The organism is Halomonas sp. R57-5 (assembly GCF_900070345.1).
GTDB lineage: Bacteria > Pseudomonadota > Gammaproteobacteria > Pseudomonadales > Halomonadaceae > Vreelandella > Vreelandella ventosae_B.
Genome location: NZ_LN813019.1, coordinates 4554184 through 4669526 on the forward strand (window position 1 = coordinate 4554184; position 115343 = coordinate 4669526).

The window sequence follows — 115343 nt, forward strand, 5'->3', positions numbered from 1 at the left end:
ACCATCGGCATAGCGCAGCGTCACCGCTACGCCGTCCACTTTGGGTTGGATCCACAGGTCTTCGCGGCGACTGGTAAAGCGCCTGACGCCATCGTCATCGGCTTTATTGAGACCGCGCTGGGCCGCTGGGTGCTCTAGGGTGCCGCTACTGCTGGTCACCCGCGTCAGCGGGCGATGATCCGGTTCTGCGCCTAAACAGCGCTGCCAGTTGGCTAGTCGCTCCACGGCTTGGTCGTAGAGAGCATCGTCGATCAACGCAACGCCTTCTTGATGGTAAGCGATATCCCAATATTCAACATGTTCCGCAAGCGCCTGGCTTTCACGGCTTAAACGCTCTTGCGACCAATCAGGGCATTCGGCAGCCTGTGCGGAAAAAGTGACAAGCCCGATAAGGCCAGCGAATACCCACCCAACGACGCCTCTCGTCATCTCTCGCCTCCACAAAAAATAATTAGCCAACAAACTCAGCCTAGCGCAGAGTGCTGATACAGGGCACAAAAAAAGCCCCCGGCCAGAGCCAAAGGGGCAATTTCATACATTGCTTACAAACGGAATAGCAAATCTCTTACAAACCGGCGGCCTTGCGCAGCGCATCAGCCTTATCAATCTTTTCCCACGGGAAGGCGGTAAAGGTTTCGGTATGCGATTGGCCTTTATCGTCGCTCCAAGTGTAGCTGTGCTCAAACGGCACCCGACCAAAGTGGCCATAAGCGGCGGTGAGCTGATACATCGGGTGCAGCAGATCAAGCATTTTGGTGATCGCGTAGGGGCGCAGGTCAAAGTGCTCGCGAACCAGCGCAACGATCCTGGCATCGTCAACCTTACCGGTGCCGAAGGTGTCGATGGAGACCGAGGTCGGCTCGGCCACGCCAATCGCGTAGGAGACCTGAATCTCGCACTTGTCTGCCAGGCCTGAGGCCACCACGTTCTTGGCCACGTAGCGGCCGGCATAGGCGGCGCTGCGGTCAACTTTAGAGGGGTCTTTGCCCGAAAATGCACCACCGCCGTGGCGCGCCATGCCGCCGTAGGTGTCGACAATGATCTTACGACCGGTCAGTCCACAGKCGCCCACCGGGCCGCCAATCACGAATTTGCCGGTCGGGTTGATATGGTACTGGGTACTCTCATCCAACCACTCAGCGGGGATCACCTGCTCAATGATCTCGCGCTTGATCATTTTGCGCAGGTCTTCTTGATCAATGTCAGGATCGTGCTGGGTAGAAAGAACAATGGCGTCGACACCACAGGGCTGGCCTTCGGCGTTATAGCGGAAGGTCACCTGGCTTTTGGCATCCGGGCGCAGCCATGGCAGTAGGCCATTTTTACGCAGTTCGGCCTGACGCTCGACTAAACGGTGCGAGTAGTGGATCGGTGCCGGCATAAACGAATCGGTTTCGTTGGTCGCATAGCCGAACATCAGGCCCTGGTCGCCAGCGCCCTGATCTTCCGGTTTGCTGCGGTCAACGCCTTGGGCAATCTCGACACTCTGCTTACCGATCAGGTTAACCACGCCGCAGGTCGCGCCATCAAAGCCCACGTCGGACGAGTTATAGCCAATGCTGATAATCACATCACGCACGAGGGTTTCTAAATCGACCCAGGCGGAGGTGGTAATTTCACCCGCAATGATCGCCACCCCGGTTTTCACCATGGTTTCACAGGCAACACGCGCCTGTTTATCGCGGGCGATAATGGCATCTAGCACCGCGTCAGAAATCTGATCGGCAATCTTATCGGGATGACCTTCGGAGACGGACTCGGAGGTAAACAGGGAATATTCGCTCATCGCGCACTCTACCCTCTGTATGACGGCTGTAGGTAACCCACAGCATCAGCAGGAAATCATGGCAGGTGTCCCCTGCCCATATTAGCGAAGTAATGACGTTCTTCATCACTTCGGGAGGCAGAGTCTACACGCTGTCGGCGATGCTTCCCAGAACGTGATTCCTAGAATTTGCTGTCACATTTGCCGCAACATGGGAAGTCAGCGACAATAGCGCCTTTATAATTTCTGTTTTCAGGCGAGGAGCACCCCCATGCCGTCCCGTTTTGAGCTAGCCAATGCCATTCGCGCCCTCTCCATGGATGCCGTTCAGAAGGCCAAGTCCGGCCACCCTGGCGCCCCCATGGGAATGGCTGATATCGCCGAGGTGCTATGGAATGACTACCTCAAGCACAATCCCGAAGACCCCAAGTGGGCCGATCGTGACCGCTTTGTGCTCTCCAATGGTCACGGCTCCATGCTGCTTTACTCGCTGCTCCACCTCAGTGGTTACGAGCTAAGCCTGGAACAGCTGCAGAATTTCCGCCAGCTGCATTCGCCCACCGCGGGCCACCCGGAATTCGGCTACGCGCCCGGCATTGAAACCACCACTGGCCCACTGGGTCAGGGTTTTGCCAATGCCGTGGGCTTTGCCATCGCGGAAAAAACCATGGCGGCGCAGTTCAACCGCCCCGGCCACACCATCGTTGACCATCACACATGGTGCTTTGTAGGTGACGGCTGCTTAATGGAAGGTATCTCCCACGAAGCCGCCTCCCTGGCCGGTACCCAGCAGTTGGGTAAGCTGATCACTGTATACGACGATAACGGCATCTCTATCGATGGCGAAGTGGAAGGCTGGTTTACCGACGATACCGCCAAGCGCTTTGAAGCTTACGGCTGGCACGTGGTGCCCAATGTGGATGGCCACAAGCCTGAAGAGGTGAAAGCCGCTATTGAGCTGGCCAAGAGCCACGACGATAAGCCGAGCCTGATTATCTGCAAAACCATTATCGGCTTTGGTGCGCCCAACAAGCAGGGCAAAGAGGACGCCCACGGTGCGCCCCTAGGCGATGACGAAGTGGCGCTGGCACGCACCCAGCTCGACTGGCCCCACGCGCCCTTCCATATCCCCGAGCCGATTTACTCGGCCTGGGATGCCCGCAACGCTGGCAAAGCAGCCCAGCAGAAGTGGGAGGAGCGCTTTGCTCGCTACGCAGAGGCCTTCCCCACGGAAGCGCGGGAATTTACCCGCCGCATGAAGCGCCAGCTGCCGACGGAACTGCCCACCGAAGCCTTGATTGAGCAGGCCCAAGAGCGCGGCGAGACCATTGCCTCGCGTAAAGCCTCCTTTGAAGTGTTAAATGCCATTGGCCCGCAAATGCCGGAACTGCTGGGCGGCAGTGCCGATCTGGCGCCGTCTAACCTGACCTTCTGGAAAGGCGCCAAAGCGATCACCCCGGAAGATGCCAGCGGCAACTACCTGCACTACGGTGTGCGTGAGTTTGGCATGGGGGCGGTTATGAACGGCATCGCCCTGCACGGCGGCCTGGTGCCTTACGGCGCGACCTTCCTGATCTTTATGGAGTACATGCGTAACTCGATCCGTATGGCGTCGTTGATGGGCCAGCAGGTGATTTACGTATTTACCCACGACTCCATTGGCTTGGGGGAAGATGGGCCGACTCACCAGCCTATCGAGCAACTGACCAGCCTGCGCACCACGCCTAACCTCAATACCTGGCGCCCTTGTGATGCGGTGGAAACAGCAGCCTCCTGGGATGCGGCCATTAAGCGTCACTCGGGCCCCACGGCGTTGGTACTCTCTCGCCAGAATCTGCCCCATCAGCAGCGCACCAAAGCGCAGCTGGCATCGATTCAAAACGGGGCGTATGTCCTGAAAGATAGCGAAGGGACGCCCGAGCTGATTCTGATTGCCACCGGTTCAGAAGTCGCCCTGGCGATGGACGCCGCCGCCGAGCTTGAGCAGCAGGGCAAAGCGGTGCGGGTAGTCTCGATGCCGTCAGCCTACCGCTTTAACGGCCAGGACGCGGAGTACCGCGAAAGTGTACTGCCCAAAGCGGKCACCAAGCGTATCGCCATCGAAGCCGCCCACGCCGACTACTGGTACAAGTATGTGGGCCTGGAAGGCCGCGTGATCGGCATGACCACCTACGGCGAATCCGCCCCGGCGGGGGAKCTGTTCAAGCACTTCGGCTTTACCGTCGAGAATGTGGTCAAGCAAGCCAACGAACTACTCGGCTAAGCCATGCCCGCGCTCAGTGGCTTTCTATGGCTGATTAGCTACTGGCTGATCGGTGAAGTGGTGATCCACTTCACCGGTCTGCCGATCTCGTCAGGCGTGATCGGCATGCTGCTGCTCTGCGCAACGCTCGCTGTGCGTGGTCGTGTCCCGAGCAGTATTGCCGCAGCCGCCCAGCCGCTCATTGCACTACTGGCCATGCTGATTATGCCCGGCGTTGTGGGGGTGTTTTTCATCATCGGTGAGCTGGCTGGCCAGTGGAGCGCCATTCTTATTGCCTTAGTGGTGGGCACGTTACTCAGCGTGACGACGACGCTTTGGCTGCTCAAACGCCTAATCGGGCAGCCCCATGCACGCTAATACACCGCTACTCGAACTGTTAACCACTACCCCGCTATTTGCGGTGGGCTTAACGCTCGCCGCTTATTTGCTGGGTAGTGGTCTATTCCAACGTTTAAAGCGCCCTGCTTGGCTACCCGCCATTTTGATTGCGGCGCTGCTGCTGGCGGGGGCGTTAGCGCTGATAGGGCTGCCCTACGCCACCTACCAGCAGGGTGCCACTTGGCTAACGGTGCTATTGGGGCCCGCCACGGTGGCGCTGGGGATGCCGCTTTATCAACAGTTGCCGCGCATCGTTGAGCTATGGCGACCTTTGGCGATTTGTTTACCCATCGCCGCCACATTGGCGGCTTGCTACTCGCTGGCCATTKCTTGGTTACTGGGCAGTACGGATACCATACTCGCTTCCATTGCCGCCAAATCGGTGACCGCACCTATCGCCATTGGCATTACCGAGCAGCTGGGCGGCACCACGGCACTACTGTTGGGCGCACTGCTGGTGACCGGTGTGATAACGATTCCCTGTGTTAGCCTAGCGGCGCGTTGGCTACATATTGAGGATGACCGCTTGATCGGTTTTGCCCTGGGGCTTAACGGCCATGCCATTGGCACGGTAAGAGCGTTTGAGATCAGCCCCACGGCCGGCGCTTTCGCGTCACTGGGCATGAGCCTCACGGGTATATTCACCGCGGTACTGCTGCCACTTGCCTGGCGATTGATAGGCATGGCCAGCTGATAGGCGCAGTTAGCCGATAACAGTCGCCCGCTGAAATACGTTATCATCGCAACGAGTTCTAGCCTATTTAGATCATTGTCGATTCACTTTTAAGAGCCACCCTTCTGCATGGCTAATTCAGCTTCCAGCTATCGCATCGCCATTAACGGTTACGGGCGCATTGGCCAATGCGTGCTGCGGGCGCTCGTTGAGCGGTACCACCCCGAACTTGAAGTGGTCGCCATTAATGAGTTGTCTGACCTTGCGACGATCACTTACCTGACCCGTTACGACACGACCCATGGTCGCTTTCCCGGTGACGTCGATAACGACGGCCAGGCCCTTATCGTCAACGGCCAGCGCATCCAGGTACTCTGCGAACAAGATCCACGCAAGCTGCCCTGGAAGGCGCTTAATGTGGATCTGGTACTGGAGTGTTCAGGAAGCTTTAAAGATCGCGCCACCGCTGAGCTACACCTAGAGGCTGGCGCTAAGCGGCTACTTTTTTCCCAGCCAGCGGAAAACGATGTCGATGCCACCATTGTGTGGGGCATTAATGAGGACAAGCTAGCGCTGTCCCAGCGCGTTCTCTCTGCCGCTTCCTGTACTACCAACTGCCTTGTGCCGCTGCTGACCGTTCTGGATGAAGCTCTCGGTCTTGAACATGGTGTCACCACGACGATTCATTCGGCGATGAACGACCAGCCAGTGATCGATGCCTATCACCAGACCGACCTGCGCCTTACCCGCTCAGCGATGCACTCCATAGTGCCAGTGGATACCGGTCTGGCGCTCGGCATTAGCCGCTTGATGCCCCATCTTGCAGGCCGCTTTGAGTGCCTACACGTACGCGTACCGACTATCAATGTCTCTGCCATGGACGTAGCGCTCACGGTTAGCCGCGACACCCACCGAGACGATGTGAATGCGCTGCTGCTGGCTGCCAGTCAGCAGCGTTTAAAGGGCGTGCTTGGCTATACTGAAGCCCCTATGGCATCGGTTGATTTTAATCACGACCCGCGTTCAGGCATTCTGGACGCTACCCAAACCCGGGTGGCTGGCAAGCGCCTTATCAAACTGCTGTGCTGGTTTGATAACGAGTGGGGGTTCGCTAACCGTATGCTCGATATTAGCCAGCGGCTGGCCAGCCTTTCGGCACAGACGTAACCTGTTTGCATTAGCTGTTTATATTTAGTTCAACGGCCTAAACACGAGGAAACCGCTCACATGAACGTGAAGAAGATGACTGACCTTCCCTTGGAAGGACAACGCGTGCTGATCCGTGAAGACTTGAATGTGCCCATCAAACATGGCCGCGTTTCCAGCGACGCCCGCCTGCGGGCCGCGCTGCCGACGATTCAGGCAGCCGTGAAGGCTGGGGCCAAAGTGATGTTGATGAGCCACTTGGGCCGTCCCACCGAAGGCGAACCCGCCGAGGAGTTTTCCCTCGCGCCGGTGGCGGAACATTTAGGTGAGCTATTAGGCCGCCCAGTACCGCTGGTCAAAGCATATCTTGGCGAAACCCTTGAGCTTGCCAACGGCGACGTGGTGCTGCTGGAAAACGTGCGCTTTAATAGCGGCGAGAAAAAAGACGATGAMCAGCTGGCAAAACAGTACGCCGCGCTGTGCGATATCTTTGTGATGGATGCGTTTGGCACCGCCCACCGCGCCCAAGCCTCCACCCATGGCGTGGCGCGCTTTGCCCCTAGCGCCTGCGCGGGGCCTTTGCTTGCCCAGGAGCTGGATGCGCTTGAAAAAGCACTGGCGCATCCGGCCCGGCCCATGGCCGCCATCGTCGGTGGCTCGAAGGTCTCTACCAAGCTGGATGTACTCACCGCGCTGGCGGAAAAATGCGATCAATTGATTGTCGGCGGCGGTATCGCCAACACCTTTATTGCCGCTGCAGGCTACAATGTCGGCAAATCACTCCATGAGGCCGATTTGGTGGGCCAGGCGAAAGCGCTGATGGAGAAGGTGTCAATTCCGCTCCCGACCGATGTGGTCGTCGCCACCGAGTTTTCTGAATCGGCCAAAGCGGTAGTCAAGCCCGTGGATCAGGTGGCTGACAACGAGATGATTTTGGATATCGGCCCAGATACCGCCGCTCATTTGGCGAGCATGCTCAAAGACGCTGGCACCATCCTATGGAACGGCCCCGTCGGCGTCTTTGAAATCGATCAGTTTGGTAAAGGCACCCAGGTGATCGCCCAGGCCATCGCCGATAGCGCGGGCTTTTCTATTGCCGGTGGCGGCGATACCCTAGCGGCCATTGATAAATACGCCATTGCGGATCGCGTCTCGTACATTTCCACCGGCGGCGGCGCCTTTCTTGAGTATGTCGAAGGCAAGCAGTTGCCAGCCGTGGCAGCACTCGAAGCAGCGGCCAAACGCAGCTAACATAAAGCAACTTGAACCTGGGCGCTTATGGTGCTCGTTCAGATAACCCAATTGACAACGCAAACAGGTAAGATAATTTTATGGCTCTGATCAGCATGCGCCAAATGCTCGACCACGCCGCCGAATACGGTTACGGCATTCCGGCGTTCAACGTCAATAACCTTGAGCAAATGCGCGCCATTATGGAAGCCGCTGATGCCACTGACTCGCCCGTCATCGTGCAAGCTTCTGCGGGCGCGCGCAAGTATGCGGGTGCGCCTTTCCTGCGCCATCTGATTTTGGCAGCCGTCGAAGAGTTTCCGCATATCCCTGTGGTGATGCATCAGGATCACGGCACTAGCCCGGCGGTCTGCCAGCGCTCTATTCAGCTCGGCTTCTCCTCGGTCATGATGGATGGCTCGCTGGGCGAAGATGGTAAAACGCCCACCGACTACGACTATAACGTCAATGTTACCCGCCGCGCGGTGGAAATGGCGCACGCCTGCGGCGTTTCCGTAGAAGGCGAGCTGGGCTGCCTGGGCAGCCTGGAAACCGGCATGGCCGGCGAAGAAGACGGTATCGGTGCGGAAGGCAAGCTGGATATGGAGCAGCTGCTAACGGACCCGGAAGAAGCCGCTGAATTTGTTAAAGCGACCCACGTAGACGCGCTGGCGATTGCCATTGGCACTAGCCACGGTGCTTACAAATTCACCCAGCCACCGACCGGCGACACGCTCTCCATCCAGCGTATTAAAGAGATCCACGCACGGATTCCAGATACTCACTTGGTCATGCACGGCTCCTCCTCTGTGCCCCAGGAGTGGCTCGAAGTGATCAACCAGTACGGCGGAGAGATCCCTGAAACTTACGGTGTTCCCGTCGAAGAGATCGTTGAGGGTATTAAGCACGGCGTGCGCAAGGTCAACATTGATACCGACCTGCGCTTAGCCTCTACCGGGGCAGTGCGTCGCTTCCTGGCGGAGAACCCGTCTGAATTCGATCCGCGTAAGTTCTTGAAAGAGACCGTTACCGCCATGCGTGATCTGTGTATCGCTCGCTACGAAGCCTTTGGTACGGCGGGCAACGCCAGTAAGATTAAGCCAATCAACCTGGAAGAGATGTTCCTGCGCTATGAGCGTGGCGAGCTGGCGCCTAAGGTAAAATAAACGGGTAGCTGATACGCCTCGAAAAAGACGACCTTCGGGTCGTCTTTTTTTKGCCGCTCTTTTTATATAACACAGGTTATGGCTAACGAAATAGATGTTGCAATGCAGCATTGATACCTTAACACTGGTAATGAGGCCACGACGTTTCGTGTTCCAGCAAGGAAGGAGGCCACAACACTTATGAAATTGACGACTCCCCTGTCCCTACTGCCCACTACTCCGGTAGCAATGTTCGATATATGGAAAGTCGGCATCATGGCCTTCGAGCTATGGTCGACGTCTTTGTCGACGATCACTATGCGAAATCATTTATGGCAAACACAGCCGTTTTTCAGTCCTAAAATGATGCAAGAAAATCAGCGCATGGTCACCGAAAAACTCGAGGCCAGCATGGAAGCTGGCCTCGTCATGCAAAAAGCGCTGCTCAATTCAATGAGCGGGCAGCAAGCCCCCTGGTGGGTTACCAGCCAGCGTACGATGAAACCCTACCATCAGCGTAGTAGCGCTAACTCGCGGCGACTCGCCAAGTAGCGCTGGGGCACTGACGCTACTCATTATCGTCGGTGCCCTCTTCATCATCCTCACTATTCTCTTCTTCGCTGCTATGGATAGCATCGTCAGGACTCCCCGTACCGCCTGTGCCAGCCTCTGGGTTGCGCTCTTCACTCTTGCCAGGCTCTAGCTCTACATCAGCTTCACCCGCGCTGGTGGCGACTTCTTCGCCCTTCTCTTCCTCCTCCTCTTCTTCACGAGCGCGTGCCTGCTCATCAGTGCCATCGGAATCGCTAGAGGACGTCTCTTCATCGCGTTTTACCGACCCCGCTTTAATACCGTACTCCTCTTCTAGTGCCTCATCATCCAGAGGCTCGTGCTGTTCGCCCTCTGCGTCATGATTATCAGCAAGCACATAACCAGTCGTCGTTAGCAACGCAGCGCTGAGTGCAAAGGGTAGAAACCAAGGGGCTAGTCGCATTGGGTGTTCTCCATGTTGTGGTTATAACAGAATAGTGTATCCCTACTATCTCTTCAGCGCAGCTTGGCTGTTTCTAACGCTAGCGCTACAGCGTGTCCTGAAGCCTAAATGACATACACCAGCGGCCGCCAAAATGAGCGTAGCTGTTTAAGCTGGCTCAAGAGTAACGTGCAAGCAAGCAAAAAATTACAAAACAGTGTTCACAAATGGCGTAAAATCCCGTTCAATAGCAGTATGGATGGCTTCAACTAACACTGGCAGCGCTTGAGCCGCTGCAAGGAACCGCAATGCCGCTCCCACTTTTGCTGTTTGACTGTGATGGCACCCTCGYCGATAGCGAGCCGCTACTGGCCGAAGAGATGGCCGCCGGACTTAATTCAGTAGGCCTGCCTTTCGCTGTTACTGATTATCTAGGCGAATTTCGTGGGGCGCGCTTTCGACGTATCGTGGCTGAACTGCAACAACGCCATGGTGACGTTGATCCTGTCCAGCTTGAACACATGGAAATCTCTATGCGGGCCAATTTAGCTACACGGCTTGCTCAGGAGTTAACGACGATACCTGGCGCCCACGAAGCGCTGGATATTTTGGCCGCTTATCCCAGTGCCGTGGTGTCTAATGGGCCTGAAAGCAAAATTCGCACGGCTTTAGAGGCGACAGGACTTAGTCACTATTTTGGCAAACGCTTTTTCAGTGGCTATACCGCCAATTGCTGGAAGCCCGAACCCTGTTTACATTTACACGCAGCGAGTATCATGGGCTATTCAGCGCGTGACTGCATTGCTATAGACGATGCCTTGGTCGGTGTGCGTGCGGCGCTTCAAGCGGGAATGACGGTGATTCACTTAAACCGTTTTCCTGATGCCGAGACAACGCCTGAGAACGCTATCATGATCAGCAATATGTATCAGTTGCCTGCCGTGGTGGAGCGACTCACGCGTGAGTATTGGCAAACCCCTGTGCCTCAACACTCAATGGGAGGATGATAATGCCCTCTTTACGTGACCAGCTCGGCGGGCTGGTTTACTCCACTGAACATGGCAAAACCTGCCCCACCTGCAGGGAACCACTTGATGCCTGCCAATGCGATGAGCTGAGCGAACAGCAGCGACTGGCGGCACTTGATGGCGTGGTGCGCATTCGCCGTGAAACGAGTGGTCGGAAAGGCAAAGGCGTTACCACCATTAGTGGCATTCCCCTGCCTAGCGAAGAGCTTAAAACCTTGGCCAAAACGCTTAAAAAGCGCTGCGGAACGGGGGGAGCCGTTAAAGAGGGTATTATTGAAATTCAAGGCGACCACCGCGATACCCTGCATCAAGCGTTAAGCGCACTCGGCTACCAGGTTAAACTCGCTGGAGGTTAGGCCTCTACACCACCCTGACTTACCTGCGGGTAAGTCGCTATAAAGCAAGGCACTGCAATGGCTTGGCTGGAATACTTGCTACCCCTGATTTTTCTATTCCCCATGGCGGCAATGGCCAGCATTGTCCTTGCGCTGCGCAGCCTGCACGATGCTCGCGTTCACTCCCCCTTCAATGCTCCGCTTCATGAACCGGGCCAAGCACTGCGCTACCGCCTTGACCAAGCGTTTTCCAGCCTATTTTTAAACGCCGCATTAGGCCCCATTATCAGCCTCGCCCCGCTTGTTTACGGAATGGGGCGCATGCTGTTTGTTGACAAGCAGGATTGGGTCGAGTGGGCACTGTATGGCCTACTCAGCACCTTACTTGTGCTGACATTTTCCTTGCTGCTGGTCCGCGACTATCAGCGTATCCGGCGACTCAAGCTAGGTTTAGCCTGCGAGCTTGCCGTTGGCCAAGAGCTGGAGCGCCTGGTCCGCCCTGATGCGCACCCTTACTATGTGTTTCATGATGTGCCCACCGATAGTTTCACGATTGATCACGTGGTAGTCACACCCCACGGGGTATTTGTGGTCGAGACGCGGGCAAGAACACACGCCATCGGCACCGATGGTAATGAGCTCAACACTGTAGCGGTGGAGCGTGAGCGGTTACGCTTTCCACACTGGCAAGAGCGTCGCCCATTACATAAAACACGCCAAGGGGTTAGCTGGCTGGCTCACTGGCTTGAGCGACGCTGTGGCGTGTCCGTACCCGTACGGGGCGTATTGGTGCTGCCGGGCYGGACAATAGATAATAGCGAAGCCGCCCCGGATATTCTGGTGGTAAGCGGTGACACCCTTGCCAAGCAGTTAACCGAGCTAACGCCAGGCCCACTCAGTGACGCCACCCATGACAAGGTCATTAATGTTCTGCTTGAGCGCGCTCAGTTGATGGAATTGAAGCACCTGAGCCAACCTTCCGTATAAGTGCCCTGCGCTCAATCCCCACGCAGTCGACCGCCCATTTCCTGGGCCAGATCCACCGCATAGTGGTCTGTCATACCACCGATAAAGTCCAGCATTCGCCGATAGCTATCGTAGAGCGACCATGAAGGCAGCGGCGTATTTTCACCAATCAGGGCCAGTACACGCTGGTGTTTAAACGATGAGTGCCCGGTGTGATGAAGTTCATGAGCCGCACCAATAAAGGCCTCCAGCAAAATACCCAGCGTTGTATAGGCGCCAATCTCGAGCTTCGCCTTACGCTCATTCTGGAAAATGCGCTCTCGAGCCAACTGCTTCGCCGCCTGCACGCCCCATCCCAGGTCAGGGTGGCACAGCTCCAACAGATCCTCACTGAGTGTGCCGCTCAGCAGGGCCTGCTCGTGCTGCACAAACACCGTGCCAACATCATTGACCGCCCGCTCCATCGCAGCTCCTCGCAGAAGTGCAATGCGGCGCCGCTGTGACACATTACGATCTTGCATTTCGGCATACTCGGGCGGAAACTCTCCGGCAATTTGGCGCAGTATTTCGACAACCTCTTCATAGCGCAGGATGCCCATCTCCAAACCATCTTCCAGATCCAATAGGGCATAGCAGATATCATCTGCCGCCTCGACCAGCCACGCCAGTGGATGGCGGCACCAGCGCTGCTCGCCTTGGGGCAGCAACCCTACCGCTTCAGCCACCTCTTTGAGCAGCACCTGCTCTGACTGATAGGCGCCAAACTTGCCCGCTCGTCCACCATAACGAACCGTCCAAGGGTATTTAAGTAATGCACCCAAGGTGGCTGCAGAAAGCCGCATACCGCCATTAAACTGGTTATATTCGATCTGGGTAATCACCCGAAAACCCTGGGCGTTGCCTTCATAGGTCAACAGATCTTCGCGCTCAGCGTCTGAAAGGCCTTCTAACAGGCCACTGCTTTGAGCGCGCTGAAACCAATCACGGATTGCATACTCTCCCGCATGGCCAAAAGGGGGATTCCCGATGTCATGTCCCAGGCACGCCGTTTGGACAATGACGCCAAGGTCAGCAGGCGTAATCCATTCAGGCAGGCGATCGCGCAGCAACTCCCCCACAATCATGCCCAAGGAGCGGCCTACACAGCCAACCTCCAGCGAGTGAGTTAGGCGCGTATGAATATGATCGTTTTCGGTTAGCGGATGCACCTGGGTCTTGCGCCCTAGGCGTCTAAATGAACCTGAGAAAACAATACGGTCGTGATCTTTATGAAACGGGCTACGACCGATTTCACGGGTACTTGTTGAGCGTTGATCGTGAAGACGACGTGGGGAAAGTAACTGTTCCCAGCGCATCTGAGTCATGGGCATTCCTCCTGGAGGAGTGCATTCTGACATAAAACGCCAGAAAACCGCACGTTAGTGTGAGGCGTGAGGCGTGAGGCGTGAGGCGTGAGGCGTGAGGCGTGAGGCGTGAGGCGTGAGGCGGAACAGGATATTGGGGAGACCCCCATTCACCAACGTTTTCTACTCACGATTCACGACTTACCCTTCACCCAACACAAAAAAAATCCCCCAAGGCGTAAGCCCTGAGGGATTTTTCAAATAAGTGCCTGACGATGACCTACTCTCGCATGGGGAGACCCCACACTACCATCGGCGCTAAGCGGTTTCACTTCTGAGTTCGGCAAGGGATCAGGTGGTTCACGCGTGCTATGGTCGTCAGGCGTAACTGTTAATGTACATCATGCTGACTATTGCTAAATTGTGTGCGTCTCATTGCCAAGCTTTCTGTCTTAAACAGTCAGCTCAGCGCGCGTATCCGGCGTTTAATGTTGCGTCATCATCACGACCAGACCCCTTGGGTGTTATAGGGTCAAGCCTCACGGGCCATTAGTACACGTTAGCTCAACGCCTTGCAGCGCTTCCACACCGTGCCTATCAACCAGCTGGTCTCGCTGGGCCCTTCAGGAGGCTCTAGGCCTCAGGGATGTCTCATCTTGAAGGGGGCTTCCCGCTTAGATGCTTTCAGCGGTTATCCCGTCCGACCATAGCTACCCGGCAATGCCACTGGCGTGACAACCGGAACACCAGAGGGTCGTCCACTCCGGTCCTCTCGTACTAGGAGCAGCCCTTCTCAAACATCCAACGCCCACGGCAGATAGGGACCGAACTGTCTCACGACGTTCTAAACCCAGCTCGCGTACCMCTTTAAATGGCGAACAGCCATACCCTTGGGACCGACTTCAGCCCCAGGATGTGATGAGCCGACATCGAGGTGCCAAACACCGCCGTCGATGTGAACTCTTGGGCGGTATCAGCCTGTTATCCCCGGAGTACCTTTTATCCGTTGAGCGATGGCCCTTCCATACAGAACCACCGGATCACTAGAACCTGCTTTCGCACCTGCTCGACGTGTCTGTCTCGCAGTCAAGCACCCTTATGCTCTTGCACTCAATGCACGATGTCCGACCGTGCTGAGGGTACCTTCGTGCTCCTCCGTTACTCTTTAGGAGGAGACCGCCCCAGTCAAAMYACCCACCACACACTGTCCTCGATCCSGATAACGGACCTGAGTGAGAACGCCAATGATGCCAGGCTGGTATTTCAAGGTTGGCTCCGCCCGAACTGGCGTCCGAGTTTCAAAGCCKCCCAGCTATCCTACACAGGCAACATCAGCGTCCAGTGTGAAGCTATAGTAAAGGTTCACGGGGTCTTTCCGTCTAGCCGCGGGTACACCGCATCTTCACGGCGATTTCAATTTCACTGAGTCTCGGGTGGAGACAGCGTGGCCATCATTACGCCATTCGTGCAGGTCGGAACTTACCCGACAAGGAATTTCGCTACCTTAGGACCGTTATAGTTACGGCCGCCGTTTACCGGGGCTTCAATCAAGAGCTTCGCCTTGCGGCTAACACCATCATTTAACCTTCCGGCACCGGGCAGGCGTCACACCCTATACGTCCGCTTGCGCGTTAGCAGAGTGCTGTGTTTTTAATAAACAGTTGCAGCCACCTGGTATCTTCGACCGGTTCGGGCTAGGAGAGCAAGTCTCTTCACCCTACGCCGGCGTGCCTTCTCCCGAAGTTACGGCACCATTTTGCCTAGTTCCTTCACCCGAGTTCTCTCAAGCGCCTTGGGATTCTCACCCTGACCACCTGTGTCGGTTTGGGGTACGGTCGCACATGATCTGAAGCTTAGAGGCTTTTCCTGGAAGCGTGGCATCAGTGACTTCCTGACCGTGGTCAGTTCATCTCGTGTCTCGGCCTTGAAAGGGTCCGGATTTACCTAAACCCTCAGCCTACTCACTTTCACCAGGACAACCAACGCCTGGCTCACCTAGCCTTCTTCGTCCCCCCATCGCAACCATGTCCGGTACGGGAATATTGACCCGTTTCCCATCGACTACGCCTTTCGGCCTCGCCTTAGGGGCCGACTCACTCTGCTCCGATTAGCGTCGAACAGAAACCCTTGGTCTTCCGGCGAGGGAGTTTTTCWCTCCCTTTATCGTTACTCATGTCAGCATTCGCACTCGTGATACCTCCAGCAGACTTCTCAATCCACCTTCATTGGCGTACACGACGCTCCTCTACCGCTCATCCAAAGGATGAACCCGTAGCTTCGGTACCTGGTTTAGCCCCGTTACATCTTCCGCGCAGGCCGACTCGACTAGTGAGCTATTACGCTTTCTTTAAAGGATGGCTGCTTCTAAGCCAACCTCCTAGCTGTCTGAGCCTTCCCACATCGTTTCCCACTTAACCAGGATTTCGGGACCTTAGCTGACGGTCTGGGTTGTTTCCCTTTTCACGACGGACGTTAGCACCCGCCGTGTGTCTCCCACGCGTTACTCACCGGTATTCGGAGTTTGCCTCGGGTTGGTAAGTCGGGATGACCCCCTAGCCGAAACAGTGCTCTACCCCGGCGGTACTACGTGAGGCGCTACCTAAATAGCTTTCGAGGAGAACCAGCTATCTCCGAGCTTGATTAGCCTTTCACTCCGATCCACAAGTCATCCAAATCTTTTTCAACAGATCCTGGTTCGGGCCTCCAATTGATGTTACTCAATCTTCACCCTGCTCATGGATAGATCGCYCGGTTTCGGGTCTATATCCAGCGACTGTGTCGCCCAGTTAAGACTCGGTTTCCCTACGGCTCCCCTATACGGTTAACCTCGCCACTGAATATAAGTCGCTGACCCATTATACAAAAGGTACGCAGTCACAGAACAAGTCTGCTCCTACTGCTTGTACGCACACGGTTTCAGGATCTATTTCACTCCCCTCTCCGGGGTTCTTTTCGCCTTTCCCTCACGGTACTGGTTCACTATCGGTCAGCCAGGAGTATTTAGCCTTGGAGGATGGTCCCCCCGTCTTCAGTCAAGGTTTCTCGTGCCCCGACCTACTCGATTTCACATGATCAGATTTTCGACTACGGGGCTATCACCCGCTACGGCCACGCTTCCCAACGTGTTCGCCTAATCAGTCACATGCTTAAGGGCTGGTCCCCGTTCGCTCGCCGCTACTAGGGGAATCTCGGTTGATTTCTTTTCCTCAGGGTACTTAGATGTTTCAGTTCCCCTGGTTCGCCTCGTACACCTATGTATTCAGTGCACGATACTCATCTTATGATGAGTGGGTTTCCCCATTCAGAAATGCCCGGGTCACAGGTTGTTGCCACCTCACCGAGCCTTATCGCAGGCTACCACGTCTTTCATCGCCTCTGGCTGCCTAGGCATCCACCGTGTGCGCTTCATTGCTTGACCCTATAACCCGAAGGAGTCTGGATGTCGCAATGATCACGTTTCATTTTGCCGGATACGCTGACGCGTATCACAATTTAAGAAGCACTTCTTACAAAGTGTTCTTGTCAGCATGATATACATTGTTAAAGAGCGACTGCTATAAGCAGTGATAAGCGTTTTTTCACATTAAAAAAAGAAGACCTTTTTCTTTTTCTAAGCTAGAAAAGCGTTCGCTTATCACTGCTCATACAACAGCTATCTGATCAGGTAATTCATTGTGGACGCTTACCGACTGTGACGCATCGTTTAAGGAGGTGATCCAGCCGCAGGTTCCCCTACGGCTACCTTGTTACGACTTCACCCCAGTCATGAACCACACCGTGGTGATCGCCCTCTTGCGTTAGGCTAACCACTTCTGGTGCAGTCCACTCCCATGGTGTGACGGGCGGTGTGTACAAGGCCCGGGAACGTATTCACCGTGACATTCTGATTCACGATTACTAGCGATTCCGACTTCACGGAGTCGAGTTGCAGACTCCGATCCGGACTGAGACCGGCTTTAAGGGATTCGCTGACTCTCGCGAGCTCGCAGCCCTTTGTACCGGCCATTGTAGCACGTGTGTAGCCCTACCCGTAAGGGCCATGATGACTTGACGTCGTCCCACCTTCCTCCGGTTTGTCACCGGCAGTCTCCTTAGAGTTCCCACCATTACGTGCTGGCAAATAAGGACAAGGGTTGCGCTCGTTACGGGACTTAACCCAACATTTCACAACACGAGCTGACGACAGCCATGCAGCACCTGTCTTACAGTTCCCGAAGGCACACCAGAATCTCTTCCGGCTTCTGTAGATGTCAAGGGTAGGTAAGGTTCTTCGCGTTGCATCGAATTAAACCACATGCTCCACCGCTTGTGCGGGCCCCCGTCAATTCATTTGAGTTTTAACCTTGCGGCCGTACTCCCCAGGCGGTCGACTTATCGCGTTAACTTCGCCACAAAGTGCTCTAGGCACCCAACGGCTGGTCGACATCGTTTACGGCGTGGACTACCAGGGTATCTAATCCTGTTTGCTACCCACGCTTTCGCACCTCAGTGTCAGTGTCAGTCCAGAAGGCCGCCTTCGCCACTGGTATTCCTCCCGATCTCTACGCATTTCACCGCTACACCGGGAATTCTACCTTCCTCTCCTGCACTCTAGCCTGACAGTTCCGGATGCCGTTCCCAGGTTGAGCCCGGGGCTTTCACAACCGGCTTATCAAGCCACCTACGCGCGCTTTACGCCCAGTAATTCCGATTAACGCTTGCACCCTCCGTATTACCGCGGCTGCTGGCACGGAGTTAGCCGGTGCTTCTTCTGCGAGTGATGTCTTTCCTACCGGGTATTAACCGATAGGCGTTCTTCCTCGCTGAAAGTGCTTTACAACCCGAGGGCCTTCTTCACACACGCGGCATGGCTGGATCAGGGTTGCCCCCATTGTCCAATATTCCCCACTGCTGCCTCCCGTAGGAGTTCGGGCCGTGTCTCAGTCCCGATGTGGCTGATCATCCTCTCAGACCAGCTACGGATCGTTGCCTTGGTAAGCCATTACCTTACCAACTAGCTAATCCGACATAGGCTCATCCAATAGCGGGAGCCGGAGCCCCCTTTCTCCCGTAGGACGTATGCGGTATTAGCCTGGGTTTCCCCAGGTTATCCCCCACTATCGGGCAGATTCCTATGCATTACTCACCCGTCCGCCGCTCGTCAGCGGGTAGCAAGCTACCCCTGTTACCGCTCGACTTGCATGTGTTAGGCCTGCCGCCAGCGTTCAATCTGAGCCATGATCAAACTCTTCAGTTTAAGATCTATGCGGTTCTTACCTGCCACTCGAAAGTGACAGAAGCGAACCAAACTTGGCTCAAGGTTCAAACGAATTCATTCAAAACAGATCCTAAAGGACGAATCCTTTAAAACCCTATTGCTTGAGTCGCTTGCCTTGATATTTGGTGATTTGTCACCAACATCAGCAAGCGCCCACATGAATTACCTGATCAAATTGTTAAAGAGCTGTTTCGCTGCTTGGTTACTGTGAAAGTAACCGGGCTGCCGTTGAACTGGCTTGCCTCAGCGAGGAAGGCGTATTCTACGCATTTCCTGGTGGTTGTCAAGGGCGTTGTTTTCGATGTGATACTCATTACACCCAAAACCGCGAGTTATCGCAAAATCGGTAACCATTTGACAAACCAAGGCTTTTACACCTTATGCACCGCTGGTAACGCTTGGCGTCCCCGGCAGCGGATGCGTACTTTACGGTTTCGCTGACGGGTTGGCAAGACCTAGGTTGAAAATAAGCACAAAAAGTTCAAATAAGCGTCACACGGGCGTAACGTTTCTTGCCAGCCTGAATCACATAGCTCTTACCTGTCGCCAGCATGGTGTCTTTGGCAACGACGTCGCCGTCGACTTTGACCCGGCCATTACCCAGCATATCTTTGGCTTGGGCGCTGTTGTTCGCGAGCTCTGCTCGATTGAGCACTGCCGCAATGGGCGCTTGCTCGCTGCCTTCGAAATCGACCGTGACTTCGGGCAGGTCTTCCGGAAGTTCGCCATCGGCCAGTTGATTACCCGCAGACTTGTGCGCATTGGCGGCTGCTTCATCGCCGTGGTAGCGGGCAATTAGCTCACGGGCCAGCTCCATTTTGATATCCCGCGGGTTCGCGCCCTGCTCAACGCTCTGCTTGAGCGCGTCAATCTCTTCGTTCGATTTCAAAGAGAGCAGCTCAAAATAGCGCCACATTAAGCTATCCGGCATGGAGACCAGCTTATTGAACATGGATCCAGGCGCTTCATCGACACCAATGTAGTTGCCCAGGGACTTCGACATCTTCTGCACGCCGTCTAACCCTTCCAACAGCGGCATGGTGATGACCACCTGGGGTTCTTGGCCGAAGTGCTTTTGAATTTCGCGCCCCATCAGCAGGTTGAACTTCTGGTCGGTACCGCCCAGCTCCACATCCGCCTCAAGCGCTACCGAGTCATAGCCTTGTACCAGGGGGTAGAGAAATTCGTGGATAGCAATAGATTGATTGGCTTTATAGCGCTTTTCAAAGTCATCCCGTTCCAGCATACGTGCGACGGTGCTTTGGGCAGCCAGCTCAATCATTTTGGCAGCGGAGAGCTCGCCAAACCATTCGGCGTTAAAGCGCACCTCGGTTTTCTCGGGGTCGAGAATTTTAAACACCTGCTCTTTATAAGTTTCGGCGTTGGCTTTCACGTCTTCTTCAGTGAGCGGTTTACGCGTTACGTTTTTACCGGTGGGGTCGCCAATACGACCGGTAAAGTCACCGATCAGAAAGATAACCGTGTGCCCCAAGTCCTGAAACTGGCGCATTTTGGTTAGCAACACGCTGTGCCCCAGGTGCAGGTCAGGGGCCGTGGGATCAAAACCCGCTTTAATACGCAGCTTGCGGCCTGAAGCCAGCTTCTTTTTTAACTCATCCTCAACCAGGATTTCATGCGTACCGCGCGATAACAGCGCTAAAGCCTGATCCACCTCACTCATTGCCTCTCTCCACTATAAAGAACCGCCCATACCGGGCTCAGGTGATAAATAACCGACGATGTTACCATGCTCGCTCGCCTTGGTTGAGCCTTGGTTTAGCTCTCACCCTGGTTTAGTCTCAGCCCAGTTTTGTACGAGTTCGCTTATGAAAACGCCTACTGCTTCGCCGCTTTACTATATTGGCCTGATGTCCGGCACTAGTCTGGACGGGATTGATGCGGCACTTATCACCATCGAAGGTGATTCGCCGCCGCGCCTGTTGGCCACCCATGCCGAACCGATGCCGGACGAGCTTCATCGCCTACTATTTAAGCTGTGTCATGCGGAGCAGGTGAGTTTTGCGCAGCTCGCAGCAGCGGAACACGCGTTCTGCCATTGCCAAGCCCAAGCTGTGAAACACTTATTAGCGCCACTTTCAGTGGGTGTAGACCAGATCAGCGCCATCGGCAGTCATGGCCAAACTATTGAGCACGCCCCTAAAGGTCACGGAGGCGGCCCGGCCTATACGCTTCAGTTGGATAACCCCAGCCTGCTGGCAGAACTCACCGGCTGCACGGTGGTGGCCGATTTCCGCCGCCGTGACTTAGCCGCTGGCGGCCAAGCCGCCCCGCTGGCACCAGCGTTTCATCAAGCGCTATTTGGTCGAGCAGACGCGCATCAGTTGGTGCTTAATTTAGGCGGCTTTGCCAATCTCACCTGGCTCTCTAGCCAGCCGACCGATCCAGTGATCGGTTTCGATACCGGGCCCGCAAATGTTTTATTGGATGGCTGGTTTGCCTTGCATCAGGGTGGTCGCTTTGATCAAGATGGCGCCTGGGCCGCTAGCGGCAAGGTAGATGAAGCGCTGTTAGCTCGGTTGTTATCAGAACCGTTTTTCCAGCAGCCGCCGCCGAGAAGTACGGGGCGTGAGCTTTTCCACCTGGCTTGGCTCCGCCAACATCTCAGCGGCCAGGAATCCGCCGCCGATGTTCAGGCGACGTTGGCCGAACTCACTGCCGTCAGTGTTGCTCAAGGCATTGAGCAACTGCAGATCAGTGACGGTTCACTAACGCTGATCACCGCTGGTGGCGGCGCTCACAACGGCTACTTAATGCAGCGCCTTGCCTATCATCTCCCGCGCGCAACGCTCACTTCGCCAGCCGAGTACGGCTGGCCTGAAGATTGGATTGAAGCGGGAGCTTTTGCCTGGCTGGCTCACCAACGCCTGCACCACCTACCCGGCAACCTGCCCTCGGTTACCGGCGCACAAGGGCCGCGGGTACTAGGTGGTATTTATGCTTGCTGAACTATGAGCTTGAACTGGCGACTGGCATTGAGCCGTCGCTACTCACCTTTTAATGCCAGCGCTCCCTTCGCACTCATTTGCGCCTCGTCTAAACTCACCGCGCCCTCTTTTACTAACCGAGACAGCGCAGCGTCCAGCGTTTGCATGCCCAAGCTACCGCCGGCTTGAATGGCCGAGTACATCTGCGCCACCTTGTCTTCACGTATCAAGTGACGCACTGCCGAGGTGGCAATCAGCACTTCGTGGGCCGCCACCCGGCCGCCGCCCTCACGCTTAAGCAACGTCTGCGACACCACCGCCTGAAGCGATTCCGACAGCATGGAGCGCACCATGGCTTTCTCTTCGCCGGGGAAAACATCGATAATCCGGTCGATCGTCTTGGCTGCAGACGTCGTATGCAGCGTTCCCAGCACCAGGTGACCGGTTTCMGCCGCGGTCAGCGCTAGCCGGATAGTCTCAAGGTCACGCAGCTCGCCAACCAGAATCACATCCGGGTCTTCACGCAGCGCACTACGCAACGCGTCGGCAAAGCTATGGGTGTCGCGGKGAACTTCGCGCTGGTTAATCAAACAGCGCTTGCTGGTGTGGACAAACTCAACGGGATCTTCAATGGTCAGAATGTGCTCGTAGCGATGGKCGTTAATGTAATCGATCATCGCCGCTAGCGTGGTGCTCTTGCCCGACCCGGTTGGTCCAGTCACCAGCACCAGGCCCCGCGGCAACATCGCCAAGCGCTCGAACACCTCACCCAGCCCCAGGGTTTGCATGGAGAGCACCTGAATGGGAATAGTGCGAAACACCGCCCCCGCCCCGCGCGCTTGGGTAAAGGCATTAACGCGAAAGCGCGCCACCCCCGGCACTTCAAAGGAAAAATCAATTTCCAGGTGCTCTTCGTAGTCGCGTCGCTGGCGATCATTCATGATGGCGTAGATCAATTTGCGCACATCGTTATTATCGATGGCGGGCACATTGAGCCGACGAATATCGCCATCAACACGTATCATGGGTGGCAAACCGGCCGAAAGGTGCAAGTCAGAGGCATTCTGCTTTGCCGAGAATGCTAGCAGTTCGGTAATATCCATCTCTCTTCCCCGCTGCGGTAAGGTGCTTGAGTATGACAGACATCACGCTTAACGAGTCACTCGCCTCTTCATACGATCAGGCCCGCGAACGCTTGTGTAACGCATTAGAAAGCGCGGGGCGCACCCAGGATGCAGCCCAGCTACTGGCGGTCAGCAAGACCAAACCGGCGGCGATGATTCGCCAGGTTTGGCAGCTGGGCCAGCGTGAATTCGGTGAAAACTATCTGCAGGAAGCGCTGGAGAAGCAGACTGAACTCGCCGACCTTGACGGCATTTTATGGCATTTCATCGGGCCGCTGCAGTCCAACAAGACCCGTTCTGCGGCCGAGCACTTTGACTGGGTGCACAGCGTCGACCGGCTAAAAATTGCCAAGCGTCTTAGCGAGCAGCGCCCAGCGCACCTTGCACCGCTGAATATTTGCCTGCAGGTTAATATCAGCCGCGAAGAGAGCAAAGCAGGTGTGCTGCCCGAGGAGCTGGAGGCATTAGCCAGGGAAGTCGCCACTCTGCCTAACCTGAACCTGCGCGGCTTAATGGCGATTCCCGCCCCGGCAGAGGGTATCGAGGCGCAGCGCCAACCATTGGCCGCGCTGCGCGAGGCGTTCACTGCACTGCAGAACGCCCTGCCCGAGGCGCCGCTTGATACGCTCTCGATGGGCATGAGCGACGACTTAGAGGCGGCGATACTTGAAGGCGCCACGCTAGTGCGTTTAGGTACCGCAATTTTCGGCGCCCGCCAGACGGCTTAGGCAAATAACGATATGCTGCAGCCTACACATCACTGAGCCAACGTTTACTAAAGGGACACCTATTATGGCGAATAAGATTACCTTCATTGGGGCCGGCAATATGGCCAGCGCCATTATCGGCGGCCTGATCGAAAGCGGCGTTGAACCCTCTACTATTACCGCCACCGCGCCGAATGACAACGAACTGGCAGCGATTAAACAGCGTTTAGGCATTAATACCGACACCGACAACAATGCGGCGGTGTCTGAGTCTGATGTGGTAGTGCTCGCGGTGAAGCCGCAAATCATGCGCGGCGTATGCGAAGCGCTACGCGACAGCGTTCAGCGCCAGCAGCCATTGGTGATTTCAATTGCGGCAGGTCTGGATGCCGACACTATCGATCAGTGGCTAGGCGGCCAAAACGCTATGGTGCGCTGCATGCCCAATACGCCCTCGCTGGTCGGTTATGGCGCCAGCGGCCTCTACGCCAATGCCAAGGTTAGCGACGCCCAGCGCAACGTGGCCACCCAGCTCATGGAAGCGGTCGGCATTGTCGAGTGGGTAGAAAAAGAAGCGCTGTTAGATGCGGTCACCGCCGTTTCAGGCAGTGCCCCGGCCTACTTCTTTTTGATGTTTGAAGCCATGGAGGAAGCCGCGGTTAAGCTCGGCCTACCTGCCGCCACCGCACGCCGCCTCGCTATTCAAACCGCGCTGGGTGCCGCCACCATGGCCCAACAGAGCGATAAAGACCCGGCCACGTTGAAACAGAACGTGATGTCGCCGGGCGGCACCACCGAGCGTGCTATTCAGCACATGGAAGAGGCACAATTGCGCACCACGATTGCCGACGCCATGCAGGCCTGCGCCGACCGCGCCCAGGCAATGGCCAAGGAACTAAGCGGAGACTGAGATCACCGCTCAGTAACGCAGCAGTTCAGCAACGGATCATCAAGGAGACTCTATAATGGGCAATGAATTGGGCAGTGCAGGGTTAATGCTGGTAAACACCCTAATCAATATTTATCTATTTTTACTTATGCTGCGTTTTTTGCTGCAGGCGTCGCGGGCGGATTACTACAATCCGTTAAGCCAGTCGGTGGTTAAGATTACCCAGCCGGTGGTGGGTCTGTTTCAAAGCTTTTTAGGCCCCGTTGCGGGCCGTTTCGACCTGGCGACGTTAGCAGCAGGTTTTGCCTTAAAAGTGGTCAGTATCATCGCCATCTTTATGGTCATTGGCGTGGGCATGCCGCCCATTCCCGGGCTGCTCATCGCGGGTGTGGCGGCCTTGGCGAATGCGATTTTAAAAATCTACTTCTTCGCCATGATTGTGATGATTATTTTGAGCTGGGTAGCCCCCAACGCCAGCCACCCAGGCGCGCTGCTGGTGATGCAACTGGTGGAGCCGATTATGGCTCCGGTGCGCAAAGTGATTCCGTCGCTCGGTATGATCGACCTCTCGCCTATCGTGGTGTTTATCGCTATTAACCTGATCGACGGTTTGGTGGTCGGCGCGCTGATCCGCGCGGCGGGCATTTCCGGCGCGCTGGTCGGGCTGTAATGACGATTCATATTGATTCATTTAGTTGTACTTTTTAGCAGGACTCGCGCCTTCAATGCCTGATTCAGATACGCTTGCGTTTGCAGACCGGCCGGCGGGCTCCGTCGGCCTGGTTACCCCGCACGTAGCACGCTTCGACACGCCGCTCGCCCTTGCCTGCGGCAAAGTGCTGCCTGCCTACGAGCTGATTTACGAAACCTACGGCACGCTAAACGCCGAGCGGAATAACGCGGTGCTGATTTGTCATGCGCTCTCCGGTCACCACCACGCAGCGGGCTACCACAGCGAAGAAGACCGCAAGCCCGGCTGGTGGGACGCCCACATCGGCCCCGGCAAAGCGATCGACACCAACCGCTTTTTTGTAGTTTCGCTCAATAACCTCGGCGGCTGTCACGGCAGCACCGGGCCGGTCAGCCACAACCCCGAGACTGGCCGCCAGTGGGGCCCTGAATTCCCCATGGTCACGGTGAGCGATTGGGTAGCCAGCCAGGCACGGCTTGCTGACCACCTGGGGATTGAGCGCTGGGCCGCGGCGGTGGGCGGCAGCCTGGGCGGCATGCAGGTCATGCAGTGGACAATGACCTACCCTGAGCGAGTAGCTAATGCGGTGGTGATTGCCGCCACGCCTCGGCTCTCGGCGCAAAATATCGCTTTTAACGAAGTGGCTCGCCAGGCAATTCGCTCTGATCCGGAGTTTTTTGACGGCTGGTATGCCGAGCACGACACCGTGCCCAAGCGCGGGCTGAAGCTCGCGCGTATGGTGGGGCATATCACCTACTTGTCAGAAGACGCCATGGGCAGCAAATTTGGCCGCGACCTGCGTAGCGACGACCTCAACTTTGGCTTCGACGTTGAGTTTCAGGTGGAGTCTTACCTGCGCTATCAGGGCGATACCTTTTCCACCGCCTTTGATGCCAATACCTACCTGCTGATGACCAAAGCGCTGGACTACTTTGACCCTTCCGCCACCCACGGGGGTGACTTAGCCAACGCCCTGGCCCCAGCGCAGTGCCCATTTTTGATTGTTAGCTTTACCACCGACTGGCGCTTTCCGCCCTCGCGTTCCCGCGAGCTTGTTGATGCGCTCACCCGGGCAGGCAAATCGGTTAGCTACGCCAATATTGAGTCACCCCACGGGCACGACGCTTTCTTACTCTCAGCGCCGCGCTACGACGCTATCTTCAGTGCCTTTATGAACCGCGCGGCCCGGGAACTGAGTCTTGCAGAGCTGGGCAAAGATGAGCCGGGCACGGAGGAGACGCCATGATGCGCGCTGACCTTGAACTGATTTACGACTGGGTGCCCGAAGGCGCGCATGTACTCGACCTGGCCTGCGGCGACGGCGAGCTGCTGGAGACCCTGGCGCGCAATAAAGGCGTGACCGGCTATGGCTTAGAGATCGATCATGACGGCATTAATGCCTGCGTGGCCCGTGGCGTCAGCGTGATTGAGCACAACCTGGATGACGGTTTAAGCAGCTTCTGCGATAACAGTTATGATCAGGTGATTATGACCCAGGCCCTGCAGGCGCTGCGCCGGCCCGACAAGATGCTCGATGAAATGCTGCGCGTCGCCGAAGAGGGCATCATTACCTTCCCCAACTTCGCCTACTGGCGCCATCGTGTACATTTGGGTCTGCGCGGCTATATGCCGGTCTCCAAATCGCTGCCCCACGCCTGGTACGACACACCCAACATCCACCTTTCAACGTTCAACGACTTTGAGCACCTGTGCCGCGAGAAGGGTCTGATGATTGTTGATCGCGCGGTGGGCGTGGGAGATCATCAAGGTCACTGGAAATCGCGGCTATGGCCCAACCTGTTTGGTGAAATTGCCATTTTCCGCGTACGCCGCCGCTAGGTTTGCAGCCTGTTTAACCATTACCCAAGGAGCCACGCCATGCTACGCAGATTAATGATCGGTGCCGCTCTTGTCGGCACGCTGTTCGCCGCCGCTGGGGCCCACGCTGAGCAGTTCGTGAGCGTGGGCGATTACGAGATTCACTACAGCGCAGTGAACAGCAGCTTTTTAACCCCAGAGGTGGCCCAGGCGAACAGTATTCAGCGCAGCGCCAACCGTGGGCTGGTCAATGTGAGCGTTCGCGAGCGCCAGGAAGATGGCAGCACCCGCCCCGTTAACGCCAGCGTGCAGGGCCACGTCAGCGGCTTAACAGGCGTTCAGGAGTCGCTCAGTTTTCGCACCGTGCATGACGGCGATGCCACCTATCACTTGGCACCGTTCACCATGCGCGAAGATGAAAGTATGCGCTTTGAATTAAGCGTGCGCTACGACCGCAACGCCGCCCCCGAGCAGGTTAACTTTATTCAGCGTTTTTATATTGATCGCTAAACCGCACAGGCAGGTGGCGGGTTAACCCTACGCCGATAGGGCGCCCCTGCTCCCACTCCACTTCAATGCCATAGGCCAGCACTTCCACCCCGCTGGCAGCGGCCTCCGCCAGAGCTGCCGCGTAAGTGGCATCAATATGCGCAGCGGCGGCCACATCTGCAATGCCCTCGTGGGCGACACAAAACAGCAGCACCGCCCGCTCGCCCTGCTCCGCCACTGCCTGCAGTGAGCGCAGGTGCTTGGTGCCGCGCACGCTGACCGAATCCGGAAAGTAGCCGTGGCCGTCGGACTCTTTAAGGGTGACCTGCTTCACTTCGATATACGCCCGCCCCCGTTCTGGATCGTCCAGCCTAAAATCGAGCCGGGCATCGGCCACATTTACCTCTCGGCGCAGCGTGGCGTAGCCTGCCAAGGGCGCTAACTCGCCCGCCTCTAACGCCGCCTCCACAATGCGGTTAGCGCGGCCGGTGTGCACCGAGGCGAGCGCTACCTGCCCATCGGCCTGCGGCAGCTCGATAAACTCCCACGTCCAGGCAAGCTTGCGTTTAGGGTTGTCACTGGGCGACAGCCACACGCGGCACCCCGGCACGTTCACCGCCTTCATGGAGCCGGTATTGGGGCAGTGGGCCACCACCTCGCGGCCATCATCCAAGCGTACATCGGCTAGAAAGCGTTTGTAGCGTTTGAGTAGCGTGCCCGGCACCAGCGCTGGATAGCTCAGCATCACAGCCTGCCCACAAAGCGGGCAATCCGCGCTACCGCCTCTTCCAGCCGGGCAACGTCATTGGTAAAGGCGATGCGCACATGGTGTTCGCCGCCACGCACGGCAAAATCGATGCCGGGAGTAATCGCCACGTTCTCCTCCTGCAATAAGCGCTCGCAGAAGGCCTGGCTATCGCGGCTGTAGCGGGAGATATCCAGCCACAAATAAAACGCTCCTTGGGGCGGGAGATCCGGCGCCAGCCCCAAGCCTGCAAGGCCCTCCAGCAGCACCTGGCGGCGCTCTTTCAGGGTTTCACGGCGCTGTTCAAGAATACCCCGGCACTCGGGCGTAAACGCCGCCAAGGCGGCATGCTGCGAAGGCGTCGCCGCGGCCAGAAACATGTTTTGCGCTAGCCGCGTTAATGGCTCTACCGCATGCTCTGGCGCCACCAGCCATCCCAAGCGCCAGCCGGTCATACCAAAATATTTTGAGAAGCTGTTGACCACAAAGGCGTTGGCTGAGAGTGAGGTCGCCGACAGTGGCGCATCGTCGTAGTTGAGGCCCTGATAGATCTCATCGACGATCACCTCGCCTTCACGCTCGGCGACCGCTGCCAGCACGGCAGAAAGCTGCTGCGCGCTCAACGTATGACCGGTGGGGTTAGAGGGCGATGCCAGCATGGCAAGACTCGTAYCCTCGCGCCAATGCTGCGCTACCAGTGAGGAGTCTAACTGCCAGCCGCTCTCACGCCCCACAGAGACCGCATCAATTGCAGCGCCCGCCAAGGCCATAAAGTGACGGTTGCAGGGATAGTTTGGGTCAGCCATCAGCACCCGCGAGCCGGTGGCGACTAACAGCTGGCTGGCCAGCAGCAGCGCCCCGGAAGCCCCTGGCGTTACCAAAATACGCGCTGGATCCACAGTAGCGTTAAAGTGCTTAGCGTAGTGCCCGGCAATGGCCTCGCGCAGCGCGGGTAAGCCAGCCGCTGGTGTGTAGCGCGTATGGCCGTTGGCAAGCGCCTGCTGCCCGGCCGCGATTATCGGCGCAGGGGTCGCAAAATCCGGCTCGCCCACTTCCAAGTGGATGACATCATGACCAGCGGCTTCCCGCGCCTGGGCCATTTCCAGCAAATGCATGACCCGAAAAGGGGCAACGTGGTCGACACGCGAATTCCAGGCCATAACGGCTCCTGTATCTAGTCATTATTAAAACTGAGGTATCAGTAAAATAGGGGCATTATTAAAAGTTAACTAAAACATGGCCCTAGTCATATTCCAGACAAGACTATCATCGAAAAGGCACCATTATGCTTGCAACCCAGCCATTTTTCAGCTAAACAAGCATCCCTTTGGCGTGAGATCGTGACAGTTGCTCATGGTCGATCAGTAGTCACATATGTAAGGGGCAGTCCCATGCCAGTAGCAGAAAAGAAACCGGAAGCGTCCAAGTCCTTCACCCCGTATGAGCCAGCGCCGGGTGAAGAGTATATGAACGAGCAGCAGCTAGCGCACTTCCGACAGCTGCTGCTGGACTGGAAACAGGATCTCATGGAAGAGGTGGATCGTACCGTACGCCACCTGCAGGAAGATGCGAACAACTACGCCGACCCCGCCGACCGCGCTACCCAGGAAGAAGGCTTTAGCCTGGAACTGCGCACTCGGGATCGCGAGCGTAAGCTGCTCAAGAAAATTAACGAGACGCTGGATAACATTGACGATGACGATTACGGCTTCTGCGAAGCCTGCGGCGTTGAAATCGGCATTCGTCGTTTAGAAGCTCGCCCCACCGCCACCCTCTGCGTGGATTGCAAAACCCTGGCGGAACTCAAAGAGAAACAGCTGGGCGGCTGAGCGCTAAAAGACCGTGCTACTCGAACGCGGGCACCTTAGGGTGCCCGTTTTTGTGAATGGCTTTTTGTGAATAATCAGCCCCTCTCAACAATGACGCTACCATGAATGATTCTGCTCGCTACCGGGGGCGCTTTGCCCCTACGCCCTCAGGCCCGCTGCACTTTGGCTCGCTGGTCGCCGCCTTGGGCAGCTATCTAGACGCCCGTGCAGCCCAGGGGCAGTGGCTGGTACGTATTGAAGATATCGACCCACCCCGCTGCCCTGAAGGCGCGGCGAGTACTATCCTGCGCCAATTGGAGACTTTCGGCCTGGAGTGGGACGAAGCGGTGCTGTGGCAGCACACCCGCAGTGATGCTTACCAGCAAGCCTTAGACCGGCTTATCCAACTAGACCTTGCTTATCCCTGCAGCTGTTCCCGCAAACAGTGGCAGGCATTTGACATCTACCCGGGCTGGTGCCGCGATGGCGTCTGCGAGCCTACTAAACCGCTGGCCTGGCGGCTGCGCAGCGACCGCGGCGAGCGCCCGATTCGCTGGCAAGACCGGCTGTTCGGCGAGCAGCAGTTTGACCCAGCGGAACTGGGCGATGTGGTGTTAAAGCGCAAGGATGGCCTGTGGGCGTATCAACTTGCCGTCATCGTCGACGACGCCGACCAGCAGATTAGCGATGTAGTGCGCGGGCTCGACCTGCTTGATAACACTCCCTGGCAGCGCCAGTTGCAGGGCGCTCTTAAGCTAGCGCAACCGCGCTACCTACACTTGCCGCTCATCGTCACCGCTGAAGGCCAGAAGCTATCGAAGCAAAACCTCGCCCCCGCCCTGGCTGAAGATGACCACGGTGTGCGCCAGCAGCTCTTTCAAGCCCTGCAAGCGCTTGATCAAGCGCCGCCCCAAGACCTCGCAGCAGAGCCCCCGGCGACTCAGCTACACTGGGCGGTAGCCAACTGGTCACTTGAACGACTGCGCCCCACCAAGCACCGTTCAATACCGCTTTCCATGCTGCCCTCTTCACCACCAGGAGATTGATATGTACGTCTATCGCATCATGCTGTTTTTGGTGTTTGGCGGCTACCTGCTCTCTCCGCTGCTAATGAACGGCTGGAGCGACCCTACGGCTGCCTGGTACCGGCCGTTTGCGATTTGGGGCGGCTTGATTGCGCTAACCCTGTGGCTGGAGCAGAAGAGGAAGCTTGATGAACGTTGAGGTGCACGTTGAGATAGTCGGCGTCCTACTACTGGGGCTAGGCTATCTGGCGCTACTGTTTGGCTGCGGCTTTGCAGTAGAGCGCGGCTGGGTTCCGGTGCGTATTACCCGCCACCCAATTGTTTACACCCTTGCCCTGGGGGTTTACGCCAGTGCCTGGGCAATTTACGGCAGCGTGGAAATGGCCGCCCACGCAGGGTTTGGCTACCTGGCCTACTACCTGGGCGCAGCGGGGGCCTTTTTGCTCGCCCCGGTGCTGTTAGTGCCGATCCAGCGCATCACCCGCACCTATCAATTGACCTCGCTGGCAGATCTATTTGCCTTTCGCTTTCGCTCGCGGTGGGCGGGTACGCTGGTGACTATCGTCAGCCTACTAGCGGTGCTGCCACTGCTGGGCATTCAAGTCCAAACCCTCAGCGAAGCCATCAACATCCTCACCGCCAGCCAAGCGGGGGGTAGCGTTGCGCTGCTCTTTTGTGCCGTTATTGCCGCCTTTGCAGTGATTTTCGGCGCTCGCCACAGTCAGACTCACGGCAGTCACGACACCCTGCTCAGCGCCATTGCATTTGAATCCATCGTTAAGCTGCTGGCCATGCTGGGGCTTGGTGCGGTGGCGCTATGGATGGTGTTTGACGGCCCAGGCGATATGCAGCTGTGGCTGGAAGGCCCCGGTGCTATCCTCCAACAGCAGACACCCCAACTTGACCCTGCACAGTGGCGAACCCTACTGCTGTTGTTTTTTGCCGCGGCCTTTATGATGCCGCACCTATTCCATATCAGCTTTGCGGAAAGCCTGTCGCGGCATACCCTGCTGCAAGCCAGCTGGGCACTGCCGCTGTTTCTACTGTTAATGGCGCTGCCGGTGCCGCTGATCTGGTGGGCCGCTCAATCGGTTAATCCCGACATCCCCATCGCCGCTTATGCCGCCTACTTGATGACCGAGCACTGGTGGGTCGGGGCGCTGGCGTTTATCGGCGGGTTAGCCGCCGCCAGCGGCACCATGATCATGATTGCGCTGGCGCTTTCCGGCATGGTGCTGAACCATATCGTGCTGGTAGCGAGGCCCCCCGAGGCACGCAGCGACCTCTATGGTTGGCTGCTATGGCTACGCCGTGGCTTAGTCGTTGCGGTGATTATCGGCGGCTGGTTGTTTTACCAGTGGGTAGGGCGCTACCACGGCTTAATCGGCCTAGGGCTCGCCGCGTTTGTCGGCATGGCCCAATGCCTGCCCGGTATGCTGGCGCTGCTCTACTGGCCCGGCGCTAACCGTAAAGGCATGATTGTTGGCCTGATCGCAGGCGTCGTCGTGTGGCTGTGGGGCCTATGGCTGCCGCTTATGTTCTCKCTCCCCGTACCGACGCTACCCTTTACACCGTTTACGCCCGCCAATGCACCGGTTTGGTATAACGTCACGCTGCTGTCGCTGGCGGTCAATATCCTGCTGCTGATTGTGATATCGCTGTTTACGCGGATTTCTGAAGGGGAGCAGTCCGCCGCGGAAGCGTGCTCAGTGGATGCGGTTATCCGCTCGAAGCGCTTTCCGCTGGAAGCCGCGACGGCGAGTGATTTTGCTAACCATTTAGCCCAAGCGCTGGGCGACGAAGCCGCCCAACGCGAAGTCGCCCGTGCCTTGAAAGCGCTCAACTTAACGCCCCAGGAGCGGCGCCCCTACGCTCTGCGCCGCCTGCGCGACCGTATTCAAGCCAACCTCTCGGGGTTAATGGGGCCTTCAGTGGCACGAGATATTGTTGACCGCTACCTGCCCTACCGCCACGATGACTCCCCGGAAACCGACGATATTCACTTTGTTGAAAGTCGCCTGGAGGCCTACCGTTCGCGGTTAACGGGGCTAGCCCGGGAACTCGACGGCTTGCGCCGCCACCACCGCCAAACCCTGGCCTATCTGCCCGTGGGGCTGTGCGTGCTAGGCGATGACGATGAACTACTAATGTGGAATCAGGCGCTCTCGCAGCTCTCGGGGATTAGCGGTGAAAGCGTGATCGGTTCGCGCCGCGATAGCCTACCCGCCCCCTGGCCCAGCCTGCTGGGCAGCGTGTTAGACGCGACGCCAGGCCCGCTCTACAAGCAGGCGGTGACGCTGCACGGCAAGGATTACTTTCTGACCCTGCACAAAGCTATTCTCAGCGGCCACGACAGCCGTGGGGGCAGCGTGATTTTGATTGAAGACCATACCGAAATGAAGTGGCTGGAAGACGAGTTGGTGCATGCGGCGCGACTCGCCTCCATTGGCCAGTTGGCTGCCGGGGTCGCCCATGAAATTGGCAATCCGATTACCGGTATCTCGTCGCTGGCGCAAAACCTGCGCTACGACACCAACGACCCTGTGCTGCTGGAAACCGCCGATCAGATCCAGCAGTTGACCCAAAGGGTGACTAAAATCGTCAATTCATTGGTCGGCTTTGCCCACGGTGGGCGCCAAACGGTGCCGCTCCCCGCCTCCCCCGTGGCGCTCGCATCAATTAGCGAAGATGCACTGCACTTGATCCACCTCGCCCGCTCGGGAGAGGATGTTACCTTAACCAATGAGATACCCGACGATCTGGTGGTGCGCGGCGATGCCCAGCGGTTAACCCAAGTGATGGTCAACCTACTGAGCAACGCCAGGGATGCCTGCGACCAGGAGGGAGATGTTCATATTAGCGCAGGGCGCCACCAGCAGCTTGCCTGGTGGCGAATAACCGATAACGGTCAGGGTATCGATCCACGGGTGCGCGACCACTTATTTGAGCCTTTTACCACCACTAAGCCAGCAGGCGAAGGCACCGGCCTGGGTCTTTCACTGGCTTATCAGATTATCAATGAGCACCAGGGTAAAATAGAGGTGGCCTCGCCACCGCCCGGACAGCCTCGCGGCACAGCCATTACGTTATGGCTGCCGCTTTACCAACAGGATGATCAGCCAGCCCATGCCCAGGATTCTGATTGTTGAAGATGAAGCGATTATTCGCAGCGCGTTAAAGCGCCTGCTGGAACGCCACGACTATACGGTCAGCGAAGCAGGCAGCGCTGAGGAGGCCAGCCAGCTTGAACTCAAAGGGTTCGACCTCATCATCAGCGACCTGCGCCTGCCGGGCGAGCCGGGCACCACGCTGATCGCGGCTTCAAGCCCCGTGCCGGTTCTGATCATGACCAGCTACGCCAGCATGCGCTCTGCCGTGGAGTCGCTCAAACAGGGCGCCGTGGACTACGTTGCCAAGCCCTTCGACCATGCGGAGCTGCTGGAAACCGTTGAGCGAATTCTGCACAAGCAGTCGATGCAGCAGAGCCCACCGCCGGATATCACCGATGCCGGCGGCGGCCGCCAGACCATGATCGGCAACTGCGTTGCCATGCAGCAGGTCTACACCCGCATTAGTAAAACCGCCCCCGCCGATGTCACCGTACTGGTTCTGGGCGAGTCGGGCACCGGTAAGGAGCTGGTGGCACGCGCGATTCACCAGCAGAGCAAGCGCGCCAAAGCGCCGCTGATCTGCGTCAACTGCGCGGCGATTCCTGAAACACTGATCGAATCCGAACTGTTTGGCCATGAGAAAGGGGCTTTTACCGGCGCCAGCGCCGCGCGCACCGGGTTAGTCGAAGCGGCCGATGGCGGCACGCTGTTTTTGGATGAGATTGGCGAACTGCCGCTGGATGCCCAAGCACGGCTGTTACGTGTACTCCAAGAGGGCGAAATCCGTAAAATTGGCTCAGTGGAAACCCGTCACGTTAATGTCCGGCTGATTGCGGCCACCCACCGTGACCTGCGGGCGCTGTCAAAAACCGGTGAGTTCCGTCTCGATCTTTACTACCGGCTGAACGTGATGCAGATCGAGCTGCCGCCGTTGCGCGAGCGCGAGGATGACGTGCTCGAGATCGCCGACATTCTGCTCGACAAAGCATGTAAGCGTCATGAACGGACCGGTCTGCGTTTATCMCGTGCTGCCCGCCAGGACTTGCGCGACTACCCTTGGCCAGGCAACGTACGCGAGCTGGAGAACGCCCTTGAGCGTGGCGTCATTCTTGCCGAGGGACATCTGATCCACCCGGATGATTTAGGTTTAGCGCCCATTACCGCTCGCCCTCATGCTCCGTCAACGACCACTCCCACCACCTCTGGCAGTGCAGATAATACCGCTGAAGAAAATGAAGACGACCTCTCGTTAGAGGATTACTTTCAGCATTTTGTGCTTGAGCACCAAGACCAAATGAGTGAAACCGAACTGGCACAAAAGCTTGGTATAAGCCGTAAAAATCTTTGGGAGCGGCGCCAACGGCTTGGCATACCGCGCAAAAAAACGGCCCGGCGCCCAGGCYAAGCCCCCGGGGCGCCTAGCTACCCGGACTCCTCGCGCCCTCTACGACCATTGTCTAATACACTGATTTAAATAAGAAATATCCCACTCTTTGCTACCCTGGCACTGTTACCTTCCCACACAAAGCCGCGCACAAACGGACCCAGAAGGGGTAACACTTTTTGCGCCGCTAAGTTCCGCCACGTTCAAAAAAACGCCAACCTTCTGAAATTTATAATTTATTAAATAGGTGGCACAGCGTCTGCAGTATTACTGGGTAAGAAAAACAAACTGGGCATAGCGGTAGGTCACCAACAAAAACAACATGACCTCACCCCAACCTGAGCCACAACAAAAACAACAGGGCCAGGTAGAGATAACGGTACTAACAATAACAATAGGCTTGAGTCTCATTACTTGCTTGCGCAGTCTACACAGGCGCAGCGAACAATAACAAAAGCAGCAAGTGGCCCGATAAGGACGCGACGTACAACGTGACTTGGCATCCTAACAACAACAATAGCTGTCAGTGTGTACACCCCGGCGCCAATAATAATTCCCCGGGGGGAGAAAAGTTCGCGGTTGGATTATTGTTTTGAATACGAGGCGGTCGGAACGATTGCGATCCTAACGCCTACCGACTGCGGTGCGTATTCAGGGCGATGTGCCATCATGAAGAAAAACAGCAGCAGGGACGCTGATTAATCGCTTAATAGGGGAGGCTCTCTTAGCCTCCCCTTTCCGTGTCTGGACACTTGAGTTTATGCAAACCAGCGTCAAATGCTTTGCAAGCCTTGGGGGGTCGGATACACTCGGACATTAACTGTCTATGTTAGGTACTCATTTGACGTGCTTTTTACATAGCCATGTTACGCAATACTTGACTTTTTTATGTACCCTGCGAGTTGAAATCGTCGCATGTTTAAAGGATTTACCCGTTTCCTACACAGCCCGGGGGAGCAATTGAAAACCTTGCTTGATCCCCAAGAGAGCACTACCAGCGCCCTTACTCCGCGCAACATCCCTCGGTCCGAGCACCCTGTTTCTCGCCAGCATATTAGTGATGCCGCGTTAAAAGTGCTTTATCGCCTTAGCGGGGCTGGTTTCGACGCCTATTTGGTGGGCGGCTGCATCCGCGATGCACTGCTTGGCAAAATGCCCAAGGATTTTGACGTCGCCACCAACGCCACCCCCGAACAGGTGCGCGATCTATTTCGTAACTCGCGCCTGATCGGCCGCCGTTTTCGGATTGTCCACGTGCGCTTTGGCCGCGAGGTCATTGAGGTCACCACCTTCCGTGGCAAACCCCAAGACGAGCATGGCGATCACATAGCCCACCAGTCAGATGAAGGGTTGCTGCTGCGTGACAATGTATGGGGCAATATTGAAGAAGACGCCCTGCGGCGCGACTTTACCGTTAATGCGCTCTACTACAATATCGCCGACTTCAGCATCACCGATTTTGCCAATGGTGCCGAGGACATCAAGACCCGCACCCTGCGCCTGATTGGCGACCCGGCGACACGCTACCGCGAAGACCCGGTGCGGATGCTGCGGGCGGTGCGCTTTGCGGCTAAGCTCGACTTCACCCTAGACCCGGCCACCGAAGCGCCAATGTACGACCAGGCGCCATTGCTGCTGCAGATTCCGCCAGCGCGCCTATTCGATGAAGTGCTCAAGCTGTTTATGTCGGGCCACGGCTTGGTCACCTTCCGGCTGCTTAGCCACTACGGCCTATTCGGCATGCTGTTCCCCGAGGCCGAAGAAGCCATGGCCGATGCCGCCTGGGCCGAAGAGCTGATTGAACAGGCGCTGACCAATACCGATAAACGTATCGCCGAAGAGCGCCCCGTCACCCCAGCGTTTCTGCTGGCGGCGTTTTTATGGGCACCGGTCAAACATCGCCAGGAAGCACTGGAACAGGAGGGCATGCCGCCCATTCCTGCGCTTCAAGCGGCGGCTCAGCAGGTGGTTTCTCGTCAGTTAGAGTTCACCTCAATTCCCAAGCGCTTTGGTATCCCCATGCGGGAAATTTGGGAGCTTCAGCAGCGCCTACCTCAGCGGCGCGGTAAAAAAGCTTTCCAAACCCGCGAACATTCTCGTTTCCGGGCGGGCTATGACCTGCTACTGCTGCGCGAGCAGGCGGGCGAGATACCCAGTGGTTTAGGCGAATGGTGGACGGCGTTTCAGCGCGGCGATGAGCACGAACAGCGTCGCCTGCTGCAAAAAGTTGGCGGCGACCCCGCCAGCCAGGGCGACCGTCGTCGCAAACGGCGCCGTAAGCCGAGCGCGCCAGAGTAGTGGGTGCGCCTTCCCAGCTCGCCTATATTGGCTTGGGTAGCAATCTAGAGTCGCCTATCGAGCAGGTTCGCGAGGCCCTCAACGAGCTGGCAATGCTACCGCTAAGTCGATTGGTGGCAGCATCATCGCTTTACGCCAGCCGCCCGGTGGGGCCGCAGGATCAGCCGGACTTTATCAACGCGGTGGCCGCGCTGGAGACGCAGCTCTCGCCGCTGGCGCTACTCGACCAGCTTCAGGCGTTAGAGCAGCAGCATCGCCGCCGCCGCCAGCGCCACTGGGGGCCCCGCACGCTTGATCTTGACCTGCTGCTCTACGCTAATGACCACATCAACTCGCCGCGTTTACGCGTACCGCACCCGCAAATGACTGCCCGGGCCTTTGTACTGCTCCCCCTCGCAGAGATCGCCCCCTCTCTAGACCTTCTCCAACAGCCGCTATCCACGTGGCTTGAGCAAGTTGAGAACCAAGGCTTGGAACGCTTACCTAACGCCTAGTGTGCGGCTAACGCTACCATTTGACACAAATCTCGACACCGACACCCCATTCAGGTAACAATTACCGGTTACGCCACTTCGCGCATGCAGGGATGCAGCATCAATAATGGTCGGCTGCCTATGTCGCAGCGGCCTCACGTAAAACATGAGAGCACGCCATGAAAACCGTCACCCTAAGCACGCTGCAGGCCTATAAGCAGGCTGGCGAGACGTTCAGTTGCCTAACCGCTTACGACGCCTCCTTTGCCCATGCGGCAAGCCAGGCAGGCATTGATGTCCTGCTCGTCGGTGATTCGCTGGGCATGGTGCTACAGGGCCATAACAGCACCCTACCCGTCACCATTGACGATATCATTTACCACACCCGCTGCGCGGCGCGTGGTAAAGGCCATAGCCTGCTGATGGTAGACCTCCCCTTTATGAGCAACGCCACCACGGAGCGCCTGTTGGAAGATGCCGGTGCCGTGATGCGCGCGGGCGCGGAGCTGGTCAAACTGGAAGGCGAAGCGTGGATGGCCGATGGCATTCGTGAACTTACCCGCCGCGGCGTACCGGTGTGTGCCCACCTGGGCTTAACACCGCAAACCGTGCATCAGCTAGGTGGCTATAAAGTGCAGGGACGCGACGCTGCTCAAGCGGAACGCATCATTAACGACGCAAAAGTACTTGTCGAGGCGGGCGCTTCGGTGATTCTGCTCGAGTGCGTTCCTGCCAGTCTGGGCAAAGCGGTCACCGCCGCGCTGGATGTGCCGGTGATTGGCATTGGCGCAGGACCGGATACCGACGGCCAAATTCTGGTGATGCACGATGTGCTGGGCGTCACCCACGGACGCACGCCGCGCTTTGTGAAAAACTTTATGGTTGAGGCGGACAGCATTCAAACTGCGTTTCAGCGCTACCATGAAGCGGTCAAAACACGCACTTTCCCAGCCCAAGAGCACTGCTTTTAAAGATGACGGTTAAGGCATCTCGTCTATCGACCACCTTTTGTCACTCATACGAAACGACTATGCGCACTTTGCGAGACATTGATCAGCTCCGCAGCACGCTGCGAGATTACCGCCAACGCGGCCAGCGTATTGCCCTGGTGCCCACCATGGGCAATCTCCACGCAGGCCACCTAGCGCTGGTCGCCTGCGCGCGCCAACACGCCGATATCGTGGTCGCAAGCCTGTTCGTCAATCCGATGCAGTTTGGCCCAGGCGAAGACTTAGACGGCTACCCGCGTACCTTTGATGCCGATCAAGCGCAGCTTATCGAGGCTGGCTGCGACGTGCTGTTCGCCCCGGCGGCGAGCTCGCTCTACCCTAACGGCTTGGACGCACAGACCCGCGTGCATGTGCCCGTGGTGGGCGAAGGGCTGTGCGGCGGCTCACGCCCCGGCCATTTCGACGGCGTCTCCACCGTGGTCAGCATGCTGTTTAATCTGGTGCAGCCAGATATTGCCTGCTTTGGGGAGAAGGATTACCAGCAGCTTGCGGTGATTCGTAAGCTGGTGCGCGATCTGCACATGCCCATCGAAATTATCGGCGTGCCCATCGTGCGCGCAGAAGATGGTTTGGCACTGTCATCGCGTAACGGCTATTTAAGTCGCGAGGAGCGCGCCATTGCCCCTGTGCTCTACCGAACGCTGTGTACACTACGCGACGCACTGGAACATGGCGACGCTATCGAAAAGGTACTACACCAGGGTAAAGCCGCGCTGTATGATGCGGGCTTTACACCGGACTACCTGGAATTGCGCGATGCCTCGCTCGCCCCGGTCAGCCCAGCGACTCGCCAGGCAGTACTGCTGGCCGCCGCCAAACTAGGCCCGGCGCGATTAATCGACAACCTCACGGTTCAGCTCCCGAACAGCGCTGCCACGACTATGAGTGAATAAACCAACAACGAGGAATACAGGAACTCACAATGCACACCATTATGCTCAAAGCCAAGCTGCACATGGCTCGCGTCACACACGCGGTACTCAACTACGAAGGCTCCTGCGCCATCGACGGTGACTTGCTGGATATGGCGGGCATTCGTGAAAATGAGCAGATCCAGATTTACAACGTCGAGAACGGCGAACGCTTCACCACTTACGCTATCCGCGGTGAGGAAGGCTCCAAACTTATCTCGATCAACGGCGCTGCGGCCCACCTTGCCGCCCCTGGCCACCGGATCATTATCTGCAGCTACGCCCACTACTCCGAAGCCGAACTGGAAAACCACCAGCCTGCGCTGGTGTATCTGCAGGAAGGCAACCACGTCAGCCACACCAGCAATATTATCCCGGTGCAGTTGGCCTGATCACAACTGGCCGAATCTTAGCGCCTCTACTACTTTCCCCTGACGGGCCACATGTTGGCCCGTTTTTATTTGCCCATAAAGGTTTATTGCCGCAACGCACCACCTTCCCCTATGCTGAAGAGACGGCTGACACAGCACGAATAAAAGAGTACGGCTGCAGAGCACGCCTATCGGGCATCTGGCATCAGACTGTCTGTTAATTACTCCAGGAGTCATCTTATGCAAGAAGTAGTCATTGTTGCGGCACGCCGCACCGCTGTGGGCGCTTTCGGCGGCTCCCTCGCAGGTATTCCCGCGAGCGACCTCGGCGCCTTGGTGATCAAAGATATCCTCGCCTCAACCGGCGTTTCTCCCGATCAAGTTGACGAAGTACTGCTGGGCCAAGTGCTCACCGCAGGCGTTGGCCAAAACCCGGCGCGCCAAGCGGCTATCAAGGGCGGCCTGCCAGACTCGGTACCGGCCATGACCATCAACAAAGTGTGTGGTTCAGGCCTTAAAGCGCTGCATCTCGCCACTCAAGCCATTCGCTGTGGCGATGCTGAGCTGATTCTGGCCGGTGGTCAGGAGAACATGTCCGCCTCGCCACACGTACTCCCCAACTCCCGCAACGGTCAGCGCATGGGCGATTGGAAGGCAATTGATTCCATGGTGCACGACGGCCTGTGGGATGCGTTCAACAACTACCACATGGGCATTACTGCCGAGAACTTGGCCGAGAAGTACGGCATCACCCGCGAAGCGATGGACGAGTTCGCCGCAGCGTCCCAGCAGAAAGCCGCTGCCGCCATCAAAGAAGGTAAGTTCAAAGGTCAGATCGTGCCGGTGGAAATCCCCCAGCGCAAAGGCGACCCGGTGGTGTTTGATACCGATGAGAACCCACGGGAAGTTACCGCGGAGAAGCTTGGCGGCATGCGCCCTGCGTTTAAGAAAGACGGCACCGTTACCGCCGGTAACGCCTCGGCGCTCAACGACGGCGCGGCAGTGGTTATGCTCTGCTCCGCCGAAAAAGCCAAGCAGCTGGGGCTAGAGCCGCTGGCGCGTATTGCCGCTTACTCCAACGCAGGCGTTGATCCTGCCATTATGGGTATCGGCCCCGCACCGGCTACCCGCCGCTGCTTGGAAAAAGCCGGCTGGAGCCTGGATGACCTGGATCTGGTAGAAGCCAACGAAGCCTTCGCTGCCCAGGCACTCTCCGTTAACAAAGAACTTGGCTGGGATGTCAGCAAGGTCAACGTCAACGGCGGTGCCATTGCCCTAGGCCACCCCATCGGCGCTTCCGGCTGCCGCGTACTGGTCACCCTGCTCCACGAAATGATCGCCCGCGACGCCAAGAAAGGCCTCGCGACGCTGTGTATCGGCGGCGGTCAGGGTGTCGCACTGGCGATAGAGCGTCCTTAACAATCGTCTTCGGTTAACCAGCCAAACATGCCCCCGTTGCGACGGGGGTATTTTTTGGCTTGTAGATGATTAGCGTGACCTCTCACCGACCACCCTGGCAGGTGTGCTCAGCACCAGCAGCGCGCCCAGCAGGAATAGCCCGGAAGCCGCCCACATGGCGATAGGTAAGCTAGTGCCATCAACGATACGCCCACCGACCATTGCCCCCAAACCAATCGACATATTGAAGGTAAACGCCATTAACGCCGTGGCGGCTTCGGTATTGGGTGCGGTGCGTAAAATCCAGGTTTGAATGCTTACCGATACACTGCCGAACACGGCGCCCCAGGCCATTAGCAAGAACACGCCACTGCTCGGTTGAATACCCAGCACCGGGAAAGCAGCTACAACGATAAGCAGCAGGCTGGGAATCSCCAGCACCGCGCGGTAGGGGTGCCGCCCGGCGAACATACCCGCCGCAATGTTGCCCAGGATGCCTGCGGCCCCGTAGAGCAGGAGCAGGCTGCCCACATGGCGCTGGGAAATACCGCTAATCTCCTGCAGGATAGGGCTAATAAAGGTGTAGGCGGCAAAGTGCCCCACCACCACAAACCCTGTGGTTAATACCGCCACCCGTACACCACGATTACTAAATTGCTGCGCCAGTACTCGCAGACGAACAGGTTCACGTGGTGGCAAAGACGGCAGCCAACGCCACAGCGCAATGGCCGTTAACAGGCTAAAACCGCCCAGCGCCCCAAAGGCGACCCGCCAGTTGCTGAAATCGCCCAATAGCGTGCCCAGCGGTACGCCCAGCACCGAGGCTGCCGCGACACCACCAAAAATCATCGTCATCGCTTTAGGCACCTGTGCCTCCGGCACAAGGCGCGGGGCAATACTGCCCGCCACCGCCCAAAACCCACCAATGCTAAGCCCCACCAGCACACGGGCGGCAAGCAACAGGATAAAGCTGCTGGCCAATGCCGAGAGCACACTCCCGGCCACCATCACGACCATCAATACCGTGAGCATAATACGCCGATCCAAGCGCCCCACCGCGACCGGCAGCAGCGGGGCTGAAAAGGCAGCGACCACGCCGGGCACGGTGACCATTAAGCCTGCCATGCCGGGGGTAACGCCCATGCTCGATGCCACCTGAGAAAGCAACCCAATCGGCAGCTGCTCCGCGGTCACCAGTAAAAAAATGCCGATCATCMCGGCCACCACCGCCCACCAGCGCGGCGCTTGTTGCTGCTCCATCTGCTGCTCCCTGACTGTTGACTGTCTAAATCCCGGCGAACATAGCTTTAGCTAACATCAAAACACTATCTAGTAAAAAAGTGCTTTGCTAAAACGGTACCTAGCAAAAAAATACCTAGCAAAAACAAAGCCCCCGCAGCCAGAGGCTACGAGGGCGGTATCAGAAACCTAGCCAGCGATTTAAATCGTCGCTTCGGTTTCCGCTGCTTCTGCTGCGAAAGCGGTTTTCTCTTCTTCAGTGATCTCTTTCATCGACAGCTTCACGCGGTTGCGGTTGTCGATATCAAGTACCTTCACAATCACGTCATCGCCTTCGTTCAAGAAGTCGCGCACGTTGTTAACGCGCTCGGCAACGATTTGCGAGATGTGCACCAGGCCATCGGTACCCGGCATGATGTTCACGAACGCGCCGAAGTCAGCAATGCGTACCACTTTACCCATATACAGCTTGCCGATTTCCGCTTCAGCGGTAATCGCCAGTACGGTGTCAATGGCGCGCTTGGCGGCGGCTTTATCTTCCGCGTAGATACGTACGGTGCCGTCGTCGTCGAGATCGATTGAAGCGCCGGTGTCTTCGCAGATTTTACGAATCATCGCGCCGCCTTTACCGATCACATCGCGGATCTTGTCGGGRTCGATTTTAATCGTTGCCATGGACGGGGCGTTGTCGGAGACATCGCTACGGCTCTGGCTGATCACCACATTCATCTGCTCAAGAATACTCAGCCGCGCGGTCAGTGCTTGCTGCAGCGCGAGCTCCATAATCTCTTCGTTGATGCCTTCGATCTTGATGTCCATCTGCAGGGCGGTAACGCCCTCTTCAGAACCTGCGACTTTAAAGTCCATATCGCCGAGGTGGTCTTCATCACCCAGGATATCGGTCAATACCGCGAAGCCGTCCGGGTCTTTTACCAGACCCATTGCGATACCCGCCACCGGTGCTTTTAGCGGCACGCCTGCATCCATCAACGCCAGCGAAGAGCCACATACGGAAGCCATCGAGCTAGAGCCGTTAGACTCGGTGATTTCCGAGACCACGCGAATGGTATAGGGGAAGGTATCTTCGGATGGCAGCATCGCCTGTACGCCGCGACGCGCTAGGCGGCCATGGCCGATTTCACGACGCTTAGGGCCACCCATAAAGCCCGCTTCGCCTACCGAGTAGGGAGGGAAGTTGTAGTGCAGCATAAAGCGGTCTTTACGCTCGCCTTCCAGTGATTCAATTAGCTGTGAGTCACGCAGCGTGCCCAGCGTTGCCACGGCTATCGCCTGGGTCTCACCACGGGTAAAGATGGCCGAACCGTGGGCTTTTGGCAGCACGCCGACTTCGATAGCCAGCGGGCGCACGGTCTGGTTGTCGCGACCATCAATACGCGGCTCGCCTTTGACAACCCGCGAACGCACCACGCGTTTTTCCAGGCTAGCAAAAGCACCTTTAACGTCATCTTTACTGAACTTGTCGTTAACCGGTTCGCCTTCATCGGCTGCCAGCTGTTCAATCGCCTGGTCTTTCAACTCAGCCAGTGCATCCTGGCGCTGCATTTTGTCGGTGATGCGGTAAGCATCGCCCACTTTAGCCTCAAACGCATCGGCCATAGCGGTTTTGAGCGCCTGGTTCTCTTCGGCGGCCTGCCACTCCCAGCGCGGCTTACCGGCTTCAGCAACCAGTTCGTTGATGGCGCTGATCGCTACCTGCATCTCTTGGTGGCCGAACAGTACGGCTCCCAGCATTTCGTCTTCAAGCAGCTCTTTAGCTTCAGACTCAACCATCAGCACGGCTTTTTCAGTACCGGCGACGACCATGTCGAGCTCAGAGGTGGCCAGTTCTTCAACGGTTGGGTTGAGGAAGTAGCCTTTCTCTTCGTTAAAACCAACGCGGGCTGCGCCGATCGGGCCACTAAACGGCACGCCAGAGATGCTCAGCGCTGCGGAAGTACCCAGCAGTGCGGCAATATCCGGATCGTGATTACGGTCGGTGGAGAGAACGGTACAGACGACCTGCACTTCGTTCATAAAGCCTTTGGGGAACAGCGGACGGATCGGGCGATCGATCAGCCGCGAAGTCAGCGTCTCTTTCTCAGTGGGTCGTCCTTCGCGCTTAAAGAAGCCGCCAGGAATTTTGCCCACTGCGTAGGTTTTCTCCTGGTAGTGTACCGAGAGAGGGAAAAAGGGTTGGCTCGGGTTAGCCTCTTTACGAGCGACCACGGTACACAGCACGACGGTGTCGTCCATGGTAACCATGACAGCGCCGGTGGCTTGGCGAGCAATACGCCCGGTTTCGAGCGTGACGGTGCTACGACCGTACTGGAACGTTTTCTTTACCGGATTCACAGCGACTTCCTTCAGCATTATCAATATCTACTTGTCTATTCGTTTAGGTCGTTTTGACTGGTTACCATTCTAGGCGCTGGAACGCGATAGGGCTACCAGTTCCTGCTTGCCCCCAGCACTATTGAGATAAACCCGAAACATAAAAAAACGGGCAGCTCTTTATGAGCTGCCCSTTTCGAATCGTTGCCGTTAACGCTTAACGACGCAGACCTAAACGCTGGATCAGGGACTGATAGCGTTCGAAATCTTTACGCTTTAGGTAGTCCAGCAACTTACGACGCTGGTTAACCATGCGGATCAGACCACGACGAGAGTGGTGATCCTGTTTGTTGGTCTTGAAGTGGTCCTGCAGGCCATTGATGTTGGCGCTCAGCAGTGCAACCTGTACTTCAGGGGAACCGGTATCGTTATCGCCGCGGCCGTATTCAGTGACGATCTCGGCCTTCTTCTCAGCGGTTAAAGCCATCTGTCTCTCCAGTAAGCAATATGCCTAAAAATGAATGGGTGAGACCACGCATATTTGCAGTCTCAAGCTACTATTTTCCCGTAAAGTGCTGCGTCCTTGCAACGCTGATTACGAGATAGCGACGGTACTTAACAGCCGCTTAGGCGCCACTTCCTGGGCACCTTTCACTACGCCAAGGCCGATAAACGTCTCGGCGTAATAAAGTCTGGCTACTTCGTCTGCGGCTAATGCGCCGGTTTCGAGAGCAGCGGGCTGGCCATGGGCCAAACGGGCGTGGGCGGTGTCGTCTACCGTCAGTAACGGCAAATGATCCACCAGCACATCCACGGGCATTAGCTCAGCTTCCAGTGCTGCCTGGTCGGCCAGTGCTTCCAAGGCCTCTAGCGTCCACATCGCGTCGGCTAAAAAGGGCCCTGTTTTGAGCCTTCTTAGTTGACTGATGTGCGCACCACAGCCAAGCGCTTGACCAATATCTTCGGCTAACGTGCGGATGTAAGTGCCTTTACTGCAGCTTACTTCCAGCTCAAAAGCGCTGCCTTCAAACGATAGCAGGCGCGCATCATACACGCTTACCCGCCGAGCTGCACGCTCTACGTGTTTGCCTTCGCGGGCTAACTCGTAAAGTTTTTTGCCCTGATGCTTTAGCGCCGAGTACATGGGAGGCACTTGGTCAATCTCACCGCGAAAGCGGGTGAGCACAGTTTCCACGTCATCGGCGCTTAAACTGGGAACCTCATGCTGCTCAATAATCGTGCCTTCCGCATCGCCGGTATCGGTGATCACCCCAAGCTCTATCCGGGTGCGATACACCTTGTCGGCTTCCAGCAAGTGCGACGAGAACTTGGTCGCTTCGCCTAGGCAAATCGGCAATAAGCCGGTTGCCATCGGGTCGAGCGTGCCGGTGTGCCCGGCTTTTTGAGCCTGGAACAGCCGACGTACACGCTGCAGCGCATGGTTGCTGGAAACGCCTTTGGGCTTATCCAGCAGCAGTACGCCATTGACCGGCAAACCACGACGTTGACGCGCCACTAGCGAGTTTCCTCACTTTGCTCGGCAGCGTCGTCCCCTTCTTCACTTTGATTGCGTGCGCGGTCAGTGGTGACCGCTTCATCAATCAGTGAAGAGAGTTGCTGACCGCGCACCACGCTTTCATCGAAATGAAAACGTAGTTCTGGCACGTGACGTAGCTTGATGCGCTTAGCAATCTGGCTTCTTAGAAAACCCGCAGCGCGCTTAAGCACCTGCAGATTCTCTTTAATACGCTCGGGCTCTTGCTCACCCAACAAAGTGACGTAGACGTCGGAGTAGCCAAGGTCACGGCTAACGGTGACACCGCTGACCGTGACCATGCCCAAACGTGGGTCTTTCACTTCGCGTTGGATCAATACCGCCAGCTCCTTTTGGAGCTGGTCGGCTACCCGGTCAGTACGCTTAAATTCGCGCATGTTTAGCTCCTCGCAGCCTTACAGGCTACGCTCGACCTTCACTTGGTCGAAGACTTCGATCTTATCGCCGACTTGGACATCGTTGTAGTTCTTCACGCCGATGCCACACTCCATGCCGTTGCGCACTTCCTGCACATCGTCTTTGAAGCGGCGCAGCGATTCGAGCTCGCCTTCGTAGATCACCACGTCATCACGCAACACGCGGATCTTCTTATTACGATGCACGCTGCCTTCGATGACCATACAGCCAGCGATGGCACCAATCTTCGGCGCACGGAAGACGTCGCGTACTTCGGCAATACCGACGATCTCTTCTTTCCACTCAGGTGCGAGCATACCGCTCATCGCCTGCTTGACCTCGTCGATCAGCTGGTAAATAACGCTGTAGTAGCGCAGATCCAGACCTTCACGTTCGATGATCTCACGGGCAGCGGCGTCAGCACGGACGTTAAAGCCGACCACGATGGCTTCCGACGCAAGCGCCAGGTTGGCATCGGKACCGGTGATACCACCCACACCAGAGGAAACCACGGCGACTTCAACTTCACCCGTAGAGAGCTCTTCCAGAGCGCCTTTGATCGCTTCCAGCGAACCTTGAACGTCGGCTTTGAGGACGATGTTGACCTTGGCCACTTCGTCTTGGCCCATCTGGCTGAACATGTTCTCCAGCTTGGCCTTCTGCTGACGCGCCAGGCGCACTTCGCGGTACTTGCCTTGACGGAAGTTAGCTACTTCGCGGGCTTTCTTCTCGTCAGCAACGACCATAAAGTCATCACCGGCATCCGGCGTACCGCCCAAGCCTTGAATCTCTACCGGCATGGCCGGGCCAACCGAATCAACCTGCTGGGCAAGTTCGTTGGTCAGCGCACGTACACGACCATAGTGCAGGCCAGCCAGGACGATATCGCCCTTTCTCAGCGTGCCGTTCTGAACCAGTACGGTAGCGACCGGACCACGTCCTTTATCAAGGCGTGACTCAACCACAACACCTTTACCGGGCGCGGAAGGCACGGCTTTTAGCTCAAGCACTTCGGAGGCCAGCTGGATCGCTTCCAGCAGCTCTTCCATACCTTCACCGGTCTTAGCAGACACGTGAACAAACTGGGTGTCGCCGCCCCACTCTTCCGAGATCACGCCGTGCTGGGAAAGCTCATTTTTGATGCGATCAAGATCGATACCATCTTTATCGATCTTGTTGACCGCTACCACCATGGGCACTTCGGCAGCTTTGGAGTGTTCAATCGCCTCAATCGTCTGAGGCATCACGCCATCATCCGCTGCGACGACCAGGATGACGACGTCCGTCGCCTTGGCACCACGGGCACGCATAGCGGTAAACGCCGCGTGGCCTGGGGTATCCAGGAAGGTCACGCCACCGTGGTTATCTTCCACGTGGTAGGCACCGATATGCTGGGTAATACCGCCAGCCTCACCCGTGGCTACTTTCGCTTTACGGATGTAATCGAGCAGCGAAGTTTTACCGTGGTCAACGTGACCCATAACGGTCACTACGGGCGAGCGGGTGATCTCTTCGCCTTCATAGGAGATGCCTTCAAGCATTTCCGTTTCCAGCGCGTCATCTTTCACCAGCTTCGGCGTATGACCCATCTCTTCCACCACGATCGCAGCCGTATCCTGATCGATGGTTTGGTTAATGGTCACTGCCGCGCCCATGTTGAACATGGCCTTGATGACTTCGTTGGCTTTGATCGACATTTTGTCGGCCAATTCCGCCACGCTGATCGATTCAGGGATCGATACTTCACGCACAATCGGCTGAGTCGGTTTCTGGAAAGCGTGCTTGCCGTTGCCGGTCTGGTTGCCACCACGGCGACCACCACGACGCTGCTCGGCACGTTTTACCTTCTTACCGCCGCCACCGCGCTTGCGTTCTTCGCGATCACCACGATCTTCATCGTCACGACGACCCTTGGCTTTTGCTGCAGCCTTCTTCGGCGGCGCAGTACGACGGTCAGAGCGGCCTTCTTTCGGCGGCGCTGGCGGCATATCGTCACCGGACGGCGTGTCGTCGATTTCAAGATTCGGCACCGGGATATCAGGCGTCGCCGGTGCTTTAGTGGCTCTTGGCGTTGATTCAGCCTCTTGCTTACTATGCGCGGCGGCTTCAGCTTCTTTATTGCTACGCGCTGTCGCTTCAGCTACCTGCGCAGCTCGAGCTTTCTTCGCAGCAGCTTTTTCCTCGGCTTCACGCGCATCGGAAACCTTGCGCTCAGCTTCAGCTTCCGCCATATCGCCCACTAGCTGGCGGGGGCCGGTGTAGCTAGGCTCCGGTGCTTTCGGCTTTTCATCTTCAGCGCTTTTGACGTAGGTTTTTTTCTTACGTACCTGCACTTCGATGGTTTTGCCGCGCTCGCCGGTATTGATACGGCTACGGGTTTTGCGCGTCAGCGTGATACGGTTTTTGCCCGCTTCAGCAGTGTCGCTACCGCCATGGCTCTTCTTCAAGAAACTCAGCAGCTTCTGCTTATCTTCTTCAGACACAGCATCGCTTTCTGAAGCGTGCTTCAAACCCGCTTCTTTCATTTGCTCTAGTAGGCGAGGCACATCACGGMCCACCTTTCCTGCGAAATCTTTAACTGTCATATCTGACATATTGACCCTCCTCAGCCCGTGACCTGTTTACTGTGTGTTCGAATCCGATGCGTCATCGACTTCAAACCAGGGCGCACGGGCAGTCATGATCAGTGCCGCTGCGCGCGCTTCGTCCAACTCCTCGATATCGACCAGATCGTCGACAGACTGCTCGGCGAGATCTTCCATGGTAACGATGCCGCGACTGGCCAGAATGAAGGCCAGGTGGCGCTCCATGCCATCCATCTCCAGCAGATCTGCTGCTGGCTGGGCACCGTCTAGCGCTTCTTCCGTGGCAATGGCCATCGTCAGCAGCTCGTCTTTCGCACGTGCACGAAGCGCTTCGACTAAATCTTCATCGAACTCTTCGATTTCGAGCATCTCTTCCATCGGCACGTAGGCGACTTCTTCCAGGGTAGTGAACCCCTCATCCACCAACAGGCGAGCGACATCTTCATCCACATCGAGGTGCTGGATAAAAGAGTCCACCAGGYTATCAATCTCTTGATCGCGCTTAGACTCCGCTTCCTCTTCGGTCATGACATTAATGCGCCAGCCGGTAAGTTCAGAAGCCAAACGCACGTTCTGACCGCTCCGACCAATCGCCTGAGCAAGGTTATCCTGCGCCACGGCCACATCCATTGCGTGGGCATCCTCGTCCACAAGGATAGACCCAACATCGGCAGGTGCCATGGCGTTAATCACCAACTGGGCGGGATTGTCATCCCACAGCACGATATCAACGCGTTCGTTTTGCAGCTCCGAAGAGACCGCTTGAACGCGTGAACCGCGCATACCCACACAGGCACCGACCGGGTCGATGCGGCGATCATTGGTTTTTACCGCAATTTTGGCCCGTGAACCGGGGTCACGCGCAGCACCTTTGATCTCAATCAACTGCTCTGCGATCTCTGGCACTTCAATTTTGAACAGCTCGATGATCAGCTCGGGGCACGTCCGCGATAGCTGAAGCTGGGCACCGCGTGCGTCTGGGTCTACCTTGACCAACAGGGCACGTACCCGCTCGTTCATGCGGTAACGCTCACCGTGAATCATTTCATTGCGCGGCAAAAACGCCTCAGCGTTTTCGCCCAAATCAATGATCAGGCCGTCGCGAGTGGTCTTTTTAACGATGCCCGCTACCAGTTCGCCTTCGCGATCAGCATATTGGCGCACCACTTCTGCCCGCTCAGCTTCACGTACTTTCTGTACGATCACCTGCTTAGCGGTTTGCGCCGCAATACGACCGAACGACGCATTTTCGATGCTTTTTTCCACCACATCGCCTAATTTAAGCGGCGGATCACGCTGCTCGGCGATGCTTTCTTTGATTTCGTAGTCGGGCGTTTCGAATTCGTCATCTTCGACGACCGTCCAGGTGCGGAACGTTTCATATTCCCCAGTACGACGGTCAATATGCACGCGCACATTGGCTTCTTCTTTTTCAAAACGCTTACGTGACGCGCTCGCAAGAGCGGCTTCGACCGCTTCGAAGATGACATCACGCGGGACGCCCTTCTCATTGGAGATCGCGTCAACGACCATTAAAATTTCTTTACTCATGCGTATGCCTCGCCAGAAAACCTATCCTTATGTGCATCACCCCGGCAGCCTGCCGGCAGCGCCGCCACCCGGTCAATCGTCGAACTGCGGTACAATGTGAGCAGAATCAATACTCTCAATTGGAAAGCAGTACTCTTCGCCATCCAGTTGTAGCAGCACTTCATCCCCCTCAACACCGACCAAAAGCCCTTGATACTTGCGCCGCCCGTCAAAGGCAGTGCGCAGTTTCAGCGCGACGTGATGACCTTGAAAGCGGGTAAACTGATCCAGGGAATACAAGGGACGTGCCATGCCTGGCGAGGAGACTTCCAACCGATACTCACCGGCAATGGGGTCTTCTACATCCATAACAGCACTGACTTGGCGGCTAATATCTGCGCAGTCTTCCACGCTAACGCCACTTTCGCGCTCAATATAGATCACCAGCCGCGAATTTTTGCCCTGGGAAAGATGGTCGATGCCCCATAGTTCAAAGCCCATGGCAGCAACAACAGGTTCGATCAGCGCGTGAAGCGCAGCGTGTTTAGTGGCCACAGACAAAGCTCCTATAGCCGTTGCATCAGGCACCTGGCCAGGAGTTATTAGAAAAGCTAGGTGGCTGATTGGCGTTACTCGGGAATGTGTCTCCGCTTATCCGGACGACATCCGCTATTAAGATATTCTTGCTACTCAAAAGCTGCTAACAAAAAGCCCCTTCACTGGAAGGGGCTTTTTAAAAGAAACCTTGTGTACCATTTCTTAAGTACTACTTCCAGTACCGTCTTAGCAACATGTAACAGGCTAAGCCTAGCATGACCGTTATTTTTCAATATATCTTAAAAATAACAAGCCAACACATGCCACTAGAAAATGGTAGCGGGGACCGGATTTGAACCGATGACCTTCGGGTTATGAGCCCGACGAGCTACCAGACTGCTCCACCCCGCATCAATCTAGGTCGACGATAATAGACACTAAAGCCACTTACGTCAAGAACTACTTGCTTCAAGAACGACTTACTGAAAAAAGCCACCTACTTAAAGCTGTTTTTTCGCCTCAGCTGCCAACGCTGGCCTACTGGTAACAAAAGAACATTCTGGGAAGCTGGCAAGCCAGCAAAACAGATGGTGCCGAAGGCGGGACTTGAACCCGCACGACCATACGGTCACTACCCCCTCAAGATAGCGTGTCTACCAATTCCACCACTTCGGCATCAGGGGAGGCTAAAGAAACTCTTTCTGTCTAAACAACGAGCACTACTTACTCGCTGCTTTCCTCTAGCACTGGCGCGGCATTATCCACGTCCGCAGGCCTGTCGTCAAGCGTTGGAACGCTTTGCTGCTGCTCGATCAGGCGCGAATCGGGAATACCCGCTTCTGGCGCCTGACCCGCTTGGGTAGCAAAGTAAGCTAGCGCCATTGAAGTGGCGAAGAAGCCCGCCGCCAAAATGCCGGTGGTGCGCGACAAAAAGTTACCGCTGCCCCGTGAACCAAACACGGTCTGTGATGCACCACCCCCGAAAGCCGCGCCGGCTTCGGCACCTTTACCCTGCTGAAGCAGGATGAGTACCACCAGGGCGACCGCAATCACCACATGAATCATAAGAATTGCAACTTGCATGGCGTTATCCTGCTGACTGACAAATGGCATAAAAATCATCGATCTTGAGTGAGGCTCCGCCCACTAGACCGCCGTCGATATCTGGCTGAGCGAGCAGCTCAGCCGCATTGCTTGCGTTCATACTGCCGCCGTAAAGCAAACGCAGTTGCTCGGCGAGCCCCTTATCGAAACCCGCCTGGTAGGCACGAATGCCTGCCATAACGTCCTGGGCCTGCTCAGGGCTAGCCGTACGGCCAGTGCCAATTGCCCAAACGGGCTCATAGGCAATAACAACCTGCTTGCGCTGATCAGGCTCTAAGCGGGACATGACATACCCCACTTGACGAAGCACCACTTCCATCGTGCGGCCTGCGTCACGCTCTTCTAGAGACTCACCCACACAGAGAATTGGCTTGAGCTCGACACTTAAGGCTGCCAAAAGACGCGCGAAAATTTGCTCATCGCTCTCTTTATAGAGCTGGCGTCGCTCGGAGTGCCCCACCAATACATAAGAGACCGCAAACTCTTTTAGCATACGGCCACTGACTTCACCGGTATGCGCCCCGGAGTGAATAGGGTTCAACGTTTGCGCGCCTAATGACAGCACCGTACCTTCAAACGCATGGCGCGCCGCATCCAAATAGGGGAACGGCGGAATAACCACGACATCCACGTTGGTTGGCGATACGGCGGCGGAGAAGGCCTGGCCGAATTCGTTAATCAGCGCCACGGAACCGTTCATTTTCCAGTTACCGGCAATTAAAGGCGTACGCATCGACTCTCCTCACTCAAGGTGGAGCGAAATGGTATAGGAGCGGCCTTGTCAAGACAACCGCTGTTATAACCACAAGCTGGGTTTACTAAACCAGTTTGCTGAACCGGTTTGCTTTCCCGGTTAGTTGAACACATTTAATTAAGTAGCGCCTGAACCTGACTGGCCAAGCCACGCGCCAATTGATCGACATCTAAATGGGCGCGCCCTTCCACCATCACACGAATGAGCGGCTCAGTCCCTGATGGGCGTAGCAACACTCGGCCCTCATCCCCTAACTCATGCTCTAGCGCCGCTACCGCCTGCTGAAGTGGTGCAGATGCCATGACGTCTTTGGCGCGGGTATCGGCGGGCAAGCGCACATTGACCAGTGCCTGGGGCACTTTTTCCAGCTCTTTTAACAGTGTCGGCAGGCTCTTCTGCTCGCGCATCATCAAGGCCAACACCTGCAGCGCGGAAACGATCCCATCCCCCGTGGTCTGCACATGCCCACATACAATATGCCCAGACGACTCACCACCCAGCTCCCAGCCATTGGCGGCCATGCGCTCCATCACAAAGCGGTCGCCCMCTTTAGCGCGCTCAAAGGGAATCCCCAGCTTATCAAGCGCCATCGACAAGCCAAAGTTGGACATCAGCGTGCCCACTACGCCGCCTTGCAGCAACCCACGCTCGTGGCGATCGCGGGCAATCAGATAGAGAATATCGTCGCCGTCGACTTCGCGGCCATCGCCGTCTACCAGCAGCACGCGGTCACCATCGCCGTCAAAGGCGATTCCTAAATCAGCATTTTGCTGGATCACCGCAGCACGCAGCGCGGCGGGATGGGTTGAGCCCACCTGCTGGTTAATATTTAACCCATCCGGCGAGGCGCCAATGGTGGTAACGTCAGCTCCCAGCYCGCGAAACACATTGGGTGCGATATGGTAAGTAGCGCCGTGAGCACAATCCAGCACGATTTTGAGGCCATGCAGACTAAGCCGATCAGGCAGTGTCGATTTGCAAAACTCGATGTAACGGCCTGCAGCGTCATCAATACGGGKTGCTTTACCCAACTGGGCAGCTTCCGCGGTGGTCAGCGGCGCCTCTAGCATCGTCTCGATACGGTCTTCTGTCTCATCGGGGAGTTTCTTGCCCTCGGCAGAGAAAAACTTGATGCCGTTATCGTCAAACGGGTTATGCGATGCCGAGATGACAATCCCCGCGTCGGCACGGAAGGTGCGCGTTAAGTAGGCAATTCCTGGCGTGGGCATGGGTCCCAGCAGGGATACATCGACACCCGCCGCGGAAAGCCCTGCCTCTAAGGCGGATTCAAACATATAGCCAGAGATCCGGGTATCTTTGCCGATCAGCACCCGCGTTCGCCCTTTATCCCGGCGCAGCACCTGACCCGCCGCCCAACCCAGCTTGAGCATAAAATCAGCCGTAATGGGTGATTTACCCACCGTGCCGCGGATGCCATCCGTCCCGAAATAGCGTCTTGTCATGCGTCAAACTCCTTGTTTAGCGGCGGCTCGCAGCCTTCTTGTAGTACCGCCCACGCCATATTGACTGCATCAACCGTGGCAGCCACATCATGCACACGCAGAATATTCGCGCCACGCTCCACCGCCATGGCAGCGAGCGCTAAACCACCGCAGAGGCGCTCCTCCACCGGACGGCCCAGCACCTTGCCAATCATGCTTTTGCGTGACATACCCMCCAGCAAGGGAAGCTCCAGTGCTTGTAGCGTTTGCATATATTTGAGTAAGCGTAGATTGTGTTCAACGGTTTTGCCGAAGCCAAAGCCGGGGTCAATCAAGAGACGATTGCGGCGCAGACCGGCCGCCTCGCACTCGGCCACCCGGCGCGCCAGATAGTCCGCCACCTCTTCTTCGATGGGGCGCTGATAGGCGGGCGATTGCTGCATATCCTGCGGCTCACCCTGGCGATGCATCAGGCAAACAGGCAGGCCACTGCCCACCGCGGCCAACAGCGCGCCTTCCCGTTCAAGGGCGCGCACATCGTTAATCATTCCAGCCCCCAGCTCACTCGCCTCGCGTATGACGGTCGGGCAGCTCGTATCGACCGACACCAACGCATCCAGCTCGCGCACCAGGACTTCCACCACCGGCGCCACTCGATCCAACTCTTCTTGCGGGCTGACCGGGGTAGCCCCTGGACGGGTCGATTCGCCGCCCACGTCAATCATCGCCGCCCCTTCGGCCAGCATCCGTTCACCGTGGCGCAAAGCATCATCCAATGCCACGTGCTGCCCACCATCGGAAAAAGAGTCCGGCGTCACATTGAGAATGCCCATCACCCGGGGAAAGGAGAGATCCAGCAGATGACGCCCACAGCGCAGTTGGAAAGCATTGTCAGCGTTTTGCGTAGAGGACGTGTCCAGAATTGATTTCATGCTGCAGCCTGGTCAAGAAAAGAAACATTGCAGTGCTATGTACATAGCATATCAAAAAAGGCGCCCCTTGACGGGGCGCCTTCGGCTCATACGAGGGGTGAACTATCTAGTCATTCACTAGGGGCCTGCAGGGCCGCCTAGCGGGTCTGAAGGGCGGCGACGCGGCTCGTCGTCATCCTCTTCACCATTGTCTCCAGAATCACCGCCTCCAGAAGCATCACCATCTGAAGCGTTGGAAGAAGCGTCGTCTTCGGCCTTCACCTGGGGCTTGTCATCGTTGACAGGCGTACCGCCACCGGATGAGTCACCGTCGTCCCAGCCTTCCGGCGGACGCGGATCACGACCTTCCATGATGTCCTTCAACTGCGTGGCATCAATGGTCTCGTACTTCATCAAGGCCTCGGCCATGGCATCCAGCTTATCGCGATTATCGGTCAGGATTTGGCGTGCCTGCTCGTAGCAATCGTCGATGATTTTGCGGACTTCCTTATCAAGGCGCGTAGTGGTGTCGCCCGACTTCATCTTACCGCCACCCTGACCCGGACCGCCGAGGAACTGATGAGACTCATCCTCGTCGTACATGATCGGGCCCATTTCGTCCGACAAGCCCCACTTAGCAACCATGTTGTGAGCCAGCTCAGTAGCACGCTTGATGTCGTTGGAGGCACCCGTGGTCACGCCGTTCGGGCCTAACGTCATCTCTTCGGCAATACGGCCACCAAACAGCGAGCAGATTTGCCCCAGAATTTGCTGACGAGAGAGGCTGTAGCGATCCTCTTCCGGCAGGAACATCGTGACACCCAGCGCACGACCCCGCGGGATAATCGTTACCTTGTAAACCGGGTCATGAGAAGGCACGACCAAACCGATAATGGCGTGACCCGACTCATGGTAAGCCGTGTTGAGCTTCTCTTTGTCGGTCATGACCATCGATTTGCGCTCAGCGCCCATCATGATCTTATCCTTCGCCAGCTCAAGCTCTTCCATGCTGACCAGGCGCTTATTGCGACGGGCTGCAAACAATGCCGATTCGTTAACCAGATTGGCCAAATCAGCACCGGAGAAGCCTGGCGTACCGCGCGCAATCAACTGCGGCTTTACGTCATCCGCCAGCGGCACTTTGCGCAAGTGAACGCCCAAAATGTGCTCGCGACCACGAATATCTGGCAAGCCAACCGTGACCTGGCGGTCAAAACGGCCCGGACGCATCAACGCTGGGTCGAGTACGTCAGGACGGTTGGTCGCGGCGATAACAATGACGCCTTCGTTGGCTTCAAAGCCATCCATCTCGACCAGTAGTTGGTTCAACGTCTGTTCGCGCTCGTCGTTACCACCACCCATACCGGTGCCACGCGAGCGACCCACGGCGTCAATCTCATCGATAAAGATAATGCACGGCGCCTGCTTCTTGGCCTGTTCGAACATGTCGCGCACACGGGATGCACCGACACCAACAAACATTTCAACGAAATCAGAACCGGAAATCGAGAAGAACGGCACTTTAGCTTCGCCCGCAATCGACTTGGCCAACAGCGTTTTACCGGTACCCGGCGGACCCACCATCAAGACGCCGCGGGGGATGGTGCCACCCAAGCGCTGAAATTTGGTTGGGTCGCGCAGGAAGTCGACCAGCTCTTCGACTTCTTCCTTGGCCTCATCACAGCCCGCCACGTCGGCAAAGGTTGTTTTGATCTGATCTTGAGAGAGTAGCTTGGCCTTCGATTTACCAAAGCTCATCGGGCCGCCTTTACCACCACCGGCTCCGCCCTGCATTTGGCGCATGAAGAACATGAAGATGCCCAAAATCAGCAGAATCGGGAAGCTGGCGATCAGCAGCCGCGTCCAGATACTTTGCTGTTCTGGCTCTTTGCCCACTACCGTCACATTGTTGCTCAACAGATCGTCCATCAGCTTCGGATCTTCCGCCGAGGGGCGGATCGTCTGAAACTGAGAGCCATCCGAGCGCTCACCCGTGATGGTGTAGCCATCAATGGTCACGCTACGCACCTGTTGATTTTGCACCTGCTGCACAAACTGGGAATAGTTTGTGTTTTGCGGTGCACTTTCGGTACTGAAATTGTTGAACACTGTCAGTAGGACGGCCGCGATGACCAACCACAGAATCAGGTTCTTCGCCATATCGTTCAAGGGGCTACCCTCATTACAAGAATCTGTCAGTTAAAGCCTGCTGCTTAATAATTCCTTTTACTAGGACATTACATCAGCATCAAGCGTTCAACCATTGCCAAAGCGTCTTATGCCTCGGGCCATCTGTGTCACGCGCACTTATGGCGACTAATGTGACACACGTTGCGCTTGCCTGTCTGGCAATCGCGATGATAAATCTTGGCTATGAACCACGCGGTCAATATCTAACCACACGGACGTTCTATGTCGCGAATAGCTATTTTTGAATAACTACCCACGAAACCCCTCTGCCAGAAAATAGACTTCACGGGAGCGTGCCCGCGAGGCATCCGGCTTACGAGTCACCACTTTGCTAAAGCTGCCACGCAACTCTTTCAAGTAGGCGTCAAACCCTTCCCCCTGGAATACTTTAGCTAAAAATCGACCACCAGGTGACAACGTTTCGCGCGCGAGTTCTAACGCAAGCTCCACTAAATACATCGCCTGAGGCTGATCAATCGCCGCCATACCACTCATATTGGGGGCCATATCCGACATCACAAGGTCTACACGGCGATTATCCAGGCGTTTTAGTATCGCCTCCAGCACCGCCTCCTCAGTGAAATCGCCCTGGATAAAGTCCACGCCGGCCAGCGCATCCATCTCTAGAATATCAGAGGCAATGACCACACCTTCTGGACCCACCCGCTCCGCAGCGATTTGACTCCACCCGCCAGGCGCTGCGCCCAGATCAATCACCGTCATACCCGGACGCAGCAGTTTATCCTTTTCATCCAACTCGATCAGCTTATAGCTAGCGCGGGAGCGGTAGCCATCTTGCCAGCTCTGCTTCACGTACTGGTCGTCGAAATGCTCCTTCTTCCAGTTATTGCTGGTCTTGCTGACGGAATGTTTTCGATTTGGGGGCTTTTGCTGCATGTAGGAATCTAACACTGGAATAAGAGATGGGCGCATTCACGCGATCGCTTTCACTCGGTGTCGTTTCACCGTAAGATGGAGCGTTAAGCGCTAACCGGGATACCGCAAGATACCATGAGCTTGTCACAGGCACAAAAGAAAGCATTTCGTAGCATTGGCCACCATCTTAATCCAGTGGTCACCGTTTCTGAGAACGGCGTCTCCGAAAATTTGCTCGCAGAACTTAACCGCGCACTCACCGATCACGAACTGATCAAAGTGAAACTCGCCCTTCCTGAGCGTGATGATCGCGCTGCCATCATCGCCGAACTGGTTGCTAACAGCCGTGCCGACCTTGTGCAAACCATTGGCAAAATGGCGCTACTGTACCGCAGAAACCCAAAGGTGAACCCGAAGCTTTCTAATGTTACCCGCTTTGAGAACCACCACGGCCGGTATTAACCGCACGCTGTTGCACTAAAACGCCCCTTCAACCGACTTAATGCAGGTCAATTGAAGGGGCGTTTTTTTATCACACGTACTCGACGCTACCTATTTCGTACTCGACGTCACCACCGGGGGTTTTGACCACCACGACATCACCCTCTTCTTTGCCAATTAAGGCACGGGCAATGGGGGAGGTAACCGAGATTCGCCCGGCTTTGATATCTGCTTCGTCTTCCCCGACGATGCGATACGTCACTTCTGCATCGTTTTCCAGGTTTATCAACGACACAGTGACACCAAAAATCACTTTGCCGGTTTTCGGCAACTTAGTGACATCAATCACCTGCGCGACGGAGAGTTTGCCTTCGATCTCCTGAATACGCCCTTCGATAAACCCTTGCTGCTCGCGAGCAGCGTGGTACTCAGCGTTCTCTTTTAGATCGCCGTGCTCACGCGCTTCGGCGATGGCCGCGATCACCTGCGGACGCGCTTCGCCTTTGAGATGATTCAACTCTTCGCGAAGACTTTTTTCTCCCGCAACCGTCATCGGGACCTTGTTCATTGACTTGCTCCTGCATGCAGATCCTGAAGGCGCCGCACCGTAATCTCCCTACCGTACTCAAGCGCCATGCAAACAGCATTAGCGCCCGCCAAGGTGGTCGCATAGGGCACCTTGCGCGCGAGAGCAGTACGGCGAATGACCGAAGAGTCGTTAATAGCCTGACGACCTTCAGTAGTGTTCACAATGTAGGCGATTTCGTCGTTCTTAAGCAGATCGACGATATGGGGACGACCTTCGTAGACTTTATTGACGCGCTCCACAGCGAGCCCGGCAGCTTCCAAAGCAGCTGCTGTTCCCTGTGTTGCACATAGCGTAAAGCCCAATGCTAACAGAGAACGACCCACTTCGATAATCCCTGCCTTGTCGGGTTCGCGTACAGAAAGAAACGCCTTACGCTCGCCGGTCAGCCCAGGGATCGCCTCGCCTGCCCCCAGCTGCGCCTTGAAGAAAGCTTCTGCAAAGGTGTCGCCAGAGCCCATCACTTCGCCGGTCGACTTCATTTCCGGCGAGAGAATCGGGTCAACCCCCTGGAATTTATTGAACGGGAACACCGCCTCTTTAACACTATAGAAGTGCGGCACGATTTCGCGCTCAAAGCCCTGCTCAGCCAGGGTTTTACCGGCCATGCAGCGGGCCGCAATCTGCGCCAGCGAGGTACCAATGCACTTGGACACAAAAGGCACGGTACGCGAAGCGCGCGGATTGACTTCAATGACGTAAATCTCGCCATCCTGCCAGGCAAGCTGCACGTTCATTAGGCCTTTAACGCCCAGCTCAACCGCCATCTGCTTAACCTGATGGCGCATTTCGTCCTGCACATCAGCGGGCAGCGAGTAAGGCGGCAGCGCACAGGCGGAGTCGCCGGAGTGAACGCCCGCTTGCTCTACGTGCTGCATGATGCCGCCGATCACTACCTGCTGACCATCCGACACCGCATCGATATCGATCTCGATCGCGGCACTCAAAAAGTGATCCAGCAGCACCGGTGAGTCGTTGGAGACTTTCACCGCGTGGGTCATGTAATTCTCAAGCTCGGAGGCGTCGTAGACGATCTCCATAGCCCGGCCACCCAGCACGTAGCTGGGGCGCACCACCAGCGGGTAGCCAATCGCCTCAGCTTTATCGAACGCTTCGGCAAAGCTACGCGCCGTGGCATTGGGCGGCTGCTTCAAGCCCAGCTTGTCGATCATCACCTGGAAGCGCTCACGATCTTCAGCGCGGTCGATAGCGTCCGGCGTGGTGCCAATGATCGGCACACCGGCTGCCTCTAGCTCGCGGGCCAGCTTTAGCGGCGTTTGGCCACCGAACTGAACGATCACGCCCACCGGCTTCTCTTTGTCAGCGATTTCGAGCACGTCTTCCAGCGTTACCGGCTCAAAATAGAGGCGATCAGAGGTGTCGTAGTCGGTAGAGACGGTTTCCGGGTTGCAGTTGACCATGATGGTTTCATAGCCGTCGTCGCGCATGGCGAAGGCAGCGTGAACGCAGCAGTAGTCAAACTCGATACCCTGGCCGATACGGTTGGGGCCACCACCCAGCACCATAATTTTCTGGCGGTCAGAGACATCCGCCTCGCACTCCTCTTCATAGGTGGAGTACATATAGGCGGTGTCTGAGGCAAACTCCGCGGCACAGGTATCAACGCGCTTATAAACCGGGCGAATACCAGCGGCCTGACGGGTTTCACGGAACGCTTTTTCGCTAATGCTAAGTAGCTTGGCCAGACGCGCATCGCCAAAGCCTTTGCGCTTGAGCTGATAGATCTCACGGGCAGAGAAGTCGGGCAATGAGCGCTTGGCGACGGCGTTTTCCGTCAGCACTAAATCTTCCAGCTGAACCAGGAACCAAGGATCAATATTGGTTAGCGCAAACACCTCATCAACGCTCATGCCCGAACGCATGGCATCAGCGATGTAGAAAATACGCTCGGCGCCCGCAGCCTGGAGCTCGCCCTGGATAATCGCCATATTGTCTGGCGTGAAATCGGTAATGATCGGATCGAGACCATCGTTACCGGTTTCCAGGCCGCGCAACGCCTTCTGCAGCGACTCTTGGAAAGTACGCCCAATCGCCATCACCTCGCCCACCGACTTCATCTGGGTGGTCAGGCGATCGTTGGCCTGGGGGAATTTCTCGAAGGTGAAGCGCGGAATTTTGGTAACCACGTAATCGATAGACGGCTCGAACGACGCCGGGGTACGCCCACCGGTAATATCGTTCTGCAGCTCATCCAGGGTATAGCCCACAGCCAGCTTGGCGGCGATTTTAGCGATCGGAAAACCAGTCGCCTTGGAGGCCAGCGCCGAGGAGCGCGATACCCGCGGGTTCATTTCGATAACGACTAAACGGCCAGTTTTGGGATCCATACCGAACTGGACGTTGGAGCCACCGGTCTCCACACCAATCTCGCGCAGAACCGCGAGGCTGGCGTCACGCATGATCTGATACTCTTTATCAGTCAGCGTTTGCGCCGGGGCCACGGTGATGGAGTCACCGGTGTGCACCCCCATGGGGTCGAAGTTTTCAATCGCGCAGACGATGATGCAGTTGTCGTTTTTATCGCGCACAACTTCCATCTCGTACTCTTTCCAACCCAGCAGCGACTCATCGATCAGCAGCTCGTGGTTGTTGGAGAGCTCAAACCCGCGGGTACAGATCTCTTCAAACTCTTCCTTGTTGTACGCCACACCGCCGCCGGAGCCGCCCATGGTGTAGGAAGGACGAATAATGGTCGGAAAACCCAGTTCAGCCTGGATCTCCCAAGCCTCATCCATGGTGTGCGCCACTTTCGCTTTCGGGCATTCCAAACCAATGCGCTTCATGGCCTGATCGAACAGGTCGCGGTCTTCGGCCATGTTAATCGCATCGGCGTTGGCACCGATCATCTCCACGCCGTACTTCTCCAGCACGCCGTGCTTTTCAAGCTCGAGGGCGCAGTTCAGCGCCGTCTGGCCGCCCATCGTCGGCAGGATAGCGTCGGGACGCTCSGCCTCGATGATCTTCTCTACCGTCTGCCAGGTAATCGGTTCGATATAAGTGGCATCGGCCATGGCCGGGKCGGTCATGATGGTGGCGGGGTTGGAGTTAACCAACACAACCCGGTAACCCTCTTCACGCAGCGCTTTACACGCCTGGGCGCCAGAGTAGTCAAATTCGCAGGCCTGGCCGATCACAATCGGGCCAGCGCCAATGATCAAAATAGTGTTGATGTCGGTACGCTTAGGCATAACGGTTCCCGCAAAAAATGGTGACGATGAGCGACAAAAGACGGCGATACAGGGCTGAGCGCGTTAGCGACGCGTCTGCATCATTGCAACAAAGCGATCAAACAGCGGCGCCACGTCACGCGGGCCGGGGCTCGCTTCCGGGTGGCCTTGAAAGCTGAACGCCGGTCGGTCGGTGAGCTCGATCCCTTGCAAAGTGCCGTCGAACAGCGAGCGGTGCGTGGCACGAACGTTGGCCGGCAACGTTGCTTCATCCGCCGCAAAGCCGTGGTTCTGGCTGGTGATCATCACCGTGCCGGTATCCAGATCCTGCACTGGGTGGTTGGCACCGTGGTGGCCGTGGCTCATTTTGACCGTCTTCGCACCGGAAGCGAGCGCCAGCAGTTGATGGCCCAAGCAGATACCGAATACCGGAATATCGGTTTTCAGCACCTCTTGAATCGCCTTGATGGCGTAGTCACAGGGCTCTGGGTCGCCTGGGCCGTTGGCCAGGAAAACGCCATCCGGGTTCATCGCCAGCACCTCAGCAGCAGGCGTTTGCGCGGGCACTACCGTCAAACGGCAGCCGCGCGCGGCCAGCATGCGCAGAATGTTGAACTTCACCCCGTAGTCGTACGCCACCACGTGGTAGGGGCGCTCGCTTTTAGACGCATCTGCATAGCCTTCACCTAGCGTCCATTCGCCTTCTGACCACTCGTAGGACTCCTTACACGACACCTCTTTGGCCAGATCCATCCCCTTCAGGCCAGGGAAAGCCTTGGCGGCTTCCAGCGCCCGCGCCACTGCATCTTCGCCTTCGGCATCAGCGCCCGCCAAAATCGCCCCGTTCTGCGCACCTTTGTCACGCAAAATACGCGTTAGGCGGCGGGTGTCGATATCGGCAATGCCCAGCACGTTCTGGCTTTTCAGGTAGTCCGACAGCGACTGCTCAGAACGGAAGCTGCTGGCCATCAGCGGCAAATCGCGAATCACCAAGCCCGCGGCGGCAATCGACGCTGATTCGACGTCCTCGGCGTTAACGCCGGTATTGCCAATATGGGGATAAGTGAGGGTCACGATCTGGCGGGTGTAGGAGGGGTCAGTAAGGATTTCTTGATAACCGGTCATGGCCGTATTGAATACCACCTCGCCGCTGGTTAATCCGTCCGCGCCAATGGCGATGCCGTGGAACACACTGCCATCTTCCAGGGCCAGTATTGCGGGTTTGCTCAATGCGGGGTTATTCAAAACAAGTCCTCCCATGCTGGTGGGAGCCTGTGGGGCGCAGGCTCAGCAATTTCTTGATTAATCCACGGCCTCATCATCAAACGATTCGTTATCAATAATGAGGTCGTAAAAAAGCGGGACGAAGCCGATAAAAAAGAATCGGTTTCATCCCGCTTGTTGTTCGATGCCTTCTGAGCCGCTGGCACAACCTAAAACTGGCTAGCGGACTCGGGGCAGGCTTTGGGCTGGCCAACGCAACAAGCGCGCCGTCTAAGGTCTGTAAGTCAGAGCTTCTAAGCCACCCGGCCAAAATTTTTGAAATGTTACAGGAATTCTTGGCCTAAGACTACCCCTTAATGACCGGGCTGTTCTAGCATGAGTGATCGCTTAATCCAGACCCAACACATCCTGCATATCGTAACGGCCGTTCTCTTTACCCGCGACCCAGCGCGCAGCGCGTACAGCACCTTTGGCAAAGGTCATGCGGCTGGAGGCTTTATGGGTGATTTCGATGCGCTCGCCTTCGGTGGCAAACATCACCGTGTGTTCGCCAACGATATCCCCCGCACGCACGGTGGCAAAACCGATCTCTTTATCGCTGCGCGGGCCGCACTGCCCTACTCGTTCGAACACGCCGTGCTCTTTCAGGTTACGGCCCAGGCTATCGGCGATGACTTCGCCCATTTTGATCGCGGTGCCGGAAGGCGCATCAACCTTATGGCGGTGGTGGGACTCGATCACTTCAATATCGTAGCCTTCATCGCCCAACGCTTTGGCAGCGGTTTCAAGCAGCTTCAGGGTTAAATTAACCCCGACGCTCATATTGGGCGCGAACACCATGGCCACCTTATCGCGGTAGCTATCAAGCTGGGCCAGCTCATCATCGCTCATACCGGTAGTGCCAATCACAATACGCTTACCGTGCTCAGCGCAGAACGCCAGATTACCCAGCGTGACCTGCGGAGCAGTGAAGTCGATCAACACATCAAAGTCATCGACAATCGACGCCAGGGAATCTACTGCGACAACGCCGCGCTTACCTACCCCGGCAAGTTCGCCAATGTCAGCGCCCGATAAGGAGCTGCCTGGCTCCACAATCCCACCGGCTAGCGTCGCCTCAGCCTCTTGCTCTACAGCATTTACCAACGTCCGGCCCATGCGGCCAGCCACGCCTACAATGGCAATTCGGGTCATGCGAACTCCTGCGCTCTGCGTTTCGGTGCATAAGATTTATGTTTTCAAAATCAGCGCGATTATAGCAGACCCGTCGTGGTCTAGTTTTCCCAAACAATCGCCAGCTCTTCATCACCGGCCATACGCATAAGGTGGCGCTCGACTACCCCCTCCAATTCATCCAGATGCTCCTCTTCGAGGGTTTCCAGGGCTACTACCAATTTATCCGATTCAGCGACCATTAAGCAGGTGCCGGTGGCAAAGGTAATGGTAGCTTGCTGATCACTCTGCTCGACCTCCAACTTATGCGCCCAGTGTTTGCACAGGCGATTGATTAAATGCTCGGCGGAAGGCGTGGCAATTTCAACACGAGATAAAGGCATAGCGGCCTCTCCATAAATGTAAGTACTTGCTAACTAAAAAAGCTACAACAACACAATTGCCGTTTAGAGCCCAATACGCGAAGCCGTCGCCGAAGAATAAATGGCAAAAACAAAGCGTAGCATGTGAACCATTCAGCGCGGCACCCCAGTGATGCCGCCTAAACGCTAATCAGTTACAATAGCAATTGCATCTCTGTGCTATCAAAGCGTTACTGCGCATCAGTGACGCCAGACCTGTTAATCAATATTGACCAACGAGTTTAAAAAATGCTCAGTTCTCCGCGCTTAAAAATCCTGTTTGGTACGCTTATCAGCTTTGCTTGCGGCGCCACTGCTATGGCTGACGCTATCACTGTTACCGATGTCGCTGGCCGCGAAATCTCTCTGGACGCCCCTGCCGAGCGGGTTATTTTAGGTGAAGGGCGGCAAATTTATCTGCTTGGGCTACTCGAACCGGAAGACCCTTTTGCCCATGTGGTCGGTTGGCGCGAAGACTTTTCTCAGGCGGACCCTGATAACTATGCCCGCTATCTAGAGCGCTTCCCAGAGATTGAAGCAATCCCCACCTTTGGCGGCTTTAAAGACGGCACCTTCGATGTAGAGCAGGCCGCCGCGCTGAACCCTGATGTGGTGCTGATGAACATCGAAGCTAAAGCCGCCACAGAAGACGCCGCCTACGACGACAAGTTGGCACAACTCGGCATTCCGATCATCTATGTGGATTTTCGTGAAGATCCGCTTGAGAACACCATCCCCTCCATGCGCATCATTGGCCAGATCATGGACGATGAAGCCGCGGCCGAAGCGTTTATCGAGTTTGCCGAGGCACAGCTGGCACGGGTAACCGACGTCATCGCCGAGGCCAATCCAGAGCGCCCCAGCGTGTTTATTGACCGGGCAGGCGGCTACTCCGACGAGTGCTGCATGAGCTTTGGCCCTGCCAACTTTGGCGATTATGTCACTCTGGCGGGCGGCCACAACATTGCTGAGAGGATTATTCCTAACAGCTTCGGCAACCTGAACCCTGAGCAGATTATTGCCGCCAACCCCGACCATGTGGTTGTTACCGGCGGCAACTGGGATGCCTACGTACCTGGCGGCGACTGGGTGGGTGTAGGGCCTGGTGCAGATATGCAAAGCGCTCACGCCAAGCTGGAAGCGCTGACCGAGCGCACCGCGATGACCGGCATTAAGGCCGTTGAATCTGGCAATTTCCACGCCATTTGGCACCAGTTTTACAACAGCCCCTACTACTTCGTGGCCGTGCAGCAGTTAGCCAAGTGGCTACACCCTGAGCTCTTTGCCGACCTAGACCCGGAAGCCACCATGGAAGAACTGCACGAACGCTTCCTGCCCATCGGCTATGAGCCCGGCTACTGGATATCGCTCCATGACGACTGATACGAGGATAACGGAAACGGAGGTCACAGAGCGCCTTTCACAGGGTCGCGCCTTCTACCATAGCCAGGTGTTCCGCCGCCAACTGATATTGGCGGCACTGGTGTTAGCGCTGTTTTTTAGCCTCTGCGTTGATCTGGCCCTCGGCCCCGCCCGCTACAGCCTGGGCGAAGTCATCGCGGCGCTATTCACGCCGGGCAGCGTTAGCCAGCAGGCGCGGGTGATTGTCTGGGAAATCCGCATGCCGGTGGCGCTGATGGCGCTCGTAGTGGGCGCCAGCCTGTCGGTGGCCGGGGCCCAGATGCAGACCATTCTGAGCAACCCTCTCGCTAGCCCGTTTACCCTGGGGATTTCCGCCGGGGCCAGTTTTGGTGCCGCTTTGGGTCTCGCCTTCGGGGTGGCGCTGGTGCCTGCCGCCATTGAGTTTGTGGTACCCATCAACGCCTTTGTAATGGCCATGTTCACCGCGTTTTTAATTCATGCCTTAAGCCTAAAGCGCGGCGTAACGGTAGAGACCATTGTGCTGCTCGGCATCGCCATGGTGTTTATCTTCAACTCATTGATGGCACTGATTCAGTTCTTTGCCAGCCAAGAGGCGGTATCCGCGGTAGTCTTCTGGACCATGGGCAGCTTGACCAAAGCGACCTGGCCCAAGTTCTGGATCGCCCTTAGCATTCTCGCTTTGTCGATGCCGCTGCTTGCCCGGCACGGCTGGGCGCTGACTGCTATGCGCCTGGGCGATGCCAAAGCCGAAAGCATGGGCGTCAATCCCCGCGCGCTGCGCTTGGAAGTGCTGGTACTGGTGTCGCTACTCGCTGCTATCGCGGTAGCGTTTGTAGGCACCATTGGGTTTATTGGCTTGGTGGGGCCGCATATTGCGCGCATTTTGCTGGGTGAAGATCAGCGCTTCTTCCTKCCCGGTTCGGCACTGTGCGGCGCGCTCATCCTCTCCGTTGGCTCAGTTATCTCCAAGATCATTATCCCCGGCACTATCATCCCCATTGGCATCATCACTTCGCTGGTGGGCATTCCCTTCTTTCTATTTCTAGTGCTTAACCACAAGAAGGCCTCATGGTAACGCTACAACTGAACCGCGTATCCGCCCGCTATGGGCGGCGCCCTATTCTGCAAGAGATCACCACACCCTGCTTTCAAGGCGGGCAAGTCGTCGCGCTACTGGGCCCTAATGCAGCGGGTAAGTCGACGCTTTTTAGGCGCGTGTTAGGACTATTGAAAGGCGAAGGCGAGGTGATCATCAGCGGCACCAGCGCCGAGCGCCCAGTGGGCTATATGCCCCAGGACACCGGCGCCAAAGCGGTGCTCACGGTGTATGAATCGGTGCTTTTGGCGCGCATGCAGGGGCGTGGATTAAAAGTGCAGCCTGAGGATTTAGCCCAAGTGGATCGGGCGTTGGACGAGCTGGCGATCACGGCCCTTGGCGAGCGCGATATTGGTGACCTTAGCGGCGGCCAGCGCCAGTTGGTAAGCGCTGCCCAGGCCCTGGTGCAAGAGCCTGAGATTCTGATGCTGGACGAGCCCACTTCAGCACTCGACCTTAACCGGCAAATTAGTCTGTTGACGGTGCTGCGCCGGTTGGCCGACCAGCGCCAGATGCTGATTCTGGTGGCACTCCACGACCTGGGGCATGCGCTACGTTTCGCCGATGCCKCCATGCTGCTGGAAAATGGCCGCCTGATTGCCTGCGGCCCCACCGCTGAAGTGATTACGCCAGCACTGTTGCAGCAAGTATATAAAGTCACGGCCCGAATTGAGCCGTGCTCGAAAGGCCAGCCGCAGCTTATCGTCGAAGCAGCCATTTAGCCGTTAACCTAAGCCGTCGCCCTTCCATCGCCGCTAGCGCTACCCCGCTTAACATCAGCGGTAGCGCTAGCAGGAAACCACTGGAGACCGGTATGCCAAACAACACCCAGTCGGCGAGCACAGGCCACACCAGGGCAATATATTCAAAAGGCGCCAACCGCGACGCCTCGGCGTAGCGCAGCGCTAATGTCATCGCGATGTGGGCGGCGCCGCCAAACAGGCCCGAGAGCACCAACAGGGCAAACTCCGCCTGTGTGAGCGCGGCCCAACCCAGCGGGAGCGKGGCAAGCCCAGCCAGTGCTGCCACCACAATAAAGTAGAAGGCGATGGAGGCAGCACTCTCGGTGCGCGAAATACGTCTCACGGTCAGTAGCGCCCCCGCGGTTAACAGCGCACCCAGCGCTCCTAACGCGTACCCGGTTATTTGCCCATTGCTGGAACTGGCATTGAGCCCAGGCAAGATCAGCACTGCCACTCCAGCAATCGCCAATATTATGCCGCCAGCGCGGTAGAGCGAGAAACGCTCCCCCAACAGCAATATGCCACCTATCGCCATAAACACCGGTGTTAGCTGGGCTAATAGTGTCGCCTCGGCAACGGGTAGCAGTGCCACCGCCGCAAAGGAGGCAAACATCGCCGCCGCCCCCATCCCCGAGCGTAACGCATGCCCCAAGGGGCGCCGCGTAGCCAACCCCTGGGGGAACTCCCGCCGCAGCAACAGAAAAATCACGATAGGCAGCAGCGCAAACAATGAGCGAAAAAACACCGACTGCCCCACCGGCACTGCGTCGCTCACGGCTTTAATGCACACCAGCATGCCGGTAAACAGAGCGCCTGAGAGCACCCGGAGCAAGATGCCCTTTGTGGGCCTTTCCTGAAGGTTATCCATTGCGCGCAGCATCCCCAAACAGCAAAAACCCCCGGCGAACCGAGGGTTTTTGAACCAAACAACTAATTATTTACCATTATTGCAGCTTTACGGCTTCATATCTTCAAAGAAGCTCTTCACGCTGTCGAAGAAACCAGTCTTCTTCGGCGAGTGGTTGTGGCTGTTGCTGTCGTCGAAGCTCTGTTGCAGCTGGCGCAGTAGGTCGCGCTGCTCGTCGTTKAGCTTGACGGGGGTTTCCACCACTACCTTGCACAGCAGGTCGCCGGGCATGCCACCGCGCACGGGCTTGACGCCTTTACCGCGCAGGCGGAACAGCTTGCCGGTTTGGGTTTCCGGCGGAATCTTCAGCTTCACGCGGCCATCTAGCGTGGGCACTTCAAGCTCGCCACCTAGCGCTGCATCGACGAAGTTGATCGGCACATCGCACTGCAGGTGCTTACCATCACGCTGGAAGATATGGTGCGGCTTGATCGCCACCTGAACGTACAGATCCCCAGGCGGGCCACCGTTCACACCGCTTTCGCCTTCACCATTCAAGCGAATGCGATCGCCGGTATCCACGCCGGGCGGAATCTTGACGGACAGCGTGCGCGTCTCGCGTACGCGCCCTTCGCCATTACACTTATGGCACGGCACTTTAATGTGCTGGCCAGAGCCATGACAGGTTGGGCACGTTTGCTGCACGGCGAAAAAGCCCTGCTGCATACGCACTTGACCGTGACCGTGACAGGTCGGGCAGGTCTCTTTCGAGGAGCCTGGCTCGGCGCCACCGCCATCGCAGCGATCACACTCGATATGCCGCGGCACGCGGATATCGACTGTGGTGCCTGCAACGGCGTTCTCTAGATCCAGCTCTAGGTTATAGCGCAGGTCGGAGCCGCGTGCCGGGGCATTGGGCCCACGGCGACGACCACCGCCTCCGCCAAAAATATCGCCAAACACATCGCCGAAAATGTCGCTGAAATCGCCGGCACCTGCGCCGCCGAAACCACCGCCGCCACCTTGGCCATCAACGCCCGCATGGCCGAACTGGTCATAGGCAGCGCGCTTTTCGCCGTCGCTGAGCACTTCATACGCTTCGGACACTTCACGGAATTTTTCCGCTGAGGTTTTATCGTCCGGGTTTCGATCAGGGTGGAATTTTTGCGCCAGACGGCGGTAGGCCTTCTTGATCTCTTTCTGATCGGCCCCTTTTTCGACACCCAGGACTTCGTAATAATCGCGTTTGGACATAGGCCCTACGCCTCCTGGTTAGCTACGCACTCAACTGCACATTTAGGCGATACACATTTAGCTACATACCTAGCTATATATCTAACTACGTGCGTCTTGGTCTCGGAAACAGCAACGCGGGAGTAAGCTCCCGCGTCACCGCTTTCCTTGGCAGAAAGAGGATGTTACTGCTTTTTCTGATCGTCGTTGACTTCTTCGTACTCGGCGTCAACCACGTCTTCTTCCGGCTTGGAAGTGCTTTCAGCACCTTCGCCGCCCTCTTGCTGCGCTGCTTCTGCCTGCTCGGCGTACATCTTCTGGGCGAGCTGGCCAGAGGCTTCGGTCAACGCATCCAGTTTCTTCTGGATGTTATCAACGTCGTCGCCTTTAACCGCTTCTTCCAGTTCGCTGATGGCCGTCTCAATCGCCTGCTTCTCGTCGTCAGTGGCCTTGTCACCGGCCTCTTCCAACGTCTTGCGCGTGGCGTGAATCATGCCATCGGCTTGGTTACGCAGCTGCACCAGTGCTTCGAACTTCTTATCTTCTTCAGCGTGCGCTTCCGCGTCGCGCACCATCTGCTCAACTTCTTCTTCCGACAAGCCGCTAGAGGCCTTGATAACGATGGACTGCTCTTTGCCGGTGGCCTTGTCTTTCGCCGAAACGTTCAGAATACCGTTGGCATCCAGATCGAAGGCAACTTCAATCTGCGGTACGCCGCGCGGTGCGGGCGGAATGTCGGCGAGGTCAAAGCGACCCAGCGACTTATTCTGCGCGACTTGCTTTCGCTCGCCCTGCACGGCGTGGATGGTAACCGCCGTCTGGTTGTCATCCGCCGTTGAGAAGGTTTGTGTCTTCTTGGTCGGGATGGTGGTGTTCTTCTCGATCAGCGGCGTCATGATGCCACCCAGGGTTTCGATGCCCAGGGTAAGCGGGGTCACGTCGAGCAGCAGAACGTCTTTAACGTCGCCACCCAGTACGCCGCCCTGAATCGCTGCACCCACGGCAACCGCTTCGTCCGGGTTAACGTCTTTGCGGGCTTCTTTACCGAAGAAGTCAGCGGCTTTCTTCTGCACCATCGGCATACGTGTCTGGCCACCGACCAGGATCACTTCGTCGATTTCAGACGCGGACAGGCCTGCGTCTTTCAGCGCCATTTTGCAAGGCTCGAGCGAACGCTGAACCAGCTCTTCTACCAGCGACTCCAGCTTGGCACGGGTCACCTTAACGTTAAGGTGTTTCGGGCCAGTGTTGTCGGCGGTGATGTAGGGCAGATTCACGTCGGTCTGTTGAGCGCTGGAGAGCTCAATTTTGGCTTTCTCAGCGGCTTCTTTCAGACGCTGCATGGCCAAGTTGTCACCGGAAAGATCGATGCCGCTGTCAGACTTGAACTGGTCAACTAGGTAGTTGATCAGCGCCAGGTCAAAGTCTTCGCCGCCCAGGAAGGTGTCGCCGTTAGTGGCCAACACTTCAAACTGGGTTTCGCCATCAACATCAGCAATTTCGATGATCGAAATATCGAAGGTACCGCCACCCAGGTCATAAACCGCGATGGTTTTGTCGCCGCGCGATTTGTCCATACCGTAGGCCAGTGCGGCAGCGGTCGGCTCGTTGATGATGCGCTTAACGTCTAGACCTGCAATGCGGCCGGCGTCTTTAGTCGCCTGACGCTGACTGTCGTTAAAGTAGGCCGGTACGGTGATAACTGCTTCGGTCACCGCTTCGCCCAGGTAGTCTTCGGCGGTTTTCTTCATTTTCTTCAGCACTTCCGCGCTTACCTGCGGCGGTGCCATTTTTTTGCCTTTTACTTCAACCCAAGCGTCACCGTTGTCGGCTTCGGTGATTTTGTACGGCACCATTTTGATGTCTTTTTGGACAACGTCGTCTTTAAAACGACGGCCAATCAGACGCTTGATGGCGTACAGGGTATTTTCTGGGTTAGTCACGGCTTGGCGTTTAGCTGCCTGACCAACCAGCGTTTCACCATCATCGGTATAGGCGATGATAGAAGGTGTTGTGCGACCACCTTCAGCATTTTCAATGACTTTAGCGCTGTCACCATCGAGCACGGCCACACAAGAGTTAGTGGTGCCCAGGTCGATACCAATTATACGTCCCATAGCAATACCTCGAATTCGGTTGTTACAAAACTGGAAATTTATTTTTTAAAGCTTGTCTGCGGGTTTCCCCGCGGGGTTGCCCTTTATTTGGGGGCCGCCGCTGACATTTCAAGGGCTTTTTTTCACACTCTTATTTAAGACTCTGTGTCGCCAGTGGCTTAATCGGCTTTTTTACTCACTACGACCATGGCCGGGCGCACTAGGCGTCCATTGAGCAAATAGCCTTTCTGCATAACGTCCATCACGGTATTCGGATCAAGATCCGGGTTAGGCACCATGGTCATGGCTTCATGCACCTGCGGGTCGAAGGGCTCGCCATGGGGTTCAATGCTTTCAACGCCGAATTTGTTAAGCACATCCAACTGCATCTTCAAGGTCATGGAGACGCCTTCACGGTGAACCTCTGAGGCCCCCTCTTCCATGGTCTCAAGGGCTTTTTCCAGACTATCCACCACCGGCAGCAGCTCTTTAACAAACTTCTCTAGGGCAAACTTGCGCGCTTTCTCGGCTTCCTGCTCAGCGCGGCGACGCACATTTTGTGCTTCCGCGGCGGCGCGCAGGGCTTGATCCTTGGCATCGGCCAAGCTCTGCTCTAACTCGCCCACCTGGGCGGCCAGCATTTCCGCTTCAGGATTGTCGGAACTGCCTTCTAGGGGCTCTTCGTCATTGATCAATCCTTCCAGCTCGCCCTCCATCAAACGCTCTTCAGCGACTTTCTCAGCCGCTTGCTCGGCGCCATCGGCTTCTTGCTCGTGGCGGGCCAGCTCATCGTCCATTGGTGTTTGCGGTTCTTTCGCCATGTTGTGCTCCTAAAAAGTAGGGCGCAGCCACGCGGGCGGCGCGCAGAGAAGTAAGCCTTTAAATCACTCGCTTTAACTAACTATGCACGCTATATGGGGGCCATAAATTCCATCTCAAGAGGTGCATTGAAGTGAGTTATTAACTACTGTATAAATCAACAACTATTGGATAAGTATCCAGCTTCTGCGCTGAACCGCCTCAGGAGGCGCCATGCTTACTCAGCTAGCCATTCAAGATTTCGCCATTGTCGATCACTTAGAGCTCGACTTAACCGGCGGCATGACCGCGATTACCGGGGAAACCGGGGCAGGCAAATCGATTCTGTTAGGCGCCCTTGGGCTGTGCCTGGGCGAACGCGCCGACGCCGGTAGCGTGCGCCACGGCCGCGAGCGTACCGACCTCTCCGCACGTTTTGACATTCAGCACCTACCCGCCGCCGTCGAGTGGCTGACCGCCCGGGAACTTCCAGTAGAAGAGTGTTTGCTGCGCCGTGTGGTCACCGCCAACGGCCGTTCCAAAGCATGGATTAACGGCCAACCCGCGACGATTTCCGATCTCAAATCTCTCGGCGAGCAGCTGATTCAAATTCATGGCCAGCATGCTCATCACGCTTTAATGCGCGAAGAGACCCACCTGGCCTTGCTGGACGATTACGCTGGCCTAAACGATGCCACCGCTCAATTAGCCATCACCTTCCGCGAATGGCGCAATGCGCGCCGCCAGTTGAAAAAGCTCAGTGAAGAAGGCAGCGAAGTAGAGGCCAAACGCCAACTGCTGCGCTATCAGGTAGAGGAGTTGGATCAGCTCGCTTTAGCGGAGGGGGAATTAACCACGCTTGAGGAAGAACAGCACACCCTAGCTCACGCGGAGGAGACCCTGCGCGAAACCCAGTTTGCCGCCGACTGCTGCGCCAGCGATGAGGGGGGTGCGCTGTCTTTACTCAACCAGGCGTTCGCTCATTTAAGCGCACTGCCGGGAAGTGACAAAGGCACCCTGGCCAATACGCTTGCCATGCTGAGCGATGCGCGTATTCAAGTGGAAGAGGCCTCCAGCGAGCTCAACCGCCTAGCCAGCACCACCGAATTAGACCCCGACCGGCTGGCCTGGGTAGAAGAGCGCATGACCGACGTCCACCGAATTGCCCGCAAGCACCACGTTGCCCCTGAAGAGCTATGCGCCCTGCATGCCGACCTACAGCGAGAAGTCGCTCAGCTCGAAGAGGGTGGCAATGACCTGGAGGCACTCAGTGCACGGGTAGTCGAGCTACGCGAAGAGTACCGCTTAGAGGCGAAGAAACTCACCAAGAACCGTCAAAAAGCCGCGCTTCGTTTAGGCAAAGAGGTGCAGCAGCAACTGGGCTTTTTAGCCATGGGTAAAGCGCGCTTTGAAGTGGAAGTCACCGCCAAAGACGCGCCCTCCCCTGAAGGCCTCGACCGGGTGCAGTTTTTAATTAGCGCCAACCCCGGCCAGCCCGCACGCCCATTGACCAAGGTCGCTTCCGGCGGCGAATTGTCGCGGATTAGTCTCGCCATTCAAGTCGTCGCGGCGACACACTCAACGGTGCCCAGCCTGGTATTTGACGAAGTGGATGTGGGTATCTCGGGCGCCACCGCAGAGATCGTTGGCCAACTGCTGCGCAAACTGGGCGAAAACGGCCAGGTCATGACCGTGACTCACTTACCGCAAGTGGCAGCCCAGGCCCACCAGCATCTGCATATCGAGAAACAGGCGAAACGCGACACCACCTTGACGCAAATGGCACTGCTCGACGAACAGGGCCGCATCAGCGAACTGGCGCGCATGCTGGGCGGTGTGACGCTTTCTGACCAAACACTCGCCCACGCGCGGGAAATGCTCCACGCGAGCCAGCGTCCGCCCCACTGACGCGCTGAACTAATGCGCCGAATTAACACGCTGAATAGCTGGATAAACACAAGCGCCCCTGATCCACTGGACGAATTCACTTAGCAAATTCGGCCCAGTAGATTAGGGGCGCTCACATTTCGAACAGCGACTAGCGTTTTCGACTAGCGGCGACCTAGAACGTTATTTCTTGTTCGTCGGCCCGCTGTCCTGGCGCGTTACGTCGGAACCGCGCGGACGCACATATAGCACCAGGGCATGATCGACTAGTTCGTAGCCGTGCTCTTCAGCAATTTCTTGCTGACGTCGCTCGATGATCTCATCAACAAATTCAATGATCTCACCGCTTTCAAGGCACACCATATGGTCATGGTGGTCCTCTTGGGTCATCTCGAATACCGCATGTCCTCCGTCGAAATTATGACGAATTACCAAGCCCGCTGACTCAAACTGAGTCAATACGCGGTATACGGTTGCCAAGCCAACATCTTCGCCCGCATCGATCAGTGTTTTGTACACTTCTTCCGCGCTAAGGTGGTGCTGACCCGAAACATTTTCGAGAATTTGAAGTATCTTGACGCGCGGCAGGGTCACTTTTAGACCGGCTTTGCGCAATTCATGGTTCTGATCGGCCATGGTCGCTCTTCGCAGTAACAGGTTAGGTCGGGTATGATCAACCGAAACCACGATAGTGAAGAATAGGCCCAAATGCAAAAATTGACTCGAATCATCACACTCTCCGTCGCCCTTACCGTTGTTAGCGGCTGCAGCTACGTCGGTGTTTACAAGCGCGACATCCCCCAAGGAAACCTGGTGACACAAGAGATGGTCAGCCAGCTTCAGCCGGGAATGACCCAAGAGCAGGTTACTTATGTCATGGGCAGGCCGCTACTGGAAGCGCCCTTTGACGCCAGCCAGTGGGATTACGTGTTTCGTTTAGACAAAGCGTATGGCGATGTGGAGCAGCGTCGCGTCACCCTTACCTTTGACCCTCAAGGGCGCTTAATGAATATTGAGGAAGAGGGTGATTTATCCAAACCGCTGCCGCTTGAAGGCGAGAGCAGCATGGGCCCTGCAACGGAAGGAGTTGATCCCATGGATGCACTCCCGGCCGAGAGCACCCGTACACAGCCACCCACGGACACACAGCCCGTTCAGCAGCCTTAATGCTACCGCACCGGGTCGCTCGCTTGGCGTTTAGCGCGCTCTAAGCGAGCGGCTTTGGGGKCAATGGCTAATGGCCGGTAAACCTCGACCCGATCCCCGTCGCGTAACGGCTGGGTATCGGGGTTGCGTAGCGCCTTACCGAAGATCCCCAGCGGTGCCTCGGCAAACGTATCGCCGGGCACCTCGGGAAACAGCGTTGGCAAATCAGCCAAGGCAACGGCTTGGCGCGCAGTCGTGCCCTCAGGCACCCTCAGAGCCACTATGCGCTGTTTAGATGGAAGCGCAAAGGCTACCTCAATGGCTAGCGTTTCAGCGCCCATACAGCTCGTTTGCGCGCTTGGTGAAGGCATCGACCAACTGCCCGGCTATTTGCTGAAAGAGTTTCCCAAACGCCATGCCGAGCAAACGATTGGCGAACTCAAACTCCATTTCCAAGCTCACTTTACAGGCGCCCTCCCCCATGGGGATAAACAGCCAGCGACCTTTAAGTCGCTTGAAAGGACCTTTGACCAGCGACAGCTCTATACGCTCAGGCGCGAAGAGGTCGTTGCGCGTGGTGATGGTTTGTTCGACACCGGCGCGCCCAAGGGTCATTTCGCCGATCAGATGCACATCATCATGTTCGAGCAAACGCGCCTGTCGGCAGCCTGGCAAAAACTCCGGGTAGCGTTCGAAGTCGTTAACCAAATCGAACATTTTCTGGGGGGTGTGCCGCACTAAGGCGGAACGATTGACGGTTGGCATTGACCTCTCCGCTGACTTCACAGTGCCCAAAGCGTATCATGGGAAACATTTTTCAGACCCTAAATGGTATCACGCCTCCCCTAATAACGAAGGGGATGCCACTGACAGATTAATTATGAGGTTCCATGGCCACTAAGAAAGGKAACAGTAAAGGTCCCGGTAGCAGCGTCATTGCCCAAAACAAGAAGGCCCGATTTGAATATCATATCGACGAAACCTTCGAGGCAGGCCTATCACTCGCTGGCTGGGAAGTTAAAAGCATGCGGGCCGGTAAAGCTCAGCTCACCGATACCTACATTTTGGTGCGCAACGGCGAGGCGTTTCTGTTGGGCAGTCATGTTATGCCGCTTAACACGGCAAGCACCCACGAGATTGCCGACCCGACGCGCACCCGTAAACTGCTGCTGCATCGTAAAGAGATCGCCAAGATCTTTTCGGTCACCCAGGACAAAGGCCACACCTGCGTGCCCCTTAAACTTTATTGGAAACGCAATAAAGTGAAGTGTGAGCTAGCGCTCGTGACCGGTAAACAGCTGCATGACAAGCGCGCCACAGAAAAAGACCGCGACTGGAATCGTCAAAAAGGTCGAATCATGCGGGAACATACCAAGGCATAACTGGTCAATCAGCTGTGAGCACGTTAGAATGTTCACCTGTATTAAGGGGGCGACATGGTTTCGACGCCGGTGACAACCCTTGAGGTGCATGCCGAGAGCGTGATGTATCTCGTAAATCCCACATCACGAAAAAATAGTCGCAAATGACGAAAACTACGCTCAAGGCGCGCTAGCAGCTTAAACACTGTTAGCTTCTTGTCTGGCCCCAAGGTGATGTGCCTATTCATCACTGCGGGGATATGAGCTAAAGCTGATAGGACCGCGGTTGGTGGTGTCTTCTCGCCAACCGTTAAACTTTAGAAGGCTCGCGTTGCTGAATCCTGACCGTCGGAGTCAGTCGCGCTAAACTAAATGACGGAATCTAAGCATGTAGAGCCAATAGGAGCGTGCTGGCGGACGCGGGTTCAATTCCCGCCGCCTCCACCACCTTACTATACAAATCAAGCACCTACGGGTGCTTTTTTTGTGTCTATGGGCTGAAAAGGGCCTGTTTAGGCATAGCGTGGTCAGCTTTTTGGTCAACATTTTTCAGTTATATTTTTAGCCAGAGCGGATTCAGTGGGTTCGTCGCCCTACTCCTTCTGCCGGTTTATTGGCCATTGCGCTTAAGGCCCATATCGTTTTCGGCAGAGTTTGCGGCACTATGATTATGATTGTTTTTCGACGGCAGATATCGGCCAGGGGCGGCCTTTTAGGAGCCACTGATATAGCGCTTTAACGCCCGGCTTTGGGGCGGCGGAAAGGCCCTCCCAGTCCCGAAGGGGCGACAACAGCCGATTGTTAGGCTTCGCCACCGAATTCCGGAAACTTAGCCAGATACTGCTGAAGCCCATAATTGCCTTTCAAAATATTGGACTCCTGAAAAAGCTGTTCTAGGTTCAAGATGTCGATTGGATCTTGCCTTGTGTGGGACCAAGCGGCAAATCCGTATATAACAATCGCTGATCGTGGTTCGATGGGACCCGCTTCGAAGTAGGAAACCTGAGTCATGCGCTCCCTATTGAAGAGCTTTAGATAAAACTCATAGCGCCAATGCTCTTCATGCTCCTGAGAGAGGCGTTTATATAAGGCCGTCTTAAGTGATCTTCGCAGTGACTTGTATGACTCGATGTGCCTTGCTGATGTTAACCAGTTCAATCGATCGGGTGCAGGCTGTCCATCCTCGCCTGCGTTCAACATGAGGGAACGAAATGCCCTTTCCAGCGCTAAGACAGACTCTTTAAAAATTTCTGCGTCGTGAGCATTTCGCCAAGGAACATAGATGGCCAGAATTGAAACCATCGCTGAGCCAAAAGCTATAGCTGCTGCAATAACGGCAATTTTATTTGTTATATCCATGACTCCCTCAAGAGTCCTAACACCGCCAACACGCGCAGCTCTATAGTGTAGGCGAAGCCGCAACGGAATAGCTGTCGCTGTACTTTGCCTTGTTAAACGCCATGGCTATAGTTACTAATGCCAGCTTGATTTAATAATTTTCTTCGAGGCTCACCAACGCTTTTGGATAATTGTCTTATATAAACACTTAATTCGTTTACCTGGATATCGTCATTGTACCCAGGCCAAAAGAAAGGCACATCTTGGTTGCTTAGACTTTCTATGAAGGTTATGTGCGTCATTGCCAAGAAGATGCGTGAAAAATTTGCAGGGTTATTAAAGTCATTTCTGAGCAAATGAACTATGATATGCCTATTTAAACCAACAACCCCCTCATTGCTGTTTTTGTATAGGACATTAGAAAAGAATAACCTAAATGCATTTATTACATCAGACTGAGGACATATGTGAGTTAGAAAATCAACTTCCACAGCGGTATTATATGATTTACCAGGATACCAAATATATTCTCGAGTTCTTCGCCGCCCCCAATCAAGGCATAGCTCTTTTAAACCCTTTTCAAATTCTTTAGAGCTGACATTTTGAGCGCTCATTCCCAGCACCGAATTTTGAATTTTTCTTAATCCGGCTTCAAATACTGGAACAAGCGACATTATTGCCAAATGATCCATTCCCATGTAATACGCTTCGATAGCTTCAAAAATTATTGTTTTATATTCTTTGAAGCTATTGCTCACGCTAAAGTAACGTTGGAAATAGGTTAATGCCACCTCTATAGAGAAATTACTGTGTAGCCATTCATCAGAGTCGCTTAGTGGGATGCTAGATTTGTTTATCTCATGGATTTCTTTGGAAATGGTCCCTTCACCAATATAAAGAGGGACAGGTATAGATAGGCCAAGCATTCTTTGTTGGAGCCCAGTGACTCGACCCCATTTTTTGTTGTAATAATCAATGGTTCTCTCAGTTACAAAGCAGGTTCCCTCATTGGTAGTTATCTCAAAGCCGGGCTTCCCTAGGTTCTTAGAGACGACTTGAACCGTGCAATTTTCATGCTTGAGAAATATGGAATGAATCAGATCTTCTGTGACTTTCGGTAAGCGACAAATCTTTTTCAAAGTTTTTTCATAAATCATGGTTGATTGTACTTACCGTTTAACGCCGCTGAGCACTCGCGGCTGCGGAATGGAGGCGAAGCCGCAATGCAGTAGCCGTCGCCGTGACTTGCATTGTTAAGCCTTGATTCGATCTAGCAAAGAGATAACATCTTGCTCCATTCTTTGTTCTGCACGGAGTTCGTAATCTCCGATTTTTTGTAACTTCCCATTGTGCATTAGATCAAAAACTATGTTTTCAATTTGACCGAACAATGCTAAAAAACTCTGGATTTCGCCAATATTGGTCCGACCAAATATCTCAGTTACATTTGACAAAGATGCAATTTCCTTATGAGCCATGAACTTGTTCCGTATCGGTCGGTAGATCTCTTCATAACGTCTTTGGTGTTTGGCTACTTCTCCTCTCAGACGCTGGAAATCTCGCTCCTTTGCTTCATAGACTTTCTCCATGTAGCCCTCTAACCACTCAGGCTCAACACCATTCTGGTCAGTCATCTTGCGCTCACGAATACGCTGAGAGGCGAACTGATCAATGTTTTCGATACAAAACCTGAGAAATGCGTGTACCGAGAATGCATCGCCATCGATATCGAAGAGCCTGCCAATCGTTATAAAAAATGTCGTCTGCAGGGAATGCGTAATTACGTTCCAAGTTGCCGCGTTTCGATTTAAACCGCTTCTTACCGCTCGATCATTTGATCCAATATTGTTCAAATGCTTCCATGCGTAAAACGCCCAGGTAGCCGTGGCAACCTCATCTCGATATAGCTTGAGCGCTTCCTCAACCTTATCCAAGAATCCCCCTCATGCTCCAAACTTCCAGTCGCCCCTTTCTGTGCATAGAGCCTGCCACGTCCATTTGTCTATCAGTTTTTTACCATACGGGCCATAGGTGCCCCATGCTACCGATATATCCTCATCCCAGCAGGCATCGCACAACAGCGCTTCGTAATGTATATCGCCCGAAACGATATCGTTTGCTATTTGTTCCAAAGAGGKGGGGTTACAGCAATAGCAACTTTTGCTACCCATAGAGTCTCGGACGTGTAACGGTCCAACGATCTGCCTGTATTTGGCAGGAGCTATGATTTTTAGCCTTTGTTGCGCAGCCTTCAATATCTTCTGCTTTTCCAGACGAGTTGCATTATCTATTAGGTTCAAAAGCTCCTTCTCAGTGTCATGGCAACCCTGATTGATCTTGGCCAAAAGCTTCTGAGACATGGATAGCCCCTAATCTGACGATCATACCTGCCTAACGCCGCCATAATTTGCCGCCTGGAGCGCAGCGTAAGGCGGTGGACTTCCCCCAATTGATGCCCTGCTACCCTTAATCCATTTTTCTGGCGGCTTGGGGTCTTTTTCAATATATTGCTCAAACAAATCTAACAGTTTATCTCTATCACCAAATTCTAGGCCACTCTTCTCCGAAACCGTCCGAGCAAGATCGTGTTTGTCACTGCGCCAATCGATAAAGCAGCATTCAGCACTACATGAAGCAACCAAAAAGTTAGGAATATGCTCAAATGCCAGCTTATCCACTACAAGTACGTTGCCAGATACACGAGACGACAATTTGTATGCCTTTGTCAAAGCCGTTCCCATTACGGGTATTGTAGTCATTAAACCAGCACCGAACCGCAGAGTTCCATTGTCAGAGAATCTGACCGAGTCGGGGTAGCAGCCATTAATGTCAGCCATGTCACCAACGGAGATAGCGGCTTTTGTGCAAAATCCTCTTATCGCCATATGGCGCATTATCGCAGTTGCGATTGCGATACACCTGCTAGAATCGGTTTCTTCACAGTTTGAAACAATAACAAATCCATCACCAAATTGGTGGGCAAAAATCCGATCAGCTTCATTAAAAGCAATATCACCTGGGTATGCGCGCTGACCAATTTTTATTACTGCGTCCATCAGCTCATGTAACGCCCATATCGCCTTGCTTTTCCCGGTCTCACCGCTCTCGTAAAGAGCAGAAAACCCTTCAATATCAATCGATATTCCCCAGCGTCTATCCACAAAGGTTATCCTTTTTCTCCATCAGCGTGACCACACATAACGCCGCCAACAGACGACCATTTGGAGTGGAGCCAAAGGCGGAACGGAAAATGGGTCGCTCTGCTTGGCCTGGTTATGCATTTGGTAGCCTACTGCCACTCGCATCAGCTTCCTCTAATAGGTCTTTAATCCTAATGATTTCGCTGACGATAGGCTCCATTTCGTGATCGCTATCTAGAAGACGAAAGATGCCAACGTCTGTGAAGAAAGCACGAAACAAGTGGCCTGGAACACCATCATCGATTGGCTTTGGACCAACATACTCGGGAATCACTACTCCCACGATGCCTTGAGATAGATAGCGATCAAGGCGCTCATCAAAGTGCTCTATGGCATTTCTGAGCTCACGCGAAAAAAGAGGGTTAGTCTCGTTGATATTGAATGACTCACGTAGATGTGCTCCACGCTCTTCGTGCCCTTTTCGAACTGGCCAGAAATAGCGAGATAATGCCGCACCATGAACAATAATATTCTGCAAGTCATTTAGAATATTGTGAGTAAGGACCCGGTCAAGCCCCTCTACCATCGCTGTTTCCGGCAGGTCTTCGAAAGCATGGGAAATACGAGCAATCGAGCGAAAAGCAGACTGGGCATTAAATAACATCCCATTGATATAGAACGCTTCATAAGGTGGCCAAATCCGGCCGTCCACCACTGCCATCAATTTCTCCCTACTGCATAACGCCGTTGTTCAGCGACAGCCTTGGCAGAGCGAAGCGGCGACAAGGCTGTCCGGTGGAGGGCCTTCAGGCCCGGAACGAACTGCAACTACTTGTTATGCGGCACGCCCTTCAGCCCGAGCCGAGTCCAGCGAAAGATTCTATACCAATTATTTGCTTACTCATTCGTTGAGTCACTATCCTGGGCGGCATTTGGTGTTGTAGATTCCGCTTCATGCTCTCTCAAAGTGACAGGAGAAACTTTCTCCCCGCCAGGAAAAAGCCGCTCTAGGACGATGATCATTTCATTAACTAATTCAATTGCATCTGGCTCCACCGAATTTAACTCCCGGTGAGCCACCCTTGGTATCCGGTGCAGCCGATGAAGTGGGTTGTGGCAGGTCACAAAGTTCGTGTCCCGTACCGCTGCCCAATTTCCATGAATGTAGCTCGAAGACCAATCATAGTACTTGTCATAGATATCCTTCGCACCACTGCCGATTGCAAGTTTTCGCAAATTGCTACTCGCCCAATGGCCGACGTCGATGTTTACAAATTCTTGCCATATATCCTCGTTAGCAATCGAGTGAAGCGTGGATTCATCGAGAAAATTCGGTAGGTCGCCATGAGTCTGCTGTATTTTCAAGAAAGCAAGCTTTGCTTGACCAGCTCCATAGACTCGATACGACTGCCACATTTCAGGCGAGTCGGTTTTTGCAAGATAGCGAAACGTTATGGAAACCTCAGCTAGGGACCGAAGCGCTAAAGCACCAACGATCCTCGTGTGGATGCGATGCATCCCAATCTCTTCTAAAATGCCAAGAGCGTAAAGCACTAGCCCGAAAGCTGAGTCCAGCCGGGAGTCAACGCGTTCCGCTCGAATATTTCGCCGAAAGTTTTCAATAACCCCATCGCGAGCAGCATAGAGAGTATCGGGGTCAATCTCGGTTTCTTTGAACGTGTAGCCTTCACCTTCCGAGGGATCTATACAAACTGTATCGCGAAGTACTTGTTCCCAGTATTGCTCAATCCATTCCGCCGTATGACTTCGACGGAGAGACATTTCCATAGAGCGGATTGATGGGCGCACTGATCTCATGTCGCCCTTGTCAGGAAATAACCGAAATTCCTCAAGCCGCTCTTCAAAAGAGGCTGGGAAGCGCATTCGACCCGAGATGATGGCAATGATGACCTTAAACCACCGAATGTCGGTAGATGCTTCGGACTGGTGATCGAGCACATTAGCAGTGACTCGGGCAAGCGTGTTCCAGTCATGTTCTGTTGGTTCCTCATCTAGGTATTTCTTCCATCTTTCAATTCCAGGAAGACTATTAATAAGGAGAATCGGCCGAAGGGCCGCATAACCTGATGGGTGAGCTAAAGGTATTTTGATGAAATCATGGAACTCCTCATCTGAAACTTCAGCCAACTTCGTTTGATCAACAATAATCGAGAAGTTAAGGCCTACCTCTGGATCAGGTGACTTCTCTTCGGCGATTTCGTCATCTTCTATCAGGAACCAGCTCCGGCAATGAATCGCAACCTTCCGTAGAATCTCTAAATAATGCCGCCGTTCGAGAACACCAGAAAGGAGGACGGCCCAAAGCATTTCTGGCATATGGTGGTCCGACCAAGAAGATGTCGCCATATTCGGGATCTGTGCCAGCGGAGGTACCAGCTTGCTTCCGTCGCGCTTGTGCTGATCGATCATGCTGATATTTAAGGAAGAAAAACGAGAATCCTTACGTCGGCCCCCTTTCCCTGACTTATTTCGCTTTTTCTTTGCGCGGTTACTCACATGCCCCCTCCTGCGTCTACGACTTTCTGTCCAGCCTCATGATGGCAGACAAAACTTCGACTTCAATCTTCGGCCTCAAAGTTCGAGTGTCGGAGAAATTCGGAAACGTATAACGCCGCAATCACGCGCTTGTCGCGTGCATTGCCTTGTTAAGCATCATCTTCATTTTCATCCCCATCTTCTTCGGCAGCGGCTACCATGCTTAAAAGCTTATATATCTGATCACCCACGACTGGGTCACTCAATAAGCGTTGCAGATTTTTTTCAAGGGACGTCTTATCCTCACAGTACATCTCATCGCGGTCTAGAATTATTGTACAAGGATATCCGTTTCTGTCGATTTTCCATTTAGCCAGTTGCTTATATTCACAATCTTGAATGGTTCGGTTTTTGGCTGCAATTGCCGTATATTTTTCCCTAGGCCTTAAGTTAGCCAGCGAGGCCAAATCAGCGATAGGGCTATTTACATAGAACTCAACACGCGAAATATATATTTTTCCATTAGTTGCCTCATCCATCTGCTGATTAAGCTCTTCAAACACAGAGTCTATCTCAGCTTTGTTGGCTTCAGCTTTCTCTGCTGCGCTCAACCCTTTTTCAAGGAATTTTTTGAAATCAACCATATCAATATACCTTCTCTACCTGACCTGAAACAGGAACGTGATCGAATATACTTTTTCTATTTATGATAGCCTCCACTACACCGGGTACTTGAACAACATGCTCAAAGTCAGTTGTTAGTCGCCAATGCTTTCCTTGTATAAATGCATGCGAAAAAATTATCTGATCGAATGTATGCCACTGAGTAACTTGTCCATTACGATAAAAGTAGCTCCCAGAGCATTCATAATCCCACTGAGTTTGACTTAGGCACTTCCAGAAAGGGTTATAAAATAGCTCATCCCTTTTAGATGCGAGCTTTAAATCTCTTGTCGCCATAACATGCTGACTTAAAGAATCTGCAAATGGATCATCATTATAGTCCCCCAATAAAACTATATATGGAGGCTCTCCATGCTCCTCAATGAGAGCATCAATTGAATCACGCAACCGGATTCCATAAAGATGCCTATTCGGGTCACCTTCTGAACACCATAATCGGCTCGGCCAATGCGACACGAACAAATAGAATGGCGTTAAGCACTCACCTACCAACAAATCTACGCGCTGGGCAATCCTCTTTTTACCTTTACCCTTTTGGCTCTCAATATTAGAAACATTTAACAATGCGACTTTTGAAACATCGTAAATATAGCATGTGTCAAACGAAGAACGTCCAGAACTCGAAACCCCGATCTTGTACTCATACCCCTCAATAGCACAAGCTTCTATTAAGTATTGAGCATCTTCGGTAGATATTTCCCCCAATGCAATAAAGGTTGATCTTTTCACATTGATGAGAAAGCGAATAACATTACAGACAAGCTCTCTGTCTTCAGGAGAAGCTCTTGATTTCGCTGATGGTGCAAGACTTGTATTCCACCATGTAAATATCAAACTGTCATCTTGGTTCAAACGACTTTCCTTATTACTCGCCATTGCTTAACGCTGAAGGTAACGGGCCGCTTTGGAGCAGAGCCAAAGGCGGCGCGGAAAAGCGGTCCCGTTGACCGCTTGGTTAGGGCTTTTTCCGCCCAATCCAGTTGTAAGGCAGATCCAGACGGCCAATCAGATATTCTTCAATTGCTGTTACCTCAAACGCACGATCAGCATCGACGCCAATTGTGTATACGAAAGTAGCATCTTCATAACCCGGATGCTTAGGCTTACCTTCACAATCACCATCCCCCCACTTGAAATATGCTCCCAATCGTACCGTTATGGTACTCCGACACGAAGCCTTGCCGATTCTCAAAATCCTTCTGTCGCTGTTACAGATAACGTATACGCCTGGCAAATTCCCATTTGGGTAGGGATTACAGTATTCAGTTCGAAGATTGTAAGGACCGTTCAACTCGATGGGCGCCATGAACGGTCGTGGATACTTCCTATTGAACTCGTCTATCACTTGTCTTAGTTCATCTATCGAAGCCATTGTTGCCCCTAACGCCAGCAGCACGCGCGGCTTTGTAGTGAAGGCGAAGCCGCAACGAAAAATCCGTCGCGGTGCCTGCGATTGTTAGTTCTACTCCTTGATAAGCTTACCCCAGTCGTCGTCTGTCTCTTCAACAACGATGTTAACTCCGCAAAACACCTCTTCGTCGTTAATGCGAACATAATTGAATAACCGGGACTTAACCTTCCCTGAGAATTTACTGCGTTGGCCTCCGTCAGCAGAATTGTCAATGTGTACGTAGTCTCCAACGTTGGGCAATATTACCTGACCTGACTCGCTAGTGGCTTCAATACCAACTATTTCACCGTCATCCAACGGGCGGGCTGAGCCCTTTGGAAGATACTGATAATCGATCCCATACTTAATCTTCATCGAATTCTCCTAAAATTCATTAAGAACTAACAGGTATTAGACTGCCCATCCTATGATTGGATAAACATGCAGGCACGTTTACCCGACAAATGCAGCCTACAAAATCCACTCTAAGTCATTGATAGGTATTTTTGCTAATTTTTATTAGGCTACATATCCAAAATTCGCGCGCCTCCCTTATTACCCTGCACCTCCGCCTTGGGCGATTATCTGTCTTGCTGAACTCACCCACCCTACCGAATCCAGATTAGCACAGTGTTCTTAAGACGGCTGATTATCTTAGGTTGGGCTTTCAACGCCGACGTTGTTAGGTCAGCGGGAGCTGCTAGGGATAAAAAGGCTCTTAGTAAACGCGATATCCAACCCCATTCTTTGCCCTTGCGTGGAGGCGGACTGAACGGGATATCTGGATACAGATGCGAGAAGAAGTAACATTTACCGCTGGGCGGGTTAGATGCTCAGCGATCTGAACAATCAACTTATTGCAGGTAATAGCCATCACCTGGATGATGGCATAGTTGCACGGAGTGGGTATAACGCGGGGTTGGAGAAAGTGGTGATCGGCTGTTTAACGCCTTTCCCTCCACTTACGCGGATCAATGCGGCCTTCGTACATGGGTAACTCCAGCACTGGGTCATCCTCCCGGAACTGAGACCACATGCGGTTTAGGCCCGCGGTGCCGAAGGTACGCACACGCTCGACCTCATCAATGTTAAGTACATCGGTGAGTATGCCCGGGGTGGCGCCGGGCATACTGGCGCGGATGCGGCCTTCGGGGTCGACGATCAAACTCTGACCTTCTCCCGCAGGCGCGGCTGAATTAGCGCTCACCATATACACCTGGTTGAAAATAGCATTGGCCTGCACAAGGATTTGCTCCTGGGCGCGGTCGCAGGTGGTGGTGGCCACTTGGTTGATGATCACCTCCGCCCCCAGCCACGCTAGCTGACGTACCGTCTCGGGGAACCAGATGTCGTAGCAGATGGCCAGGCCGATCCGGCCTATGCCCGGCACCTCGAACACTTCAAAGCGATCTCCCGGCTGATAGGGCTCATAAGGACGCCAGGGGAAGCACTTACGGTAGGCAGCCACTCGCTCACCTTCAGGCGAATACACCGGCGCGGTGTTGTACAGATGCCCGTCCTCACCTCGTTCGCATACCGTGCCGGGCAGCAGCCATACTCCCAGGTTGCGGGCGATACGTGACAAGTGCTGGTGACGGGGGCCATCGATCGGCTCAGCCGCGGCTTCCAGTTGCTCTTTGCGCTGCTGAGGCGTACCCGTGGCGCCGCATAGATGGAGCTCCGGATAAACCACCATCCTTGGCTGTTCAAAATCGGCACCGAAGTCGCTCAGGTGCACCGCCAGCGCGGCCTCAAAGTCCAGCAGTTCGGAGTCAATGCCGTGCGGCCGCGAGGCTTCCTGCACTACAAGGACAGGCAAATTTCTGGACATAGTGAATCTCCGTTTAAAGGGTCGCTTTTACCGAGGCGGGCTCTGATTCATCAAAGGCCACTTCCGGCGGCTCGCGACGGAAAAAGCGGGTCAGGTAGGCCAGTTGGGCGAGACCGATTGAAAGCCAGATCAGGCCCAGAATAAAGGCGTTGATATCCAGCTTACTCATCAGCCAAAGGTTGACCAGGGCACCGATGAGCGGCACCACCATTCCTCTCAGCACACCATACTGGCGCCTTGCATCGGCGTCTTTGCTGACCAGAAAGATCACTGACAGGTTCACCATCGTAAAGGCGATAAAGGCACCGAAGTTGATAAACGATGCGGCCGATAACACATCAAGGAACAAGGCAATGATGCCAATGGCGCCCGTTAACACGATATTGAACACTGGCGTGTGGAAGCGCGCGTGCAGCGCACCGAACAGCTTAGGCGGCAATACCGCATCCCGCCCCATGGCAAACAGCAACCGAGAGGCACTGGCTTGAGCGGCCAGGCCGGACGTGAACTGGGCAAGCACCATGCCGGCCAGGAAGATAGCGCCGAAAAGATCCGCACCGATGGTCGTGGCAATCTCAAAGGCGGCGGAGTCGGAATTTACGAAACTGCTGCCAGGATGCACCAGCTGGGTGGTGTAGCCCACGAGTACGTAAATACCCCCGCCGATCAGCGCGGTGAGCATAATGGCCTTAGGGATATTGCGCTTCGGGTCGATGGTTTCTTCGGTCAGTGTGGTGACGGCGTCGAAGCCAAGAAAAGAGTAAGCGGCCACCGCGGCGCCCGCAGCAATCGCGGTAAAGCCAGCCTCTTCACCCAAGAACGGCCCCAGGCTAAAAAGCGCATCGCTGCCACCGGTCGCAAATACGTGACGAATAGACAGCAGCACGAAGAAAGCGATCACCAATATCTGGAACACCATCAGCAACGAGTTCACTTTGGACGCGAGCTTGATGCCGTAGATATTCAGGAAGGTGGTGATACCAATGAAGCCGAGCAGGAATATCCAGCTCGGCACGTCAGGAAAGCGCGCATTCAAGTAAGCAGCGCCGATCAACCAGATCACCATGGGCAGGAAGAAATAATCCAGCAGCACGCTCCAACCCACCATAAAGCCGACCCTGGAGTCGATAGCCCTGCGGGCATACGTATAGGCAGAGCCTGATACCGGATAGGTGCGCGCCATAATGCCATAGCTGTAGGCCGTGAATAGCATGGCCGCGGTGGTGATCAGGTAAGCGGTGGGTACGGCGCCATTGCTAGTGCTGGCAATGACCCCGAAGGTGCCCAGCACGATCAATGGCGTCATGTAAGCCAAGCCAAACAGCACCACTGCTTTGAGTGATAGAGTTCTTTCCAGTTTGATATTGTTATCCGTCATGATCCATCTCCAGGAAACGTTGGAACCGACATCGGGCAATTGCCCTCACAGTTGCTGACGTTGTTGCAATGCAGCTAGACTGCGACAAAAGGTAGCCGATCTCCTTAGAACGGTATTGGCAGCCAACTTGAGCGTATATAACCCCAGAGTGGTATGGGCCTGCGGATGTGGAACGGGTGACGCATAGCGAACATGACGAGGAACTGGCCAACGCCATCATGGCGTTAGCGACCCCTGAGCTGCCTCAATATTTCTCCAGCCTGGTGAAATGCCTAGCGGCATTCGATAACTTGATCATCATCGCTTACCACGGTGAACATCGGCCCGCGGTGCTCTATCGAGAGTACACCGACCCTGTCGTCTATCTACCCATGGATAGCCAATATCTGGGGGGAGCTTACTTGTTGGACCCCTTTTACCGCGAGCATCTCAGGGGCAGTGTGCAGGGTATTCGTCGATTGATGGACGTGGCGCCCGATCACTTTAGGCGCACGCATTACTATAAAAATTACTACCAGCAAACCACGCTACTAGACGAAGTGGCGGTTTTCGCTAGCATCACCGAAAGTGTCACACTAACCGCCTGCTTGGGCAGAGACTGCTCCAGCGGCAAGCCTTTCAACAAGCGAGAACTACAGGCTTTGCGGCAGTACGGGATGACCCTCAGCTCGCTGCTGAAAAAACATTGGCAGGATTACCGCTCTGACAATGTGATGAAAGCGGCACCAGCCCCAGTAGAGGAACGCCTGAGAGAGGCGCTGAATCAGCAACACAGCATCCGGCTAAGCCCGCGCCAGGCGGAGGTGGCGCTGTTTATTCTAAGAGGCCACTCATCCCTATCGATCAGCCTACACCTGGGCGTCAGCCTTCAGACAGTTAAGGTCTTCCGCCGCCAACTCTACGCCAAGTGCTGCATCTCCTCCCAGGCGGAGCTCTTCGCGCTGCTTATGCCGCTGTTCGCTCGGCTGACCGAGCACGGATGACACCTGTACCTCGGGGCAACGGTTTGCATTCTAGCGCTTGACCACCGTTTACCGAGAGCAGCTGAGATCGCCCTCTTCACAACTAGCATGCTCGCGCAGTTGTTCAGTGCGTTCCGCTGTCAGCGTTTCCAGACAGCCGTTACGCACCATGGGTTGGGCGCTACCGCCTTCCACAGCGCTACTTTCAAACGCGCACTCAGCATCACGAAAGCCGATCCACGCCCGCTGCGCCGCTCGGAGCTTCTCGAGTGACGCTGAATTGTCCTCCAGACGGCTAACAACGGTTTGGTAAACCGTGTTGAGCTCGTCATCCGCCGCTTGATAGGCCTGCGCCGTACACTGGTTTAGCTCGGTTTGCGTATTGGCGCTAGCGCACGAATCATCCGCGGTAGCAAAGCTACTTGATAGCAAAAACCCGACACTCAGAAAGAGAGACGATAAGCGCATAGTGACACCTCTTGATGCTGGTTAAATCCGAACCGGAAAAAGTTAGCACATGTCCACGAAGCTGTATTTACCCTGTACTAATAAAGCAAAGCGCCGGCATCTCGGCCAGCGCTTTCTAGGTACACATCAAAAGATGTTTTTCGCTTAGGCGGTAACCGCTAGTGCGCAATCATTTCTTCGACAATTTCTTCACCGCTCAACTCGTATGGGTAATAAGTCGGCCAGTTGGTAACTTCTTCTAACAACGCCTCACGGTCATCGCCCCAATAGAGATGGAAGTGATGCGCATCGGTGGGGTAAATACTGTGGTCACTAAATTGGATGTATTGGGGTAGCTCATCGGATGCTTCTTCAAGCGCGTAGATGAACCGCACACCCCGGTTACCGGCTTGGTAATTTAAAATTTCATAGCCATCGTATTGGTATTCACCCGTGCGCTCTTGGCCATTTTCAAAGAAAGTGACGTCGCTTCCATCAATAACGATACGCTCTACATCCGTTTGGTAACCGGTATCGTAATACGCTTTATACTCTTCGGCGGTCTTGTCACCATTGTCTGCTTTATGCGCAAACACTTCGTCAAGGGTGCCATCTTGTAGGTAGAGATAAACGGACTGCCAATCACCCTCCCAGTCAGATAGCGCGCGATCCTCAACCTGGTCGTCATCAAAATAGCCCGAATAGATATCGCTATCGTGGTCGTGGTCGTGGTCGTGGTCGTGGTCGTGGTCGTGGTCGTTATGAGTATGATCGTGCTCATGCTCATGCTCATGCTCATGGCCATGATCGTCGGCGCTAACGCCTTGAATGCCCGTCAGTATCAAAGCACTCAATACAAGCGCGCTGGTGCTCTTAAGTGGCAATGCTGTCATCTCCGATCTCTCCTTTTGTCGATTACAAAATAATGCATTTCCACTTTAAAGATATAATATAACATACCATTAATCAAACACATTCCTACCGATGTCGGGCACTTCAGCAAGAAAGGAGACATTGAAAGAGAAACAATAAAATTAGCAGACACAAACGCATCGGGCCCCGCTTACGCGGGGCCCGATCATCGAATCTAGAAGATTCGAGAGCTTACATAATCGCTAGGATTAAGAAAGCAGCTTGATGTTTGAAGCTTGAAGGCCTTTCTGACCTTGGGTAACGTCAAAAGAGACGTTAGCGCCTTCCGGCAGGGTCTTGAAGCCGTCAGACTGAATTTCAGAGAAATGAGCAAAAACGTCATCACTGCCGTCAGAAGGAGCGATAAAGCCAAAGCCTTTAGAATCGTTGAACCACTTAACTGTGCCAGTTGCCATGATATAAATCCTTTTCGCAAGTCGCGAATTGTAAGAATCCTGGTATTACCCAGATAAATAGTGAGTAGAACAAGGAATACAATTACAGACTACCGAAAGAATTCGAATGTTTCTGGAACCATGCTTGCTTGCTAACTTACTAACTGGGCTCATCCTGCCACGTAGTCAGCAGCAGGTCAAAGCCTTTGTGTTTTTTAATTTGCAGTCCTGGCTCTCATAACCGCTTTTAAACCGCGCAAATTAGCCAAAATAGTCGTAATCTTGCCGATAAGCTAGGCACCCTTAATTCGACCGCCTGGCGCGCTTTGGCTTGCCCGGTGAATCCCGCATTATTCGCGGCCTGGCGAGCACTCTGGAAGAGGTTTGAACATGCTATACGGACTTAGTTTGTTGGCGGGTATTGTGCTACTGACCCTAGGTGGGGAGTCGCTTATTCGCGGCGCGGTGGCGGGCGCGCGAAGGGTCGGGGTTTCGCCACTGCTCACCGGGCTAGTAGTGGTGGGTTTTGGCACCTCGGCCCCTGAACTGGTTGTCTCGATTGATGCTGCGATTAATCAGCAGCCTGATATTGCGGTTGGCAATATTGTGGGTAGTAATATCGGCAATATCTTATTGATTTTGGGCATGTGCGCCGTTATTAGCCCAATGGTGGTTCAACCTTTAGCACTGCGCCGGGATGGCCTGGTGGTGGTACTCGCCAGCCTGCTGTTTATTGGGCTTTCGTTTAACGGCGCTCTAGGACGCGCAGATGCCGGCATTTTCCTAGTGGGGCTGGTTGGCTACCTTATTTGGGCGTATATCAGTGAAAGCCGCCATCACGTTCCCGCAGCGGATATGCACACCGCTGAAGCGGATGAAATGACCAAGCTACCCACCACCGGGTGGATGATTGCCTTGGCGCTGGTGATCGGCCTGGGCATGCTCATTGGCGGTTCGCAACTGCTGCTCTTTGGCGCCATTGGCATAGCGCAGGCTATGGGGATTTCCGAAGCGGTGATCGGCTTAACCATTGTGGCTGTGGGTACCTCGCTGCCTGAAATGGCCGTATCGGTGATTGCGGCCCTACGCCGCCATGCTGATGTGGCGGTGGGTAACATTCTCGGCAGCAATATTTTTAATCTGCTGGGCATTTTGGGCATCTCAGCTTTCTTGCAACCACTGCCGCTGGTCGAGCGGGTCGTCTTATTTGATCAGTGGGTAATGCTAGGTGCCGCCGGTGTACTGGTGCTGTTCCTGTATACCGGCATGCGCTTATCACGCTGGGAGGGCGCCGTATTACTCGCAGGTTATGCGGCTTATATCGCGTTAAGCTTTACGATTTTTTGACATTCGTAGCTCTGGTCGCCCTTGGCGGCTAGCGCGCCGCCTGACATAGAAGCACCGGGGCGATCAGTGTAACGAGCTAGTTAAAAGGCTAACGCAGTGCGTCAGGCACCTCGATACCTGCTTCCTGGTAGTAACGCAGCGCTCCTGGGTGGAGCATCCCGGTCATGTTTGCCAACATATCGGGGGTAATACTGCTCCACCACGGGGCCTCTTCTGCCATTGCATCGAGGCGCTCCCAAAACGTTCTGGTTAGCGTATAGGCAGTTTCGTCGTCCATTGCCGTGGTGGTGTAGGCAATCACAGGGAGCGACGTCGTTTGGACATCGTTGTTAACGCCAGGGTAAGTGCCGCCGGGTATCAATTGGCGTAACGCCCCGGTTTGCTCGACTTGTTCGTCGGTCAGGCTGACCAACGAGATAGGCAGACTGCCAGCCGCCTCGATCACACCGGGCGAGGGGTAGGCACTCGCGGTAACAAAGCCATCAATCTGGCCGTTTTTGAGCGCATCGGGCCCGCTGTTAATAGCCGCATCAGCGATTCGGACGCCCTCGTCCAGGTCAAACAACCCCAGGTAGCGAGTTGCCTCACGAGCACTGAAGGTGCCTCGCCCAATCAATATATGTTTGCCTTCCAGCGCGGAAAAATTAATGTCGCCTTTATCGCCTGCAAGCACAAAGTGCATGGTCATAGGGGGCAACGGAAATAAACCACGAATCTCTTGGAAACGAAGATGCGGGCGCTCGGMAAAATCCCCTTCACCAGCCATGGCCTGCTCAATTAAAGCTGACGGTGAGGTGAACACGTAATTGCCTTGGCGAGCCAATACTTCCATTACGTTTTGTACAGACCCCTGACTCTCTTCCGAGGCGAGAATAATCGCATCATCCGTCCCTTTGCGGACGGCTTCAGAGAGCTCTACTCCCATTAGATAGTAGGAAGTACCCGCCGCGGCTGATTTATAGGTCACGCGGGTTTCAGCCTGGGCGGAGAAAGCGAGACTTGCCAGCGCTAGCGTCGCTGCCGAAACGCCAAGCGCATGGCGTAGGAAGCAAAAGGGGTTGCGCATTGTGTTATTCCTTAACGTAAATCGGCCTTGTTTTATCGTCACCAGCTGTTTTGGCTATTGATCAAGCTGAGAGCATGGCGCTGCTCAACATAGCACGACTGCGCTCAGCCGGGCACGCGACGCCATCGCGCCTTACCCCGCCCTCGCCACATCCGCGGACATATAGTTTAAATCCAAACATTAGCTGTAAAAGATATATGTTCTGAAACTTACTCAACAATGCTATGCGGCGATAGTATAATAATGAACTGTCTATTAACTTTTTTATAGAACTAATACTGGGAAATTTACCATTACCTAAAAGATTAATTTCCTAAAAAAAGATGCTATTACCTTAAGAAGAACTACTTTCGTTCGTTTTAATAAGGTATTGCGGCGCAATATAGGCTGATAAGATAAGTCCGTTTTTACACCACTCCTGACAACTTAACCATGAGGAAGAACGTCACATGCCTACGTTGTGCCAACCCTCTTGCCAGCCACGATTATATCGTCGCTGGCTTTTTTTGTTAGCGGCCTTACTATTAGGCGTAAGCCCCAGTGCTTTTGCCGTAACCGGTGAATTAGATCTAACCACCTCTGCCGTTGGCTTTTTCGCTGTTGCGATTTTCGTCCTGGCCTATGCGCTAGTCATGGCGGAAGAAAAGATCCATATGCGCAAGTCTAAGCCGGTGCTAGTGGCCGCCGGTATCATCTGGAGCCTCATCGGCTGGGTGTATGTCCAAAACGGTATGTCGGACGCGTCTGAGTACGCTTTCCGCGTCACGCTTTTGGAGTTCACCGAGCTGATGCTGTTCTTGCTGGTGGCCATGACCTACATCAACGCCATGGAAGAGCGCCGCGTTTTCGATGCCCTGCGCTCCTGGATGCTGCGCAAGGGCTTCAACTACCGGACGCTGTTTTGGCTGACCGGCGGTCTCGCCTTTGTGCTGTCGCCGATTGCCGACAACCTCACCACGGCCCTGCTGATGTGCGCCGTGGTAACCAAAGTGGCCGAAGGCAACCAGCGCTATATTAACCTGGCTTGTATCAATATTGTGGTGGCCGCCAACGCGGGGGGCGCGTTTAGTCCGTTCGGCGATATTACTACCTTGATGGTGTGGCAAGCGGGTATGGTTGCCTTCCAGGATTTCTTTATTCTGTTCTTCCCTGCCCTGGTCAACTTCCTGATTCCCGCCTGCATCATGAGCCTGTTCATCAAGGATGAAAAACCCGAAAGCGTTTATGAAGATGTGTGGATGAAACGCGGCGCCAGGCGCATTGTGGGGCTGTTTTTATTAACCATTGTGACGGCTGTGTTATGTCACGTAGTGCTTCATCTGCCACCGGTACTGGGCATGATGACCGGCCTCGGCTATTTGCAGTTCTTTGGTTACTACCTGCGTCGCAGCCTGCCCCGCTCTTTAGAGCGTAAGCGTGAGCGCTATAGTCGCCGAGGGGATGAACGCAAACTTCAACAGCTGGGTAGCGTAGTGCCGTTTGATGTATTTAACCGCGTGGCACGCGCCGAGTGGGACACACTGCTGTTCTTCTACGGGGTGGTGATGTGCGTTGGCGGGCTTGGCTTTATGGGCTATTTGGGCTTGCTTTCAGAAGCGCTGTATACCGGTTGGRACGCGACGGCAGCCAACATTACACTGGGTGTGGTCTCGGCGGTTGTCGACAACATTCCAGTGATGTTTGCAGTGCTGACCATGGAGCCCGATATGTCCCATGGCCAATGGCTGCTGATTACTCTAACCGCGGGTGTCGGGGGCAGTTTGCTATCGATTGGCTCCGCGGCCGGTGTGGCCGTGATGGGTCAAGCCAGGGGTTCCTATACGTTTATGGGCCACTTGCGCTGGTCGCCGGTTATTTTACTCGGTTACATTGCCAGCATTTTGGTGCATATGTGGCTTAACGCAGAGAGCTTTGCGCTATTCAGTTAAGCACAGCTCAGTTAAGCACAGCACTTAATATTAGCAGCACGCTTAACCCCCTTTTCACCTGGCTGAAAAGGGGGTTTTTAATAGCTTTCAAACAGGTACTCAATGGGCGTCGGGCGACCCAATAGGTAGCCTTGATAGCGGTAACAGCCGTGGCCCCTTAACCAGTCGAGCTGCTCTTGTTTCTCCACCCCTTCCGCCACCACAGTTAAGCCTAAACTCACTGCCAGCAGAATGGTGGTATCCACAATCGCTGCGTCTGTCTTATCGGTGAGCAATTCGTGAATAAAAGATTGGTCAATTTTTAACTCATCCAACGGTAAGCGCTTCAGATAACTCAGCGATGAGTAACCGGTACCAAAGTCATCCAACGCAAAGCGGATCCCCCTAGCACGCAGCTTCAACATCGTATTGCGCACCCGGACTGGCTCACGCATCAACAGGCTTTCAGTGACTTCTAGCACCAAACGGCTAGGCGGCGCCTGAGTTTCGGCTAGCAGCGCCTCGACATCACGCACGAACTCTGGCTGCTGAAATTGCACGGAACTCACGTTGACGGAAATACTTAATGGCGCGTAGGCCGCTTGATGCGACCATTTGGCTAGCTGCTCGCAGGCTGACCGCAGCACCCAGTAACCGATCGGCACAATCAGCCGAGTATCTTCCGCAAGTGGAATGAACGTCGCGGGGGAGACCCAGCCTCGCAGAGGGTGGTACCAACGCAGTAACGCCTCTACGCCAGTGGTCACGCCCTGATGGTCGACCTGCACTTGGTAATGCAGCGCCAGCTCGTTGCGCTCCAGCGCCTTACGCAAGTCAGCCTCTAAACTGGCCCTTTCCAGCACGCTGGTTTGCATATCCGTATTAAAAAAGCACAGCGTGTTGCCGCCCKTGCTTTTCGCCTGCTGCAACGCCATATCAGCCTGTTGCAGCACGCTATCCATACTGTGCTCGCCTCCTCCGATAAACAGCGCAATGCCAATACTGGCACTGATTGGTAACGAGTGGCTGGTTCTTAACTGTGCAATGGTTTCCAGTAGTTGGCGCGCCACACGCTCGGCTTTTAGTGCAGCGTTCGTCTGTTGCTCGCCCAGATCATTGATCAGCACAACAAACTCATCGCTACTAAAACGGGCTAGCGTTACCTCTGGCTCAAGCCGCTGACGTAGCTGTTCAGCCACGCTAATCAATAGCTGATCGCCACTCTCGTGGCCCTGGATATCGTTCACTAAACGGAAATTATCCAGGTCGATTACCATTACCGCGCTATAGGACGCAGCCCACTCATCATGCTCAATCGCGGCCGTTAAGGCGTCCATCAGCTGCCGCCGGTTGGGCAGCCCGGTTAGCGAGTCGTAGAAGGCCAGGTAGTGGGTGTGCGACTGCATTTCGAGGTAGTCAGTGAGTTCGGTCGAAATACCGCACAGGGAAGGAGGAGCGCCGGGTGACATGGCAAGCGGCATTTTAATCGATAAGAACGTTCTTACCCGGCTTTCGCCCTGCAAGATATTGCTCTCTTCTACCGTCACTTTTTTTCCTGAATCCAAGACATTGCGATCAACCTGCTTGATTTCAGCAGCGCTTCCGGGATCAAAAAAGGCCTCGTCGCGCTTACCGATAATTTTGTCGGCAGGCAGACCAAATAGATCGCTAATACGACGGTTAACGTATTGATACTCCAGGGACGGCGACTTGATATAAATAAACGCATCAACGCTATCCAGAATCGTCGTCAGCATCTCTTGATTGGACTGGAGTAGCGCCCGGTTATGCCGCATACGCCGCTTGAGCAACAGATTGCCCAGCAGCGCCAAAAGAAGAAAAACGAGCAGCAAGGCGATACCCCAACGCCCCAGGTAGCCATCAATACTGCGTATCAGCTCCGCCGGAAGCGCTGCAGACGAGGCAAAATAGTCCATAGCGGCTGGTCACTGACCCGGCATGGTAAGGGGGCCTGCCCGCTCTACCACTCGCTGCCAAGCGGCGTCTTGCTCAATGCGTGACACAAACGCCGCTATGGCAGGATAGCTTTCCAGCGACTGGATGGCGGCCACCGCCTGAAGCGGGAAACTCATTTGCATATCGGCGCCGCTGGGCCACGGCCCACCAAAGTTGCCCTCCGCCAACAAGTGTTGGTTAATAAAGTTGAGGTGCCGTTTAATCTGCGGTGTCAGGAAGCGCTTGCTGACTGTATCGCTAATCCCTTTCGCCAGCGGCTTAATCAGCCAGGGGGACTGTTTTGGAATTTGGCTGAACACAAGCTGCATCACCAGCAACGGCATGAATGAGCCTTCGGCATAGTGCAACCAGTAGCGGTAATCCACCCAAGCACGCATATCATCCGACGAAGGCTGGCAGCGGCCCTGCCCATAGCGCTGCACAAGGTAATCAATGATCGCTCCTGACTCAGCCACAGTGAGATCGCCATCGGTAATCACCGGAGACTTACCCAACGGATGGATTTTTTTCAGTGCGTCGGGCGCTTGTTGTGTTTTGCCATCGCGTTGGTAAACCACCAATTCGTAGTCCAGTTCAAGGGCTTCAAGTAGCCACAGGATGCGATGCGAACGAGACTTTTCCAGATGGTGAACGTGGATCATAAACTCTCCATGGGGCTGAGTTGCGCACCAGCTTGCACTGGCGACACTTATCCTTTGTTTACAGGCACATTTAGCTTAGTACCATAAAGCCCATCATCATAGGCGCAATAAACGCAGGTGAGTATCAACGCAACGTCGAACCCCATGGAAGCGCGAACGCAATCAGTGGTTATTAAGAACTGTGTATTAAAGACAGTGCATTAAGACCGGAGCATTAAGACCGCTGCGCGTGGCGCCAACGCGCCAGCAAATCCAACGGAGACCACTTACCTTGCAACCAGGGCGCCAGTAAACGCATAGAGAGCGGAATAAACACAAACACCATCACCGGGGTCAACATCAGCGTGCTCACCACTACCCGCGGCACCAGCGTCCAATCGGCCAGTACGCCACCAAATACCAGTTGAAAAATCAGCGAGATAGGAAAGAAAGCCAGCCACACGGCCACGGCCTGCTTCCAGCGCGGCGGGGCGCTGCTGCCGGTTTGAAACCACGCATCCAGCCCGGTGGCCCGGTGCTCATGGGGCGCTTCATACAAGCCCTTACCGCGCGCCAACCACGCATGGCGTGAGGCTGAGTGTTCCCAGGCGGCTAAGGTTTCACTGCTGCTAAAACGGAATATAATCTGGTATTCATCGTCGTCAGCCGGTGGCGCCAATACGCCGGAGCCGAGGTAGCCAGTAAAATCGGCCGCCAGCTCGCGCCCTTCGTTCAGCCAACGATTAAAATCAGCGTAGCGGCCGTGCTCAACGCGACGAGCCACCATCAATGTGACAGGTGAGGCAGACATGGTATATCTCCTAATGTGTCCACAGCCAGCGCCGGGTAGGCAGGCCGTTTGCTTTCAAGGGGGTAACCCTGAAAGCCGAATGGTCACATTATACAAGCAATGTTGATGCCATGCTGTGAATGTTGCGCTATAGCCGATAACGCGGCGAGGTTTCACGCCCAGGAATAGGATGGGGACGCTCCCCACGTTGGAAAGCGCATACGTGTATATAGATTTCCACCGCGCTACGAATGGCATCGGCCTCTTGGGGGTCGGGTTCTACTMCCGGGCCGGTATACTCGCCTTCGCTGCGTAGCACGGCATCTACCTCGGCCCGGTAACGGCCCAGCAGGTGCTCAAGGTTCATCCGTATACGATGAATTTCCAGCCCAAACGCCTGGCGCTGATCGGTGCGTTTAAGGATATCCAACGGGTTCGAAGCAGCTTCGATCAAATTTTCTAGCGTCGCAAAAACTAACTTTTCAGCGCTGTTTAAATTGGGAATAATGGAATAAATGAGGTCATGTAAGGTGACCGGTGTTCCAAGGCGGTGCATAGGCAATTCAACGTCCGGTTAAGGGATTAATGCTAATAAATCGGCCCTGCTCAGAAAAACTTAATCGATAAATACCGCGTACCCCATCACGCCCCACCACCCGGCGAATCGCCTCAGCGGGAAATACCACCCAACGGCCATCCACGCTGCGGGTACGTACGTTGGCAATACGCCCTTCGTAATGGGCTAGGCACTCGTCGTAGTTCAGATTAATGAATACATCAATGGTTTGCATAGGGTCTGCATCGTGCAAACTTGCACTCTCGGCATTGCTCGCTAATACTTCATGGTATCCCAACTCGTACTTAGTCGGTAATCTCCTATGGCCGTTTCTTCCGTTAGCAACGTTTCCCTCTCTGCCTGGGCGTATCCTGTAGCAAACGCTACATCACCGCGCGTTGAGCAAGCCGCAAAGGGCCGTGCACTTGAAGAAGACACGGCATCTAGCGACGATACCGATGCGACAAGCACTAGCGAAGAGAGCAGCAGCGACGCCGCTGGCCCCAAACGGGCTGACGGTACGCCCATGGCGCCGGAAGAGATTCAGCTACTAGATCAGCTTAAACAGACGGATCGCGAAGTTCGCCAGCACGAGATGGCCCACCAAACAGTGGGTGGCGCCTATGCAGGCGGCGCCAGCTACGAGTATGAAGTCGGCCCAGATGGCAAGCGCTACGCGGTGGCGGGAGAAGTACCGATCGACTACGGCCCGGTGCCCAATGATCCCCAAGCGACTATCGAAAAAATGCAGACCGTGATCGCCGCGGCCATGGCACCTGCCGACCCTTCCCCTACCGATTATCAAGTGGCTGCCCAGGCGCGTCAGTATCTATTGGAAGCCAAACTCGAAGCGTCCATGCAACGTAGTGAGATGGAGCAAGCCCGCAGCGACGGCGCCGCGGCGACATCATCCACTGCTACGCCCTCCGCAGATGAATCAGCCGCTGATGAGCTAGCCGCTTAGTTATCCGATACTGCGAGAGCGTTCCACTCTTCACGCCTAGGCCAATTCGCCAACCAGGCAGGTAGCGCCTCGGCGGGCATTGGCCGAGCAATACCATAGCCTTGGGCTAAGTCGCAGCCCAAGGCCATCAAGGCTTTAGCATGCGCTAAGGTTTCTACACCTTCCGCCAGCATCGGTCGCTTAAAGCGATTCGCCATGTAAATAACGCTCTCTACAATCGCCATATCGTCCTGATCGCTGAGCATATCGCGGACAAAGCTTTGGTCAATTTTGATCAAGCTGACCGGTAACTGCCGCAGGTGGGTTAACGACGAAAACCCGGTACCGAAATCATCAATAGCAAAACTCACACCCAGCGACTGGCAGCGCGACATATTTTGCAGTGCGGCCTGGATGTCGTGCATCGCGGCACTCTCCAGCACTTCGAGCTTGAGCATGGCGGGCGGCACATCGGGGTGACGTGCCAGCAGCTCGCTTAAACGTTGACTAAAATTACCCACGAGCAAATGCGTAGGACTTATATTCACATTGATCGGCAGCGCAATGCCTTGAGCCTGCCATTTAGTCAACTGACGCAGCGCCTGCTCAATAACCCACTCGCCTAGATCCACTTCTAACGGCGTGGTATCGATAATGGGTAAAAACTTCGCCGGCGCAAGCAAACCCTCTTCAGGGTGCTGCCAACGAATTAGCGCCTCTAGGCCGACCACCTGGCCGCTGCGCATATCGACCTGGGGCTGATAATAGAGGCACATTTCATGGTTATTGAGCGCATCAATAAAACGCTGCCTCTGCTCATGGCGCACCTGCAGCAAGCGGTCATGGTTAGGGTCAAACAAGTGGAAGGTATCGCGGCCACGCTGCTTAGCACGGTACATAGCCTGATTGGCATGGCGTAACAGCACATCGCCCTGAACATGGTCACTCGGGTAGACCGTCACCCCCAGGCTTGCCGTTAGGTGAATGCTCTGCCCGTCGATCATCAGCGGTTGGCGAATGGAGGATAACAACTTCTCAAAAAAATCGTCGTCGACACCATGGTGGAGTAACAGCACAAACTCGTCGCCCCCCACCCGCGCCAGCACATCATCCCCGAACAACAGATGGCTAATCCGCTGCGAAAAAGACGACAGCAGCGCATCGCCCACGGTGGAGCCCAGGCGGTCATTAATGTTTTTGAAGAAATCGATATCCAGCGAGCACACCGCCAAGGGTAGCTCCTTCGCATCGGCATGCTGCATGGACTCTTGAATCAATTGCGTCAGCAGTTGCAGGTTGGGTAGCCCGGTTAGGGCATCGAAATAGACTTCTCGGTTCAGGTGGCGGGCATGAGCCGGAATGGCCGAAAGGTCCGCGAGGACAATCACGTGGTGATCGACCTCGCCGTGCTCGTTGCGCACGCGATTAATCGACATCATCCCCGGATAAAACTGGCCATCGTGGCTACGGTAGCTCACCTGGCTTTTACTACGGTCACGCAACTGCAGTTCTTCACGCATCAATCGCGTGGTGCGGCTATCATCCAGCGGTAAAATGCTGAACGCTTCTGGTGTTTTGCCCTGTACATCCCCCTGGGCAAACCCCGTTAATTCACAAAAAGCGGGATTCACCTCCACCACCCGATTTTCCGCATCGGTAATAATGATCGCTTCATTGGCGTAACAAAATACCGATTCAGCGGGAGACACTGTTTGGCCGACGGATGTTGTTGGCATCACGTTCGAACGGGGCAGTGAAGGTGTTGGCTGGGAGTGCTGTTGAGACAAAGACTGTTCCTTCGATACCTTCAAGGATTGATACATACGTCTTTGCTCTCCTCGTCGTTTTTATAGAGCCGTCGCTATATAGGTTCGTTGTTATATAGAGCCGTTATTAGGTAAATAGAGTCGTTATTATGAAGACAGTAGTGTTGCTAGGCATAATAACACCCTATGGCGGCGAAGGTACTTTGCACTACAAAGTACCTTATCGGCTGACGAGGTAATAAGTTAAGGCGCTGGACTGGCGGCACCCAAAAAGCGCGCCTGCCAGTAATCGATCTCTAGCGGCACGCTGACCACGGCACGGCCATCGCCAGGCGCATGAATCATTTGGCCATTGCCACGATAAATCCCTACGTGGGTAGCTTTGCGACGGTCTCCAAAGAAAAGCAGATCACCGGGGCGTGGGGCTTTCACCTGTGGCAAGGCGCGAAACTGCTCATCGGCGGTACGCGGAACGCGAATACCCGCCGCCCGGTAGGTCATTTCCACTAAGCCAGAGCAGTCCAGACCATCGGGCGTATTTCCCCCAAAGCGATACGGTGTGCCAATGGCCTGCTGGGCATGGGAGAGAATCAGCGCACGCTCCATAGAGAGTCCCGCACGGTCAGGAGGTGCCTCAATGGGGGTAAGATCACGGCTGGCACAACCCGCTAGTGCCAGTAGTAACAGGCAGGTAAGCAGCCMCCTTCCAGAGGGTACCAACCCGCAAGGTAGAGACCACAGGCGAAGCAATATCATGGGCAGCCTCTCCGATAAGCCAACGTGCCTTCATGATGGCGCAAAGCATGCCTAGCCGCCAATGGTTAGCGGCCGATCCACTCGACAAAGCTGGTTTCACCCAGCGCATGGCGCTCATGACGCACCCGGCTCATGGCCGCGTAGGGTAAATCCATTGCCAGTACCCGCGAAAGCGGCTGCTCAATCACCCGGCGCAGCAGGCCATTGCAGACAAACAGATGCGCCACTACCAGCACATGCTTGCCCGGTGGATTTTTTAACAGCTGCTGCCAGGCCTCGGCCAGGCGCGCGTCAAAGGCTTGCAGGGTTTCACCACCGGGCGGCGACACCGTGGCAGGGTCGTACCAAAACGCACTCATTCGCTCGGTGCCCTCTTCGGCAAACACCTGGGCGTGAGTTTTGCCCTCCCACTGCCCCAAGTGCAGCTCAGCGAAATCCTCTTCTACCTGAACGGGCAGATCAAACTCTTCGCCCAACCATAGGGCGAATTCGCGGCAGCGCGTTAACGGCGAAGTGACAATCGCATCGTAGGGTAAATGCCCCTCTACGGTATGGCGCATCACTGCATCGGTGACCTGCTGCCAGCCGGTTTCACTCAGCGGATGGTCGGTGGAGCCGCGGAGCATACGCCCCCCTACTGGCTCACCATGACGCAGTAAATCAATCGTTGTGATCTCCGCTTCGGGAAAACGCATACTCGCCTCCTGGGCGGCTAACTCAGTTAAATAGTTTCGTTAAATAATCGCGTGGCGCACCCGTGCAGACACCCACTCCGACACTAGCACGGTGGCAAAAATCATAATAAAAATAACGCTGACCTGATCCCAGGCGAGGCTGTTTATCGAAGCATTCAACTGCAGGCCAATACCACCGGCCCCGACCAAGCCCAATACCGTGGACTCACGGATATTAATGTCCCAGCGGTAGACGCTAATTCCGGCGAAAGCGGGCATGACTTGCGGTAACACGCCGTAGTTCATCACCTGCATGCGGCTCGCGCCGGTCGCGCTAATCGCTTCAACGGGGGTGGGGTGAATCTCTTCAATCGCTTCGTAAAGCAGCTTGCCCACAAAACCAATGGAGCGCAGGGCAATGGCGATAATCCCCGCCAACACGCCGGGACCAAGAATGGTCACCAGCAGCATTGCCCAAATCAGCGAGTTAATGGAGCGCGATGAAACGATCACCATCAGCGCCAAACTGCGCACCAGCGGATGCGGCGTAGTGTTACGGGCAGCCAAAAATGCCACCGGAAACGCCATCATAATCCCTAACGCGGTGCCCAAAGTGGCGATATTGATGGTGKCCCACATGGGCTTCCAGAGCACATTGGCGTAGCTCCATTCGGGAGGGGTCATGCGGCTGATCAGATCTGCTCCCTGGCGGCCGGCATCTTCCACAAACACCCACATGGTGTTGTCGGAAATCATCTTCCAGCAGAGCAGAAATAGGCTGACACCCGCCAGCCAAGCCAAGTACTGCAACCATTGAGCGCGGGTAGTGCGCCGCCGCCAAACTGGCTGACCCTGGGATGTAGTAGATACGGGCATAACAGTTCTCCAGAATTTCAGGGTCAGCGTTACTGGGTCCAGCGGCGAACGTGGCTAGAGCTATATTCACACAGCAGCACGATGGCGATGATGATCAACAGAATCGCCGCGGAGGTGTCGTACTCATAGCGGCTCAGCGAGGTATTCAGCGTGGCGCCGATACCGCCCGCGCCGACAATGCCAATCACCGACGACTCACGGAAGTTGATATCCAGGCGGTACATGGAGAGCCCGATCAAACGCGGCATCACCTGGGGCTGCACGGCGTGATTCATGGTCTGCCACCAGCTCGCACCGGTCGCCCTCACCGCCTCCACCTGACGCCAATCCAAGTCTTCAATATCTTCCGCCAACAGCTTGGCCATAAAGCCAATCGTCGCGAAGGCCAGAGTGATCATGCCCGCGAAAGGGCCAAAGCCGAACATCACCACAAACAGAATGGCGATGATGATCTCTTGAAACGTACGGGAGACGGCAATAATCGCGCGACACACAAAGTAGATCGGTAGCGGCGAAATATTCCGCGCTGCCCCTAAGCCCACGGGTATCGCCAGTAGTACACCCAATACCGTGGAGGTGAGCGTCATGGTCAAACTTTCCAGCAAGCCTGCGACGATATCGTCGTAGCGGCTGACAAAGTCAGGCTGCATAAAGGCGCCTAAAAAATTAACCGCCCGGCCTGCGCCTTCCGCCACCCGCGCCCAGTTCACCTCTACCGAGGCAAGCGCTAAAAACAGATAAACCACCGCGCCGATGGCGAGCCCCCAGCGCAAGCGGGGACTTTCAATTAGCGGTAGTCGCCGCCACTGACCGCGCTGCGCCGCCTGCTGGCGTGCCTGCTCGCTCATCGTGCCACTCCCGCTTCAATTGACGACATTACCCGCGCGTAGGGAGGATTAATCGGAGTAGTGTTAGTCGCCTCATCGCCGCTGACTTCATCGTCCATGGGTTCAGGCGTGGTGTCCCAATCCTCTTCACCGTAGATCGTGGTGAGGATCTCGCTGGTGAGTTCGCTGGGCAGGCCATCAAACACGATCTCTCCAGCGCGCAGGCCGACAATACGGTCAGCAAACTGCTGAGCCAGGGCCACATCGTGGATATTGATAATCGCCGCCAGCTCGCGCTCTGCGCATAGCTCGCGAATCAAGCGCATGATCTGGCGGGAGGTTTTCGGGTCGAGGCTGGCGGTCGGCTCGTCAACCAGCAACAGCTTGGGGCTTTGCAGTAGCGCCCTGGCGATACCCACCCGCTGGCGCTGGCCGCCGGACAATGCATCGGCGCGCTTGTCGATGGCATGGGTCAGCCCTACCCGCTCTAGCAGACGGAAGGCTTCGACCACTGCCTCCTGGGGGTAGCGGCGCAAAAAGCTGCGCCAAAAACCCACGTAACCGAGCTGACCAGACAGCACGTTTTCCATCACGGTGAGCCGGTCTACCAGTGCGTACTCCTGAAAAATCATCCCCATGGAGCGGCGGGCGTGACGCAGCTTGTGGCCCGAGAGCTTGGTGAGTTCGGTGTTCTCCAGGCGAATGCTGCCCTGGGTAGGTTCAACCAATCGGTTCACACAGCGAATAAGGGTACTTTTACCCGCGCCAGAAGGTCCTATCAGCGCCATTACCTGGCCTTTGGGCAGGGTGAGCTCAATATCGGTAAGCGCTCGGTCCCCGGTTGGGTAGCGCTTGCCTACGCCACTGAGTGTCAACATCGTTCTACCTCTTATGTATAGCGAAACGGCCAGAAGGTGAGCCCTCCTGGCCGAATAATTGCTGATAACCGACTGATTAATCGCAGTCGTAGGTCACGCCGTTGGCGTCGGCAATGGTGCGAATAACTTCCCAGTTTTCCTGATAAGTAATCGGAATAAACTGTGCTTCGCCGGAGTTAGCGAATTCTGACTCGAGGGCCGTGCCTTCCCAGTCGTAGCTGAAGAACGCATCCTGAATTTTCTCAGCAAGTTCCGGATTCAGGTTATTGGCCAGCCCGTACGCGGTGGTAGGGAAGGTTTGTGAGGTGTAGATAATGTCGTAATCACCTTCGCTAACCACACCGCGGGAAATCATTCGCTTGCCAACGGAGTTAGCTATTGCAGCAGCTTCGTAGTCTTCGTTAACCACGCCGAGAATGGAGTTGTCATGAGAGCCCGAGAAAGCGGTCTCAAAATCTTCACCCGCTTCCAAACCGTACTCTGAACGCAGCAGCGCGGAGGGAGCGCGGAAACCGGAGTTGGAGGTCTCGGAAGTAAACGCTAACTGGCGACCTTCCAGGTCTTCAACAGCCTCAATGCCGCTGCCTGGATAGGTGATGATTTCCATCTCGTACCCAAAGCTGCCATCTTCAGCGGCCATCATCGCAAACGGGCGGAAACCACCGCAGTTAACCGCCACCGGTACGCCACCGGTATTAAAACCGGCTACGTGCAGACGGCCAGCGCGCAGCGCTTCCTGCTGGGCAGCGTTGGACTGCACCGGGAAGAACTGGATTTTTTTGCCAGTGGCTTCGCTCAAGTGATCCAGAAAGTCAGACCAGACATCCGCGTAAACCGCGGGGTCTTCAACCGGCGTGTAGGCAAACACCAAGGTATCCGGGTCAACCCACTGTGACTCGTCGCTGGGGACATCGGCGACCATATCGCCATCGTTATCCACATAGCGCGATGAAAGGTCCGCAGAGGCGCTCACCGCGGCTAAGGCGAAGGCACTGGCAACGGCGGCGCTAATTAACGTGCGGGAAAAAGATAATGTCTGCATGGGTCACCTGTAGCGTTCTGTAGAGTTATTAAAAGATGACAACATCCTGACGACCCCAGATGACAAAAATGGGACACTTATATGACCGCTTCGTGACGTTTTGGCGAAGGACAGTTAATCTGCAGTTTGAAAAGCCTCGTGGCCGCGGCGCTCTACAAACAGGCTGTTACCGGGCATTTTTTTGGCCTGGTGCTTCAGCTCAGAAAGCTCGCCTGCGATATCCAGCGATTGGCAGGTAGTCGTATCGTGGATGGGTTTTACCGCAATCGAGACGCTCACAAAGGGAAAAAACGTCATTCTATTTTGACGGTTTTCGATGTGAATCCCGCCCTGAAGGCGATCAGCCTCTTCATAGAAGCCCGGCGCCATCACCTCGAATGAGTGCAGAATTTGCTGACAAACACTTTCCCAGTGCTCAAGCGGCAGCAACATCATAAAATCATCGCCGCCAATATGGCCAATAAAGCCCCCGGCATTCTCTACCTGTGCTTGCAGCAGCCGCGATAGCGAAATGATGATGTGGTCACCTCGGGCGTAGCCATAGGCATCGTTAAAGGCTTTAAAGTTATCCAAGTCAACATAGGCCGCGGCAAACCCATGCCCGGAGGCCAAATAAGCCGCCAGGGTTTCATTGATCAGGATATTACCCGGCAGGCCGGTGAGCGGGTTGGCATGCCGCGCTTGGCGCACCTGAATCGCGGTAATCTCACGCAAAAGGTCAACGATATTGCCCATCCCCAGGTAGTCACCGTTAGCGTTAACGATGACAAAGTCCTCTTGCTCAATATCCCGGCTGTCGGTCAACTTCTGACTCAAAATCTCAAGCGGAGTATCCGCTTCGGCCACCAGCATGCGTGCATCAGCAACGTCCAGCACGCGGCGCTTGGCATAAAGGGAATGGCTATAGGGGKTGGTAAATAGAGTTAAAAACGAGTTGCGTCGCACCACCGCCACGGGCTTACCATTCTCCAGCACGGCCACGCAGCGCAAGCTGGGTTGTTGGCGAAATCGCTCGGAGATATACGGCACTGCGCAATCCGTCGTTATGGCATCGGTAGCCCGTAAAATCGAGCGCGTGGTACGACCCGCAGGGCTTTTTAATTGGGTGCTCGCCGGCAGCACCATATTGAGTTCTAAAGGCGGCTGCTGGTTGGGTCGGGCGAAATAGAAGCCTTGTAGTAGTGCGAGCCCACGGTCGAGTTCCCACAAGCAAAGATGCTCAGCAGCGGTCTCCACCCCTTCGGCGATCACTTGGCAGTCCAGGCTACGGGCCACGTCGAGAATCGAGCGCAGGAATTCTCGCTTGGCAGGATCCTGATCGATGCCGGAGATAAAGTGACGGTCGAGCTTAACGAAATCCGGGCGCAGCTCAGACCAGTGGCGTAGGCTTGAGTGCCCTGCACCTAGATCATCCAGCGCGACTTGAAAGCCCATAGTGCGGTAGTGATCCACCGCTTGGCGCATTAGCTCGTAGTCGTGGATTGGCACGTGTTCAGTGAGCTCGATCACCACCCGCTCTGGGGGCAAGCCGCTGTCACGAATAAAGCCAAGCGTTAAGCCTTCGCGAAAATCACGCTCTACGATCGTCAACGGCATAACGTTAAGAAACAGCAGGCCCGGCAGATCAAGCTCTGCAAAGCGGTAGATGGCTAACCGTCGGCAGAGTATATCTAATTCCACCAGCTTTCCGGCCTGAGTGGCTACTTCAAACAGTCGTAACGGCGAGTGAAGCGGCGATGTTTTAGGCCCACGAATCAGTGCTTCGTAGCCATAAATCGCCTGCTGGCTGGCATCCACAATGGGCTGAAAGAGCACGTGCAACTCTTCTGTTGCAATAATCTTTTGCAACCACTGCGATTCTTGTGCGGTCATTTGCCTGCTGCCCTATTCTGCCACCCTAATAACCAGCGGTGGTTCCTATGATGTGTCACCTTCCCTGGAGTTGGTTGATAAGCTGCAAGCAAGCGTGCGTCATTTTTGTGACGCTATAATGACAATCATCAAGGACATCAGTCAGTTGACGCTACACTGACGTTAAATGAGCGGTTTTTCCCGCGCCGGAAAGACCACCTCGCTACCGTCGGCGTCGAGCTGTCGGATATCGATAGGGTGGCCCTTCTCATCCAGCGTTACTAAGCCAATGCCGCTGGCGTTCCACAGCCGTTCACCAGCGCTGGCGCGGTCAGGATCGCGGGGGTGAACGCTTAGCTTGCGGCGCTTGGTGAACCAATTAAGCGGCGACCACGGCGCGTAGAGCCAGCGATTGAGCCGGTCAAAGGTATTGAGCAGGTTTTTGGGAAAGGTGTTTTTGATCCCGCTTGAGGTGATCTGCCACAGATGGGGAGAACGGCGCTGATGGCGCACCACAATGTCGTAGACAAACGAGTAGTGCACGTCGCCAGATAGAATCACGTAGTTGCCTGGGGTTTTGGAGTGCTGCCAAATTTGCAGCAGCGTATTGGCCGCTCCGCGGTGAGCCATCCAGTTTTCGGCATCCACCACCAGCGGCTTACCGGCAAGGGTAAACAGCTTTTGGATTCCCTCTATCAACTTGACGCCGAACATTGGTGCGGGAGAAACAATCACCGCACTTTTGGCCCCCATTAGCGCCTGCTGCATTTCCATTAGCGCCTCCCAGTCCATCAAGCCCGAAGGGCGGTGCGGGCTGCGCTCGCTGCGCCAGCGGCGGGTGCGGGTATCGAGCACAATCAGCGCGGGAGTGCCGGGCACCTGAAACTCCCAGCCCTGAAAACGCAGCAGCCGCTCAATCAACCCATCCTGCTCGGCGCATACTAGCGGCTGGTCGCCATCGCCCAGCAGGGTCGAGGCGTGATGGACTAACGGGTTCATTTTATCCGGGTCGTTACCCCAGGCTTGGCAAAGCAGATAGGCCACCAGGGCGTTACCGATAATACGCTTAGAGAACGGATGACCGTAGGCGGCGCGCTCCCAATCGGCGGTCAGGTTCCAGTCGTCGGTGACGTCGTGATCGTCGAAAATCATCAGGCTGGGCAAATGCGCCATCAGCCGCGCGCACTGGGGCAAACCCGCAACAAAGTCATCGATCACCGCCTGCTCCTGACGATACAGCTCGGCATCTTTGTCATCTAACTCAGGCGGCGTTGGCGCAATCACCTGCCAGGGCGTCGGCGACCACACCAGGCAGTACATGGAGAGCATTTCGGCCAGCGTCATCAAATGGTTATGGGCATTCGCCGAGGTAAACACGGGCTTTTTGACACCGCCGAAGAAGCGCTCGCGCAGCGCCACGTTGCTAGTCACATCGGGCAGTAGCTCTGCACGGCGATAGTAGCTATCCGGCGAGCGGTAGAGCGCCTGGCTATCATCGACCGTCGCCCCTTCCAACCACTCATCCACCAGCCCTAGCCGTTCAATCAGCGCATGCACGGCACGTAGCATCGGCCCGGCCACATCGTCGGCGTACACCTGATCACCGGTCATCAAGAGCCAGGCGGGCCATTCGGTGGGCGCTGACTGCTGTTCGGCAAGCCAGCTGTCGGCACGCACCAAGCCATCCGCACTGTCGTGATGGGGCTTACGGCAGGAGCCGTGCATTAAGCGGTGATGCCGCGAGGCAATCACAAAAGCAGGGTAAGCGGCACCGTCATAGCACAGCCACGGCGCCCATTCGGGCAGCGAGCGCCACTCGCCCTGCTGGGTTTCCACCTGCAGGTCGTACTCGATGCGCTCGTCGCAGGGCAGTGCTGACTCAAGCTCACAATCGATTAGGTAGATAAAAGCGCGCTCACCGATAGCGATGCACTGCTGATGGTGCGCTAAACCAATCGACTGGCTATCGGTGCGCCCTGGGCGCAGTACCAAGGTCATGTTCAGCGGCCGGATAGCAACAAGCCAAAGTACCAGACGGGTAGTGCTGATGCGTCTTAACAGGGGGCCGGCGACTATATCGGGCAGCGTATCTGTGCGATTCATTCGGTGCGGTCTCCATTAGTTACGCGCGGCGATTACGCGCGATGACGGGTAGTTCCACCACCACTTTCAATCCGCTAGTGCTAGGACGGCTCAGCTGCATATGGCCGCTGTAGAGAGCAACAAGGTCGGTCACAATGGCCAAACCCAGACCGCTACCCGAGCGTTGTTCGTCCAACCGTTTACCGCGCTGTACCGCCTGCTGACACTCGGCTTCGGACATACCAGGGCCATCATCGCTAACGGTTAAGGTTAACTGCTGCTCGTCGATCGCTACCTGTAGCTGCACATCGCTGTGTGCCCAGCGCAGCGCGTTATCCATCAAGTTGCCCACCAGCTCTTGGATATCCTGCTCATCCATATGCACCTTAACGTCACGCGGCCAGATTTGGCGTAGCGCAATGCCGCGCCGCTGGGCAAGCCTGGCTAGCCCGTTGAGCAGCGGCGCTAGGGTGGCGTGCAAATCAATCGGCGCAAAGCGTACGCCCTCGCCCGCTGCCGATGCCCGCGCCAGATGGTGACGTACCGCGCTATCCACGCGTTCTAGCTCAACTTCCCAGGCGGCACGGTTCGTTTCTGGTAGTTGGCGTAGCTGCAGGCGCATCACACTCAGCGGGGTTTTCAGCGCATGGGCCAGGTTGCCAGCGGTATGGCGGCCGCGCTCGATCAAGCGCTGGTCGCGGGCCAGTACCGCATTCATCGAGGCCGCTAGCGTCGCTAGCTCGTCAGGCAAGCGGGTATCCAGCTGTTCGGCGCGCCCCTGTTCCACATCGTGTAGATTGGCATGCATACGCCGAAGCGGTGCTAGCCCCCAGCGTACTTGCAGCGCCAATACGCCGAGCAACAGCACGCCCAAGCCTACTAAACCGCCCCATAGCAGGCGTTGAAATTCGCCAATATCGCGGGCTAACACATCGTCCCGAGCGGCCACGCTAATGTGCAGCGGCGCTTCTAACGGCGCCAGATAGATATCGCGCTCCACCACGCGCAGCGACTGGCCCCGGGGACCAGGTATCGAGCGGGCGCTAAGGGTGTCATTGTCGATGACCGGTAGGCGCTGATCCCACAGCGAACGCGAGGCCAGGGTGTTTTCCTCGCCATCGGTAATTTGCCAGTACCAGCCGGAATAGACAGTCTCAAAACGTGGGTCACCCAGCGCCCGGTCGTGGACGAGCTGCTGCTCAATGGGGTCATAGGTAACGCCCGCGATAATGACGTTGAGGGTGGCCCCCAGGCGCTCGTCAAAGGCCTGCGTGGCGGAGGTCCGGTAATGATGAGACAGCAGCGTACCCGCGATGGGCAGCGCCAGCCCGACCATCACCAATACGGCCAGCAGTAGCCGCACGCTGATAGAGCGTTTTGCCCAGCGGTCTTTCCATGCGGTGGTGTCTTGACTCATTCGCTAGCAGGCTCTTCAGCTAATAGCCGATAGCCCTGGCCACGCAGGGTAGCAATCCGCCAGCTGCCCAATTTGCGGCGCAGACGGCTAACCTGAACATCGATCACGTTGGAGTCTGGCTCGTGGTCGCGGTCGTAAACGTGCTCTGAAAGCTCGGTACGGCTGACAACCCGTGGTGCGGCGTGCATCAAATAACCCAGCAGACGGGTCTCCTGGGCGGTTAATCCCACCGGGCGACCGGCAA

105 protein-coding genes, 2 tRNA genes, 3 rRNA genes and 1 other RNA gene (2 of these 111 only partly in view) are annotated in these 115343 nt (G+C 55.4%); 40 read left to right on the forward strand and 71 right to left on the reverse strand.

What is annotated here, in order from left to right:
- Both ligB and metK read right to left on the reverse strand, forming a co-directional pair.
- On the reverse strand, nucleotides 1–429 hold the start of the coding sequence (gene ligB, locus HALO_RS20735; RefSeq protein ID WP_035576431.1) for an NAD-dependent DNA ligase LigB. The gene continues 1248 nt to the left of window position 1, outside the view; the window shows 429 of its 1677 coding nt (coding positions 1–429); it begins with the start codon at nucleotides 427–429; its stop codon lies off the left edge, out of view.
- Nucleotides 430–565: 136 nt separating this feature from the next.
- Nucleotides 566–1786: a methionine adenosyltransferase gene (gene metK / locus HALO_RS20740; protein ID WP_050713968.1), complete on the reverse strand. Its 1221-nt coding sequence runs from the start codon at nucleotides 1784–1786 to the stop codon at nucleotides 566–568.
- Between the two features lie 250 nt (nucleotides 1787–2036).
- Between metK and tkt the strand changes: the two genes are divergently transcribed.
- From tkt to HALO_RS20775, 7 genes are all read left to right on the forward strand, one after another.
- Nucleotides 2037–4028, forward strand: coding sequence for a transketolase (gene tkt, locus HALO_RS20745; protein ID WP_050713969.1), 1992 nt, complete (start codon nucleotides 2037–2039; stop codon nucleotides 4026–4028).
- A gap of 3 nt (nucleotides 4029–4031) precedes the next feature.
- The gene (locus HALO_RS20750) at nucleotides 4032–4385 is read left to right on the forward strand and encodes a CidA/LrgA family protein (protein ID WP_035576428.1); all 354 of its coding nucleotides are present in this window, start codon (nucleotides 4032–4034) and stop codon (nucleotides 4383–4385) included.
- A complete protein-coding gene (locus HALO_RS20755; RefSeq protein ID WP_050713970.1) occupies nucleotides 4375–5100 on the forward strand; it encodes an LrgB family protein in 726 nt (241 codons plus the stop codon). Before HALO_RS20750 ends, HALO_RS20755 begins: the two co-directional genes overlap by 11 nt.
- Nucleotides 5101–5208: 108 nt before the next feature.
- Entirely contained in the window at nucleotides 5209–6246 is a 1038-nt protein-coding gene (locus HALO_RS20760) for a type I glyceraldehyde-3-phosphate dehydrogenase (RefSeq protein WP_035576426.1), read from the forward strand.
- Nucleotides 6247–6306: 60 nt separating this feature from the next.
- On the forward strand, nucleotides 6307–7476 hold the full coding sequence (locus tag HALO_RS20765) for a phosphoglycerate kinase (protein ID WP_050713971.1): 1170 nt from the start codon (nucleotides 6307–6309) through the stop codon (nucleotides 7474–7476).
- Nucleotides 7477–7556: 80 nt separating this feature from the next.
- A complete protein-coding gene (gene fba / locus HALO_RS20770; RefSeq protein ID WP_035576424.1) occupies nucleotides 7557–8621 on the forward strand; it encodes a class II fructose-bisphosphate aldolase in 1065 nt (354 codons plus the stop codon).
- Between the two features lie 180 nt (nucleotides 8622–8801).
- Nucleotides 8802–9152: a hypothetical protein gene (locus HALO_RS20775; protein WP_035576423.1), complete on the forward strand. Its 351-nt coding sequence runs from the start codon at nucleotides 8802–8804 to the stop codon at nucleotides 9150–9152.
- 16 nt (nucleotides 9153–9168) lie between these two features.
- Here the strand turns inward: HALO_RS20775 and HALO_RS20780 are convergent, their stop codons facing one another.
- Entirely contained in the window at nucleotides 9169–9594 is a 426-nt protein-coding gene (locus HALO_RS20780) for a hypothetical protein (protein ID WP_035576422.1), read from the reverse strand.
- 287 nt (nucleotides 9595–9881) lie between these two features.
- On the opposite strand from HALO_RS20780, the gene HALO_RS20785 reads away from it, so the two are divergent.
- From HALO_RS20785 to HALO_RS20795, 3 genes are read left to right on the forward strand one after another with little or no spacing between them, the layout of a single operon-like run.
- Complete coding sequence (locus HALO_RS20785; protein WP_050713972.1) at nucleotides 9882–10580, forward strand: HAD-IA family hydrolase; 699 nt, start codon at nucleotides 9882–9884, stop codon at nucleotides 10578–10580.
- Between the two features lie 2 nt (nucleotides 10581–10582).
- Nucleotides 10583–10957 (forward strand): translation initiation factor Sui1, encoded by a 375-nt coding sequence (locus HALO_RS20790; protein ID WP_035576420.1) that lies wholly within the window; start codon nucleotides 10583–10585, stop codon nucleotides 10955–10957.
- Between the two features lie 57 nt (nucleotides 10958–11014).
- Nucleotides 11015–11923: a nuclease-related domain-containing protein gene (locus HALO_RS20795; RefSeq protein WP_050713973.1), complete on the forward strand. Its 909-nt coding sequence runs from the start codon at nucleotides 11015–11017 to the stop codon at nucleotides 11921–11923.
- A gap of 11 nt (nucleotides 11924–11934) precedes the next feature.
- On the opposite strand, the gene HALO_RS20800 is transcribed toward HALO_RS20795, so the two are convergent.
- The 5 genes from HALO_RS20800 to tyrS all read right to left on the reverse strand — a co-directional run bounded on the left by HALO_RS20800 (nucleotide 11935) and on the right by tyrS (nucleotide 20183).
- Nucleotides 11935–13266, reverse strand: a complete 1332-nt coding sequence (locus tag HALO_RS20800; protein WP_039860938.1) for a deoxyguanosinetriphosphate triphosphohydrolase — start codon at nucleotides 13264–13266, stop codon at nucleotides 11935–11937.
- Between the two features lie 246 nt (nucleotides 13267–13512).
- Nucleotides 13513–13628 (reverse strand): 5S ribosomal RNA (gene rrf / locus HALO_RS20805).
- A 145-nt stretch (nucleotides 13629–13773) separates the two neighbouring features.
- Nucleotides 13774–16663 (reverse strand): 23S ribosomal RNA (locus tag HALO_RS20810).
- Between the two features lie 286 nt (nucleotides 16664–16949).
- Nucleotides 16950–18481: ribosomal RNA gene (locus HALO_RS20815) — 16S ribosomal RNA — on the reverse strand.
- The 16S, 23S and 5S rRNA genes sit together here, the layout of an rRNA operon.
- Before the next feature lie 502 nt (nucleotides 18482–18983).
- Nucleotides 18984–20183, reverse strand: a complete 1200-nt coding sequence (gene tyrS / locus HALO_RS20820) for a tyrosine--tRNA ligase (RefSeq protein WP_035582992.1) — start codon at nucleotides 20181–20183, stop codon at nucleotides 18984–18986.
- Nucleotides 20184–20328: 145 nt separating this feature from the next.
- Here tyrS and HALO_RS20825 point away from each other — a divergent pair, with 145 nt between their 5' ends.
- On the forward strand, nucleotides 20329–21468 hold the full coding sequence (locus HALO_RS20825; RefSeq protein WP_035582990.1) for an anhydro-N-acetylmuramic acid kinase: 1140 nt from the start codon (nucleotides 20329–20331) through the stop codon (nucleotides 21466–21468).
- 38 nt (nucleotides 21469–21506) lie between these two features.
- Here the strand turns inward: HALO_RS20825 and HALO_RS20830 are convergent, their stop codons facing one another.
- Complete coding sequence (locus HALO_RS20830) at nucleotides 21507–22550, reverse strand: type IV pilus twitching motility protein PilT (RefSeq protein WP_050713974.1); 1044 nt, start codon at nucleotides 22548–22550, stop codon at nucleotides 21507–21509.
- Between the two features lie 32 nt (nucleotides 22551–22582).
- Between HALO_RS20830 and HALO_RS20835 the strand changes: the two genes are divergently transcribed.
- From HALO_RS20835 to HALO_RS20860, 6 genes are all read left to right on the forward strand, one after another.
- Nucleotides 22583–23299, forward strand: coding sequence for a YggS family pyridoxal phosphate-dependent enzyme (locus HALO_RS20835; protein WP_035582986.1), 717 nt, complete (start codon nucleotides 22583–22585; stop codon nucleotides 23297–23299).
- A 64-nt stretch (nucleotides 23300–23363) separates the two neighbouring features.
- Nucleotides 23364–24188, forward strand: a complete 825-nt coding sequence (gene proC / locus HALO_RS20840; RefSeq protein WP_035582982.1) for a pyrroline-5-carboxylate reductase — start codon at nucleotides 23364–23366, stop codon at nucleotides 24186–24188.
- Nucleotides 24189–24243: 55 nt separating this feature from the next.
- Complete coding sequence (locus HALO_RS20845; protein WP_035582980.1) at nucleotides 24244–24837, forward strand: YggT family protein; 594 nt, start codon at nucleotides 24244–24246, stop codon at nucleotides 24835–24837.
- A 55-nt stretch (nucleotides 24838–24892) separates the two neighbouring features.
- Nucleotides 24893–26104, forward strand: coding sequence for a homoserine O-succinyltransferase MetX (gene metX / locus HALO_RS20850; protein WP_035582979.1), 1212 nt, complete (start codon nucleotides 24893–24895; stop codon nucleotides 26102–26104).
- Nucleotides 26104–26697, forward strand: a complete 594-nt coding sequence (gene metW, locus HALO_RS20855; RefSeq protein ID WP_035583732.1) for a methionine biosynthesis protein MetW — start codon at nucleotides 26104–26106, stop codon at nucleotides 26695–26697. Before metX ends, metW begins: the two co-directional genes overlap by 1 nt.
- Before the next feature lie 39 nt (nucleotides 26698–26736).
- Nucleotides 26737–27186, forward strand: a complete 450-nt coding sequence (locus HALO_RS20860) for a DUF4426 domain-containing protein (protein WP_035582977.1) — start codon at nucleotides 26737–26739, stop codon at nucleotides 27184–27186.
- On the opposite strand, the gene sfsA is transcribed toward HALO_RS20860, so the two are convergent.
- Together sfsA and HALO_RS20870 are read right to left on the reverse strand one after the other, a co-directional pair.
- Nucleotides 27158–27910: a DNA/RNA nuclease SfsA gene (gene sfsA, locus HALO_RS20865; protein WP_172821690.1), complete on the reverse strand. Its 753-nt coding sequence runs from the start codon at nucleotides 27908–27910 to the stop codon at nucleotides 27158–27160. The genes HALO_RS20860 and sfsA overlap by 29 nt on opposite strands.
- Nucleotides 27910–29070 (reverse strand): aminotransferase class I/II-fold pyridoxal phosphate-dependent enzyme, encoded by a 1161-nt coding sequence (locus tag HALO_RS20870; RefSeq protein WP_050713975.1) that lies wholly within the window; start codon nucleotides 29068–29070, stop codon nucleotides 27910–27912. The genes sfsA and HALO_RS20870 overlap by 1 nt, the downstream gene beginning before the upstream one ends.
- A 231-nt stretch (nucleotides 29071–29301) precedes the next feature.
- Here HALO_RS20870 and dksA point away from each other — a divergent pair, with 231 nt between their 5' ends.
- From dksA to HALO_RS20920, 11 genes are all read left to right on the forward strand, one after another.
- Nucleotides 29302–29739 carry an RNA polymerase-binding protein DksA gene (gene dksA / locus HALO_RS20875; protein ID WP_007111809.1) on the forward strand — a complete coding sequence of 146 codons (438 nt, stop codon included), beginning with the start codon at nucleotides 29302–29304 and terminating at the stop codon, nucleotides 29737–29739.
- Nucleotides 29740–29840: 101 nt separating this feature from the next.
- The gene (gene gluQRS, locus HALO_RS20880) at nucleotides 29841–30764 is read left to right on the forward strand and encodes a tRNA glutamyl-Q(34) synthetase GluQRS (RefSeq protein WP_035582972.1); all 924 of its coding nucleotides are present in this window, start codon (nucleotides 29841–29843) and stop codon (nucleotides 30762–30764) included.
- A 1-nt stretch (nucleotide 30765) separates the two neighbouring features.
- Complete coding sequence (locus HALO_RS23245) at nucleotides 30766–30942, forward strand: hypothetical protein (RefSeq protein ID WP_035582970.1); 177 nt, start codon at nucleotides 30766–30768, stop codon at nucleotides 30940–30942.
- A complete protein-coding gene (locus HALO_RS20885; protein WP_172821691.1) occupies nucleotides 30932–33892 on the forward strand; it encodes an ATP-binding protein in 2961 nt (986 codons plus the stop codon). The genes HALO_RS23245 and HALO_RS20885 overlap by 11 nt, the downstream gene beginning before the upstream one ends.
- Nucleotides 33870–35327: a sigma-54-dependent transcriptional regulator gene (locus tag HALO_RS20890; RefSeq protein WP_269449310.1), complete on the forward strand. Its 1458-nt coding sequence runs from the start codon at nucleotides 33870–33872 to the stop codon at nucleotides 35325–35327. Before HALO_RS20885 ends, HALO_RS20890 begins: the two co-directional genes overlap by 23 nt.
- Before the next feature lie 825 nt (nucleotides 35328–36152).
- Entirely contained in the window at nucleotides 36153–37535 is a 1383-nt protein-coding gene (gene pcnB, locus HALO_RS20895; protein WP_009287938.1) for a polynucleotide adenylyltransferase PcnB, read from the forward strand.
- Complete coding sequence (gene folK, locus HALO_RS20900; RefSeq protein ID WP_035582966.1) at nucleotides 37535–38029, forward strand: 2-amino-4-hydroxy-6-hydroxymethyldihydropteridine diphosphokinase; 495 nt, start codon at nucleotides 37535–37537, stop codon at nucleotides 38027–38029. The genes pcnB and folK overlap by 1 nt, the downstream gene beginning before the upstream one ends.
- Before the next feature lie 158 nt (nucleotides 38030–38187).
- Nucleotides 38188–38979 carry a 3-methyl-2-oxobutanoate hydroxymethyltransferase gene (panB, locus tag HALO_RS20905; protein WP_035582964.1) on the forward strand — a complete coding sequence of 264 codons (792 nt, stop codon included), beginning with the start codon at nucleotides 38188–38190 and terminating at the stop codon, nucleotides 38977–38979.
- Nucleotides 38980–39038: 59 nt separating this feature from the next.
- Complete coding sequence (panC, locus tag HALO_RS20910; RefSeq protein ID WP_035582962.1) at nucleotides 39039–39911, forward strand: pantoate--beta-alanine ligase; 873 nt, start codon at nucleotides 39039–39041, stop codon at nucleotides 39909–39911.
- Between the two features lie 29 nt (nucleotides 39912–39940).
- Entirely contained in the window at nucleotides 39941–40321 is a 381-nt protein-coding gene (panD, locus tag HALO_RS20915) for an aspartate 1-decarboxylase (RefSeq protein WP_007111819.1), read from the forward strand.
- 219 nt (nucleotides 40322–40540) lie between these two features.
- Entirely contained in the window at nucleotides 40541–41719 is a 1179-nt protein-coding gene (locus HALO_RS20920) for an acetyl-CoA C-acetyltransferase (RefSeq protein ID WP_035562738.1), read from the forward strand.
- A gap of 69 nt (nucleotides 41720–41788) precedes the next feature.
- Here HALO_RS20920 and HALO_RS20925 read toward each other — a convergent pair whose 3' ends face one another.
- The 16 genes from HALO_RS20925 to rlmE form a co-directional block, all read right to left on the reverse strand.
- Nucleotides 41789–42958, reverse strand: coding sequence for an MFS transporter (locus HALO_RS20925; protein WP_050713976.1), 1170 nt, complete (start codon nucleotides 42956–42958; stop codon nucleotides 41789–41791).
- Nucleotides 42959–43138: 180 nt separating this feature from the next.
- Nucleotides 43139–45307 (reverse strand): polyribonucleotide nucleotidyltransferase, encoded by a 2169-nt coding sequence (gene pnp, locus HALO_RS20930; RefSeq protein WP_035582958.1) that lies wholly within the window; start codon nucleotides 45305–45307, stop codon nucleotides 43139–43141.
- 178 nt (nucleotides 45308–45485) lie between these two features.
- Nucleotides 45486–45755: a 30S ribosomal protein S15 gene (gene rpsO / locus HALO_RS20935; RefSeq protein ID WP_007111823.1), complete on the reverse strand. Its 270-nt coding sequence runs from the start codon at nucleotides 45753–45755 to the stop codon at nucleotides 45486–45488.
- Nucleotides 45756–45863: 108 nt separating this feature from the next.
- Nucleotides 45864–46784, reverse strand: coding sequence for a tRNA pseudouridine(55) synthase TruB (truB, locus tag HALO_RS20940; RefSeq protein ID WP_035582956.1), 921 nt, complete (start codon nucleotides 46782–46784; stop codon nucleotides 45864–45866).
- Complete coding sequence (rbfA, locus tag HALO_RS20945; RefSeq protein ID WP_035582954.1) at nucleotides 46784–47200, reverse strand: 30S ribosome-binding factor RbfA; 417 nt, start codon at nucleotides 47198–47200, stop codon at nucleotides 46784–46786. The genes truB and rbfA overlap by 1 nt, the downstream gene beginning before the upstream one ends.
- 18 nt (nucleotides 47201–47218) lie before the next feature.
- On the reverse strand, nucleotides 47219–49813 hold the full coding sequence (gene infB / locus HALO_RS20950) for a translation initiation factor IF-2 (RefSeq protein ID WP_050713977.1): 2595 nt from the start codon (nucleotides 49811–49813) through the stop codon (nucleotides 47219–47221).
- A 27-nt stretch (nucleotides 49814–49840) separates the two neighbouring features.
- Nucleotides 49841–51355, reverse strand: coding sequence for a transcription termination factor NusA (gene nusA, locus HALO_RS20955; RefSeq protein WP_050713978.1), 1515 nt, complete (start codon nucleotides 51353–51355; stop codon nucleotides 49841–49843).
- Nucleotides 51356–51427: 72 nt separating this feature from the next.
- Nucleotides 51428–51889, reverse strand: coding sequence for a ribosome maturation factor RimP (rimP, locus tag HALO_RS20960; protein ID WP_007111828.1), 462 nt, complete (start codon nucleotides 51887–51889; stop codon nucleotides 51428–51430).
- A gap of 316 nt (nucleotides 51890–52205) precedes the next feature.
- Nucleotides 52206–52282 (reverse strand) — tRNA-Met (locus HALO_RS20965).
- Nucleotides 52283–52459: 177 nt separating this feature from the next.
- A tRNA-Leu gene (locus HALO_RS20970) sits at nucleotides 52460–52546 on the reverse strand.
- Between the two features lie 48 nt (nucleotides 52547–52594).
- Nucleotides 52595–52954 (reverse strand): preprotein translocase subunit SecG, encoded by a 360-nt coding sequence (gene secG, locus HALO_RS20975; protein WP_035582950.1) that lies wholly within the window; start codon nucleotides 52952–52954, stop codon nucleotides 52595–52597.
- 4 nt (nucleotides 52955–52958) lie between these two features.
- A complete protein-coding gene (tpiA, locus tag HALO_RS20980; protein ID WP_035582946.1) occupies nucleotides 52959–53708 on the reverse strand; it encodes a triose-phosphate isomerase in 750 nt (249 codons plus the stop codon).
- 134 nt (nucleotides 53709–53842) lie between these two features.
- Nucleotides 53843–55192, reverse strand: coding sequence for a phosphoglucosamine mutase (gene glmM / locus HALO_RS20985; protein ID WP_050713979.1), 1350 nt, complete (start codon nucleotides 55190–55192; stop codon nucleotides 53843–53845).
- Entirely contained in the window at nucleotides 55189–56103 is a 915-nt protein-coding gene (gene folP / locus HALO_RS20990; RefSeq protein WP_050713980.1) for a dihydropteroate synthase, read from the reverse strand. Before folP ends, glmM begins: the two co-directional genes overlap by 4 nt.
- Before the next feature lie 117 nt (nucleotides 56104–56220).
- The gene (gene ftsH / locus HALO_RS20995) at nucleotides 56221–58251 is read right to left on the reverse strand and encodes an ATP-dependent zinc metalloprotease FtsH (protein WP_035582942.1); all 2031 of its coding nucleotides are present in this window, start codon (nucleotides 58249–58251) and stop codon (nucleotides 56221–56223) included.
- A gap of 270 nt (nucleotides 58252–58521) precedes the next feature.
- Nucleotides 58522–59169 carry a 23S rRNA (uridine(2552)-2'-O)-methyltransferase RlmE gene (gene rlmE / locus HALO_RS21000; protein ID WP_035582941.1) on the reverse strand — a complete coding sequence of 216 codons (648 nt, stop codon included), beginning with the start codon at nucleotides 59167–59169 and terminating at the stop codon, nucleotides 58522–58524.
- Between the two features lie 114 nt (nucleotides 59170–59283).
- Here rlmE and yhbY point away from each other — a divergent pair, with 114 nt between their 5' ends.
- Entirely contained in the window at nucleotides 59284–59610 is a 327-nt protein-coding gene (yhbY, locus tag HALO_RS21005; RefSeq protein ID WP_035582940.1) for a ribosome assembly RNA-binding protein YhbY, read from the forward strand.
- A gap of 70 nt (nucleotides 59611–59680) precedes the next feature.
- Here yhbY and greA read toward each other — a convergent pair whose 3' ends face one another.
- From greA to HALO_RS21030, 5 genes are all read right to left on the reverse strand, one after another.
- Complete coding sequence (gene greA / locus HALO_RS21010) at nucleotides 59681–60157, reverse strand: transcription elongation factor GreA (RefSeq protein ID WP_035582939.1); 477 nt, start codon at nucleotides 60155–60157, stop codon at nucleotides 59681–59683.
- Nucleotides 60154–63384 carry a carbamoyl-phosphate synthase large subunit gene (carB, locus tag HALO_RS21015; RefSeq protein WP_050713981.1) on the reverse strand — a complete coding sequence of 1077 codons (3231 nt, stop codon included), beginning with the start codon at nucleotides 63382–63384 and terminating at the stop codon, nucleotides 60154–60156. The genes greA and carB overlap by 4 nt, the downstream gene beginning before the upstream one ends.
- Before the next feature lie 63 nt (nucleotides 63385–63447).
- Nucleotides 63448–64593, reverse strand: coding sequence for a glutamine-hydrolyzing carbamoyl-phosphate synthase small subunit (gene carA, locus HALO_RS21020; RefSeq protein ID WP_197672020.1), 1146 nt, complete (start codon nucleotides 64591–64593; stop codon nucleotides 63448–63450).
- A 381-nt stretch (nucleotides 64594–64974) separates the two neighbouring features.
- Nucleotides 64975–65781 carry a 4-hydroxy-tetrahydrodipicolinate reductase gene (gene dapB, locus HALO_RS21025; protein ID WP_035582932.1) on the reverse strand — a complete coding sequence of 269 codons (807 nt, stop codon included), beginning with the start codon at nucleotides 65779–65781 and terminating at the stop codon, nucleotides 64975–64977.
- A gap of 80 nt (nucleotides 65782–65861) precedes the next feature.
- Complete coding sequence (locus HALO_RS21030) at nucleotides 65862–66143, reverse strand: DUF2218 domain-containing protein (RefSeq protein WP_035582930.1); 282 nt, start codon at nucleotides 66141–66143, stop codon at nucleotides 65862–65864.
- A 267-nt stretch (nucleotides 66144–66410) separates the two neighbouring features.
- On the opposite strand from HALO_RS21030, the gene HALO_RS21035 reads away from it, so the two are divergent.
- From HALO_RS21035 to HALO_RS21045, 3 genes are read left to right on the forward strand one after another with little or no spacing between them, the layout of a single operon-like run.
- Nucleotides 66411–67544: an ABC transporter substrate-binding protein gene (locus HALO_RS21035; protein WP_035582927.1), complete on the forward strand. Its 1134-nt coding sequence runs from the start codon at nucleotides 66411–66413 to the stop codon at nucleotides 67542–67544.
- Entirely contained in the window at nucleotides 67534–68619 is a 1086-nt protein-coding gene (locus tag HALO_RS21040) for a FecCD family ABC transporter permease (protein ID WP_035539352.1), read from the forward strand. Before HALO_RS21035 ends, HALO_RS21040 begins: the two co-directional genes overlap by 11 nt.
- Nucleotides 68613–69362: an ABC transporter ATP-binding protein gene (locus HALO_RS21045; RefSeq protein WP_050713982.1), complete on the forward strand. Its 750-nt coding sequence runs from the start codon at nucleotides 68613–68615 to the stop codon at nucleotides 69360–69362. Before HALO_RS21040 ends, HALO_RS21045 begins: the two co-directional genes overlap by 7 nt.
- Here the strand turns inward: HALO_RS21045 and HALO_RS21050 are convergent.
- From HALO_RS21050 to grpE, 4 genes are all read right to left on the reverse strand, one after another.
- Nucleotides 69340–70251: a DMT family transporter gene (locus HALO_RS21050; RefSeq protein ID WP_050713983.1), complete on the reverse strand. Its 912-nt coding sequence runs from the start codon at nucleotides 70249–70251 to the stop codon at nucleotides 69340–69342. The two genes, HALO_RS21045 and HALO_RS21050, sit on opposite strands and share 23 nt — an antisense overlap.
- A gap of 87 nt (nucleotides 70252–70338) precedes the next feature.
- Complete coding sequence (dnaJ, locus tag HALO_RS21055; RefSeq protein ID WP_027958236.1) at nucleotides 70339–71484, reverse strand: molecular chaperone DnaJ; 1146 nt, start codon at nucleotides 71482–71484, stop codon at nucleotides 70339–70341.
- A 164-nt stretch (nucleotides 71485–71648) separates the two neighbouring features.
- Nucleotides 71649–73580: a molecular chaperone DnaK gene (dnaK, locus tag HALO_RS21060; RefSeq protein ID WP_035582921.1), complete on the reverse strand. Its 1932-nt coding sequence runs from the start codon at nucleotides 73578–73580 to the stop codon at nucleotides 71649–71651.
- Nucleotides 73581–73738: 158 nt separating this feature from the next.
- Nucleotides 73739–74380 carry a nucleotide exchange factor GrpE gene (gene grpE, locus HALO_RS21065; RefSeq protein ID WP_035582918.1) on the reverse strand — a complete coding sequence of 214 codons (642 nt, stop codon included), beginning with the start codon at nucleotides 74378–74380 and terminating at the stop codon, nucleotides 73739–73741.
- 211 nt (nucleotides 74381–74591) lie between these two features.
- On the opposite strand from grpE, the gene recN reads away from it, so the two are divergent.
- Nucleotides 74592–76265 (forward strand): DNA repair protein RecN, encoded by a 1674-nt coding sequence (gene recN / locus HALO_RS21070; RefSeq protein ID WP_035582911.1) that lies wholly within the window; start codon nucleotides 74592–74594, stop codon nucleotides 76263–76265.
- 162 nt (nucleotides 76266–76427) lie between these two features.
- Here the strand turns inward: recN and fur are convergent, their stop codons facing one another.
- Complete coding sequence (fur, locus tag HALO_RS21075; protein ID WP_007111850.1) at nucleotides 76428–76880, reverse strand: ferric iron uptake transcriptional regulator; 453 nt, start codon at nucleotides 76878–76880, stop codon at nucleotides 76428–76430.
- 72 nt (nucleotides 76881–76952) lie between these two features.
- On the opposite strand from fur, the gene bamE reads away from it, so the two are divergent.
- Nucleotides 76953–77411, forward strand: a complete 459-nt coding sequence (bamE, locus tag HALO_RS21080) for an outer membrane protein assembly factor BamE (RefSeq protein WP_035582906.1) — start codon at nucleotides 76953–76955, stop codon at nucleotides 77409–77411.
- A 2-nt stretch (nucleotides 77412–77413) separates the two neighbouring features.
- Here the strand turns inward: bamE and HALO_RS21085 are convergent, their stop codons facing one another.
- Both HALO_RS21085 and HALO_RS21090 read right to left on the reverse strand, forming a co-directional pair.
- Nucleotides 77414–77731: an RnfH family protein gene (locus tag HALO_RS21085; protein ID WP_050713984.1), complete on the reverse strand. Its 318-nt coding sequence runs from the start codon at nucleotides 77729–77731 to the stop codon at nucleotides 77414–77416.
- Nucleotides 77721–78155, reverse strand: coding sequence for a type II toxin-antitoxin system RatA family toxin (locus HALO_RS21090; RefSeq protein WP_035582904.1), 435 nt, complete (start codon nucleotides 78153–78155; stop codon nucleotides 77721–77723). The genes HALO_RS21085 and HALO_RS21090 overlap by 11 nt, the downstream gene beginning before the upstream one ends.
- 125 nt (nucleotides 78156–78280) lie before the next feature.
- On the opposite strand from HALO_RS21090, the gene smpB reads away from it, so the two are divergent.
- Together smpB and ssrA are read left to right on the forward strand one after the other, a co-directional pair.
- On the forward strand, nucleotides 78281–78772 hold the full coding sequence (gene smpB, locus HALO_RS21095; protein ID WP_007111854.1) for an SsrA-binding protein SmpB: 492 nt from the start codon (nucleotides 78281–78283) through the stop codon (nucleotides 78770–78772).
- Between the two features lie 45 nt (nucleotides 78773–78817).
- Nucleotides 78818–79198, forward strand: a transfer-messenger RNA (tmRNA) gene (gene ssrA / locus HALO_RS21100).
- Nucleotides 79199–79552: 354 nt separating this feature from the next.
- Here the strand turns inward: ssrA and HALO_RS21105 are convergent.
- The 12 genes from HALO_RS21105 to HALO_RS21165 all read right to left on the reverse strand — a co-directional run bounded on the left by HALO_RS21105 (nucleotide 79553) and on the right by HALO_RS21165 (nucleotide 91008).
- Nucleotides 79553–80110, reverse strand: a complete 558-nt coding sequence (locus HALO_RS21105) for a hypothetical protein (protein ID WP_035582903.1) — start codon at nucleotides 80108–80110, stop codon at nucleotides 79553–79555.
- 92 nt (nucleotides 80111–80202) lie between these two features.
- Nucleotides 80203–81246 (reverse strand): hypothetical protein, encoded by a 1044-nt coding sequence (locus HALO_RS21110; RefSeq protein ID WP_035582902.1) that lies wholly within the window; start codon nucleotides 81244–81246, stop codon nucleotides 80203–80205.
- Between the two features lie 96 nt (nucleotides 81247–81342).
- Nucleotides 81343–82023, reverse strand: a complete 681-nt coding sequence (locus HALO_RS21115) for an AbiU2 domain-containing protein (RefSeq protein ID WP_035582901.1) — start codon at nucleotides 82021–82023, stop codon at nucleotides 81343–81345.
- 9 nt (nucleotides 82024–82032) lie between these two features.
- Nucleotides 82033–82449 carry a hypothetical protein gene (locus tag HALO_RS21120; RefSeq protein ID WP_050713985.1) on the reverse strand — a complete coding sequence of 139 codons (417 nt, stop codon included), beginning with the start codon at nucleotides 82447–82449 and terminating at the stop codon, nucleotides 82033–82035.
- 21 nt (nucleotides 82450–82470) lie between these two features.
- Nucleotides 82471–83250, reverse strand: coding sequence for a hypothetical protein (locus HALO_RS21125; protein WP_035582893.1), 780 nt, complete (start codon nucleotides 83248–83250; stop codon nucleotides 82471–82473).
- Between the two features lie 112 nt (nucleotides 83251–83362).
- Nucleotides 83363–83950: a hypothetical protein gene (locus HALO_RS21130; protein WP_035582891.1), complete on the reverse strand. Its 588-nt coding sequence runs from the start codon at nucleotides 83948–83950 to the stop codon at nucleotides 83363–83365.
- Between the two features lie 176 nt (nucleotides 83951–84126).
- Entirely contained in the window at nucleotides 84127–85746 is a 1620-nt protein-coding gene (locus HALO_RS21135; protein WP_152561148.1) for a DUF5677 domain-containing protein, read from the reverse strand.
- 149 nt (nucleotides 85747–85895) lie between these two features.
- Nucleotides 85896–86369 (reverse strand): hypothetical protein, encoded by a 474-nt coding sequence (locus tag HALO_RS21140; protein WP_035582888.1) that lies wholly within the window; start codon nucleotides 86367–86369, stop codon nucleotides 85896–85898.
- 1 nt (nucleotide 86370) lies between these two features.
- Nucleotides 86371–87261 (reverse strand): endonuclease/exonuclease/phosphatase family protein, encoded by an 891-nt coding sequence (locus tag HALO_RS21145; protein ID WP_050713986.1) that lies wholly within the window; start codon nucleotides 87259–87261, stop codon nucleotides 86371–86373.
- Nucleotides 87262–87871: 610 nt separating this feature from the next.
- Nucleotides 87872–88174, reverse strand: coding sequence for a hypothetical protein (locus tag HALO_RS21155; protein ID WP_035582876.1), 303 nt, complete (start codon nucleotides 88172–88174; stop codon nucleotides 87872–87874).
- Nucleotides 88175–88742: 568 nt separating this feature from the next.
- Entirely contained in the window at nucleotides 88743–89630 is an 888-nt protein-coding gene (locus HALO_RS21160; protein ID WP_172821693.1) for a carbon-nitrogen hydrolase family protein, read from the reverse strand.
- Nucleotides 89631–89643: 13 nt separating this feature from the next.
- Nucleotides 89644–91008: an APC family permease gene (locus HALO_RS21165; RefSeq protein WP_035582875.1), complete on the reverse strand. Its 1365-nt coding sequence runs from the start codon at nucleotides 91006–91008 to the stop codon at nucleotides 89644–89646.
- A 167-nt stretch (nucleotides 91009–91175) separates the two neighbouring features.
- Between HALO_RS21165 and HALO_RS21170 the strand changes: the two genes are divergently transcribed.
- The gene (locus HALO_RS21170) at nucleotides 91176–91991 is read left to right on the forward strand and encodes a helix-turn-helix transcriptional regulator (RefSeq protein WP_035582874.1); all 816 of its coding nucleotides are present in this window, start codon (nucleotides 91176–91178) and stop codon (nucleotides 91989–91991) included.
- Between the two features lie 48 nt (nucleotides 91992–92039).
- On the opposite strand, the gene HALO_RS21175 is transcribed toward HALO_RS21170, so the two are convergent.
- From HALO_RS21175 to HALO_RS21185, 3 genes are all read right to left on the reverse strand, one after another.
- The gene (locus tag HALO_RS21175; RefSeq protein ID WP_035582873.1) at nucleotides 92040–92438 is read right to left on the reverse strand and encodes a lysozyme inhibitor LprI family protein; all 399 of its coding nucleotides are present in this window, start codon (nucleotides 92436–92438) and stop codon (nucleotides 92040–92042) included.
- 158 nt (nucleotides 92439–92596) lie between these two features.
- Nucleotides 92597–93310, reverse strand: coding sequence for a metal-binding protein ZinT (locus HALO_RS21180; RefSeq protein ID WP_035582867.1), 714 nt, complete (start codon nucleotides 93308–93310; stop codon nucleotides 92597–92599).
- A gap of 228 nt (nucleotides 93311–93538) precedes the next feature.
- The gene (locus HALO_RS21185) at nucleotides 93539–93745 is read right to left on the reverse strand and encodes a cold-shock protein (protein WP_007111857.1); all 207 of its coding nucleotides are present in this window, start codon (nucleotides 93743–93745) and stop codon (nucleotides 93539–93541) included.
- Nucleotides 93746–94114: 369 nt separating this feature from the next.
- Between HALO_RS21185 and HALO_RS21190 the strand changes: the two genes are divergently transcribed.
- Complete coding sequence (locus HALO_RS21190) at nucleotides 94115–95071, forward strand: calcium/sodium antiporter (RefSeq protein WP_035582866.1); 957 nt, start codon at nucleotides 94115–94117, stop codon at nucleotides 95069–95071.
- 88 nt (nucleotides 95072–95159) lie between these two features.
- Here HALO_RS21190 and HALO_RS21195 read toward each other — a convergent pair whose 3' ends face one another.
- Nucleotides 95160–96137 carry a TAXI family TRAP transporter solute-binding subunit gene (locus tag HALO_RS21195; protein WP_050713987.1) on the reverse strand — a complete coding sequence of 326 codons (978 nt, stop codon included), beginning with the start codon at nucleotides 96135–96137 and terminating at the stop codon, nucleotides 95160–95162.
- A gap of 449 nt (nucleotides 96138–96586) precedes the next feature.
- Between HALO_RS21195 and nhaD the strand changes: the two genes are divergently transcribed.
- A complete protein-coding gene (gene nhaD, locus HALO_RS21200; RefSeq protein WP_050713988.1) occupies nucleotides 96587–98065 on the forward strand; it encodes a sodium:proton antiporter NhaD in 1479 nt (492 codons plus the stop codon).
- A gap of 77 nt (nucleotides 98066–98142) precedes the next feature.
- Here the strand turns inward: nhaD and HALO_RS21205 are convergent, their stop codons facing one another.
- From HALO_RS21205 to HALO_RS21225, 5 genes are all read right to left on the reverse strand, one after another.
- Nucleotides 98143–99981, reverse strand: a complete 1839-nt coding sequence (locus HALO_RS21205) for a putative bifunctional diguanylate cyclase/phosphodiesterase (protein ID WP_050713989.1) — start codon at nucleotides 99979–99981, stop codon at nucleotides 98143–98145.
- 9 nt (nucleotides 99982–99990) lie between these two features.
- Nucleotides 99991–100662 (reverse strand): glutathione S-transferase family protein, encoded by a 672-nt coding sequence (locus tag HALO_RS21210; RefSeq protein ID WP_035582862.1) that lies wholly within the window; start codon nucleotides 100660–100662, stop codon nucleotides 99991–99993.
- A 214-nt stretch (nucleotides 100663–100876) separates the two neighbouring features.
- A complete protein-coding gene (locus HALO_RS21215) occupies nucleotides 100877–101452 on the reverse strand; it encodes an antibiotic biosynthesis monooxygenase (protein WP_035582861.1) in 576 nt (191 codons plus the stop codon).
- A 127-nt stretch (nucleotides 101453–101579) separates the two neighbouring features.
- Nucleotides 101580–101987, reverse strand: coding sequence for a hypothetical protein (locus HALO_RS21220; RefSeq protein WP_050713990.1), 408 nt, complete (start codon nucleotides 101985–101987; stop codon nucleotides 101580–101582).
- Nucleotides 101988–101994: 7 nt separating this feature from the next.
- A complete protein-coding gene (locus tag HALO_RS21225; protein WP_035582856.1) occupies nucleotides 101995–102222 on the reverse strand; it encodes a DUF2835 family protein in 228 nt (75 codons plus the stop codon).
- An 87-nt stretch (nucleotides 102223–102309) separates the two neighbouring features.
- On the opposite strand from HALO_RS21225, the gene HALO_RS21230 reads away from it, so the two are divergent.
- Nucleotides 102310–102951 (forward strand): putative metalloprotease CJM1_0395 family protein, encoded by a 642-nt coding sequence (locus HALO_RS21230; protein WP_035582854.1) that lies wholly within the window; start codon nucleotides 102310–102312, stop codon nucleotides 102949–102951.
- Here HALO_RS21230 and HALO_RS21235 read toward each other — a convergent pair.
- From HALO_RS21235 to HALO_RS21285, 11 genes are all read right to left on the reverse strand, one after another.
- The gene (locus HALO_RS21235; RefSeq protein ID WP_081899127.1) at nucleotides 102948–104753 is read right to left on the reverse strand and encodes a putative bifunctional diguanylate cyclase/phosphodiesterase; all 1806 of its coding nucleotides are present in this window, start codon (nucleotides 104751–104753) and stop codon (nucleotides 102948–102950) included. The genes HALO_RS21230 and HALO_RS21235 overlap by 4 nt on opposite strands.
- Nucleotides 104754–104939: 186 nt before the next feature.
- On the reverse strand, nucleotides 104940–105452 hold the full coding sequence (locus HALO_RS21240; protein WP_050713991.1) for a C40 family peptidase: 513 nt from the start codon (nucleotides 105450–105452) through the stop codon (nucleotides 104940–104942).
- Nucleotides 105453–105517: 65 nt separating this feature from the next.
- Nucleotides 105518–106147 carry a histidine phosphatase family protein gene (locus tag HALO_RS21245; protein ID WP_035582848.1) on the reverse strand — a complete coding sequence of 210 codons (630 nt, stop codon included), beginning with the start codon at nucleotides 106145–106147 and terminating at the stop codon, nucleotides 105518–105520.
- Nucleotides 106148–106186: 39 nt separating this feature from the next.
- Nucleotides 106187–107002, reverse strand: coding sequence for a phosphonate ABC transporter, permease protein PhnE (gene phnE, locus HALO_RS21250; RefSeq protein WP_050713992.1), 816 nt, complete (start codon nucleotides 107000–107002; stop codon nucleotides 106187–106189).
- A 29-nt stretch (nucleotides 107003–107031) separates the two neighbouring features.
- Nucleotides 107032–107850, reverse strand: a complete 819-nt coding sequence (gene phnE / locus HALO_RS21255; RefSeq protein WP_035582845.1) for a phosphonate ABC transporter, permease protein PhnE — start codon at nucleotides 107848–107850, stop codon at nucleotides 107032–107034.
- Nucleotides 107847–108707: a phosphonate ABC transporter ATP-binding protein gene (gene phnC / locus HALO_RS21260; RefSeq protein WP_035582844.1), complete on the reverse strand. Its 861-nt coding sequence runs from the start codon at nucleotides 108705–108707 to the stop codon at nucleotides 107847–107849. The genes phnE (HALO_RS21255) and phnC overlap by 4 nt, the downstream gene beginning before the upstream one ends.
- A gap of 76 nt (nucleotides 108708–108783) precedes the next feature.
- Nucleotides 108784–109749, reverse strand: a complete 966-nt coding sequence (gene phnD, locus HALO_RS21265; RefSeq protein ID WP_035582842.1) for a phosphate/phosphite/phosphonate ABC transporter substrate-binding protein — start codon at nucleotides 109747–109749, stop codon at nucleotides 108784–108786.
- 114 nt (nucleotides 109750–109863) lie between these two features.
- Nucleotides 109864–111621, reverse strand: coding sequence for an EAL domain-containing protein (locus HALO_RS21270; RefSeq protein WP_050713993.1), 1758 nt, complete (start codon nucleotides 111619–111621; stop codon nucleotides 109864–109866).
- Between the two features lie 162 nt (nucleotides 111622–111783).
- Nucleotides 111784–113703: an alkaline phosphatase D family protein gene (locus HALO_RS21275; protein ID WP_035582840.1), complete on the reverse strand. Its 1920-nt coding sequence runs from the start codon at nucleotides 113701–113703 to the stop codon at nucleotides 111784–111786.
- Nucleotides 113704–113722: 19 nt separating this feature from the next.
- Nucleotides 113723–115099: a sensor histidine kinase gene (locus tag HALO_RS21280; RefSeq protein WP_050713994.1), complete on the reverse strand. Its 1377-nt coding sequence runs from the start codon at nucleotides 115097–115099 to the stop codon at nucleotides 113723–113725.
- Nucleotides 115096–115343, reverse strand: the end of a protein-coding gene (locus tag HALO_RS21285; protein ID WP_035582839.1) for a winged helix-turn-helix domain-containing protein. The gene runs 427 nt beyond the window's last position; 248 of the gene's 675 nt are visible here — the last part of the coding sequence; its start codon lies off the right edge, out of view; it ends in the stop codon at nucleotides 115096–115098. The genes HALO_RS21280 and HALO_RS21285 overlap by 4 nt, the downstream gene beginning before the upstream one ends.

Coding starts and splice junctions, on each gene's coding strand:
- HALO_RS20750 (WP_035576428.1), top strand. CDS start 4,032: ATGCCCGCGCTCAGTGGCTTTCTATGGCTGATTAGCTACTGGCTGATC.
- HALO_RS20760 (WP_035576426.1), top strand. CDS start 5,209: ATGGCTAATTCAGCTTCCAGCTATCGCATCGCCATTAACGGTTACGGG.
- fba (WP_035576424.1), top strand. CDS start 7,557: ATGGCTCTGATCAGCATGCGCCAAATGCTCGACCACGCCGCCGAATAC.
- HALO_RS20775 (WP_035576423.1), top strand. CDS start 8,802: ATGAAATTGACGACTCCCCTGTCCCTACTGCCCACTACTCCGGTAGCA.
- HALO_RS20780 (WP_035576422.1), bottom strand. CDS start 9,594: ATGCGACTAGCCCCTTGGTTTCTACCCTTTGCACTCAGCGCTGCGTTG.
- HALO_RS20790 (WP_035576420.1), top strand. CDS start 10,583: ATGCCCTCTTTACGTGACCAGCTCGGCGGGCTGGTTTACTCCACTGAA.
- HALO_RS20800 (WP_039860938.1), bottom strand. CDS start 13,266: ATGACTCAGATGCGCTGGGAACAGTTACTTTCCCCACGTCGTCTTCAC.
- tyrS (WP_035582992.1), bottom strand. CDS start 20,183: ATGAGTGAGGTGGATCAGGCTTTAGCGCTGTTATCGCGCGGTACGCAT.
- HALO_RS20825 (WP_035582990.1), top strand. CDS start 20,329: ATGAAAACGCCTACTGCTTCGCCGCTTTACTATATTGGCCTGATGTCC.
- HALO_RS20835 (WP_035582986.1), top strand. CDS start 22,583: ATGACAGACATCACGCTTAACGAGTCACTCGCCTCTTCATACGATCAG.
- proC (WP_035582982.1), top strand. CDS start 23,364: ATGGCGAATAAGATTACCTTCATTGGGGCCGGCAATATGGCCAGCGCC.
- HALO_RS20845 (WP_035582980.1), top strand. CDS start 24,244: ATGGGCAATGAATTGGGCAGTGCAGGGTTAATGCTGGTAAACACCCTA.
- metX (WP_035582979.1), top strand. CDS start 24,893: ATGCCTGATTCAGATACGCTTGCGTTTGCAGACCGGCCGGCGGGCTCC.
- metW (WP_035583732.1), top strand. CDS start 26,104: ATGCGCGCTGACCTTGAACTGATTTACGACTGGGTGCCCGAAGGCGCG.
- HALO_RS20860 (WP_035582977.1), top strand. CDS start 26,737: ATGCTACGCAGATTAATGATCGGTGCCGCTCTTGTCGGCACGCTGTTC.
- sfsA (WP_172821690.1), bottom strand. CDS start 27,910: ATGCTGAGCTATCCAGCGCTGGTGCCGGGCACGCTACTCAAACGCTAC.
- dksA (WP_007111809.1), top strand. CDS start 29,302: ATGCCAGTAGCAGAAAAGAAACCGGAAGCGTCCAAGTCCTTCACCCCG.
- gluQRS (WP_035582972.1), top strand. CDS start 29,841: ATGAATGATTCTGCTCGCTACCGGGGGCGCTTTGCCCCTACGCCCTCA.
- HALO_RS23245 (WP_035582970.1), top strand. CDS start 30,766: ATGTACGTCTATCGCATCATGCTGTTTTTGGTGTTTGGCGGCTACCTG.
- pcnB (WP_009287938.1), top strand. CDS start 36,153: ATGTTTAAAGGATTTACCCGTTTCCTACACAGCCCGGGGGAGCAATTG.
- panB (WP_035582964.1), top strand. CDS start 38,188: ATGAAAACCGTCACCCTAAGCACGCTGCAGGCCTATAAGCAGGCTGGC.
- panC (WP_035582962.1), top strand. CDS start 39,039: ATGCGCACTTTGCGAGACATTGATCAGCTCCGCAGCACGCTGCGAGAT.
- panD (WP_007111819.1), top strand. CDS start 39,941: ATGCACACCATTATGCTCAAAGCCAAGCTGCACATGGCTCGCGTCACA.
- HALO_RS20920 (WP_035562738.1), top strand. CDS start 40,541: ATGCAAGAAGTAGTCATTGTTGCGGCACGCCGCACCGCTGTGGGCGCT.
- rpsO (WP_007111823.1), bottom strand. CDS start 45,755: ATGGCTTTAACCGCTGAGAAGAAGGCCGAGATCGTCACTGAATACGGC.
- rbfA (WP_035582954.1), bottom strand. CDS start 47,200: ATGCGCGAATTTAAGCGTACTGACCGGGTAGCCGACCAGCTCCAAAAG.
- secG (WP_035582950.1), bottom strand. CDS start 52,954: ATGCAAGTTGCAATTCTTATGATTCATGTGGTGATTGCGGTCGCCCTG.
- tpiA (WP_035582946.1), bottom strand. CDS start 53,708: ATGCGTACGCCTTTAATTGCCGGTAACTGGAAAATGAACGGTTCCGTG.
- rlmE (WP_035582941.1), bottom strand. CDS start 59,169: ATGCAGCAAAAGCCCCCAAATCGAAAACATTCCGTCAGCAAGACCAGC.
- yhbY (WP_035582940.1), top strand. CDS start 59,284: ATGAGCTTGTCACAGGCACAAAAGAAAGCATTTCGTAGCATTGGCCAC.
- greA (WP_035582939.1), bottom strand. CDS start 60,157: ATGAACAAGGTCCCGATGACGGTTGCGGGAGAAAAAAGTCTTCGCGAA.
- dapB (WP_035582932.1), bottom strand. CDS start 65,781: ATGACCCGAATTGCCATTGTAGGCGTGGCTGGCCGCATGGGCCGGACG.
- HALO_RS21030 (WP_035582930.1), bottom strand. CDS start 66,143: ATGCCTTTATCTCGTGTTGAAATTGCCACGCCTTCCGCCGAGCATTTA.
- HALO_RS21035 (WP_035582927.1), top strand. CDS start 66,411: ATGCTCAGTTCTCCGCGCTTAAAAATCCTGTTTGGTACGCTTATCAGC.
- dnaK (WP_035582921.1), bottom strand. CDS start 73,580: ATGGGACGTATAATTGGTATCGACCTGGGCACCACTAACTCTTGTGTG.
- grpE (WP_035582918.1), bottom strand. CDS start 74,380: ATGGCGAAAGAACCGCAAACACCAATGGACGATGAGCTGGCCCGCCAC.
- recN (WP_035582911.1), top strand. CDS start 74,592: ATGCTTACTCAGCTAGCCATTCAAGATTTCGCCATTGTCGATCACTTA.
- fur (WP_007111850.1), bottom strand. CDS start 76,880: ATGGCCGATCAGAACCATGAATTGCGCAAAGCCGGTCTAAAAGTGACC.
- bamE (WP_035582906.1), top strand. CDS start 76,953: ATGCAAAAATTGACTCGAATCATCACACTCTCCGTCGCCCTTACCGTT.
- HALO_RS21090 (WP_035582904.1), bottom strand. CDS start 78,155: ATGCCAACCGTCAATCGTTCCGCCTTAGTGCGGCACACCCCCCAGAAA.
- HALO_RS21105 (WP_035582903.1), bottom strand. CDS start 80,110: ATGGATATAACAAATAAAATTGCCGTTATTGCAGCAGCTATAGCTTTT.
- HALO_RS21110 (WP_035582902.1), bottom strand. CDS start 81,246: ATGATTTATGAAAAAACTTTGAAAAAGATTTGTCGCTTACCGAAAGTC.
- HALO_RS21130 (WP_035582891.1), bottom strand. CDS start 83,950: ATGGCAGTGGTGGACGGCCGGATTTGGCCACCTTATGAAGCGTTCTAT.
- HALO_RS21140 (WP_035582888.1), bottom strand. CDS start 86,369: ATGGTTGATTTCAAAAAATTCCTTGAAAAAGGGTTGAGCGCAGCAGAG.
- HALO_RS21155 (WP_035582876.1), bottom strand. CDS start 88,174: ATGAAGATTAAGTATGGGATCGATTATCAGTATCTTCCAAAGGGCTCA.
- HALO_RS21160 (WP_172821693.1), bottom strand. CDS start 89,630: ATGTCCAGAAATTTGCCTGTCCTTGTAGTGCAGGAAGCCTCGCGGCCG.
- HALO_RS21165 (WP_035582875.1), bottom strand. CDS start 91,008: ATGACGGATAACAATATCAAACTGGAAAGAACTCTATCACTCAAAGCA.
- HALO_RS21175 (WP_035582873.1), bottom strand. CDS start 92,438: ATGCGCTTATCGTCTCTCTTTCTGAGTGTCGGGTTTTTGCTATCAAGT.
- HALO_RS21180 (WP_035582867.1), bottom strand. CDS start 93,310: ATGACAGCATTGCCACTTAAGAGCACCAGCGCGCTTGTATTGAGTGCT.
- HALO_RS21185 (WP_007111857.1), bottom strand. CDS start 93,745: ATGGCAACTGGCACAGTTAAGTGGTTCAACGATTCTAAAGGCTTTGGC.
- HALO_RS21190 (WP_035582866.1), top strand. CDS start 94,115: ATGCTATACGGACTTAGTTTGTTGGCGGGTATTGTGCTACTGACCCTA.
- HALO_RS21210 (WP_035582862.1), bottom strand. CDS start 100,662: ATGATCCACGTTCACCATCTGGAAAAGTCTCGTTCGCATCGCATCCTG.
- HALO_RS21215 (WP_035582861.1), bottom strand. CDS start 101,452: ATGTCTGCCTCACCTGTCACATTGATGGTGGCTCGTCGCGTTGAGCAC.
- HALO_RS21225 (WP_035582856.1), bottom strand. CDS start 102,222: ATGCAAACCATTGATGTATTCATTAATCTGAACTACGACGAGTGCCTA.
- HALO_RS21230 (WP_035582854.1), top strand. CDS start 102,310: ATGGCCGTTTCTTCCGTTAGCAACGTTTCCCTCTCTGCCTGGGCGTAT.
- HALO_RS21235 (WP_081899127.1), bottom strand. CDS start 104,753: ATGTATCAATCCTTGAAGGTATCGAAGGAACAGTCTTTGTCTCAACAG.
- HALO_RS21245 (WP_035582848.1), bottom strand. CDS start 106,147: ATGCGTTTTCCCGAAGCGGAGATCACAACGATTGATTTACTGCGTCAT.
- phnE (WP_035582845.1), bottom strand. CDS start 107,850: ATGAGCGAGCAGGCACGCCAGCAGGCGGCGCAGCGCGGTCAGTGGCGG.
- phnC (WP_035582844.1), bottom strand. CDS start 108,707: ATGTTGACACTCAGTGGCGTAGGCAAGCGCTACCCAACCGGGGACCGA.
- phnD (WP_035582842.1), bottom strand. CDS start 109,749: ATGCAGACATTATCTTTTTCCCGCACGTTAATTAGCGCCGCCGTTGCC.
- HALO_RS21275 (WP_035582840.1), bottom strand. CDS start 113,703: ATGAATCGCACAGATACGCTGCCCGATATAGTCGCCGGCCCCCTGTTA.
- HALO_RS21280 (WP_050713994.1), bottom strand. CDS start 115,099: ATGAGTCAAGACACCACCGCATGGAAAGACCGCTGGGCAAAACGCTCT.